Genomic DNA, 111,066 nt, shown 5'->3' on the forward strand with positions numbered 1-111,066 from the left:
AGGGTGGGTCAAATCTCGGTGAAAATACCGGGTCAGTTCTCAGTGACAATCAACAGCAAGGTGAATGGCTTGGCGCATTGCGTGGCGCTATTGATGAAATCACATCTCACGTCCGTCACCACATTGGCCGACTTGCTGCGCGAGGAGCAGAATTACGCGACGCTGCAGGCGGGGTTAGAGACCAGCTGGAAACTAGCGAAAGACGCCGAGAAGCGACTGAAAGAGAGTTAAACGCGAGAGATAGCCACCGCAGCGCCGGACATTCGCTTTGATCTAACTGCAAATGTTGGCGTGGTTCGAGGGTCAGCAGTGGGAATCTTAGATTCGTTCTACAGCAATTCACCACACGTCTGCGATTTCTTTGCTGGGTGCGTATGCGGATAAACCGGCACTTCATGTAGAATGCAGCGAAAAGCTCGAACGAGCCCAAACTGCTTAGTGCTGCGTTTGGTGTGAACGGGTGCGAACCGCTCTCTGCTGCCGTTAGGTTTTAGGCAGTATGTTCGAGAAGCCGAATCTTAACCCTGGTCAGGGACGACCCGTTTGAGCTGCCATTCCATCCAAATCCCCGGAGGTCGCAGTTTCATCGGGCTTGTCATTCGGTGCGTCCTCAAAATCGAGCACTGTTCGCCGGGGCAGCCTGCGGGGCAAAGCGATCACGAGCAGGAAGGGATCGAGTTCTTGCGAAGCGCTGAACAGGCGCTCCGCAACACGTGCTCAGTGAGACATTCTGGAATTTCTTAGGTTTCCGAGATCAAGGCCCTAATATTGGCGGGACCGGTGGGGCGAATGCCCGATGGGTTCAGCGCTTTGATCGAATGATAGCCACGGGTAATGTGATCCATATTCACCGTCTCGGCGATGCCTGGCAGGCGATAGATGCGCGCCATCAATGCCGACAGCCGGGGATAGCTTGCGATCTGTCTGCGGTTTGCCTTGAAGAGACCGTGATAAGCGACGTCAAATCGGATCAGCGTAACGAACAGGCGAACATCGGTTTCGGTCAGGTGGTCGCCGAAAAGATAGTCCCCGATCAGCCGGTCTTCCAGCATCTCAAGCGTTGAGAACACGCCTTCCACGGCCTCGTCATAGGCTTCCTGCGAGCTTGCAAAGCCGCATTTATAGACGCCATTGTTGAGCTTGTCGTAGATCACAGCATTCAGCGCGTTTATCTCGGCCCCCTGTGCCTCGGGGTAAAGCCGGTGGTCGGAGGGCGCGATATGCTCGAAGGCTGTGTCGAACATGCGCAGGATGTCGGCGCTTTCGTTACTCACCATCACGCCCTGCTTTTCGTCCCAAAGAACCGGTACCGTCGCGCGTCCGGTGAAATGCGGATCGGCGCGGGTATAGATCTCGTGCATGTAACGCGCGCCGAAAAGAGGGTCTTCGTCGCTGCCGGGATATTCGCCAAAGGACCAGCCCTGATCGCTGAGTGTCGGGTTGACCACCGTGACCGGGATCATGTCATCCAGCCCCTTGAGTTTGCGGGCGATCAGCGCGCGCGAGGCCCAGGGGCAGATCAAGGCGACATAAAGCCGGTAGCGGCCAGGTTCGGCCTTGAAGCCCCCCTCGCCGGTTGGGCCAGCGCTGCCATCGGGGGTGATCCAGTTGCGAAAGCTCGACACTTGCCGCACGAAACGGCCCTTTTCGTCCGCCTTTTGCACCGGCTGCCAGTTTTCCATCCATTTGCCGTCTACAAGCATTGATTCGCCCTCCTTAAGCGGCGTGAAATACAAAAGAGCGCATCGAGATCGACCCAAGGTCGATATCGTCGGTCATGAAGGTCAGCGCATCGCGCTTGTCAGACGCCCCTGCAATGGTGAGCGCGGGAAGATAGTGATCCACAGATGGATGCGCCATGCGCAGCAGTGACCCTAGACCTTTGCGGTTGCTCAACGCGGCGAAGTCCCGGTCCTTGAGCTTTTCGGCAAATAGCGTGTCGAATTCGACGGCGAAGTCCTGCGGTGCGCTGCCTGCGCCCCAACGGGCGGCGCGCAGGTTATGCACCACATTGCCTGACCCAAGGATCAGAACACCGCGGTCGCGCAGCTCTGACAGAGCCTGGCCGATCTCAAGCTGGTAGCCAAGGTCTTGTCGCATGTCGATCGAGACCTGAAACACCGGCACATCCGCACTGGGGTAGAGGTATTTCAGCACCATCCAGGCCCCGTGATCGAGGCCCCAGAGATCGTCCTCTTCGGCATGGTGGCTGGCCAGAAGTGACACCACCTCACGCGCCAGCTTCGGATCGCCTTGAGCCGGGTATTGCTGCGCAAAAAGCGCCTCGGGGAAGCCATAGAAATCGTGGATTGTGCGCGGCATGGCGGACACATCCACCAGGGTTGTGCCCTTGCTCATCCAATGTGCGGACACGACCAGAATGGCCTTGGGTCGGGGCAAGCTGCGGCCCAGCTTGGTCCAGGCGCGGCTGTAGTCTGTGGCTTCGATGGCATTCATCGGGCTGCCGTGACCAAGGAAAACCAGCGGCATCCGGTCGCTCGGAGAGAGCCGCTCTTTGAGATCATTAAGGGATTGTGCGGTGTTCATGACGATGCTCCGTTGATTTGGGGGACGCCCAAAAGCGGCCCCCATGGCTTCAGGCGAAACGGCCCAACGTAGTTTGTAGGACAGGGATTTTCAGCGCATAGGCGCCGTTTCCAAGCAAAGCGATGGCACCAAGCACAACCGCCCAGTAGAGCGGGAATTCCCATCCGCCACCTTCACCCGAAAACAGCCATCCGTTGGATGAATGCACCCAGGTCGCGCCCAGCAGCACCGGGATCAGCGCCAGGGCGGCCAACCGTGTGGCCACGCCTGCGATCAGGGCCACGCCCCCCGCCAATTCGGCGAAAATGGTGAGATAGGCGAAAAGGCCGGGCAGGCCGAGGCTTTCGAAATAGCCGACGGTTCCCGCGATGGTGAAGACATTCACCTTGAGAAGCCCGTGGGCCAGAAACAGCACGCCGCTGGACACGCGCAAGATGGTTGCTGCGTAGTCGGCGTTTGAATAATTGGTCATGGTTCTGTCTCCTGTTTTTGGGGTTACGCGGCTTGCCATTGAGGGGCGATTTCTGCGCCCTGGCCCAGCACATAGCCAAACTGAATGTTCATGAAGCCAAGCGGCTCAAGGTAGCGGGCGTTTTTCAGCGGTCCTGCATCCACCGGGACAAGGCCGATCTCACTTGCGAGGGCTTTCACCTTGTCGCGTGCGGCGTTGTCATCGGCGGCCACAAAGGTTTGCAAGGGCTGGTCGCCGATGGTCAGACCGGTGCCATAATGCTGGGCGAAGATGGTGTTGAACGCCTTCGCGACCGAGGCACCGGGCAACATTGCCGCGATCTCTTCTGCAGCCGAGCTGTTTCCTGCGACCTGCAGGCCCGAGAAATCGTCTGTCACCGGGTTCGATACATCGATCACCAGCTTGCCGGTGAAATCCGCCTGTCCGGCCACATCCTTGGCCGCGCCATAGGGCGTGGCGAGGATCACGGTGTCGGCCGCTGCGACGGCGCTTGCCAGGTCGTCTTCTTTGCCATAGGCGGCGACATCGTGACCCGCCTTGGCCAGTACAGCGGTCAGGCCTGACCCGACATTCCCATTTCCAATAACTGCGATTTTCATGTCTTTACTCCTTTATTCGCCGCGTTGTCGCGGCCTGTGTTCTGACCCCTATTTACGGCTTGCAAACATTCAACAAAATGGCGAAGCTATTGAATGACTATCCACAAAGTGTTCGCAATAATTTCCCATGGACCTCACCGATGAACTCAAGGCCTTCGTGGCCACCGCACAGACAGGGTCGTTCACCGCGGCGGCTGATCAGCTTGGCGTGTCGAACCGGCTGACTTCGAAATATGTGGCCGAGCTTGAGGCACGGCTTGGCGTGCGGCTGTTCCAGCGCACAACGCGCAAGGTTGGCCTGACACCGGCAGGTGAGGATCTTCTGGCCCGCGCGCCGGCTTTGCTGGACGATCTCGATGACCTGCTGGCCGAGGTCTCTGAAGGGTCACGCGGTTTTACCGGTGTGATCCGCGTCTCGGCGCCAGTTACCTTTGGCGAGCTTTATGTCGTTGGGATGCTGCGCCGCTTTGCCGATGCAAATCCCGGCCTGAGTTTCGACCTGCGTCTCAGCGACGCCTATGTGGATCTCGCGCGCGACGGGATCGACCTGGCTTTCCGCATCGGCCGATCCGAGATGCTCTCGCTTAAGGAACGCAAATTGGGCACCTTGCGCTCTCGCCTTGTGGCCAGCCCCACCTATCTTACCGCGCAGGGGCAGCCAGACCATCCAGCGGATCTGGCGCATCATGCCTGCATCGTTGACACCAACCGCCGCGCGCCGCGCCGCTGGGTCTTTCACAGGGGGGAAGAGGATCTGGAGGTACAGGTACAAGGCCGCTTTCATGTCAATTCCGCCCGCGCCGCAGCAGAACTGGCGACCAATGGGCTTGGCATCGCCTATGCCCCGCGCTTCGCAATCTGCGACGGGCTGTCCGCTGGCAAGCTTGTCGAGCTGATGCAGAACTATTCCGGTGACACGACCACCGTGAATGCGGTCTACTTGGAGGGTCGGGCGCTGCCCCGGAAGATCCGAGCGCTGATCGACTTTGCCGTGGAAGACATAAAAACCTCGGATGTTTTATAATCGCAAATTGCGAACATTTTGTTCCAAGTGATACTGCAACTTCAACATTTTCGGCTGAATTTGGCGGACCTATGTTCCGTTTATCGCATCACAGATGATGCAGAACACAGAGCAAAGGAAAGCTGAAATGAAAACCGCAACCCTTATCACCGCCGCCGTTATGGCCGCCACATTTGGTACGGTTTCTGCTGCGCAGGATAACGATGTCACCACTGCCGCCCTGGCCGAACTGGCCCAGCGTCAGGCCGAAGACGCGCGCATTGCCAAGAACCTGGAAACCTTCGACATGCTCGATTTCGAAGTGTTTTCGAACCAGCAATGGGACCGGCTGCATGAAAGCCACGCCGAAGACATCAAAGTGCATTGGCCCGATGGCCGCGTGACCGAAGGTCTCGACGTGCATATCGAAGACCTCAAAGCGTTTTTCGTCTTCGCACCGGACACCCGGATCGAAACCCACCCTGTCCGCATTGGCCAGGGTGAATGGACCGGCGTAGTTGGTGTGATCGAAGGCACGTTTTCGGAACCGATGCCGATCGGTGGCGATCAGTTCATCCAACCCACCGGCCAAAGCTATAAGCTGACCATGGCCACTGTGGGCCACTGGACCGACGAAGGTGTCATGGATGAAGAATACCTGTTCTGGGACAACCATGCCTTTTACAAACAAATCGGTCTGATTGACTAAACCACTATCAGATCGGTAATAATTCGACGCCGTTCCAGACCCTGGAGCGGCGCTTTACCAACCTTGGTCGCTGGTGTGGCATAAGCAGCGTTCAACCTGAGCGGTGCAGCGAAAGCTAACTAAGTCCCGCATTGCAGACCTTGATGTGGCCTGCGGCAAAGGTCCGCTGAGCGGACTTTGCCGACATTGATGTTTAGCCATGTTGCTGACGCAGCATTTGTTTTCTCTTGCAGCACAACCATCGCTGCGTTGCGGCCGCGAGCCGCGGGAGCGGACATTCAGAGTTCGTCGGGCCCCAAAAATCTGTTCCACTACCGAATGACGGAGGGGAGCCCGTAGTTCCAACCCTGTACCTTGCTCGAACAACCGCTAGACGTCGCCACTTCAAGGTTAACGATCGCCATCGGAGCTGAGATCTTTCCCCGTAAGCTCCTGACGCAATGACAGCGCAACTTCGGCGAGGGTATCAATCAACTGCTTTTGAATTGGTCGGATACGTCAGGTGTCCGCGACGTAGAACTTCAGAATGTCTGGCGCGACACCCACGCCGTTGACTGGCGTGACGTCTTGAGGGCAGGCGGACATGACGGCGATGACGTCCATATCGGCGCGGAAGGTCACTTGGTCATCCGGTTTTGACACGGGTGCGACGAAACTTGTGCTGCCGTCGGCTTGCACAGGGACGTTCATCCAAAGATTGAAAGGGGCGGGAACAGCTGGCGCTTTGAGGCCAATGGCCATCAGCGCCATCCGCAGATTATCAGCGCAATTGTCGTGGTATTCCGTGCAGCCCAATTGCTGGTACCGGGCATGATCGCAGCAGGCGATTATCGTGTCATGCACACCATCGGATGTGTCTTCCGTGATTGTCATCAAGGGGCGACGCAGGTTGGAGGTCACACTGTCACCTACTTTGGGGAATATCGAGCCTAGGGCTGTGTGCAAATGCTCCATCGAAGAATACTCACCCACATCATCTGCTGCAAAAATCCAGAAATCGCAGACTTGATGGCCGCTGGGGTTCATCACGGTTAGCTGTTGACCTGCGCCGACGCGCACCGCCACGCCGCATCGCGCGTCGATTGTGTAGGTGTGGTTCATTCTGGGTGTGCCGTCAGCGGAAACGGCAATCTCAAGACTGCGGTTGGTACCATCGGGTCGGGAGGGGTCGAACGAGGCCATGGGCACGGGCTTTCGTGGATTATGTCTGGGTAGTTGCATTGTTTGGCGAGGGGCCATTCGCAAAGGAGCATAGACAGTTCTCGGCATATTGGAATGAAGCTTACGTGCTTCTCGTCGGAGACGTGCCGAAGATTAGCTCCGCTTTGACATCGGCTGGTTTTGCAAAGAACCGCAGGCGTTCTCATCGAGATGCATTCATTTCCAAGCTAAATGAACTAATAAGCACAATAAATTTTCTAAATTCCATTGCCGATGATAGCGTCCTCGCAATAACCGGGATTGAGAATTGAGATGGATCGACACGACTTCAAAAAGACCTTTGGCGCAACTGGTCCTGTCATTCTTCCTGTCATTCATGTGCTTGACAGCGAACAGGCCGAGCGGAACATCAAAGCAGCCATTGCTGGCGGGTGTCCGGGGGTTTTTCTGATCAACCACGACTTCGAGAAAGAGAAACTAGTCCCGATCATCAAGGAGATGCGGCAGGCGTTCCCGGACATTTGGCTCGGGGTGAATTTTCTGGCGGTCACCGGCAAGTTTGCCTTCCCAATTCTGGGAGAGATGCAAGCTGAAGGGTGCAAGGTCGATGGTTACTGGGCCGATGACGCACGTATGGATGAACGCCGTGCGGAAGATGATCAGCCCGAAGCAGATGAGATCGCGGCCATCCGCGAAGGAAGCGGTTGGACCGGGCTTTATATCGGCGGCACCGCATTCAAAAAGCAGCGCGACGTTGATCCAGCACAGTATGGCAAAAGCGCGCGCATCGCGACGCACTACATGGACGTCGTTGTGACCTCCGGCGTGGCGACTGGCCACGCAGCCGATGTTGGCAAGATCGACACGTTTCGCGCGCATTGCGGCGACACGGCACTTGGCCTTGCATCCGGCATCACACCTGAAAACGCAGCGCAATATGCAGATGCGGTTGATCTTTTCATGGTCGCGACCGGCATCAATTTTGACGGCGATTTCTACAATATTGATCCTGAGCGCCTGAAGCGGCTCATGGACCTCACACAGACATAAGGGAGAGAAAAGATGGCTCAAGACAAAGGACCCAGAGACGACCGTTGGTACTTCTCGCTGATGGCCCCGAACACCAAAGGCGACAAGTTTGCATGGCTTGACCCGACCTCAATCTACATCAACGGCAAGGCGTATCATGATCTGCTGGATGATCTGGTGGCTGATCTAGATGCCGATGAGATTGACGTCGTCGCGGGCCTTGATGCGATGGGCTTTGTTCTGGCGGCGGGCATCGCGGCCCGTATCGGGAAGGGGTTTCTGCCCATTCGCAAACCCGGAAAGCTCTGTGTGGATACAGACAGCGCGTCTATGACCAACTACTCCGGTCAAACCCAGTCGATGGAAATGCGCACGCCCGCCTTTGCACCCGGAACGCGGGTTTTGCTGGTGGATCAGTGGGTTGAAACCGGCGGCACGATGCATGGTGCTGTCCAGCTGGTTGAACAGCAGAAGGGCAAAGTTGCGGGCATGGTGGCGATTGTCATGGAAGAGAATGACAATACGAAGTCCTATCGCGAAAAGTACAAGGTCGTCACCGCGATCCAGCCCGGCACCGAATGGCAGCGCCAGGCCAATGCGCAGTATCTGGAAAGCTTCAAGACCTACAAACCCGAGATGGCGTTCCCGGTCTAAGGCCTGAACCCGGCGCACATCCAATCAAACTCTGACCAGAGGGGCTCGACAGATGAAATTGATCTGTGGAAACAGTAACCGTCCGCTTGCTGAAGCGATTGCCGCGCATATGCGTGTCCCTCTGGCTGAGTGTAACGTGCGTCGGTTTGCCGACGAAGAAGTCTTTGTCGAGATACAGGAAAACGTGCGCGGCGATGACGTCTATGTCATCCAATCAACGTCCTATCCAGCCAACGACAACCTGATGGAGCTGCTGGTGTTGATCGACGCGCTGCGCCGATCCTCTGCCGGGCGGATCACCGCCGTGATCCCCTATTTCGGCTATGCCCGTCAGGACCGCAAATCAGCCCCGCGCACGCCGATCACGGCAAAGCTTGTGGCGAACATGATCACGCAGGCGGGCGCGCATCGGGTGCTAACTATGGATCTGCATGCAGGGCAAATTCAGGGGTTCTTCGACATTCCCACCGACAATCTTTACGCGGTGCCCGAAATCGTGCGGGATATCGAAAAGCAAAAGGACCGCGACAATGTGATGGTCGTATCCCCGGACGTAGGCGGTGTAGTGCGCGCACGCGCTTTGGCGAAACGTCTCTCGACTGGCCTCGCAATTGTAGACAAGCGCCGCGACAAGCCCGGCTCGTCTGAAGTCATGAACATAATCGGGGACGTCTCTGGCAAGTCCTGCATGTTGGTCGATGACATTATCGACTCTGGCGGTACGCTCTGTAATGCCGCGACGGCGCTGCTCGAAAATGGCGCGGCGGAAGTTTCTGCTTACATCACCCATGGGGTCCTGTCCGGCAAGGCTGTCGACAGGATCAATGCATCTGATCTGACGTCCCTGGTCATCACCGACACAATTTGCGCTACCGAAGCGGTCACCGCATCATCGAAAATTCGCGAGATTTCGATTGCGCCAATGTTCGCCAAGGCGATCACACGGATCGCGAATGGAGAGTCCGTCAGCGTCTTGTTCGAATAGAGGGTGATCATACGATTTGCATAAAGCAACTTTATCGTTGTTCGCTATACATTTTCAGCGCTAATGTTCTCGTATGGGCGCGGTCAACCTTTCAACAGAGCTCCTCAGAGCTTTCATCACTGTCATTGAGGTGGCAAGTTTCACGCGCGCGGCCGAGATACTTGGTCGGACGCAACCTGCCATCAGCCTGCAAGTGAAGCGCTTGGAAGAAGCGGTTGGCTATCCGCTCATTGCGCGGAAGGGCAAAGAGATATCGCTCACGGAGCGGGGGGAGGCTCTGGCCATACATGCGCGCCAGATTCTGCGCCTGAACGATCTGGCAATGGCGGAGTTTGAGCAGCGTGATCCCGCAGCAAGATTGCGGGTGGGGTTGCCTGTGGACTATGCGGTCAACACCCTGCAAGCCTGTTTGACGGACGTTGTCCGACAATTCCCCGATACACAGATCGAAATTCGATGTGATCTGTCCAAGCATCTGCTGGCGGCCATGCGGAGCAACGAAATCGATATCGCCGTGGCATTGTTCGACGGGGACGACCAGCAGTTCCTATTCCGCAACTGGAAAGAACAACCAACCTGGGTTGGCGCCAACGGGTTCGAGATCCCGGAACATGCTGACATCCCCCTTGTCGCGCACCCCTTTGGTTGTGTGTACCGCGACCGTATGGCTACCGCTTTGAAGTTGGTGGGAAAAAGCTGGCGCATCGCTTACTCCAGTCCCGGCATTGGTGGCGTTCAACGCGCGGTCCAGGATGGCCTTGGCCTTTCGTGCCTGACTGCTCCGACGGTCCAAAGCGGCATGCGCACTTTTTCTGAACAAGACGGCCTGCCGGTTCTTGCCCCTTTGCACATCGGGCTTTTCGCACGACAGGCTCAGTTGGGTGCGGGCGGATACGCGGCCATGGATGCCATGATCAACACCTTGGAGCAACGCTCATCGAGCGCTATTGACGCATAACTGCTCATTATGAAGGCATATCAACGATAAATTTCCTAAAAGTCTCATTTTACCATACCATTCTACAAAAATCAGACTGAACACTATGGTTCGGCGAAAAATCAAATGCTCTTTTGCTGGGAAAGAGTGACCAACCGGGAGACACAAATGTACAGACCAACCGTAACTTCATCACTATTGGGCTTGAACCGCCGCCAACTGCTGAAAGCTGGCGGCGCAGCCGTTCTGACAACACCATTTGTCAGCCGCGCCTGGGCGGCAACGACCGAAATCAACATGCTTGCGTGGTACGGCCATGGAGAGGCTGATGTGGTTGCGGAGTATGAGGCTGCAAACAACGTGAAGTTCGTGCCAAAGTATTATGCTGGTGGCGACAACATGCTGGCGCTGATCGCCCAATCCCCTCCGGGCACTTACGATCTGATCCTGTCTGACGCAGAATTCGTGCAGCAGCTGAACGCAGCTGGCTACATCGAAGAAATGAACCCGGCAGATTATCCGCTGGATGACATGCTGCACGAAGACTTCTCGCAGTTCCCCGGCCACTGGGCGGACGGCAAGATGTATTCCATGATCCTGCGCGGGGGGCACTTGGGTGTTTCCTACAACAAGAACTCCGTGACAGCGAAAGAAGCGGAAAGCTATTCCTGCTTCTGGAAGCCGGAGCTTCAGGGCAAAGTGGGCCATTTTGACTGGCACCTGCCGACCCTAGGTCAGATGAGCCTTTATGATGGGAATGGCGCTGACCTTTGGAACCTGAACGACGATCAGTGGTCCAAGGTTCAGGAGACCACCATGAGCCTGCGCTCGCAGGTTGGCGGCTTCTTTGACTATGGCGGCACGTTCAATGGCCTGAAAAACGGCGAGATGCAGGCGATGGTTGGCATCGGTGACTGGATCACCGGCGTTCTAGAAAAAGACGGCGCGCCTGTCGCGTCCGTGATCCCGAAGGAAGGCGGCATTCAGTTCACTGAAAGCTATTCCATCGGCAAGGGCAGCGAAAAGGCCGAAGAGGCCAAGAAGTTCATCCAGTACATGATGTCCCCTGCAGGTCAGGTGAAATCTGCACAGATGGCGGCCTATCCCGGCTTCTGCGTGACCAAGGCTGGCCGCGCCGCCCTGATCGAGGCTGACATGGCGGAAGCCAAGCGGTCGCACCAGGTCGATGGTGATCCGCAAGATCCGATCGCACTGATCAAGGAAGGCCGGGTCCATTACCGCGACATTCCTCAGCAGCAGACGCTGGAGGACTGGAACGACTTCTGGTCCGAGTACAAGAGCGCCTGATCTAGGGCCCAAAGAACCAAAAAAGGGCGGCCAACAGGTCGCCCCCTTTTTCCCTTAAGACGCGAAAGCCCTGCACAGCCCCATGTCTTCCAATCCTGAAAATCGCCCAAGCCTTTATGCGCTGACGTGGCGTTTGCCGATCATCTTCTGGCAGCTGATCTTCTTTGTCGGGCCGGTTCTGTTCATGGTCGCGATGTCGTTCTTCCTGGTGAAGAACTATCGCATGACCGAAGCCTTCGAGTTCGTGAACTGGTCGCGGATGCTGACGCGCGGGTTCTTTTGGGACAGCTATTGGTACACGATAGGCATCGCCACACTGTCCACCGTCTGCGCGATGTGTATCGCCTTTCCGGCAGCCTTTGCATTGGCCTTCCGCGCTTCTGAAAGCACGCGACGCTGGGCGATCTTTCTGCTGATCATTCCGTTTTTCACCAGCTATCTGGTGCGCACATTTTCATGGTTCGTGATTCTGTCCGAAAGTGGCGTGGTAAATGCCGTGCTGGGCTACATCGGCCTTGGCCCCTACACCATGCTGAACACCAACTTCGGCACGCTGGTGGGCTACATGACTCTGACCCTGCCGCTGGTGGTCATACTGCAAACCGTCACGATGGCCAATATCGACAAAAACCTGATTGAGGCGGCGCGCAACCTTGGCTGTTCGCCCCTGCGCACGATCTGGCAGGTGATCATTCCACTGTCCAAGACCGGGCTGATCATCGCGGCGATCTTCTGCTTTATTCTGTCCTTTGGTGACTTTGTGGCACCCTTCTATCTGGGCGGATCGCAGGAACCGACCCTGCCAATCCTGATCCTCGATACCACCAAGTCCGGCCAGCAATGGCCGCGCGCAGCCGTTGTCGCGATCATGATGATGGTTACGCTCTTTGCCATCGCCTTCACCGGCATTGCTTTGGCCTATCGCAAGGGGAAGGGCGCAAAATGAAACAGAGCCGATCCCTCAACTTTATCCTTGGCATCTATGTCGTCCTGATCTTCGCCTTCGTATTTGCGCCCATCATCTTCAGCATGATCTTTTCCTTCAACTCGCAGCGCTTCCCGACGATCCCGTTGGGTGAGTTTTCGACCGAATGGTACGCTAAGGTCCTGGCCGATCCGGACATCTGGAAAGCCGCGCGCAACAGCCTGATCGTCTCCTGCTCAACGGCTGTGATCGCGACATTCCTAGGCTTTTGCACGGCCTATTCCGACTTCCGGTACAACTTCCGATTCAAAGGCCCGTACCTTGCGCTGATCCTGCTGCCGCCCACGATTCCGCTGATCATCATGGCGCTGGCCATGCTTGCGTGGCTGTCCAAGATCGGGATGTCCGGGCAGCTTTATTCGATCATCATTGCGCACAGCGTGCTGACAGCACCTTTTGCCATGGCTGTGATCCGCCTGCGGCTGAACCAAATGGACCCGGACCTCGAATCCGCTGCATGGAACCTGGGCGGATCGGAATGGCAGACCATGCGGCATGTGATCGTGCCGTTCTGCAAGCCTGCCATTTTTTCAAGCCTGTTCCTGACGGCCGCTGTCTCCTTCGACGAATTTGCTGTGTCATGGTTTGTCTCTGGCCTGAATTCTACGTTGCCCGTGGTCGTTCTCGAAATCGTTCAGGGCAATATTGACCCGCAGGTCAACGCCATCGGGACATTCGTCTTCCTCACATCAATGACGCTGGTTGTGCTGGCACAGCTCTTCTTCGCCAGCCGCCAAATCAAGGGCCTGCACGCATGAGCAAACCGCTGGTTGTCTTTGACAAAGTACAAAAGCACTTCGGCAATTTCGTTGCAGTTAAAGAACTGGATTTCGAAATCCGCGAAGGTGAGTTCCTCGCAATCATGGGGCCATCCGGCTGCGGCAAGACCACAACTTTGCGCATGTTGGCTGGCCTCGAAGCGCCGACGCACGGCGAGATTCGCCTAAATGATCGAGTGATGAATGACGTTGCCCCGCACGAGCGCGACACGCCTTTGGTTTGGCAGTCACTCGCGCTCTTCCCATTCCTGACGGCGCGCGAAAACGTCGAATTTGGTCTCAAGATGCGTGGCGTGGACAAGGCGGAACGCAAAGAGCGTGCGATAAAGTGGCTCGACAAAATGGGGATCCTCGAATTTGAGAACCGCCATATTTCGACCTTGTCAGGTGGCCAGAAGCAACGTGTTGCACTGGCTCGTTCGCTGGTGATGGAGCCACAGATCCTGCTCTTGGACGAACCATTGTCAGCTCTGGATGCTCATTTGGTAATTCGCATGCAGGCCGTCCTCACGGACCTTCAGCGCGAGTTGGGGATTACCTTTGTCTACGTGACCCACTCCCAGTCCGAGGCCTTTGCGATGGCCGACCGCGTCATCATCATGGGCAAAGGCGAGATTGGTCAGATCGGCACGCCCAAGGAAATCTACCGCGCCCCTGCAAACCAGTTCGTCGCCGAGTTTGTGGGCCGCAACAATATTCTGGCAGGCAAAGTCAAATCTGTTGACGGCGGTACGGCGCGCATCACAACCACCTCTGGCGAATTCACAGTACCCACGAACGAGGTGCAGCTGGTCGAAGACCACAACGCCAGCTTCGTGATCTCCGCCGATCTGGTGCACATCGCATCAGAAGAACCCGTCGGCGGGAACAAGGCGTATTGCAAGCTGATTTCTGAAGAATTCGTCGGCTCCATGGTCACCCTGTTCCTCGAAGACGCGCAGGGCCATGAATTCAAGGTCCAGATGCAGGAACGCGAACTGTCCAAGTTCGATCTGCACTCTGGTGATGAAATCTGGCTGTCGTGGGACACGCAAAGCGCCCACGTCCTGAACGAAAGCTGACGATGTGATCCGCAACCCCATCCCCTGGCCCAATGGTGCCAAATGCGCCGTGGCAATTACGTTCGACATGGATGCGGACAGCCTGATCCACATCGCCAAGCCCGAAGACAGCCACGACCGGCTCTACCCCATTTCAATGGGCCGCTATGGCCCTCTGGTCGCGCTACCCCGCATCCTCGACACCTACCGGTGTCTGGGCCTGAAGCAATCGTTCTTCATCCCCGGCTGGTGTTTGGAGACCTACCCGGATGTGGCCGAGGCGATCCTGAAAGACGGGCACGAGATCGGCCACCACGGATACTTGCACGAAGACCCTATAAAGACACGCGGGGAGCAGCGCGAGTGGTTCGAGCGCACGCTCGATGCGCATATGCGCATCTGCGGGCAAAAGCCGCGTGGTTACCGTGCACCGGTCTACAACATAACGCAGGAAGTCGTCGATCTGATGATCGAACACGGCATTCGCTATGACAGCTCAATGATGGCCGACGACATTCCGTACCGTTTGGACACGGCCAATGGATCTCTCTACGAAATGCCTGTGCATTGGGGTACCGACGACTGGCCCCCCTTCGCGCATTACGACGAGATTGGGTACATGATGCCAGTTGCAAGCCCGTCGCACGGGCTCAGCGGTTTCTGGGAGGAATTCGAGGCGCAGTATGACGCCGGTGGTTTCTTTATGCTGATCATCCATCCTTTTCTCACAGGGAGATTGGCGCGGTGGAAGCAGGTTGAAGCATGGATTGCCAAAACGCAGGAAACCAAAGACGTCTGGTTTGCCACCCTTGACGAGATTGCCGATCATATGGACCAGTTGCAGGAGAATGGCACCTGGATGCCAAGCGTTGAACGGCTGCCCTACTACGACGGGCCAATCCTGGGGGACAAGACATGAACGCTGACGACACACGCTTGCTGCGCATCGCTTACGACGAGGCCAAAGCCGGGTTTGAAGAAGGCGGGTGCCCGATAGGTTCAGTGCTGGCGCGCGGCGGCGAAGTCGTAGCCCAAGGGCGCAATCAACGTGTCCAAAAAGGCGACCCGATTGCCCATGGCGAGATGGATGCGTTGCGCAAGGCCGGCCGCCAGAAGACCTATCGCGACACGACGCTTTATACGTCGCTCAGCCCGTGCATGATGTGCACCGGGACGATCATTCAATTCGGCATCCCGCGCGTGGTGATCGGCGAAAACACCAACTTCGGCGGGAACGAAGAGTTCCTACGCTCGAAAGGCGTTGAAGTGATAGTCGCAGATGACCCCGATTGCATTGCTCTGATGCAGCGCTTCATCGATGAAAAACCGGAGCTCTGGGCAGAGGACATCGCGGAGTAATCGCGTCCTGTGATCAAAAACGAGAGCATGACTGTAGATCGGCCGGATCTCGTGCCCGCGGGGGCGTTCAGCTATCCGGTCAAGGATCCCAAGGCAACCCGGTGGTTCGGGTTCCTGCTGTTGCCCCAATTCACTTTGCTCGCGTTCAGCGCTGCTCTGGATCCTCTGCGCATCGCCAACCAGCTGTCCCAAAAACCACTCTATGGATGGCTGGCCATCTCAGATGACGGCAGGGCTGTTTCGTCATCCTCCGGCATCGATATTGATGTGCATGGCAGCCTGGACGATCTGAACCCCGATACCTACCTCTTTGTCTGTTCGGGCAACAATAGTATTCAGGCGGCCTCCGACGATGTCTTGGGGGGCATACGCCGCCACGCCCGGTTTGGCGGCAAGCTTGGCGGCATCTGCACCGGTGCTGCGACCCTCGCGCGCGCGGGTTTTCTCAGGGACAAGACTTTCACCCTTCATTGGGAAAACCAGCCCGGATTTGTTGAGGCATTTTCCGATCTGGAGCCCACACCACAGAGGTTCGAAAGGGACGGAAGTCTGCTGACTTGCGGTGGTGGTGTTGCGGCAACTGAAATGATGATTTCGATCATCGCCGAAGACTATGGCGAAGACTTTGCAATCGCCGTTTCGGATATGTGTTTGAACGGCCCCGATGTCGCGACCCGCAGCGAACAGCGCTCCTCAATCGCCAAGGCCATCAGCTCTCGCAATCCTCGTATCCTTGCTGTTCTGCGGGCCATGTATGACAATATCGAGGACCCGCTGACGCTCGATGAACTTGCCACAAGCGCGGGTATTTCGCGCCGTCAGATTGAACGTCAGTTCAGACAATTGCTGAACGAGGCTCCGGCGCAAACCTATCGCAACATCAGATTGGAACGCGCGCGCACATTGCTTACAGAAACCAACCTGAGTGTCATGGAAGTTGCCATGGCGTCAGGGTTCAACTCGAACAACGTATTCTCACGGCATTACAAAGAGCGATACGGCGAAACACCCTATGGGCACCGAGGGCGGCTCAAAACGGTGGGCAACAACAAATAGTGTCGCGCTAGATGTGGAACCTCAACAGGTTGTTCCGATCAAAGTCTAGCCGGCTGATGGGTGGTTTTGATTTTAGCGCCGTGTGTGGGCGGTGCCAATTGTAGAGGTGGGTCCAGACCGGCAGATCGGCGGCGCGGTCGTCTGAGGTCTGATAGACTCGGGCGTAGGCCCATTCACGCAGAGCAGTCTGGATGAACCTCTCGGCTTTTCCGTTGGTTTTGGGCGTGTAGGGTTTGGTGCGGATGTGGCGGATGCCAAGCTCGGCACAGGCGGCCTTGAAAGCATGAGATTTGTAGCACGACCCATTGTCTGTCATCACCCGCGCAACCTTCACCCCGATGGACGCATACCAGGCCACCGCCGCATTCAGGTGCGCCACCGCGCTCACCGCCTTTTCGTCGGGATGGACCTGGGTGAAGGCCAGGCGCGAGGCGTCATCGACACAGACATGCACATGTTCCCAGCCGATCCCTCGGCTGTTCGACTGGCCTGTCCTGTCGCCCGTGATGCGGTGCCCGGCGCGCTCAAACTTGCCAAGACGCTTGATATCGAGGTGGATCATGTCGCCGGGATGATCGCGTTCATACCGGCGTACAGGCTCGGCAGGCTCCAGATCGCGTAGCCGCGAAAGGCCCGCCCTGCGCAGAACCCGGCTGACCGTCGCCGCCGAAACGCCGGTCCTTGCCGCAATATGTGCCCCGGTAAGACGCTGACGGCGCAAGGCGATGATCCGGTCTGCCACGTCATCAGGCGTAGGATTGCGCAGAGAATAAGGGCGTGAACTGCGATCCTGCAAACCTTCGCGCCCCTCCTGTTCATACCGCCGCCACCACTTCGTGGCCGTCTTGGCAGAGCAGCCGCAGATCGCCCCAGCCTGCGCAAAACTCATCCCGCATGCAATCATCCCCACTAGCCGCTCTCGACCCAATGGCGTCAGTCTGGCATTCTTGTGCACGTTCATTCGATCCCTCCGAACAAGGTTGGTGCTTGGTAACTCCAACCAACTCGGTCTGGATCGAATGGACAACCTGCTGAAAGCTCACAGCTAGAGCCGGTATGAGCAGCTGTAGCCGCTCATACCTTGGATCAGGACTGTTTACCCGACGACGTTGTGCTCCGGTCCGTAGGGGAAACCGGTGATGTTCTCGTTACCGTCTTCGGTGATGACCAGAATGTCATGCTCGCGGTAGCCGCCTGCGCCGGGCTGGCCATCAGGAATCGTCAGCATTGGCTCCATCGAGATCACCATCCCCGGTTCAAGCACAGTGTCGATATCTTCCCGCAGCTCAAGCCCTGCCTCACGGCCATAGTAATGCGACAGAACGCCAAAGGAATGGCCATATCCAAAGGTCCGGTACTGCAGCATGTCGCGCTCCGCAAAGAAGTCGTTGATCTTGTGCGTGACCTCGGCGCAGGACACACCCGGCTTGAGCAAGCTCATTCCGTATTCATGGGCAGCGACATTCGCTCCCCAGACCTTGAGGCTGGCCGGATCCACCTCCTCGACGAAAAGTGTGCGCTCGAGCGCCGTGTAGTAGCCCGAGATCATCGGGAAGGTATTGAGGCTGAGGATGTCACCGCGCTCTAGTTTGCGGCAGGTCACAGGGTTGTGCGCGCCATCGGTGTTAATGCCAGACTGGAACCAGACCCATGTGTCGCGGATTTCAGAATCTGGGAACCGTTTGGAAATCTCCAATTCCATCGCATCGCGTCCGGCCATGGCAACGTCGATCTCGCGCGCTCCGGTTTTGATCGCGTCCTTGATGGCATATCCACCAACGTCCGCTGTCGCGGCACCTGCTCGGATCAGTTCGATCTCTGCCTCAGATTTGTGCATGCGCAACCGCATGGTTGTCGGCGCGATGTCTTTCTTGACAGAGGGTGCCAGGAATTCATCCATCAAGCCCAGTTGTGTATAGGAAATGTGATCCCCTTCGAATCCGACTACCTTACCGGACCCCGTCACAGACTGGATCGCACGCCAATAGTTGTTCCGCTGCCAATCAGTGTAGGTGATGTTGTCACCATAGCCACGACGCCAGGGCTGTGCCGCGTCGATGCCTGCGCTGAACGTGACGGTTTCGGTCGCTGTGACCACCTGAGCGTAAGGCCGACCAAACGCACAATACAAAAAGCCCGAGTAGTAGGAGACGTTGTGCATTGAGGTTAACACGCAGGCATCAATGCCCTCATCGGCCATGACCGCACGCAGCTTGGTCAAGCGTGCTTCATATTCGGCGTCGGCAAAAGGCAGCACCTTTTCGCCTTGGTGAAAACGGTAAAAATCTGGGCGCTGTCCTGCAACGCCAAACTCGGATATTCCGGACATCGGTATACTCCTGTTCAGGCCGAGTGTGACGAGGAGGAGCGTGCTTCATACCGGTTGCACCTTCCCTCACCACAAGAGCGGCAAAGCAAGATCCCGGCGTTCAGGATGGTTGGATAGGGATGCTCTAATCGGAATTCGGTTAGTGACGACGCCATCGTCAATCCCATGGTGCACTAATAGACAAAAAGCATCGCCCAATCAAGAATGTTCACCGCCGAACTTCTGAAAAGACGCAAGCTGTTAGCTGACTTTGGACGCGTCCTCTTGCACGCTCACCCTGACGACGACGGGAACGTCCCACAACCCTGCGGATTCGACCAAACCCAGATTTTGCAGCCGCAGGGAACAGCCGCAATGCCCGCTTCGACCGCAGCATCCGTGACTATGGGTTCGCATTTCGTTTTCGACGTCGCGTGATCTCAGATCTCTTATGATCTGGCGAACGGTAAGCACCGTTCGCCAACATTGCTTAGATATCGATGCGCTCCGCAATACTCAGAGCATCTTCCAACTCAACGCCTAAATATCGCACCGTACTGTCAACTTTTGTGTGACCAAGCAGAAGCTGCACCGCGCGAAGGTTGCCAGTCTTGCGATATATCTCGGCAGCTTTGGTCCGACGGAGCGAATGAGTGCCGTAACCGCTGGGTTCCAGTCCAATTGCAGTCACCCAATCACGAACAAGTCGAGCATATTGCCGCGCGGAGATGTGAGGTCGGTCATGAAATCGGCTGGGAAACACGAAAAGGCGGCCGATCATTTCAGGCGATCTAACCCAAGCAGTAACCGTTTCTCTCGTGTTTTCAGTCAGTTCAAACCGAACCGGCTGATTGGTTTTGCTTTGGATCACCGACACTCGTTCGCGAACGCGATCATCTCTGACCAAATCGGTCACGGCGAGTTTGACTAAGTCGCACCCTCGCAACTTGCTATCAATCGCGACGTTGAACAGCGCGAGGTCGCGAAGGTAGCCTGCAATCTCGAGCCGAGCGCGGATTGCCCAAACTTGTTTGGGAAACAGCGGCCGTTTCTGGCCGATTATCCGCCCTTTGTTCCAAGCTTTGCGTTTTGGGGTGACTGCGGGAAGTTGGACTCGTGGCATAACATGCCCTCCAATCCTCCCTCCAAACCCAGACGTCAGCGCCGCGCTGACGTCTGGAGCATAGCATCGGGTCGACACGCTGTAGCCCATCGATGGTGTTTAGCTTTTTTGCCTTGGTTTTTTGACGTGGGAAGCTCCGCGACCTGATCCTTGAATGCCACACCAAAGCTCCAGATTGCGCGAATGGCTGCTTCTTACACCGTGTTGCAGCATCAAAACCTTCGCCAATGCAGCACAATCCGTGCTGCGAGCGCACGCAGCACAAAATAAGGACTTCCGGTGTGGGCTCTTTTCTGCCGTTAGCTGCGTTTTGCACCAAGGTCCGCACTGAGTATCGTTAATGCTTGAAACAGTTCTCTCTGTGCCAGGTTACAAACTCAGTCCTTGGCCGGTTGGCGAGGCGGTCCGGCACCAAGATCTTGCCGGATGAGTTGATCATCGATGTCACGGCTTCGATGTCATTGCTTTGGCGGGAAACCAGAATAGTCAGGTCGTCGGCTAATCCAACGAGGCCCCGATCAAACATCCAATGCGCGGTTCCGGACAGGGCGAGACCGTTGCTGACAATGTCGGGGCCGTCATGCTCTACAGGTCTGATATGAGCGGCTTCCACTTCGGCACGGCCGCCGCCATTGATCAGACGTAAACCAGTGATGGCGCAGCGCTCGCCGTAGGCGCGCAGGACGTTCTTTCTGAAATTTCGATCGCGAACCGCGCGGTTGGTCAGCTGGTTGACGCGTTCCCGTGCAGGCAGGTGTTGGAAAGGTGTTTGAGCATCTTGAAACCCAGGCATTTGCATCATGCCGCCTACGCGAGGCAGGATGCCCTCATCTCGTCCAAGTCCACGTTCGACTATTCGGGCAAAGTCTTCAGCTGAAAGGGCTCTTACCGCAGCTTGCGCGCGTCCAGATATCTTGCCTTGATCGTTCAGCAATCCTCTTTCGATGATCGAATTCTCGTCCCGGAATGAAACTGGGTCGCCGAAATCAAGATACGTTCCCGGCTCAATCACGGCCAAGAACATGTCCGGTTTCCTAGGATCCGGAATGATCTCCTGGACCATAGCGACAGCAAAATAGCCTTTGGTCTCTTTGACCTTGCTTGGCTCCAGGTAGACGATCCAATCCCCTTCGCACTGTTGGGCGCGAGAGAGGTATTGCTTGGGAAACTGATACCGCTCCGAGGGAATATCGTCGTAGATCGAGTCGCTGCGGTGGATGAAGACGCCGAAAGCCATCGGTTCACCCGCGTTGGAGACGTTCCAGTTTTCGATCGGCCGCGCGAAGGGTCAGCACCGCGCCTGTCAAAAATGGAAGTGCAAAGCCAGCCGCAGCGATGGCAAAAATCATGATGGCGGCCAAAACCGAGTATTCGGCGGTCTGTTGTGCCAGTGATAGTCGACCCAAGCCAATCAGGAAGAACACGCTGGTTCCCAGGAAGATCAGGTAAAGCGGCCCGAAGGGTTCGATCACCTCACGGCGAGTGCGCTCCAAGACCGAATGCCGCAACATGTTCCAGCGTTTGCTTGCCTTGTTCACCAGATTACTCCCTTACCAACTCGATCCATGTGTGCACGTCATCATCCGTCACTTCACGACCTTCGACATGCGATTGATACCAGCGCGCGACAATGGCCCCGCGCTTTTCGCTTTTGATTCTTATGCCCTCATCGGTGAGGTGCTTATCCAGCGAGCTTTCGATGTGTTTGAGCGCCTCGAAATCATGCCCAGCCCGAATGGATTTGGTGCCGAGTAGCAGCCAGGGCACGTCCACCTCGAACCGCTCACCCATCGCGACCAAGGCTTCTACAGGCATTCCGCGCTGGCCCTTTTCGTAGCTGTGATACGCGCGGGGTGAGACGCCGATAGCTTCCGCCATGGCCGCTTGTGAGAAGCCGATTTCATTGCGAGCAATGGTGAGACGAGCACCCATTGCAGCAAAAAGATCAGCATGTTTCTGCGGCATCGAAATTTTCCAATTGACTACTTCGTCGAAATTCGCGAACTTTGCAAAAAATGACGAACATTTACTGTTAATCACATCTGACCACGTCAGAAGGTGCAGAACAAGCGATTCCATGCGTGTCGCCGATTCAACTTAAGCGGACAAGGACAACTGAAATGGCAGAGACCAACTATTCAGACAGCTCTCAGATCCTGGGGCTCGGGAAAACGCCCGCGCAGTGGGTCGAAGTTATGGCCGGGATGGGGATCGATATTTCAGAACGCACGTTGCGTGAGCGGGCAAACGAGACGGGCGCATTTTACCGCCTTGGGCGGACCATGCTGATCACGCCCGCGCAGATCGACACGATTTTTGAAGGAGGCCAGTCATGCCGCTCCAAATTTATAAGAGGGGCCGCGTCTATTGGGCCAAGGGGTGGATCGAATACAACGGCAGGCCAATCGCCGGCCCATACCGGCGAAGCACTAAGGCATCTACAGAAGAGGGTGCACGGGACTGGATAAACCATGAGACCGAACGCCAAATTCGACGCTATGTCGTGGGCGACGAACCGAGCAAGACGTTCTCTGATGCAATCATGCTCTACAACGCGTCCCCCAAAGCAGCGAAGCAGTTGATCCCGATTGTCGAAGCAATCGGTGACTTGTCGCTCGGTGCGATATCTGGCGCACTATTGAAGAGCCTTGGGCCGAAACTGAAACCCAAAGCGTCGACCGATACTTGGTGGCGCGAAATCGTGACGCCCGCGAGTGCGGTGATCAACAATGCGCACGAATTGGAAGGCACACCTCTGATCCGCGTAAAGCCTTATGATAAATTCGAGCGGATCGCGCAGGACAAGCGGCGCGGGAAGCTTAGCCGTGTAGAGCGCACGCCAGCTGACAAGGAATGGATCGAAGCCTTTTGCGGTGCTGCTGATCCGTACAATGCCGCGCTGGTCCGTTTCATGTTTGAGACGGCTGCAAGGATTGATCAGGCCGTATCGCTGGAGCCGGATGACCTTCGGCCGCACGAGAACAAAGTCCGAGTGAAGGCGCAGAAGGGCCACCCAGAAAGCTGGATCACTGTCTCACCTCAGATGATGGACGAGCTTCTCGCGTTGCTGCCCAAACGCCCCAAGAACCGCAAGACCGGCAAGCTGATGAAAGCGCGCATCTTCGGCTATGGCAGCTCGACAGGTTACAACACGCGCTGGAAGACAATCTGCAAGCGGGCGGGCATCCCGTACCTTTCTGCGCACCCAGCCGGACGGCACGGGTTCTTCACTGAATTAGTCGTCCGGCAGGGCGTCGATCCCGTCACCGCGGCCAAGGCTGGCCGCTGGTCAGACCCTAATTTGCCCATGCGCATCTATGCCCACGCCGAGACCGATGAGGCTGACATTAGGGCCCGTTTTCGTACAAACCACGTACAGGATGACGCTGTACAAACACCCAACTCTAAGAAATCACAAAAGGAATAGCGCTATGAACGCATCCCTCCTAAGGGGCAGGTTGCAGGTTCGAATCCTGCCGGGGTCGCCAGAGGGTTGGCGTTTTTCCTACAGTCCTTTGTATCGCGTCCCACGGGGGGCGCTGGCGGTTCTGCGTCGGGTTTACAGATTTTCGGGTTGCCGGACTGAAAAAGGCCCGACTGACGGTGTGGGGTCAGACGGGCCTTTGGATGTTGCAGTCAGCGCCAGATCAGCTGTTGGAGGCGATCAGCTGTTGGGCCACGATGTCGTGGTCGAGCCACAGAACCGGTGCGCTGGGGTCGCTGGCTTCGCCGAACATCAGCTGGCCGGTGGCGTTGACCACATGGGTGCTGAGCAGATCGCTGACGAGCGCCTTGCGGTCCTTGTGCAGGGCAACGATATCCTGGGATGTGCCAACGGTCTTGTCGACCTGTTCGGCGCTGTTGGGCATGGGCCAGGCTTCGAAGTCGGAAAAGGTCACCATGACGGGGTCTTGCTGGTAGGTGCGGACAGTCTGCAGGACAGAGTCCAGCGAGACGTCATCTTTCAGCAGGGCCTGGCAGGCCGCCCATTGCGCATCAACCCAGTCACCGCCGCCTTCATTCTTGAGTGCGGAAAGCAGTGGAACCAGCGACAGTTCGATGCCGGCAAACACGTCGGAAGAGTTGGTGCGGATTTCCGGGCAGTTGAAGACAGTGGCCTTTACGCCGTTGTTCCAGGCTTCGGTTGCGATGCCTTCGAGACGTTTTTTGGCGTAGCCTTGGGTGTAGTTGGTGTAGGTCTGCCAGCGGTATTCATCGCCGATCAGGATGCGGGTGCCGTGGTAGCCATAGGCCGTGTAGCGGACCTGCCCGCCTTCGCCTTCGATGCGGGCACGCAGGTCGCTGCTTGCTTCGAGGAGGTGGCCAAATGTGTTGGCGGAGACCTCGTCAAAGTTTTGCAGGATCAATTTGCCCAGATCACTGTCGATCAGGGATTGGGACGACATGTAGCGCTTGCCCCGGCCCTTGTAGACACGGTTGGCGATGGCCATGAACACCTTTGCGCGGGGAATGCCGCCGGCCATGGTGTGGGCAAAGAACACGTTCTTGCCTGCCGGGATCATGGCGTCGAGCTGCGTCATGACTTCGGCGACGGAGGTTTTGAAGCGATTGACGCCAATTTCGCGGCAGCGTTCGATCAGATCCCAGTCGAGCTTGTGCTCCTGCCAGGTGTCGATGGTCATTTCATTGACCAGATCGGTCGGATTTTTCTCGCCTTCCGGGGCGTCCATGTCAAAGCCGGCCATCAACGGAACGTTGATGATCTTGCCGCCCAGATTTGCCTCGGCTTCGGCCAGTTCTTCATCGGTGAGAGGGCGCAGGGCGTTGGTGTCGTCGCGGCGACCAACGGTGACCCCGATGATGGTCATGCCGGCCTCTTTCGCGGCATTGATCAGACCGGTGGCATAGCCGCGGCCGAACAGTTCTCCGAACAGAACAAAGATGTCGCCTTCTTTGAAGACGCTGTTCTCGCGGATGGAGGTCAAGGGATTGGATTCTTTCATCACGGTCTTCTAACCTGTCATGCGTATCGGGAGCGCGCAGGCGCCGAATGGCGGATGCGCAGGAGTATCAACTCCCCTCACTACCCTGATATTGAACGATCAGGAACCGCTGGATCAACAAGAAGCGATTTTCTGGTGCGATAGTGATGCCGCTATGTTTCGCATGGGGGGGCGTGATTGGGTAAAAACCACGGTTAGATCAGTTGCCCAACCCTCCAAGATCGCAGATCAGGGCACGAATTGCGCTGACGCCGTCGCGGGCCCTGAGGTTGGCGAAGACAAAGGGGCGGGCGCCCCGCATTCTTTTGGCATCACGCTCCATCACCGAGAGATCAGCACCAACATGCGGCGCAAGATCCGTTTTGTTGATAATGAGCAGATCTGAACGGGTGATCGCCGGGCCGCCCTTGCGGGGGATTTCCTCGCCCGCGGCAACATCGATTACATAGATGGTCAGATCGGCCAGTTCAGGGCTGAAGGTGGCGGAAAGATTGTCACCGCCGCTTTCAATCAGGATGAGCTCAAGATCCGGGTGGCGTTCGCGCATTTCAGCCACCGCGCCGAGGTTGATTGAGGCATCTTCGCGGATGGCGGTGTGGGGGCAGCCGCCGGTCTCGACACCCAGGATACGGTCCTGCGGCAGAATTTGCAGGCGCATGAGGGCCTCGGCATCTTCTTGCGTGTAGATGTCATTGGTGATCACCGCGATGGAGTGCGTATCGCGGAACACTTCGCTGAGCGCCGCAGTGAGGGTGGTCTTGCCCGCACCTACCGGTCCGCCAATTCCAATGCGCAGGGGGCCGTTGAGAGTGCTCATGTGCGAAAGATCCTTGAATGCTGGGTTTCGTGTTTCATTGCGGCGATATCGGCAAGGAAGCTGGTTGAGGACAGCCGTGCGAGGTCGCCATCGTCGGTTTGTTCGGCGATGTCCCGGCATAGCGGCGCAAGGGCGTGAAGGCATGCCTGCGCCTCGCTTTGCCCGATGGGAGCAAGCCGCTGAGCCGCCGCAACGAGATTTGCGGCGAAGGCATGAAGATAAAGCGTGGTTGTCGCGCGCAGTGGCAGACCACAGCACTTTGCGGCAAAGCCGACAGCAACGGGATAGGTGAGTTTGGAGGGAATGCCGTGCGGGTGTGTTTGCGGCCAGACTGTTCGGGTGATCTGGCAAAAGGCTGCGCCTTGCAGATCGGTTTCGCGCAGGCGTTCCAGTGACGGTGCAAAGGCGCGGCACTGGGCATCGGTCTGCGCCACTGCGTCAATATGCGGGGCATGGTAGGCTGCGGCCAGAAACAGGGCATCAGACCAACCGCCACCATCGCGCAGCACTGTCGCGATCCAATCCTGCACCTCTGTTGCGGTGCTCACCGCGTCAGATGTCATCGCCCATTCCAACCCGTGCGAATAGCTGAACGCCCCCACTGGATAGCCAGGAGAGAACCACTGCGCCAGGATCAGAAATTGGCTGTCAGTGGGCATGGGAATGTCCGTGCCCGTCATCATGAGAGTGCGAGTGTGAATGGCTGTGGGTCCGGCCATGGCCGTAGGCCCCGCCTTCGGGGGTGAAGGGTTCCACCACATCGCGCAGCGTCGCGCCAAGCTTTTGCAGCATGTCCCGGATGACGTGATCGCGCTGGATCAGCAGACGATTGGCTTCGATCTGGCAGGGCATATGGCGGTTACCGATGTGCCAGGCGAGCCTCAGGATGTTGTCTCCCGTGACTTCCAGAAGGTCCTCCTTTGCGGGGCTGACGCTGATCTTGCGCCCGTCTTCAAGGACGAAGGCGTCGCCTGCATCCAGCGATTGGGTGGACGGAAAATCGGCCAGAAACCGCAGGCCGCTATCGCTGGTCAACACTTTGCGGCGCAGGAAACGGTCTTCGTAGGTGAGGGTGATCTGGTCCTCTGCATCATGGGTATGGATTTTGTGTTGGCTCAGCGGGAGAGACATCTGCAGGCTCCGTCAGAAAAGGAAATAGCGCTGGGCCATCGGCAGGTTATCGGCCGGGGCACAGGTCAGAAGCTCGCCATCGGCGCGCACCTCGTAGGTTTCGGGGTGGACCTCGATTTCGGGCAGGGCTGTGTTCAGCTTGAGATCCGATTTGCCAATGTCGCGCGTGTGTCTGACCGCGCAGGTCTGTTTGGCGAGGCCAAGGTGCTGGGCTATGCCTGCCGCCTGTGCGGCCTCTGACACAAAGGTGACGGCGGAGTGTTCCACCGAGCGGCCGAAGGCTGCAAACATCTGCCGGGAATAGACGGGCTGTGGCGTTGGGATCGAGGCGTTGGGATCACCCATCTGTGCCATCGCAATCGAGCCGCCGAGCAGAACCATTTCAGGTTTCACCCCAAAGAAGGCCGGATTCCATAGCACCAGATCGGCGCGTTTGCCGACCTCGATACTGCCGACTTCATGGGCGATACCGTGAGCGATGGCCGGGTTGATCGTGTATTTTGCAATATATCGGCGGACGCGGAAGTTATCGTTTTCTCCGGTCTCTTCCGGCAATCGTCCGCGCTGCTTTTTCATCTTGTCGGCTGTTTGCCAGGTGCGGATCAGTACCTCTCCTACCCGCCCCATTGCCTGACTGTCCGAGGCGATGATCGAAAAGGCGCCCATGTCATGCAGAATGTCCTCTGCTGCGATGGTTTCGCGCCGGATGCGGCTTTCGGCAAAGGCAACGTCTTCGGGGATGGATTTGTCGAGGTGATGGCAGACCATCAGCATATCGAGATGTTCCTCGATGGTGTTGACGGTGAAGGGGCGCGTCGGGTTGGTCGAAGAGGGCAGAACATGCGCCTCTCCGCAGATCTTGATGATGTCCGGGGCGTGCCCGCCTCCCGCGCCTTCGGTGTGAAAGGCATGGATGGTACGCCCCTTCATCGCTGCGACCGTGTGTTCAACAAAACCCGATTCATTGAGCGTGTCGGTGTGGATCATTACCTGCACGTCCATCGCGTCTGCCACTGAAAGACAGCAATCGATGGCAGCTGGGGTGGTACCCCAATCCTCGTGCAGCTTCATCGCACAGGCGCCAGCGGTGATCTGCTCTTCCAATGCGCGGGGCTGAGAGGCGTTGCCCTTGCCCGCAAAAGCCATGTTCATGGGGAAGGCATCCGCCGCCTGCAACATGCGTCCGATGTGCCAGGGCCCCGGTGTACAGGTGGTGGCCAGTGTCCCATGAGCGGGCCCCGTGCCGCCCCCCAGCATGGTGGTCAGACCGGAATGCAGCGCTTCTTCGATCTGCTGTGGGCAGATGAAATGGATGTGGCTGTCAAAACCGCCAGCTGTGAGGATGCGCCCCTCTCCTGCGATGATCTCGGTTCCCGGCCCGATGATGATTGTGACGCCGGGTTGCGTGTCCGGGTTGCCGGCCTTGCCGATGGCGGCGATGCGCCCGTCTCTCAGGCCGACATCTGCCTTGTAGATCCCGCTATGATCGACAATCAGCGCATTGGTGATAACCGTGTCGACTGCACCGTCAGCGCGGCTGGCCTGTGATTGCCCCATGCCATCGCGGATCACCTTGCCGCCGCCGAATTTCACCTCTTCGCCATAGCCGAGCGCAGTGCCGCCTCCGCTGGCTTCAGCGATCAGATCGCGCTCCACCTCGATAATCAGATCGGTGTCTGCCAGACGCAGGCGGTCGCCGACTGTCGGGCCAAACATTGCCGCATAATCGGCACGGGTGATCTGGGCGGGCATCACAGATCCCCCATGATGGCAGCATTAAAGCCAAAGATGCGGCGCGCGCCTGACATCGGGATCAGCTGGACCTCGCGGCGCTGGCCCGGTTCGAACCGCACGGCGGTGCCCGCCGCGATATCAAGCCGCTGGCCCCGCGCGGCGGTTCTGTCAAAGTCGAGCGCCGGGTTTGCCTCTGCAAAATGATAGTGTGATCCGACCTGGATCGGGCGGTCACCGGTGTTGGCCACCATCAAAAGCGTCACGGGGCGATCAGGGTTGAGGTCCAGACTGCCAGCGGCGGGGATCAGCTCGCCGGGGATCATTTGCGCCGCCACAGAAGGCTTGCGCAGCCGACGACGACGGTCGCAACAAGTGCCGCGATAAGCCAGGTGTCTGCACCGTGGGGATGCATATGTGCACCGCCGTGGGCAAAGGCGGGGCCGCTGCCTAGCAGCAGGGGCAAGAGAAAGGCAGGGCGCAGTGTCATAGGGCGGTGTCTCCTGAATGGGATCAACGAATGGGGTTGTGGACGGTGACGAGTTTGGTGCCATCGCGAAATGTCGCCTCGACCTGGATGTCGTGAATCATCTCTGCGACGCCTTCCATACAGTCGTCGCGGGTGATGACCTCGGCGCCCGCTTCCATCATGTCGGCAACGGAGCGCCCATCACGGGCCCCTTCGACGACGGCGTCAGTGATGAGGGCAATGGCTTCTGGATGGTTCAGTTTGACACCGCGGCTCAGGCGGCGCCTCGCGACCTCTGCGGCCATCGCGATGAGGAGTTTGTCTTTTTCGCGTGGGGTCAAGTTCATGTCATGTCATCCATGGCTTGGGGAGGGGCGCGGCAAGCAGATCTGTCAGGATCGGCATCAGGACTTTGCGCAGGGCATAGCTGTCTGGTGCGAGCGCCCGCAGGATCAGGAGGTCGGACCCAATGAGGCTGGCGCCGGCGGTGGAGCCGAGCATTCTGCGCAAAGGTGCGAGCCGACCTTCAGCGTCGGGGGCAACAAAAATGACTGTGGCCAATGCCCCGGCCCCGGCTGCCACTGTTGGCTTGGCCAGATGGGCCGCGACATCGCCGCAGAATGTCATCGCGTCCTGAAACAGTGGCTGATCGCAACGTCGGATGTCGATGCGGTCCTGCATGACCCCATCGGTGAGCCGCTCGCCCATCGCGGCGCGCCCAAATACGAGGGCCTCGCACATCAGGAGACGGGATGATGCCTCTAGATCGATCTGTAGATGCCGATCGAGACGACACCCCTGAAACAGGATCGTTTCCTGTGGCAGCCAGTTCGCACGGGCCCCGTCGCCAACGACGAGATGGGTGCGGATCCGGCCGGTTTCGCCCGGTTGGGCCCGGTAGGCACGCTCTGCCGCTTGTGTGGTCAGGGTGAGTTCGGTGCCTGCCGCTGCCGTTGCAGTCAGGTCAAAACGGTCGCCGCCGGTGACACCCCCGGCCGTGTTGATCATGACGGCCTCAAGCGCGGGCTGGTGGGGGCGGGGGAACAGCAGTTTCAGCGAGCCGGAATGGCGCAGGCTGTTGAGGACAGATGTGTTGCCTCGGGCCTTTACCGATAGACTTGCCGATCCACGTGCGCGCGGCTGTGTACACCCGATGCGGGGGGCATCAGGCGTATTGGCAGGTCGATCTGCCATCGCGCTGGGCGTCGCGCGAGGAGATGAAGAAACAGGCGTCATGCCGACAATTTCATCATGCCACCCCAGAAGCGCGATTGCGAACCGTAGCGGACGCCGCGTGAAGGGGCTGGCCTGCCCAAAATTACGGCAAGATTCGCGGTCTGTGCTGCCAAACTGAGCAGCGGTGCGTCCTGATTCCGTGCTTAAAGCCGCATCGGAGTGCTAGCGATAACAAAATCTCTGACCCGCACCTTCTGTCCAGTTGGCGGGTGCGGATTGTCGTTTTCGCGGCCTTTTCTCTGCCTGCGCTGTCGTTCTTGGCGGTTGAAATGTCCGATTTGAAACCGACACCTTTGTCCATTCCCCGGACAAAGCTCGGAATGCGAACAAAATGGCCCTTTCCAGATTGGCTGTCGCCGTCCTCATTTTGCCGGTTTCGAACCGGGCGGGCGGAGCTGTGGTCAGACAGGTTGGGCAAAAAGCGGACGCATTGGTCGACCTCTGCAGATGGTGTCGATCCTAAAACCTGCCCCCGAAGCGCCTGGGGGAGCGGGTCAAAAAACAGTGGCGCATCACAGCTAACAGGGAACACTCATGTCGATAAAACCACCATTCACGGACCTTGAGATCGAAAAGGCTCCGTCAGGATTTTATGAGGGCTACAGTCTGCCCATCGCATTGATCAGTAAAACAGTGATGACCGCGCTGGTCCTCTGGGCGCTGATCTGGCCGGGCAACGCAAATTCTGTCCTGTCCGCCGTCAACAGCACGCTGCTGAACGGGTTCAACTCCTTCTACATCATCTCGGTCGGCCTGTTTGCCGTCTTCCTTTTCATCCTCGCGATTCTCCCGTCGACAGGCAGCAAGAAGCTGGGCCCGGCTGATGCGACGCCGGAGTTCAACAACTTTTCCTGGTTCTCGATGATGTTCGGCGCCGGTCTGGGTGTTGGTCTCATGGTTTTTGCCACCGCCGAGCCGCTTGGCCTGTGGGGCTCTAACCCCGTGGTTCTGTCCGGTGCGGTTGAGGCCAATTCCGAGGCCGCAGTGCAATCAGCGTACCGCTACACGTTTCTTCACTACGGGTTCCATGCATGGGCCATCTACGTGATGACCGGTCTGTCGCTGGCCTATTACGCCTATACACGTGATATGCCGCTGACCATTCGCTCGGCGCTGACCCCGCTGCTGGGCAAGGCCGCGAACGGGTTCATTGGCCACCTGGTCGATGTGCTTGGCGTTGTGGCAACCATCCTTGGCGTGTCGGTAACCATCGGCTTTGGCGTCAGCCAGTTCGTCAACGGTGTCTATGCGGTGTCCGGAATGGAATGGCTGATGAATGGTGACGCAGAGGCGCCGCAGCCGGGTGTCGTCGGGCTGATTGCCGCGCTGGTCGTTATCATGGGGCTGTCGATCCTGTCGGCGGTGTCGGGTGTTGGTCGCGGCATCAAATATCTGTCGAACCTGAACCTGGTTCTGTCTCTGATCCTGTTGCTGACATTTGTCTTCTTCGGGTCCTTCTTCTTTGCCATGAGCAAATTCGGTAGCGGTCTGGTCGACTACATCCTGCATTTCCTGCAGCTGTCTTTCGGTGCCTATGGCCCGCAGACCGCAGATGCGTTTGCGGCAGCGATCCCATCTGCTGCGCAGTCCCTGCCGGCTGAGGATCTGAGCGCGGTCTACAGCTCGGCCACCTCGCCGTGGGGTTCGTTCAGCGGCTTTGCTGAAGGTCTGCCTGCCTCTGCCGCAGCATTGGATGCAGAGGCGATCTATGCCGCAGGTGAACAGGGCCGTCAGTTTGGTTGGCAGGCTGGCTGGACCACATTCTACTGGGCTTGGTGGATCGCGTTCTCGCCGTTTGTTGGTTTGTTCCTGGCACGCATTTCCCGTGGTCGCACCGTGCGCGAGTTCATCTTTGGCTGCGTGATCGCTCCGGCAATCGTCTGCTTCCTGTGGATGACCATCCTTGGCGGTACCGCAATTGATCTTGAGCTGAATGGCGATGCCGCTGGCGCACTGATTGGTGCCAGCAACACGGCAAAGCTGTTTGCAACGCTTGAGCAGATGATCTCTGGCGGGTTCCTGGCCGGCATCACCATCATGTGCGTGGTGCTGATCCTGACCTTCCTCGTGACCTCTGCCGACTCGGGCATTCTCGTGATGAACACCATCATGTCGGGTGGTGAGCAGGAAACCGGGATCAAGCACCGCATCATCTGGGGTCTGATCCTGACCGCTGTAATCGGCGCGCTGATCATTGCGGGCAACAGTGGCGCAGCTGCGAACCCATTCGGTGCGTTGCAGAATGCGATGATTATCGGTGCTCTGCCCTTTACCATCGTGATGGTGCTGATGCTGATTTCGCTGATCAAGGCGCTCTATCGCGACAATCTGCGCGAAAAGGCTGATTGATCCCCGCCATTTCGCCAGTTGAGAAGGGCCGCGCATTGCGCGGCCCTTCGTTGTTTCCGGGGTCTGGAACCAATCTATGAGCTTTACTCATATAGGGGTGCTGCAATCTCATTGGAAAATGACATCGGATTGGGCAATAAAAAAACCCAGTAAGATAAAGGGGTACGGCCATGGATCGCGCCGAAATCGTGCATCAGAACTTTCTTGACCATGCGGTGAAGGGCAACTTGCCCGAAGGTGCGGCCCCATCAGGCAGGCTTTCACCTGATCTGGCCGTCTCCATCTATCGTGCTCAGGTCCTCAGCCGGGCGCTTGATCGCACCAGCCGCGCTATGCAGAAGGCGGGTCAGGGGTTTTACACCATCGGATCGTCCGGGCATGAGGGCATGGCAGCGGTGGCTAGGGCGCTGCGGCCAACTGATATGGCGTTTCTGCACTACCGCGATGCCGCGTTCCAGATTGCGCGCGCCGATCAGGTGCCGGGACAGAATATCGCTTGGGACATGCTTTTGTCCTTTGCCTGTTCGCGAGAGGATCCGACATCGGGCGGGCGCCACAAGGTGCTGGGCTCCAAGGCGCTGATGATCCCGCCCCAGACCTCGACCATTGCCAGCCACCTCCCCAAGGCGGTTGGTGCGGCCTATTCGATTGGCGCTGCGCGGCGGCATGATCCAGAGCACCGCGTCCTGCCGCAGGATGGTCTCGTGATGTGCTCCTTTGGGGATGCTTCGGCCAATCATTCGACCGCTCAGGGGGCGATCAATACGGCCTGCTGGGCGTCGGTGCAGTCGACCCCGCTGCCGCTGCTCTTTGTTTGCGAAGACAATGGGATCGGCATCTCGACCAAAACACCCAAGGGGTGGATCGAGGCCTCCATGTCGCATCGTCCGGGGATGCGCTATTTTCAGGCAGATGGTCTGAACATTCATGACACCTACGAGGTGGCCTGCGAGGCCGCAAGATACGTGCGAGAGCAACGCAAACCGGCGTTCCTGCATGTTCGCACCGTGCGTCTTTATGGCCATGCGGGGGCCGATGTTCCCACCACATATCTGTCAAAGGCAGAAGTGGAGGCGGATGAAGCCAATGATCCCCTGCTGCACAGTGTGCGATTGCTGTCACAGGCCGGCACCCTGTCGCGGCAGGAGGCCGCCCAGATCTATACCGACACCTGCGCGCGGGTAGAGCGGATCCGCTCGGAGGCGGTTACCAGGCCGCATCTTGAAACCGCAACCGATGTCAGCGCCAGCCTCATTCCACCGGCGCGCACCTGCAGGTCCGGTAATGGCCCGAGCCCAGAGGCCCGAGCCGAGGTTTTCGGCAGCGATCTGCGCGCTCAGTCAGAGCCGCAACCGATGAGCCGTCTGATCAACTGGGCGCTGACCGATCTGATGCTGGAGCATGGCGAGCTGGTCGCCATGGGCGAAGACGTCGGCCGCAAGGGCGGTGTTTATGGCGTGACGCAGAAACTGCAGCAGCGGTTTGGTCCGGATCGGGTGATTGATACGCTGCTGGATGAGCAGTCCATTCTGGGGCTGGCGATCGGGATGGGGCATAACGGGTTTGTTCCAATCCCGGAAATCCAGTTCCTTGCCTATCTGCACAATGCCGAAGATCAAATCCGGGGAGAGGCGGCGACACTTCCGTTTTTCTCTAACGGGCAATTTGCCAACCCTATGGTGCTGCGGATTGCAGGTCTGGGGTATCAAAAGGGGTTTGGTGGGCACTTTCACAATGACAACTCGCTCGCGGTGCTGCGCGACATTCCGGGCATCGTCATTGCCTGCCCATCAGATGGGGCCGAGGCCGCAATGATGCTGCGGGAGGCGGTGCGTTTGGCTCGCGAAGAGCAACGTGTCGTCGTCTTTATCGAGCCGATCGCGCTCTACCCCATGCGTGACCTGCATGAGGCCAAGGATGGCGCGTGGATGCGCAGCTATCCCTCGCCGGATCAGCGGATCGCTCTGGGTGATGTTGGCGTACACGGAGAAGGGACAGACCTTGCCATCGTCACCTATGGCAATGGGCGTTACCTGTCGACGCAGGCTCAGGCAGAGCTGCACAATCAGGGCATCAATGCGCGCGTCATCGACCTGCGTTGGCTGGCGCCGCTTCCCAAAGATGCGCTGTTGGCAGCTACCAAAGAGTGCAGCCGCATTCTTATCGTCGACGAATGCCGGACAACGGGAAGCCAGTCTGAGGGGCTTATGGCCATGTTCCATGAGGCAGGCACCAGCCAATTGGCCCGCGTCGTGGCCGAAGACTGTTTTATTCCCACCGGCCCGGCCTATGCCGCGACCCTGCCGTCAAAAGACAGCATTGTTGTAGCAGCCTTGCGTCTGATTGGAGAAGATCAATGACCCGTACCGCCGTTCTCATCTGCCCCGGTCGCGGCACCTACAACAAGGCCGAGCTTGGCTACCTGTCACGGTTTCACGGTGACAAGGCGGATTTGTTGGCAGGGTTTGACGCGCAGCGCGTGGACAGGGGGCAGGAAACGGTGACCGCGTTGGATGGGGCTGATCGGTTTTCGATGGCCAAGTTCTCGCGGGGTGATGTCGCCTCCCCTCTGATCTATGCCAGTGCGCTCGCGGATGCGCAGTCACTGGCAGAGGATATCGAGGTGGTCGCCGTGACCGGCAACTCTATGGGGTGGTACATTGCACTCGCAGCGGCCGGAGCGCTGAGCGATCAAGCCGGTTTTGAGGTCGTGAACACAATGGGCGGGCTGATGCAGTCGCAGTTGATTGGCGGGCAGCTGGTCTATCCCTGTCAGAGCGAAGACTGGCAGCTGGACCTTGTTGCCAAGGCTGAGCTGTTGTCGAAGGTCGATGAGATCAATCAACGTGCGGAACATGACCTCTCTCTGTCGATTGATCTGGGAGGAATGCTGGTTCTTGCCGGAAACGAAGCCGGGCTTTCGGCTTTTGAAAAAACAGTGCCTGTGCTGCAGGAGCGGTTCCCGATGCGCCTGCCCAATCATGCGGCGTTCCACACCAAGCTGCAGGAGCCTGTGGCCGCTGAAGGCCGCGCCCGGCTGTCTGCTGATCTGTTCCGCCAGCCTGTCAAACCGATGATTGATGGACGCGGCCAGATCTGGTGGCCCGGCGCAAACACGGTTGAGGCGCTGTGGTCCTATACCCTTGGTACCCAGGTGGTCGAACCATACGACTTTACTCGTGCGGTTCAGGTTGCGGCACGCGAATTCGCGCCGGATCTTTTTATCATTACCGGGCCCGGCACCACGCTGGGCGGTGCCATTGCGCAGTCGCTGGTTCAAATCAATTGGTGTGGCCTGTCGGGTAAAGCGGACTTCAAGGCGCGTCAGGCTGACAATCCGGTGGTCATCTCGATGGGCGATGCTGAGCAACGCAAAGTGGTCACACCCTGATCAGTCAAGTCGAGAGGAAAGATCCGCGAGGGGGATCGCGTATGCCTCCACCGGGCGAGACACATTGTGCAGGCTGACAGCCCCAAGAGAGATGCCATCCTCCGCATCGCCCAAGAGATCGCGACTGACAACGATTGGATGGCCACAGGTCTTGCCATAGTCCCCCAACCGGGCCGCGATGTTTGCGGCCTGGCCAATGACAGTGAAGTCCAGCCGTTCGCGCGAACCAACATTGCCATATGTGACACCGCCATACGCAAGCCCGATCGCGCACTCGCTGCGTTGACCGGTGTCTTCGTGAACGGCCTTGTCTAGATGAGCAACAATGCAGCGAGCGGATTTCAGGGCTTGCGCGCGGGCTGCGTCTGGCGTGTCGCCTGCAGGGAACACCGCCAGAACCGCGTCGCCGATGAACTTCAGCACCTCGCCGCCGTGATCATGGACGATGGTCGATGCGGTTTCAAAAAAGGTGTTGAGCAGGTCGATGTAGGCTGTCCGTCCCAGCTCCTCTTCGAGGCGGGTTGAGTTGCGCAGATCGCAGAACATGATGGCGGCATCGATGTCATCCCCGTCACCCCGGCGAATTTCACCCCCGAGCACCCGCGCGCCACTGCGTTTGCCGACATAGGTTTCAAGCAGTGATTGCGCATTCTCGCGCTGCATGAACACCTCGTAGAAGCGGGCGATCACCGCAGAGCATTCAAAGATCAAACCTAGGTTCTCGGTCGAGAACCCGTCAGGGTGATTTGAGGCGACTGTCAGCACATTGATCCGCCCGTCGGAAAAAGGCAGTGGCATCGCGACATAATCGGTTGCGCCGTCTTCCTGCAGATCCTTGAGGATGGGAAAGGCATCGCTTGGCTGGTCTGTACCCAGCCTGTGACGGATGCCACCCAACCCGTTTGACACATGGCGGAGCGGGCTGTTTTGAAACGCTGGGTGGTCGTGGATTTCGTAACTCGGTGCGTAGGTGGTGACGGAACTGTCCTTGCGGCTCCAGATGAAATTCTTGCCCGCAATCATGGGATGGAGCGACCAGGCCATCACTGACAAGCGCGACAGATGAACCCCGTGTTCCACCAGTTTCTCCGCCAGATTCTGGGTGAAATCCTCGGGTGTTGCGTGTTGTGCGGCCTCTCGCATCAGCCAATCGACGAGTGGGCCGGAGATGCTCCCGTAGTCCGGGGCGTCAAGGGTGTTGGTTCCAAGGTCGATTTCAACCTCGGAATTCGGCATGAAACTCACATGGCCCGCGATGCCAGCGGCTTCGGGCAGGGCATCATCATAGGACCAGACCGAGTTTTCCAGATGCTTTTGGCCGATGTCCAGATCCCGGTAGCCCGCTGTCCCCTTGAAGGGGCAAAATGTCTGGTGGCCGTTTGCTGCGCCGATACAGCTGTGCACGTCTTCTTGCGGGAAGTAGACCGCAGGTGGAAGGCGGGTTTCGTACATCACCTTGGCTTGCGTGCTCTGAGCGATGATGCGCCCTCCGAGGCGAGCGGTGACGGGTCCGCGCAGGGGTTCTACGAGGATGCCATAGGCCGGGCGGGCGGAAGCGGCGCGCATGTTCATTCGGATGTCCCGGATCTGGTCGGCAGGGACATGTCCCTGTCAAATGTCAAAACCGATGTGGTGCGCCGGGTCAGGATTTTCCAGACCTGATCCGGCAATTGGCATCATACCATACGGATGACATCCTTGTTGATCGACAGGACATAGCCCCGTTTGGCAATGTTCTTGACCAGCAACTCGCTGACCATTTGGTTGCCCAACGTATCACGCAGACGCTTGATCCGGGTTGCGCCAGCGGCCTCTTCGCAGTCGATGGCGGGACGGCCAGAGATCATCGCCTCGATTTCCGCACCTGACAGGACGTCGTCGTCCAGGCGGGCTTCTGCGAGAACCGATAGCGTCTCCATCGCCGCAGCGCTCAGCTTGAAACCCATGTTGTTGAGGTAGACGGTATTTTCCTCGCGGCTGATCAGCAGCTCTGTCACCTGGATACCCGCCCGTTCGATCTGTGCCATGCGTCTGTTCAGCATCACGAGCATCGCCAGCACGACCAAGGCCGCAACCATCATCATGGTCGCAAAAACCAGCAGCACGAAAATCACCATCCGGTAGCTGGTCAGTGTTTCAGCAAAAGCCGTCCCGGACTGTGCGAGGATTTCCAGCAGCTTGATTTCTGCCTGGGTGGTCAGGTCATTTTCAATAAACACCCGCTCGACCCGGGCGTTGAATGCGTTGGCGTCGGGTAGGGTCAGAAGCAAAACGGTGCCGGCAATAGCCAAAAGCGCCACGATGGCCGCAATCCCCAGCGCGATCACCCGGCTCCCCGCTGCGCGGACCTCAGAAACGGAGATAGTAGGGTCCGGCATCGGCTTTCCTTTGGGCCAGTCCTTCGGGTCCGAAAACCGACATGACATTGAGAAGGGTCCAGCCTTCCGCCGACAGGCGACTGGCGATTTCAGCCTTGGCGGCAGGCTTGCTGCAGGCTCCGCCGATCTGCGCCACACCATAGTGGAGCCGCAGAGGTGAATCCTGTTTGGCTTTGTAATCGGCATAGCATTCCGCTGCCGACGCTGGTCGCGCATCTGCGATCAGTCCACCCACAAGGGCTGCGATCAGTGCACAGGGAAGAAGCATGTGTTTCATGCCATCACCCTGCGCGTTCGGGACGCGATATTCAATAACCACAGGCCGTTGCGGGCGTTGATATCGGATATCAAGCGGGCGTTATTGCCTGTCCGGCGGGGGTGGAGACAGGCTGACTGCATCGGTCCCAGGACCAATTGATTTGCAGCTTCTCAGGAAGGATACACCATGTTCCGCATTCGCAGCGCCGCCAAGGACATCGCTGGTCAGACAACCGGCAAGACCAAACACCACCATAGGTTCATCACGCTTGTCGTGGCCGCAGCGGTGGCCATCACGGGTTTTACTGCTGCACCGGCCCGCGCTGATGAAGATGTTGCAAAGGTTCTCGCGGGTCTTGCCGTGCTGGGCATCATCGGGGCGATTGTCAACAAGGCAGACGATAACGACAATCACCATGTCAGCCGCCCGCATCACCCGCATCGGCCCAAGCCGCTGCCCCCGCGTATCGCCCGATATGACCTGCCTGCGCAGTGCGTGAAGTATTTCCCCCGCTACAGCCAGAGCCGCACGCTGATCGGGCGGGGCTGCCTGCGCAAGAATTATCGCTACGAGCACGACCTGCCGAGCGCCTGCCGCGTGACCTTTTGGAACGGTCAGCGCAACCGAACAGGATACCGCCCCGAGTGCCTGACAAACCGTGGCTATCGCATCACACGTCGCTGAAATAAGGCGACGGGTGTCGAGCAGACCTGGGGGGCCTTTGCCCCCCTTTTTTGCTGTTTGAGAGCGTGTGGCTTGCGCCGCGCCGCAAAACCGGATCAGACAGTCATATGGAACATCCTGATTACAGTTTGGAAGCGGCCGCCATCGCGCGTGGCCATAGACGCATCGCTGGCGTGGACGAGGTGGGCCGTGGCCCTTTGGCAGGGCCGGTCACGGCTGCGGCTGTCATTCTTGACCCGGACGCCATTCCCGACGGGCTGAATGATTCAAAAAAGCTGAGCGCCAAAAAACGAGAGGCGGTAGAGGCTGACATATTTCAGTCGGCAGAGGTGTCTATTGCACACGCTAGCGTGGAAGAGATTGATTCATTGAACATTTTGCGCGCGTCGCATCTTGCGATGGAACGTGCTGTCGCTGCGCTCGACCCTCCCCCTGACTATCTGTTGATTGATGGCAACCTGATCCCGAAGGGTGTGCAGCAGCCTGCGGAATTCGTGATCAAGGGCGATGGCAAATCAGTTTCGATCGCCGCGGCCTCGATCGTCGCAAAGCTGGCACGCGATCGGATCATGGTGGATTTGGCGCAACAGTTTCCGGGATATGGTTGGGATAAAAATGCGGGCTACCCGTCCAAACAACATCGCGAAGCGCTGATCGAGATCGGTGTGACCCCACATCATCGTCGTTCCTTTAAGCCGGTACACAAGATATTGTATCAAGAGTGAAGCGCACGGCGTTGTTCTAAAAAACAAATTGACCTCGATTCCCCGATAACTCATCCTGTGGACAACCAAAATGAGCGCAAAAATGCGCCGTGGTTATCGAGGCAGAGCAAATGAACAAAACACTTACACGGGGCGCGTCAGCGCTCCCTCTAAACGCGATCCTTGATGGTGACTGCATCGAGGTGATGGCTGGTCTTCCGTCAAATTCGGTTGACATGATCTTTGCGGATCCCCCGTACAACCTGCAACTGAAGGGCCAATTGCACCGCCCGGATAACAGCAAGGTCGATGCGGTTGATGATCACTGGGATCAGTTTTCCAGCTTTGGCGTCTACGACAAATTTACCCGTGACTGGCTGAAGGAAGCCCGCCGGATCCTGAAGCCGAACGGCTCGATCTGGGTGATCGGCTCCTACCACAACATCTTCCGCGTCGGCACCGCGATGCAGGATGAGGGCTTCTGGATCCTCAACGATGTGATCTGGCGCAAGTCGAACCCGATGCCGAACTTCCGCGGCAAGCGTTTCACCAACGCCCATGAAACGATGATCTGGGCGTCGAAATCCGAAGGTGCAAAATACACCTTCAACTACGAAGCCCTGAAGGCGCTGAACGAAGGCTTGCAGATGCGCTCTGACTGGGTGCTGCCGATCTGCACAGGCCATGAGCGTCTGAAAGACGACGCCGGCAACAAGGCCCACCCGACCCAGAAACCGGAATCGCTGCTGCACCGCATCCTGCTGGGCTCCACCAACCCCGGTGACGTGGTTCTTGACCCATTCTTTGGCACAGGTACGACTGGCGCAGTCGCCAAGATGCTGGGGCGCGAGTTCATTGGCATCGAGCGCGAAGCGACCTACCGCGAAGTTGCGGAAAAGCGGATCAAATCGGTTCGCAAGTTCGACCGCGAGGCGCTTCAGGTGTCGGCCAGCAAACGCGCCGAACCGCGGGTGCCCTTTGGCCAGTTGGTCGAACGCGGCATGCTGCGCCCGGGCGAAGAGCTTTACTCGATGAACCGTCGCCACAAGGCAAAGGTCCGTGCAGACGGAACCTTGATTGGCGACAACATCAAAGGATCGATCCATCAGGTCGGTGCGCATCTGGAAAACGCGCCTTCCTGCAACGGCTGGACCTACTGGTGCTTTAAGCGCGATGGCAAGACCGTGCCAATCGATGTGCTGCGTCAGCAGATCCGGGCAGAGTTGCAGAACTGATCCCACCCTTTTCACAACCTGTGTGAAACCGCAGGCGCCGTCCATTGGGGCGGCGCCAGACTTGCCCCGCCCGTCCGGCGGGGCCTTTTTGCTATCTGGGGTGTCCTCGTGCGGGTGCGGCCCGGACGCACATTCCGACCTTTTCGCGCGCGTGATACGCACGTGCAAACGATCCCGTCAGCAGTTAGTTTGATGGCAGGACAGGCGCTGATGCATGGAACCCAGCACGATGGAAAAAACGGCCCCGCCGCCACCATTGGATAGTGATGCAGCTCTGGCGAGCCAGGAAACGCCCTATGCGCTGGACGCGCTGACAGAGCACAAACGTAACGGTCTTGAACTGGCTGTGCGGGCACGTTGGATTGCGATGGCGATCACGGCGGTGTTCCTTGTCTACATCAACCCGCACTGGGATGTTCTCTACTACCATTTCATTCTGGCCCTGATCTGCATCAACGGCTGGTTCATCCGTCGGGTCGGGCGTGTCGGCCAGTCCCGGATGGAGCTTTTGCTGATCTACATTGATCTGGCGATCATGACCTTTGGCATGGTGGTGCCCAATCCGTTCAGCGACAATTCCACCCCACTGCGGATGCAATATCGGTTCGACAATTTCCTGTATTTCTTCATCATTCTTGCAGCCGGAACGCTGGCCTATTCGTGGCGGACCGTCATGGCCATAGGCGTCTGGACGGTCACGATGTGGCTGGTGGCCGCGCTGATTGCCTGGTGGCTCACGGACCCTGTGCCGGGGCTGACAGAAGGTGTCATGGCGGTGGTAGGGTACGACCCGATCATGGCGGAGTTCATGGACCCCAACAGCTTTGGATTGCAGCTGCGGCTGCAAGAGGCCGTGGTTTTCCTGATCGTCGCAGCGACATTGGCGGCGTCCTCGCGTCGTTTCTATATCCTGATCCAGAACAATGCCGGGCTGGAACGGGAAAGAGCCAACCTGTCGCGCTATTTCTCGCCCAATGTGGTCAGCCAGCTGTCCCAGAATGACGAGCCGCTGAAACAGGTCCGCAGGCAGGATGTGGCCGTGATGTTCATCGACATCATTGGCTTTACCAAACTCGCTGCAGAGCAGGACGCCTATCACGTCATTCAGCTCTTGCAGGAGTTCCATGGCCGGATGGAGACGGAGGTTTTCCGCCATGATGGAACCTTGGACAAGTACCTGGGAGACGGGCTTATGGCGACATTCGGGACGCCGGTCGCAGGCGCAAGGGACGCCACAAATGCGCTTGCCTGTGCCCGATCAATGCAGCTCACCCTGGAGCGCTGGAACACTGACCGTCGCCGCGCGGGTGAACAAGAGATAGAGGTCGGCATTGGCGTGCATTTTGGTGAAACGGTTCTGGGTGATATCGGCGCGAACCGGCTGGAATATGCGGTGATCGGAAATACGGTGAACGTTGCGGCCCGGCTGGAAGAGCGCACCAGACGACTGGGGGCGCAGATCATCATCAGCGATGCCCTGTTGCAGCGCGCGCGGGAGGAGGGCGGAGACCCCGACCTGTGGGAGGGATTTGTTGCCCACCCGGATCAGGAGCTGCGCGGATTGAACCAACCCCTGTCGCTCTGGGCTCTGCCGCGGGTTTGATCGGGCGGGGCGTGGTCCTTTGGGCTAATCCTAGGTAGGCTCTGGCCGGTCAGAGGCTGGGAGGGCCTTGTTGTAGGGGGTCCAGTCGGTGATCTCCGGATAATAGGTTTGCCGCCAGTTCCGGACCCTTGGGTTCATCACCCTGCGCCAGAGCGGCGGAACCATCGCAGCAACGGTCATCACTGGATAGCCATAGGGCAGTTGAGGCGCATCTGTTTCGGTGTGGTTCTGCAACAAGGGAAACCGCCGGTCCGGTTTGTAGTGGTGATCGGAATGGCGTTGCAGATTGATCAATAGCCAGTTCGACGCCTTATGAGCGGCATTCCATGAATGTCGCGGCAGTACATGTTCGAATTTTCCGTTTCCCAGATATTTCCGGGTCAGACCGTAATGTTCGACATAGTTGACCAGTTCCAGCTGCCAAATCGCGACGCCGGCTTGAACGCAGAACAGCATCAGACCGCTCAGCCCTCCGGAAAGAAACGCTATCAGCAGCATCGCCCCCTGCAGAGCCCAGTAGCGATAGAACGGGTTACGGGGATGGGTCCAGTGCTGGTTTCGGCGCGAAAGCTGTTCCTTTTCGGCCCGAAAGGCCGACAGCCAGCATTGCCGCAGCACACGGGGGTAAAACCGGTGAAACCCTTCGTTGTAGCGCGCGGTAACGGGGTCACGGGGGGTGGCGACATGCCGGTGGTGCACCAAAAGATGTTCTGAGCGGAAGTGCGAATACAGCACCATCGCCAGAAGGAGATCAGCCAGCCAGCGCTCCAACCTGCTTTTCTGGTGCATCAGTTCGTGGCTGTAGTTGATCCCAACCGTGCCACTGAGAACGCCCATCCCGAAAAAGACACCGATCCGTTCAACTGTCGACAGATGGTCAGCCTGTGGCACATAGATCAGAAGACCGATCAGCAGAACAAACTGCACAGGCACCCATGCCATCGTGAGAGCGGTATACCAGCGCAGATCACTGTCCGGTGTCATCGGGTCTGCGTTTTCGGTGTTCAATCCGAAAACGCCATCAAGCGCCGCAAACAGATACCAGGTCGCCAAAGGGGGCAGCAGGATGAACCAGCCGCCAAACAGCGCAGAGACGACCAGCAGGGGAACAAGCAGAAATGACAGCCAGAACGGCAGGGCTGTCTGCCAACTGCGCAGTTTGTCAGGGGCGATCATGGGCCGGGGCCTCCTATCTCAGGCTGCGAGATTGGGCCAACTATGGCGTTCTTGCACCCAAATGAGAAGGGATCAGCGGCCTTTCCAAAGGTCAAATGCCTTGCGCATGACCGTCGGCAGGTCAGATGGTCTGAAGTCATGCCGGGCGATGATCTGTTCTGACCCTTGGGGATGATAACCGGTTGGCAACTGTGCAAGTTTTACACGCAGGATCAGGTGGAAGTGCGTGAATGTATGGCGCACCTCTGCGCCGAGTTCTTGCCAGTCGGCGTCAAACGGCGGCCTGTCCACCGGATCTTCGTTCCAGTCGCTTCCGGGCCAGCCCAACATCCCGCCAAGCAGCCCCTTGTCCGGCCGCTGTTCCAACAGCCAGTCACCAGCCTCGCTGCGCGCCAGATAAATGAAGCCAAGCCGGGTTGGTTTGGGTTTCTTTGGTGTCTTCTTGGGGAGTTCGGTGGCTGTTCCCGCGAGCCGCGCAGCACAGGGGGTGCGCCAGGGACAGATGCCGCAGGCCGGGTTGCGCGGAGTGCAGATTGTCGCCCCCAGATCCATGACAGCCTGTGCGTGATCGCCCGGACGGCCTGTGGGGGTCAGATCCGCGGCTTTTTCCTTCAGCTCTGGTTTTGCCGCCGGAAGAGGCGTGTGGATGTCATACAATCGGGCCATCACCCGTTCGACATTGCCATCCAGCACCGTTTCTTTGCGGTCAAACGCGATCGCAGAGATGGCCGCCGCAGTATAAGGTCCGATCCCCGGAAGTTTGATCAGACCGTCATAGGTGTCGGGAAAGACGCCCCCATGATCCTGCGCAACCACGCGCGCACATTTGAGCAGGTTGCGGGCGCGGGCATAATAGCCAAGTCCTGCCCATTCTCCCATAACATCGGCATCTTCGGCTGCGGCGAGGTCTGCAACTGTTGGCCAGCGGGTGGTGAACCGATGGAAGTAGTCCTTTACCGCGGCAACCGTCGTCTGCTGAAGCATCACTTCGCTCAGCCAGATTCGATAAGGATCAGGCCAGACCCCCTGTGCGCGATCCGCAGGGCTGATCCGCCAGGGCAGATCGCGGGCGTGCTGATCGTACCATTCCAGCAGGGTGTCGCTGTGTGGCTTGGGCTGGCTGTCTAGGTCACGCATTCTTTATCTCTTTTGGCCGGGTTTCGCTGGCGCTTGCATTGCAGCCCTTTACATTAGGGCGGGCAGTCAAGCAAAATCATGATCATGGCAACGCAACGGACAAAATCTCGCGGTTTCAAACGCACGTCGCAGCTTCTCAACGACCAGATCCGCAAGGCTGGCGAAAGCCGGGGCTTTGCGGTGTCACGGCTGTTGACCCATTGGGAAGAGGTCGCGGGCCCGGATATCGCGCCAATCGCCAGACCGGTGAATGTGAATTACGGTCGTGGTGGTTTTGGGGCGACACTGACTTTGCTGACAACCGGTGCCAATGCGCCAATGCTTGAAATGCAAAAGGAAACGCTGCGGGCCAAGGTGAATGCGGTTTATGGCTACAATGCCATTTCCAAGGTGCGCATCACCCAGACCGCGCCCACCGGTTTTGCCGACGGGCAGGTTTCGTTCAAATACGCCCCCAAGGTGCAAAAGCCCCAACAGCCGGATCCGCAAGATGTAGCTGCGGCAGCCAAGGCGGCGACCGGGGTTGAAAATGATGACTTGCGCGCGGCCCTTGAACGGCTTGGGCGCAATGTTCTGACCAAACAAAAATCACTCAGAAAGGGGTACGAATGACCCGTTTGATGTCCGGTATCTTTGCGTCGCTCGCGGTAGCGGCTGGCGTTTATGGTTATGCCTCATTCCAGGGGAGCTCTGCCCTGCCGAGTAACCCGCTGATTGGCGCCGCCCATGCGCAGGAGGCCGAAGTCGATACCTCCACCATCATCGAAATGGTGCAGGGAGCCGAAGATGCGCCCGTTACGCTGATCGAATATGCGTCCTACACCTGCCCGCATTGCGCGAACTTTCACCAGGGCGCGTACAAACAGCTGAAAGAAGACTACATCGACACCGGCAAGGTGAAATTCATCTACCGTGAAGTCTATTTCGACCGCTACGGTCTTTGGGCTTCGATGATTGCGCGTTGTGGTGGCCCAGAGAAGTTCTTTGGCATCAGCGACCTGATCTACAAGGGCCAGTCTGACTGGGCTCGCGCGGGCGGCGCGACCGAAATCGTCGATGCGTTGCGCAAGATCGGCCTTCTCGCGGGGCTGGAAGAAGAGCAGCTCGAAGCATGTCTGCAGGATGGCGCCAAGGCGCAGACCCTCGTGAACTGGTATCAGGAAAACGCGACCGAGCACGGCATCGAATCCACGCCGTCCTTCATTCTGAACGGCAAGAAGATCTCCAATCAGTCCTACGCAGACTTCAAGGCGCTTATTGATGCGGAACTTGATGGCTGAGTTGCAAATGATGTGATCCGGGACAAACAAAACCCGCCCAAGAGGGCGGGTTTTTTGTATCTGTCGCGTGTTTTGGTTCGACCACTTCCATCGCTAGGGTGGCGGTGGTGCAATCTCACGCAGTTGCGCCAACAGTGCATCTTCGCCCGCAATCTGAAGCCGGACAGGCAGGGTGATGACCTTGCTGCGAAAGCTATCGGGGAGGCGAACGGCGTCCTTTTCCGTCGTGACCAGCTGCGCGCCCAAAAGCTTGGCTTCGTTTTCCAGCCGGGTCATCAGGGCAGCGGACAAAGGCTGGTGGTCATCCAGCGCCTCGGCCCGGCGCAGATCAGCCCCCAGGTCCCGCAGGGTTGCAAAGAATTTTTCGGGATGTCCGATGCCGGCGAAGGCCAGAACCGGGGTGCCAGCCCAGGGCATACCCGTCTGCAGCGGCTGTAGTGCCCCGGTGAAATGGGGCAGCGGAGCGATGCTGTTTGACCAATTCTGCGCAAACGTCTGCTGGGCAGCCGCTGACCCAAGGGACAAAACAAGGTCTGCGCGTTTCAGCCCGGCCTGAACTGGTTCGCGCAAAGGACCGGCAGGCAGACAGCGGCCATTGCCGAATCCCCGTGCTGCATCGACCACGACCACAGACATGTCTTTGGCCACGCTCGGATTCTGAAAGCCGTCGTCCAGCAGGATGACCGTGGCACCGGCCGCCACAGCCGCTTTGGCCCCGGCGGCGCGGTCCTCTGCTTTCCAGACCTCGCCAAAGGCGGCCAGCAGCAATGGCTCATCTCCGACCTGGCTCGCGCGGTGGCGGCTGGGGTCGACCTGGACCGGACCCTTGAGCGCGCCACCATAGCCGCGGGTCACGACATGGGGATCGTGCCCCATATCCCGCAGGCGTTCCTGAAACCAGATGACGGTGGGGGTCTTTCCGGTGCCACCGGCGTTGATATTACCGATGCAAATGACAGGGATAGGGACGCGCAGCCCCTCGGTCTTTGCAATCCGTCGAGCTGTGGCATGACCGTAGATTTGGCCAAGCGGCGCCAACAGGGTGGCGCGCAGGTCAAAGTCACGTGGGGGTTTGTCCCAGAAATCAGGAGCTTTCATATCTGTCCTCTCTCCTGTCCAGCAGGTCCTGGATCAGTTCCAGAAGATGATCTGTCATGCCTGCCCCTTCGGTTACGATGTCCCATCCGGCAAGAGCCATTTCGGCAGCTCGATCCGGGGCAGACAGGCTCAGCACCCCTTGTGCCAGTCCTTCCACGCCGTCAACCTCTAGGGCGGCACCGGCATCATGCAGGCGTTTGTAGGCGGCGTGATGGGTGCCAAGACCGGGACCGTGCAAGATCGCTGATCCAAGCGCGGCTGCATCTAGCGGGTTCTGACCGCCATTGCCCCGCGCCAGACTGCCCGCCAGCAGCGAGAGAGGCGCGAGCCTGTACCAAAGCCCGCTGTCTTCGGAGGAACACAAAAGAACCTGTGTGTAATCGTCGGGCTCTTCTCCACTGTCCCAATCTGCGAGCTGGAGGCCACTGTGCTGAATTGCGTCGCGGGCCTCAGCAAGATCATCTTCGTCGCGCATCGCCACCACCAGCAGAAGGCGGTGTAGCAATTTCAGAACGCTGCGATGAGCGTTCAGTATCGTATAGAGGTCCTGCAGATCGGTGTCTGAGGAAAACCAGATTGGCCGACTGCCGAGGATGGACTGCATATGGACAAGTTCGTCGTTGTTGCAGCCTGGCGGCGTTGCAGACAACCGCAGCGGATCACTGAGCGTCAGCTTGTCCCGCGCCACACCGATGCGCAGAAGCCGTGCCTCAGCTTCATGAGAAGGGGTTAGGATTTCCGTAAACCGATCCAGCATGCGGCGGCGTTGATCCGGCAGCCAGCGGCTGGTGCGTTCGGGCAATTCCTTTGGGGTGATGTCGACAAGAAGCGTGTCGATCTGCCGTTCGGCCAGTTGGCGCATCAGAACCCGGCGCAGATCGCCCCCGGACCAGATACAGAGATCAGGTCGCCAATGATCGAGAAACAGGCGAACATCGGATGGGGTATCCTCTGGCGGGGCCCCAATAGCGAGATCGCAGCCTTCAATCTTGGGGCGCGTGGTGATTTCTGGTCCCCAGGACACGAGGATCGACAGATCAGGGCGCAGCGATTTCAGGCGATGGCCGACGTCGCAGAGCGCCATGTATCGTTCCGTGGTGCTTGCGTGGACCCAAAGCAGCTCTCCCGCGGGGCGCGGGGGCCATTGCAGGCTGCGGTCTTGTAGGGCTGTCGGCCTCACCATTGCGTTGATCTTCCTGCAAACGCGCCGCTGTCAAAGCGGGCGCAGGCCCGGGCTCTTGGGGTCGAGCGCGGCAATCAGTTGACGGTGCAGAGACGGCGCGGCCGCCACTACCCCGTTAAGCGTAGGATGAGGATTGTTGAACCGCAAGTCGCGGCCAAATCGGTCGCTGCAGCGCCCCCCCGCTTCGCGCAGGATCAGATCTCCGGCTGCGATGTCCCATTCCCAGCTGGGGCGCAGCGTCAACATCCCGTCAAAGCGCGCATCGGCAACCCGCGCCATGCGATACGCCAGCGAAGGTCGGTGGCTGCGGCGGAAAGGGGGGACATTGCCGTCCAGCCAGTGAACAGGATCCTGCATCGGGCGGGCTGCCAGGATCTCTGCGTTTTCGAGATCCACCCGGGGTGAGATGGTAATTGCGGTGCCGTTACATTTGGCGCCTTCGCCGACAGCGGCGGTATACATCAGCTCGCGCTGGGGCAGATAAATGACCGCTGCCGTAATGCGACCGCGATCGGCAACAGCCAAGGCGTGGGCCCAGGTGCGCGAACCTTCGGCAAAGCTGCGGGTGCCATCAATCGGGTCGATGATAAACAGCCGCTCATGCGAGAGCCGGTCTGTGTTGTCTTCCGTTTCCTCGGACAGCCAACCGTAGTCGGGCCGTGCCGCAGGTAGCAGATCCGCCAGTGCTGCGTTGACTGCCAGATCTGCCTCTGTCACGGGGCCCGCACCATCGGGTTTGTCCCATTTGCGTGCATCAGGCCCGGAATACCGGCTTGCGGTATCTCCGGCGATTTCCGCCGCCCTGATCAGAAGCGCAAGATCTGTCTCCGGGTCAGTTGCCGGCAAGTGTCATCCCCTCGACCAGCAGTGATGGAACAACCCGCGACAGGTGGCTGCGGGCGTCATTGGCGGGCACGATGCTGCGCAACATGTCGCGCAGGTTGCCTGCGATGGTGCATTCATTGACCGGGTAGGCAATCTCTCCGTTCTCCACCCAGAAGCCAGCCGCCCCGCGGGAATAGTCGCCGGTGTTGGGATTGATGGTGGATCCGATCATGGATGTCACCAAAAGACCAGTGCCCATATCGGCCAACAGTTGTTCGCGCGACTGGTGTCCCTGGGTCAGGGCGATATTCCACTGCGACGGCGAGGGGACAGACCCAATGCCGCGTGCCGCGTTGCCCGTGCTGCTGAGCCCCAGTTTGCGCGCTGAGGCAAGATCGAGTGTCCAGCCAGTGAGAATACCGTCCTTGATGATGGCACGCCTTTGGGTTGGCAGACCTTCACCGTCAAACGGACGCGAGCCAGCCATCCGAGGGCGGTAGGGATCTTCGAGCACGCTGAGTGTATCGGGCAGGATCTGCTCTCCCATTGCGTCCTTCAGCCAGGAAGATCCCCGCGCGATAGAGCCACCGTTCACTGCAGCCAACAGATGGCCAATGAGTGACGAGGAGACCCGTTCGTCAAACAGGACAGGGTAGCTGCCTGTCTTGGGACGGCGTGCGTTCAGGCGGGCAATAGCGCGTTCGCCTGCCTGCTGGCCGATGTCTGCGGCGCTGCGCAGATCGGACTGAAATGTCCGCGAATCCCCGTCATAGTCCCGCTCCATCCCTGTTCCTGTGCCAGCGATCGCAGTACAGGAAATCGAACGGCTGGAACGTTTGTAGCCCCCGGAAAAGCCGTTGGTCGCAGCGAGGTGAACGGCGTGACTGCCGTATCCAGCCGCAGCGGATTGGACCTGTGTGACGCCTTCAATGGCCAGACCTGCTGCCTCAGCCGCGAGTGCATCGGCCTGCAGCATCGCGGGGGCCGGTTCCTCTGCCGGATCGAAAAGTTCCAGCGCGTCCAGATCCCAGTCCGTCGCGAGCTGTTCTGCAGCTGCCAGCCCGGCATATGGATCTTCGGGGGCTTCCTTTGCCATAGCGACCGCGCGTTCGGCCATTGCCTCGATGGTTTCGGCGCGGGTGTCCGAAGCCGATACTGTGGCTTGGCGCTGCCCGATGAAGACCCGCAGCCCGAGATCGATACCTTCAGAGCGTTCGGCGTGTTCCAGTGCACCCTGACGGACCTCGATAGACAGAGAGCTGCCTTCAGCGGCCATTGCATCGGCAGCGTCAGCGCCCGCTTTGCGAGCGGCGTCAATCAGGGCTTGGCAGAGGCTTTCTGGGGTCTGTGTCATGTGCACCTACATCGGTTTGGTTGCACCTAGAGCTAGACAGACCCGCCAGCCGTCGCAAGGGCGCAGACGAAAAAAGGGGCCGCAAAATGCAGCCCCTTTGAGAGATTGACGCAGGAAATGCGATTACTTGATGCGCTGGCCGTTTGCTTTGATCTGGCCATCCTCGGTCAGTTCGATCTTGGAGGTCAGAGTATCTTCGCCGTCGCCCGGTACAGCCAGCAGACCCATCATCATGCGGGCGCCCATTGCGTCGCTGTCAGACACCAGCCCCATGCTGATCAGGGTGTCGAGCAGGGTGTTGGCGCCGACAAGTTTGAGATTGGCCTCACCAGAAGGTGCGGGCATGCCATCGTAGGTTTCCAGATCATCGTTGTTGAAGGTAAAGTCGCCGGTTCCAGTCAGTTCGGCGCCTGCCACAGAGACTTCGAGCGCATTGACCGAAAGGGCATTCAGCTCACCCGGAGCCAGCTCACCGTTGTCGATTGCTTCCATCGAGGCCGGGTCAAACATGTCAAACGCCAGCTTGGCCTTGCCTGCCAGATCAATCGCGATGGTTGCCGGATCGTGAGGCAGTGCGCCGGTCGGGTCAACCATACCCCAGAGCACCTCGGGGACGTCGAAGTCGCGAAGGAACACTGCCAGGCCAAAGTCCTGCTCTTCGTCCGATTTGGTCACAGGCACCATGAGCTTAAACCCGGTCTCGGCCATGGAAAGGGCCAGGGGGAACGGAATGTCCGACCCGCTGATGTTCAGCTCGGTCTGGTTCTGACGCACATCATAGGTGAGGCCTGCGTCGCTCATGTCAAAGGAGATCGAACCCCCTTGCGACGCGCTTTCCATTGCAAAACTGTCGCGACGCTCGCGGCCGGAGATTGCGCTGTTGCCGCCGGCAAAGTCGAAACGACCCGAGGCGCTCAGACCATTGCGCAAAAGTGCGGCCATGTCGGCGCTTTCCGTTCCGTCAGGAATGGATGTCGTGCCGTTGAACGTCAGTCCCTGCAAAGCCCCTTTGAAGCTGCCCTCACCCTTGCCTTCGGGGTCTGTGACGCCAAAGTCATAGTCCAGTGACGCGCTGGTCAGGGTCTGCTCGTAGCTACGCAGATCGGTTTTTGTCATTACCGTCTTTGTGACCACATCGGTCAGCGTCGCTTTGAATTTTACAGCCTCTGCCGGAATGTCCTCTCCCGGGACGCTCAGACCAGAAAGGGAGAACCCCATAAGGGCAGTGGCATAGTCATAGGTCATTTCATCCGTATCACCGGAGACCAGCATCGGGCTGCCGTCATGGGAGTAGATGAAGGTGCCTTCGACCGCGCCGTCGGGGCCATCCATCTTGAACTGCAGCGGCATTTCCTTTGGCAGGAGAATGTTTACGGTTCCGTCGCCGTTTTCGACGAACTGAATGTTCGGCATTGCGATGGAACCGCTTGCCTCAGCGTCCATCACCGGCATTTCCAGAAGCAGATCGGAGACTGTCAGCGTATTGCCTGACTTGGCTTCTGTCCCCGTGACCTTATAGCCCGTGGTCGTCATGTAGGACTTCCAGTCCGACCAGACGTCCTGTGCAGACACATCGGCCAGTGCGGCCTGCGCGGACAGGCTCAGGACAATCGCTGCGCCGCAGCTGCGTGCGAATGAAACGGACATGAGAATACCTTTCATGGTCAAAAAATTTGCGCCAACATTGGCAGGTCGGACAGCCGAAACAAGGGGGCATCGCTCTGGACCGTTCCCCGTAAGCAGTCTACCACATTTCAAAACAGGGATTTGGAGATTTATCAGATGGACATCAAGGGCAAGACAGTTGTGATCACCGGCGCCAGCCGAGGTATCGGGGCCGATGCTGCCCGTGTTTTTGCAGCCGAGGGCGCCAATCTGGCCTTGCTGGCAAGGAGCAAAGACAGCCTGACAGCGCTGGCAGAAGAGATCGGCGAAAATGTGCTGACCTTTGCCTGTGATGTGTCCGACTATGCTGCTGTGGCCGACGCAATTGAAAAGACCCATGCGCATTTCGGTTCCCTGGATGTCCTGATCAACAACGCTGGCGTCGTGGATCCGATTGCCCGGCTGGAGGCCGCAGAGCCCGATGATTGGGGCAAGCTGATTGATATCAACGTCAAAGGCGTTTTCTACGGCATGCGTGCAGCGCTTCCCGTCATGAAGGCAGCGGGTAAGGGAACCATCCTCACCGTTAGTTCTGGGGCCGCACATAACCCTGTCGAGGGATGGAGCGGCTATTGCACATCCAAGGCTGGGGCGGCGATGCTGACCCGCAGCCTGCATCTGGAAGAGGCGGAAAACGGCATTCGCGCCATGGGGCTGTCGCCGGGAACAGTTGCTACCGAAATGCAGCGCGTGATCAAGGCAAGCGGCGTCAACCCTGTCAGCCAGCTTGATTGGTCTGTCCATATTCCGGCCGAATGGCCCGCCCGTGCGTTGCTATGGATGTGCGGCACGGATGCGGATGAGTTTCTGGGCGAAGAGATTTCACTGCGCGAAGAGGCCATCCGCAAACGGGTCGGTCTGATATGATCCAGCTGGATATCGCGGAGAATGGACTTTGGACGGTTACGTTGAACCGTCCCGAAAAGGCAAATGCTCTTACGGCACAGATGCTGGAAGAGCTCTGTGATATCGCTGGGCAGGCTCATGTCGCGCGCGGCCTGATCCTGACAGGGGCGGGCAAGGTGTTCAGCGCCGGCGCCGACCTTGATGCTGCGCGGGCAGGGCTTGCCACCTCTCCCCTGTGGGAGCGCCTGTCAGGCGCGATCGCGGATTTGCCCTGCCTCACGATTGCGGCGCTCAATGGCACGCTGGCCGGTGGGGCAAACGGCATGGCCCTTGCCTGTGATCTGCGAATTGCAGTGCCGACGGCCAAGGTGTTTTATCCAGTGATGAAGCTTGGCTATCGCCCGCAACCGTCAGATGCACGGCGAATGACAGCTTTGATTGGTCCGGCCCGTACCAAGCTGATCCTTGCCGCTGGGCAGAAAATACCCGCAGAGGACGCCTTTGCGTTCGGTCTAGTGGACCGCATCGTCCCGCCGGAGGAACTGCTGGACACCGCTCGGGAGCTGATGGCCGATGCGCTTGCCGCGGATGCGGCAACAGCGGCAGCCATTCTTGCGGACTGCACCCGCGAGCTTTGACCCGGCTTACCTTTTGCGCCGCCCGCCCGTCACACGTGACCGGAATGCGGGCGGTCGCTTTTGGATCCACGCAATGAATTTGGCGAGACGCGGATGGGTCCGCAAGGCAGCAACCGTGTTGTAACTACGTGCCAGCTCAGCTTCGCTCAGCGTTGCATGGATTTCCTTGTGGCAGATGTGATGCAGCAGCACCGTGGGGCCACCCTTGCCGCCTTTCAGCTTTGGGATCAGGTGGTGCAGGCTCTGGTCAACATCCGCAGGGATCGGGCGCCCGCACAAGGGGCAGATCGGCGGCGTTTCGGCAGGCGGTGACATTTGCAGGCTCTCTGGGTATGGCTGGGCGATGATGCAAAGATGCAGCGCGCACGGCTGATGACAAGCGGTGAGGCGGCAATCCGTAATTAGAGGCATGAGAGAGTGGCGAAACAGCAGGCAGAGATCTGGGACGCTGTGGTCGTGGGGGCCGGACCCGCAGGTTTGCGTGCGGCCGAAACGCTGGGCGCGGCCGGCTATCGTGTTCTGATTGCCGACGCCAAACCGTCGGTCGCCCGAAAGTTCCTGATGGCAGGCAAGTCGGGGCTGAACCTGACCAAGGACGAACCCCGCGAGCAGTTGCAGGCAAACTATGGCGACAAGGCTGCCTGGCTTGCACCCATGCTGGCGCATTGCAGCGCGCAGGAGGTGCAGGACTGGGCCCGTGGATTGGGCGTGACGCTGTTTTCCGGCTCAACCGGGCGGGTGTTTCCTGTCGAAATGAAGGCGTCACCCCTATTGCGGGCCTGGCTGTCCCGGCTCGACAGCTATGGGGTAGAGCGCCGAACCCGATGGCGTTGGCAGGGCTGGGACGGCGACGCGCTTTTGTTTGACACCGTGGAGGGCCCGCAACGCGTTGATGCCCGCTGCACGGTTCTGGCAATGGGCGGCGCGAGCTGGTCGCGCTTGGGGCCAGATGGGGCCTGGGCCGATGTCCTGATGCGCAAGGCCGTGCCGCTGGCACCTTTCAAACCGGCAAATGTTGGTCTCTTGGTGGACTGGTCTGCCTATATGGCGTCCCATTTTGGTGCCCCGCTCAAGGGGATCGCCCTCATGGCGGGTGATCTGGTGAGCCGGGGAGAGGCCGTGATTTCGGATCGCGGTCTTGAAGGGGGTGGTGTTTACACTGTCTGCGCGGCAGTGCGCGAGGGGGCGCCGCTGACGATAGATTTGCTGCCGGATCTGAGCGCGAAAGAAATCGCCCAAAGGCTGGCGCGCCCGCGCGGCAAGGCCAGCTGGTCCAGCCATATGCGAAAAGTGCTGAAGCTTAGTCCACCGCGGCTTGCTCTGCTGCAGGAGTTTTGCCGCCCGCTGCCCACTGATCCTGAGGCGCTTGCCGGTGTATTGAAATCGATCCCTGTTCAACACGCCGGACTGCGGCCGATGGATGAGGCGATTTCAACTGCGGGTGGGGTGACTGTTGAGGCCTTGGATGACCAGCTGATGCTGCGTGCGCTTCCCGGCGTGTTCTGCGCTGGTGAAATGCTGGACTGGGAGGCCCCGACGGGTGGGTATCTGCTTACCGCCTGCCTGGCCACAGGTCGCTGGGCCGGGCAGGGCGCAATTGCATATCTGCGCGATCTTACTTGACCGAGGCCGCGACCTTCTGAAACGCGGGCCGACTGCGCATCCGCTTGCTGTATTCAAGCAGCGCCTTGTTTTCGAGCGGAAATTTCGCAGAGTATGCCCAGTTTAGGCAGTGCGTGCAGATGATGTCTGCGATGGTGAAGTCTTCCCCCATCAGGTAGGGGCCCTGCATGCGCGCTTCGAGCCGGTTCAGGCTGCGGGCAAATTCCCATTTCAGACTGTCTTTCAGCTCAGGAACGCGTTTGTCCTCTGGCAAGATGAAGCTGTGGCGTGCAGCCGTCCAAAGCACGGCGTCCAGTTCATCAAGCAACATATGCGTCACGGCGTCCTGTTTCGCCCGTGCAAGCGTACCAGCTCGGGCGGTTAACTGTCCGTGCTTGTCAGCGAGATAGGTGATGATCGCAGTCGAATCCGTGATCGCCTCGCCGTCTTCGACCAGGATCGGCACCTTACCCGACGGATTGAGCGCAAGGACATCCGGGCTCTGCGGTAGGGCGGGGTTCAGATCATACTCCTGCCCCAACTCTTCCAGCGCCCAAAGAACACGATAGCAACGGGTAAGCTGCTTGCCGATGACGGTGTACATAACGTCCAATCTCCCTAACTCTCTTACGCGAAAGGAAGCGGTTTGCAGGGCGCAGGTCAAGCCAGCCTCACCCGGCTGTGAAGGCGACGCAGCGTCGAAGTCGTCGGCTCAGTTCACTCGGCTGAGGCGGGCCAGCTGAATAAGCGCGCGCTCCATCAAGGCCAGGGCCGGCGCCGTCTGCCCGGCAGACCGCAGCTGCAGATCCGTGTCGGTAAGCAGCGTCAACGCAGTTTCCAGTTTGAAGGCGCCCCAGCTTTGCGCCTGGCGCAACAGGCGGTCGCGCCGTTTCCCGTAGGCGGGAGGCCGAAGCCGTCCGATGCCCTGTGCGGGGCCACCGGGGTCTGATGCGATGGTGTAAAGGGTGCGGAAATGCCGGGTTGCCCCGATACAGAGCGTAACCGCGTTGGTGCCCTGGGCTTGCAGTCGGCCCATCAATGGTCCGATTTCCGCTCCGCGCCCCTCGGCCACGATATTGAGCATGTCATCCAGCGCAGCTTCGGTGGATTGCGGCGCGACGGCCTGAATGTCGTCGAGCGTCAGGGGAGAGCTGTCTTCGTATTTGTACAACGCGAGTTTTTCCACCATGCGGGAAAAATCGCCGGGGCCAATATCGTTGGCGATGTCGACCAGTGCGGACATGCTGTCCCCGGGCACATCGCGAATCTGCGCTTCGCTCAGAATACGTTCGATTTCGCTGCGCGAGGGTGGGTCGTCATAGATGCCGGTGGCATAGGCATTGCCGTGCCCTTCGAAGGCTTTTCGCAGTTTGGATGTCGCCTTGAGCTGGCCGGCCGTCACGACAATCTGCGCGTCTCCCGGCTGCCAGGCCTCAAGAGCCGAGATGATCGCTGGCGTCGCGGTGTCGTTGGCGTCCTCGACAAAGACCGCCCGGATACCTGGGAAAAATCCAACGGCCTTGACCGCATCCATCAACTGGGCCGGATCCTTGCGCAGATCAGAGGCGGGCATCCGGGTCAGGCGCATTTCCTCTTCGGCTGTTGGGCCAAGCAGGGCCGCAAGCATCTGCTGACGCTTGAGAGATACGCGCATCGCATCGGACCCATAAATCAGGATACCGGTCTTGCCCGAATCCGGGCGGGCAAAATAGCCCTCGGCCTCGCGCGGGCTCAGTTTCATTCCCCGGCCTGTTCCGTTGATTGGCGGCCCTCGGCCAGATTGACCGTGGTCAGCAGTTCGATCGTGATCTGATCAGCAAGAATCGTCATCAGTCTGCGCTGCGCGTCGCGTTCGCCAGCAAGTGTTTCCACCGTGCTGCCCGTTGCCGAATAGCCCGTGAAGTTCTGCACATTGCCGCTGGCAACGATCATGCCGTCGGCCTGACGGGTCAGAATGTAATCCACGTAACCGACGACGGAATAGCGGGTGATTTCGTTGTCGGCGGTGATCGCCTGACCTTCGCTGCGGGTGCGCAGGTTCAGATCAAGCGTATAGGCCCCTGTTGCGGTTCGCCCCAGTCGTTCCTCAAGGTTTTGAACGAGAAAATAGGCGTCCGAATCGTCCTTGGCCCCAAGCGTTTCGGGGGCCTGAACCGTCACGGCACCATAAAGAGCCGTGCCCGTGCCGCCCGGCGCGTAGACCGGCGTAAACCCGCAGGCCGCAACCAGAAAGGTTGCGGCCAAAGCGGCGAGATATCCGTGTTTAAGCCACGACATTCACAATACGACCCGGCACAACGATCACCTTTTTCGGGGCGCCGCCATTCAGCGCCTTTTGCACAGCTTCATGCGCGAGGGCGAGTTTTTCAACCTCCGCCTTGTCGAGATCCTTGGCAACGGTGATTTCACCACGACGTTTGCCGTTGATCTGGATGGGCAGGGTTACGCTGTCTTCGACCAGCATCGTGTCGTCGGCCACCGGCCAAGACGCCGTTGCGCAGAGACCTGCGCCACCTTGATGATGCCAGATGTCCTCTGCCAGGTGCGGGGTCATGGGTGACATCAGCTGTGCCAGCGTCATGATGGCCTGCTTTTGTGCCGCAGTACCCGCCTTGGATTTCGCCAGCGTGTTGGTAAAGCCATAAAGCTTTGCGATCGCGGCATTGAACCCGAAGGTTTCGATGCTGAGGGTTACATCCCGGATCGCCTTGTGCATTTCGCGCAGCAGCTCGTCATCACCGCTGCCTGTCGCGTCGGGCTCCATGCTGGCGATCTTGTCGCAGAGGTTCCAGACACGGTTCAGGTGTTTGTGCGCGGCTTCTGCACCTGCGGCGGTCCATTCCACGTCCCGCTCGGGCGGGCTATCGGACAGCACGAACCAGCGCGCGGTGTCCGCACCATAGGACGAGATGATCTGTAGCGGATCGACAACGTTGTTCTTCGACTTCGACATCTTGGCGGATGGAATCACCTTGATCGCTTCGCCGGTGTCTTTGACGTAGACGCCGCCATCCCGTTCTTCCACCTCTTCGGGGTAGTGGTAGATCGGGCGCCCATTCTCGGTCTTGCGTTCTGCGTTCTCGTAGATCGCATGGGTCACCATGCCCTGTGTAAAGAGCGCGTTGAACGGTTCTTTTGCCTTTTCAGGCAGGTGGCCACAGATCTGCATCGCACGAGCAAAGAAGCGCGAATAGAGCAGGTGAAGAATCGCGTGTTCGATACCGCCGATGTACTGATCGACATTCATCCAATATTCCGCGTCCTCCATCCGGGTCGGAGTATCTGCATCCGGCGCGGTGAAGCGGGCAAAGTACCAAGACGAATCGACGAATGTATCCATCGTGTCGGTTTCACGTTTGGCCGGTTTGCCGCAGGTCGGGCAGTCGCAGTCACGCCAAGTCGGGTGACGATCCAGCGGGTTGCCGGGCTTGTCAAAGCTGACATCGTCGGGCAGGCGGACAGGCAGGTTCTCTTTCTTTTCGGGAACGACGCCACAGCTGTCACAATGGACGACGGGAATCGGGCATCCCCAATAGCGCTGACGGGACAGACCCCAATCGCGCAGACGGAACTTGGTTACGCCTTCGCCCCAGCCGTCAGCCTCCGCCTTGTCGACGGCCGCATTCACGGCCTCTTCGCCGGTTTGTTCGCCGTTTCCGGAGAAACCTTTTACGTAGCGAACTTTCTCGGCCTTTGTCGGGACGTAGGCTTCGCTCAGATCGCCGCCTTCACTGCTGGGATCTTCAAACACCGGGATGATCGGCAGGTCGTATTTGGTGGCGAATTCGAAATCGCGCTGATCGTGAGCCGGGCACGCAAAGATCGCGCCAGTGCCATAGTCCATCAGAATGAAGTTCGCGATCCAGACAGGCAGTTCCCAGTTCGGATCGAGGGGGTGTTTCACTTTGATGCCGGTGTCATAGCCCAGCTTTTCAGCGGTCTCGATGGCTTCCTCTGTGGTGCCGCCCTTGCGGCACTCGGCAACAAATGCCGCGACTTCGTCCGATTCGGCCTCCAGCGCTTTGGCAATCGGGTGGTCGGGCGAAATGCCGACAAAGGACGCCCCCATCAGCGTGTCGGGCCGTGTGGTGTAGACTTCAATCGCTTCGCCGCCATCGGTGCGTTCAAAGGAGAACTGCAATCCGCGCGACTTGCCGATCCAGTTTTCCTGCATCAGGCGGACCTTGGCAGGCCAGTTCTCGAGGCTGTCGAGCGCGTCCAGAAGCTCTTCTGAATAGTCGGAGATCTTGAAGAACCACTGGGTCAGCTCACGCCGTTCCACCAGCGCGCCCGAGCGCCAGCCGCGCCCGTTTTCAACCTGTTCGTTGGCCAGAACGGTCATATCGACCGGGTCCCAGTTCACCACCGCGTTCTTGCGGTAAACCAGGCCTTTTTCAAGGAAATCAAGGAAGAGGGCCTGCTGCTGACCATAGTATTCCGGATCACAGGTCGCAAATTCGCGGCTCCAGTCGATCGACAGTCCCAGAGGCTTCATCTGACCGCGCATGTCCGCGATGTTTTTGTAGGTCCAGTCTTTAGGATGGCCCCCGGATGCCATCGCGGCGTTTTCTGCGGGCATCCCGAAGGCGTCCCATCCCATCGGATGCAGCACGTTGTGGCCGGTCGACAGCTTGTAGCGGGCGACAACGTCACCCATGGTGTAGTTGCGCACATGTCCCATATGAATACGTCCGGACGGATAGGGGAACATTTCCAGCACGTAATATTTGGGTTTGTCGTCTGTGCGGTTTGCCTGAAAAATCCCGGCTTTTTCCCAGGCGTCCTGCCAACGCGCTTCGATTTCCGGGGCAACATAACGGGGCATCACAGCAGTCCTTCGTAGATAAAAACGCCAGGTTTTTGGCCTGGCGCTTGTGATAGTGATGTTTGCCCAGCTGTTCCAGTGGGCAGAAAAGGGGGGGGCGCCTCGCGTCAGAGCTTGCGATCGGCAATCCGCAACTGGCGGGCCCGCGAGAGAATCGCATCCTCAATCGCGCGGGCGGTACTGGCGCTGACGGGACCATTCCGGGTCTGCAGCGAGACATTCAGTGAGCGGGCATCCAGCGCCGGGTCTTTGATGTGAACAGTCGCGCGATAGGCCCGACCACCACCCGGAGGTGTGCCATAGCCTGTCACGATAACGCCGGTGTAGGGTTCAACCGTTTGAAGCGGCAGGAAATCCAGCACATCCAGCGTCGCAGTCCAAAGATAGCGATTCACCTGAACGATCTGCTCGGCCTTTGTCGGTTTGAAGGCGTCCCAGATAGTGGTCCCCTTGTATGTGTCCGGATCCCGAGGGTTTCCGCCAATCACGTTTTCACTGTAGGTAGACGGGCCTTTGCGGCTCTTGCCGCCAAATGCACCACAGCTGGCTGTTACAGCCACAAGCGAAAGAAGTCCGAGAGTCGTAAGCCAGCGCATGATGGGCAAGATCCGTTACTATTACCGGTTGCGGACTAGTCCTAGACAAGCGATCAGGCGGCAACAAGCCTATTCTTTAATAGACTCCCCCTGTGCGAAGCCGTTGATGCGGCAAGGGTTAAGATACTGTGGCATCGATGCATCAACTTACCCTCGAAAGGTTTGCGCCTCTCCTCCCACGCTTGCGCAACCACCCCAAAAAGAGCGAAACGGATTGCGTACTCAGACTTGTGCCACTCAGCGCCTGTTTGAGCTTGGAAATTTAAACCCGAGGGAAAAACATGAAAAAGATTCTCTTCGCTTCGACTGCGCTGGTCGCAACCGCTGGTGTTGCAGCTGCAGACGTTTCGTTCGGTGGCTACGGCCGCTTTGGTATCGGTTACGTTGAAGATCGCACCGTTGGCGGCACCTCCGACACCGTGATCGTAAGCCGTTTCCGTCTGAACATCGACGGTTCTGCAGAAACCGACGCAGGCGTGAAATTCTCCGCTCGCGTTCGTCTGCAGGCTGACGAAGATGCTGCTTCCGGCGAAGCAAACGCAGCTGGCCTGAACGGCGCGCGTTTCTCCGTTGAGTACGGCGGTCTGCGTGTTGACGTAGGCAACGTTGCTGGCGCAATCGACAACCTGCCCAACTACTACGGCAACGAGCCGGGTCTGGAAAACTTCGTCGGTCAGTACTCCGGTGTTGACTACGGCTTCCTGGGTTACTCCTCCGGTGGCGCAGGTTCCAACGGCGTGTACGCACGTTACGCAGTTGGTGACTTCGCAGTCGCAGCGTCTTACGACCAAGCACCGAACGGTGGCGACGGCGACCGTTTCGACATCCACGCTGCTTACACCTTCGGCAACATCACCGCTGCTCTGGCATATGGTGAGACCGACAACGGTGCAGCTGAAGACGACGACATCGTTGTTCTGTCGCTGGGCGGCTCCTGGGGCGCATTCTCCGGCACCCTGCTGGTTGGTGACGAAACCATTGGCGGCAACGTTGCAGCTTCTGACACCTTCTACGGTGTTTCCGCAGCGTACGACGTAAGCTCTGCAACCACCCTGACCTTCGCTTACGGCGACGGCTCCGGCGACGCAGACACCCGCAACGTTGGTCTGGGCGTGATCCACGACCTGGGCGGCGGTGTCTCCCTGCGTGGTGGTATCGGCGAGTCCAAAGCGGGCAACGCCGACGGTCAGATGCGTGCCGACTTCGGTGCTCAGTTCAGCTTCTAAGTTGATCTGAACCACACGGTTCGAGGGCGGGCTCATAGGAGCTCGCCCTTTTCTTTTGTGCAAAAACCGTGTTTCTCTGCGCGCGATCAAGACTTCAGAGAGGCCGTCATGTCACTTCAAGACATTCAATCCCGCATCCACACCGCAGAGGAAAAGGCCGGTCGCGCCGTTGGCTCGACGCAGCTGATCGCTGTGTCCAAGGTCCAGCCCAACGAGCGGGTTGAGTCGGTATTGAACGAGGGCCATCGCTGCTTTGGCGAAAACCGGGTTCAGGAAGCTGCGGGCAAATGGCCTGATTTTGCGACGCGGTTTGATGGGTTGGATCTGCATCTGATTGGTCCGCTGCAAACCAACAAGGCGCGCCAGGCGATGGAGCTGTTTCAGAACATTCACACTGTGGATCGCCCGAAACTGGCAAAAACCATTGCCCGATTGGCGCAGGAGCTGGGGCATTGCCCTAAACTGTTCATTCAGGTGAACACTGGCGAAGAACCCCAAAAGGCCGGAATCGCCCCCCGTGATGCGGATGCATTCGTTAAGGAATGCCGCGACATGGATCTGGTGATCGAAGGTCTGATGTGCATTCCCCCCGCAGAAGAAGAGCCCAGCCTGCATTTCTCGCTTTTGCGCAAGATTGCAGAGCGCAATGGCCTGACCGGGCTTTCGATGGGGATGAGTGGCGATTTCGAATCGGCCGTCGCACTTGGGGCGACCCATGTACGCGTAGGGTCCGCCATTTTCGGCGCGCGTGCCTACGAAATCTGACAGCCCTGCTCGCAGGCAATAGGTCGCCCTATGGGGCGCTATTGCCCTGACGATCCAGCAACTGTTTTGCTTGCGAGCGGTGGCACGATCAGCCTTGTGCCAATGGTGATCCGGCGGGCGAGCCACAACAGGTCGCTACGGGAAAATGCGATGCAGCCCTCGGTGCCAAATCGAGGGCGGCGCCATTGGTGGATGAAGATTGCAGATCCACGACCAGGTGTTGCCTTCGGCCAGTTCCAGTCGGTGATGAACACAAGGTCGTAAAGCGGATCAGCGCGTCGCAGCGCTTCGTGGCTCTTCGTATAGGGGGCCCGGACATGATGATTGTATGCGGCATCGTCTGTGTCATCCGACCATAGATCACGCGGTCCGATCATCTCAGCCCATGGCGCCGGTCGCGAGAGACGGTCTGGACGATACAGCATCCCGACGATCCGGTGACATCCAACAGGGGTGGCTCCATCCCCTTCGACTTTGTGATTGCTGAGCCCGCCCTTGCCGATGGAACAGGGCAGGGTACGCCCCTGAAACCGTACCCCGCGTGGGGTCAGCACCATGTCTTCTGGGCGTGTGCCCCGTAGAAGATCAGCCATTACAGCATGTGTCCTGACTTGGCGGCCTTTGTCGCCAGATAGTGCTGATTAAAGGCAGTTTCGCCGACTTTCAGCGGCACCCGTTCGGCTACCTTGATGCCCGTATTCTCCATCATCCTGATCTTGTTGGGATTGTTGGTAAGCAATCGAACAGAGGAAAATCCCAGTTTCTTAAGAATGGCAGAGCCCAGCCGGAAGTCGCGCTCATCGTCTTCAAAACCAAGACGATGATTGGCCTCTACCGTATCAAACCCCTGATCCTGCAGGGAATAGGCGCGCATCTTGTTGGCAAGACCAATACCGCGCCCTTCCTGGTTGAGGTACAGGAGAACACCGTTGCCCTCAGCCCCCATCTGAGCGAGCGCACCACGCAGCTGAGGCCCGCAGTCGCATTTCAATGACCCGAGTACATCGCCGGTAAAGCACGCAGAATGCAGACGGGCCAGTACGGGGGCGTTGCGATCGGGGCGACCAATTTCGATGGCATAATGCTCTTCTCCACCGTCTTCGGGGCGGTAGATGTGCAGGCGTCCGGCCTCTGCCGCATCCATTGGAAGACGGGCCGCAGCCACCGGATGCAGGGGCGAACTTTCAACCATCAGGGGTTCGACCGCCGCCAGCGGCAATACGGTCAACCCGTGGCTTTGTGCAAATTGGGCAGGGTGATCCAGCGGGCAGACCAGGGCTGCGGGCAGAAGATGCGCAGACTTCGCAAGGGAAATCGCCAGGCGGTGCAGGTCTGCGTCTCCTTCACGGTTGCTTTGCAACGGGCCTTTCATTGGTGTGTTTAGATCATCTGCAGGGTCAGCCACCGCCTGTACCCACGCTAGATCTGCGTCAGCGGGAATCATGATCCGCGCAATATCGCCGTCATAGACACGTGCCTTCAGGGTTTCGGCCCGCCGCGCCGTCAGGGTGAGGTCGACAGGGCCGAGTGCCCGCAGATCCGCCAGCCGCGCAGAATCAAGCTGTTCGGCGGCGAGCGCCAGAACGGCCCGGCCCGGTTGTGTCAAAACCACCGGCAGCCCCATCCGCAGGTCCACCCGCGCGCGAGCAAGGAGGTCAATCATGGAGGGTATCAGACTCATGCGGCGAATCCTATCGTGTCATTTGGGGCAGGCCATGTCATCTGGCTGGCCCATCGACCCATTTACTAGTCAGAAAGCGGAGGAAAGTGAAACAAATCCGGTCTGAGAGACACGTCGGCGTGAAACCCTTGCAGCAAATCTTGTGCTTGGGCTCAGGACTGCGCATCTGTTGTGAACAGCACAGGAGGACAAGGCGATGGCCCAACTGAAGAAAATTCTGCTTGTCGATGATGACGAAGATCTGCGCGAGGCGCTGAGCGAACAGTTGGTCATGACCGAAGACTTTGACGTGTTCGAAGCCGAGAATGGGTCTGGCGCGATGGAGCGTGCGAAAGAGGCGCTCTATGATCTGATCATTCTTGATGTCGGCCTGCCAGACACCGATGGCCGCGAGCTGTGCCGCTTGATGCGCAAGCAGGGGGTCAAGGCACCGATCCTGATGCTGACCGGCCATGACAGCGATGCCGATACCATTTTGGGGTTGGATGCAGGTGCGAATGACTATGTGACCAAACCGTTCAAATTCCCGGTCCTCCTTGCCCGTATCCGCGCCCAGCTGCGTCAGCACGAGCAATCCGAGGATGCGGTTTTTGCGCTGGGGCCCTACACCTTCAAACCGTCGATGAAGCTGTTGGTAACCGAAGATGAGCGCAAGATTCGTCTTACCGAGAAAGAGACGAACATTCTGAAATTCCTCTATCGCTCCAATGAAAGTGTGGTGCAGCGGGATGTGCTCTTGCACGAAGTCTGGGGCTACAATGCTGGGGTTACGACCCACACGCTCGAGACCCACATTTACCGCCTGCGCCAAAAGATTGAACCAGATCCGTCGAACGCACGTATCCTGGTTACCGAGTCAGGTGGATACAAGCTCGCGATTTGAGTGGACGCGCCTTCCGCTATCTGGCAGACGGCGCTTCCGAAAGTTCCCGCGCATGTCCGGGTTATGACATGCACCTCCCTGTTGGACTGCCGGGCCTTTGTGCCCGGCTTTTTTTCTGCGGGCGTCAAGTGGCCTTTGCGTCTCGCCGGGGTTTCGCAGCAGTCGGGTCGGCCACCAGGACCGGCGAGACCTGCCCGAGAAAACTCGTGCCTGCGGAACATTATTTTGCAGATCGCCTTTGGGTGTCTGGCGCTTTCCGGGGTGGCTGGGCAATATTGGGCCAACTGATCATAGGAAACCGCGATGCCCTTTACTCTTGCAACATGGAACATCAATTCAGTTCGCCTGCGCGAACCGATCGTCGTCAAACTTCTGGAGGAAGAAGGGCCAGATGTGCTCTGCCTGCAGGAATGCAAGAGCCCGGTCGACAAGATCCCGATGGAGCAGTTCGCCGCTCTTGGCTACCGCCACATGATCGCCCGCGGGCAAAAGGGCTATAACGGGGTCGCGATCCTGTCCCGCCTGCCGATTGAGGATGTGGGCGACAAGGATTTCGCAGGTCTCGGCCACGCCCGCCATGTTGCGGGGCGGCTGGAAAATGGCGTGACCATCCACAATTTCTACGTTCCCGCTGGCGGTGATGTCCCGGACCGAGAGGTGAATGAGAAGTTCGGTCAGAAGCTCGACTATTTGACCGACATGCGGGATTGGTTTCATGCGGACCGCCCGGAGAAATCCGTGTTGGTTGGGGATCTGAACATTGCACCGCGTGAAGACGATGTCTGGGATCACAAGAAGCTGCTGAAAGTTGTGAGCCATACGCCGGTCGAAGTTGAGCATTTCACCGATGTGATGGAGGCCGGTGGTTGGTCTGACGTCACTCGCAACGATATCCCTGACGGGCGGCTGTACAGCTGGTGGAGCTACCGGGCCAAGGATTGGGATGCAGCTGACAAGGGGCGTCGTCTCGATCATGTCTGGGCGACGTCCGACATCAAGTCGTCGGCACATTCCAGCCGGGTTCTGCGGGACGCGCGCGGGTGGGAAAAACCCAGCGATCATGCCCCTGTTTTTGCGACATTTGATCTTTAGAAGACTGAAACAGGTGGCCCTGTGCCGCCTGTTTCGCCTTCGTTTGGCCCGGTTGCACCGATGCGGCCGGGTCTGCGGAAATGTGATTTTCACGAAGCGGGCAATTGGCTAAACTGCCGCCAACGAAGCCCGAGACGTTTATAAAGAGGCAGAGTAATGAGCAGAGTCATTGGGGCCATGATCCTTCTGTTGATCGTGGCATCTTGCGGTGGTGGCAGCGGGTCTCCGCCGCGAAATCTTGATAATGCGTGCAGCATCATCAAACAGCGCCCTGAATACCTGAAAGCCTTCCGCGCGACCGAGAGAAAGTGGGGCGTGCCGATGCATGTGCAGATGGCCACGATCTATCAGGAAAGCCGGTTCCGGTCTGATGCGCGCACGCCACATCGCTTTGCCTTGGGGGTGATTCCTCTGGGTCGCCAGTCCAGCGCCTATGGTTACAGTCAGGCGCTAGATGGGACGTGGGACGACTATCGGAAATCGGCGGGCCGTCGCGGGGCCAAGCGGAACCGCATCAAGGATGCCACCGATTTCATGGGCTGGTATATGAACCAGACCCGCGAACGAAATGGCGTGTCGCTTTATGATGCCCGCAACCAATACCTGGCCTATCACGATGGGCATACGGGATTTGCACGTGGCACCTATCGCTCCAAACCATGGCTGATCCGGATTGCCGGGCAGGTACAGGCGCGGGCGAACATGTATCAGACCCAGCTGGCAACCTGCAGGCAGGCCCGCCGCTAAACACCACAGACAAACAAACACACCCCCGCCTGTTCGGTAACAGTGCGGGGGCGTTTCGATCTAGGCAAACCAATCAGCGGGATGGCGGGGCGCTGGTGTTGAACAGTCGGGAAGACAGGGTCACGCCGGTTTCCAGCCCGCCCAGGATGACCGTGGTCTTGCCGCCCGAGCCGTCATGGATCACCCATTTCCGCAGCTCTACGGGGCTATCGGTGAACATCATTTCGATACTGCCGTATTCCGGGTTCTTTGGATCCTGGGCCCGCACGATGGTGGAAGTGCCGTCAAAGTCATGTCCTACCACCATGTTCGCCTGACCCAATTTGACGGTTCGGGCAAGTATCAGCGACAGCGGGGTGCGCTTTAGCGGGTAGGTTTCGGGCGGCTGGTTCGATTTGGGGTCCTGGATCACAACTGCGCCTGCACCAGCAATCACAACGCCGCTGTTTGGAGCGTCATATTCAAACCGCATCTTGCCGGGGCGGTGCATATACAACTTTCCCGTCGACAGGCTGCCGTCGTCATTGATCTGGCTGAACGGGGCCTGAGCTGTGGTGATCCCGTTCAAGTATTGCGAGACTTCATTAAGGCTGAGCTTTTCGGCCGCCCATGCAGCAGAAGAGCAAAGCGTCAGCGCGAGCGCGCAGGCAATCTGTTTCATACGTCCAAAATAAGTGCGCTTTGCCAAATGTGAAGAGGGCGAAGCCAGCCTGGCTCCGCCCTTGTGATTTATTGCTCAGGGACCAAAATTTCCCTTTTCCCGACATGGTTTGCCGGAGAAACGAGCCCTTCTTCCTCCATCTGCTCAACCAAACGTGCGGCTTTGTTGTAACCGATGGCGAGTTTTCGCTGGATGTAGGAGGTCGAGCATTTGCGGTCCTTGATGACGATCTGAACCGCCGTGTCATAGAGCGCATCCTCGGTATCTGTGTTTCCACCTGTGGACAGGCCAAGAACGGCATCGATGTTGTCTGCCTTGTCTTCATCGGGGCCTTCAAGAACATTGCCGATGTAATCCGGCGGGCCGAACTGTTTGAGGTGGTTCACCACTTCTTCGACTTCTTCATCAGAGACAAACGGACCGTGGCAGCGGGTGATCTTTGCGCCGCCAGCCATATAAAGCATGTCGCCCATGCCCAGCAGCTGTTCTGCGCCCATTTCACCAAGAATGGTCCGGCTGTCGACCTTGGAGGTCACCTGGAAAGAAATCCGGGTTGGGAAGTTTGCCTTGATGGTGCCGGTGATGACGTCCACGGACGGACGCTGGGTGGCCATGATAAGGTGAATACCAGAGGCCCGCGCCATCTGCGCCAGACGCTGGATGCAGGCTTCGATCTCTTTACCTGCAACCATCATCAGGTCTGCCATTTCATCGACGATCACGACGATATAGGGCAGCGCCTCGGGCGCGAACTCTTCGGTCTCGAACACGGGCTCACCGGTGTCATCGTCAAAACCGGTTTGTACAGTGCGCGAGAACATCTCGCCTTTGGCCAGTGCTTCTTTTACCCGGCTGTTGAAGCCTGCGATGTTGCGCACGCCCATCTTGGACATCTTGCGATAGCGGTCTTCCATTTCACCCACCACCCACTTGAGGGCCACAACAGCCTTCTTGGGGTCGGTGACAACAGGTGACAGCAGGTGTGGAATGCCGTCGTAAACCGACAGCTCCAGCATCTTCGGGTCGATCATGATCAGGCGGCACTCTGCCGGGGTCAGCTTGTAGAGCAGCGACAAGATCATCGTGTTGATCGCAACAGACTTACCAGAGCCGGTGGTCCCTGCGATCAGCAGGTGGGGCATTTTGGCAAGGTTTGCGACAACGGAATCGCCGCCAATATCCTTGCCAAGCGCCAGAGGAAGGGCATGTGTGCCGTCGCCGAAATCGCGGCTCCCCAGGATCTCGCGGAGAACAACTTTCTCCCGATTGTCGTTGGGCAGTTCGATGCCAATCACAGAGCGGCCGGGAACGGTCGATACCCGTGCGGACAGCGCCGACATGGAGCGCGCGATATCGTCAGCGAGACCAATGACGCGGCTCGCCTTGAGGCCCGGAGCGGGCTCCAGTTCATACATGGTGACAACTGGGCCTGGCCGGACAGATACGATGTCACCTTTGACGCCATAGTCATCCAGAACCGATTCAAGCATCCGTGCGTTTTCTTCCAATGCCTCATCACTGAGGTGATGGCGCTCGATGCTGGCTGGGTTCATGAGCAATGACAGAGGCGGCAGTTCGAAATCGGCCTGGCTGTCTTCAAACGCCAGTTTCGGTTCTGCCTCTGCCTTGGCCCGGCTCGATGGCTGTTGGGGTTTGCGGACTGGCTGTTCGACAACGGCCTTGCGTGGGGTTGCGACCGGAATGTCTACGGGCGTGCTTGGTGCCTCTGCTGTCGGAGCCAGAGGTCCTTCGACCGGAGTGGAGACCTGTGGTTCACGCCGCAGTACCTGCGCGGGCTGGGGCAGGTCCTCGGATGGAACGTGATCGACAAAGGTCGCAGGTGCGGGCGCTTGCGGCGCATCTGGCGCAATCTGCTCATCCCAGCCAAGGGGCACGTCGTCTGCATCAACCGGAGCGGAGGGAATGTCCATATGGACCGACGGCGCGGGGGGGAAACCAGCAGTGGCAGTGGCGGTTCCGATCTCATCCGCAGCTGAGACAAAGGCGGCATTCCCCGCAGCTGTCAGAGGCGGCTCAGCTGGCAGGCCGGCATCAGGGTGGTTGGGGTTGAAGATCAACGGCTCGGGCCGCTGGCCACGGCCTTTCGTCAACGGGAAGCTGTCCTCAACAGGAACATCTGCAGCACGGCGGATGCGCACGGCAGAGGCGATTTTTTCTGCGATCCGTTCGTCGCCCGGCAGGTCGTCGATATTGTCCGGAAGGCCTGTATCTGCAAGCACAGGCTCCACCAGTTCCGGTTCCGGCATGACGGGATCCGCACGGCGGATCAGGCTGGGAACGCGCGCAAACAGCCCGGTTTTCTCTTTTGCCGCTGTGGGTTCTGCCGTGTTATGGGCGGTAAAACCCGGCTCTGCCCGGCCAGAGAGATCATGTACGCCCCCCAATGCGGGCGCGCCGCTCGCGGCAGCTGCGGCATAGGCGGTATCATCATAATCAACGGGCTCGAACATCTGCGGGTCCGTGTCGGTGTTGTCCATGACATCCGTCATGGCAACAGCCGCTGCGGTACGTTCGGCGCGGCGACTGCGATAGTCCAGCGCGGCTTTCATACCGCTTGCGGCACCCCGCCCCAGAAGGCCGGCGATCGCGCCGTAAATGACCACCAGTCCGACAAAGACGAACCGCAGTCCACGCATGACTTCGGGACGGGTGAAGCCCAGAACGGTTGCCCCAAGGGTGAGCATGCCAATCGCTGTCAGCAGAGACAGGAACTTGACCAGAAAAATCAGCCCGACAGGCAGCAGGGCCAACAACATGCCAAGGAAGGTGTAGCCGATCATGCCACCCAGCCCAAAGGTATGAGCAGATCGCCAGCCCTCTGCCGGGACAAGGGTTTCAAAATGCAGCGAGACCAAAAGGAGCCAAGGCAGTGACAGCAAAAGCGGCCAGAGGAACCGGTCTTCGCCTTTGTGCAGGATACAGCGCGCGCCCCAAACGGTCAGGAACAGCGAGATGGCCCAGCTGGCCTTGCCAAAGAGTGTGATCAGAATAAAGGCAACAGAGGCGCCGGTGCGTCCCAGAATGTTCTGCACCGGTGCGTCGGTCGAGACCATCCAGTTAGGATCATCTGCTGAATAGCTTCCGATCATCAGGGCAACCAAAAGGCCGAGACCGACCAGCAATGCGCCGATCAGTTCCTTGCCGCGTTTCTCTATGGCTGCCTGCATCGTGCTGTCCAACAGGGGATCACGACTGCGCGTCTGAAATGCCATGCCAACCTCGTTTCATTATGTCCGTCTGGGGTCCTGCTGTTTGCCGCAGGTACGTTCCCATGGGTCTTATCGTTTTTGGCGCCGGTCCCTCGGGAGAGGGCGCGACGCGGAATTTTAGTAGAGGCAGCTGCGCAGTTTCTGCAGGGCTGTCTCTGTCTGCGCCGCCGGTGCGACCAGCGCGACACGGATGTAGCCGTGGCCGGGATTGTCCGCGCCTTGCCCCTGCGCGAGATAAGCACCGGGAAGAACGCGCACGCCCGTTTCCGTCCACAGTTTCAATGCGGCCTCTTCGCCGTTTGGAACGGGAAGCCAGAGGAAAAAACCGGCTTCTGGCGCCATGTAACCATCAAGTCCGTCAAACACCTTGTCTGCAATCAGGTATTTTTCGCGGTAGAGCGCGCGGTTTTCCTCAACATGGGTTTCGTCCGCCCAGACACGGGCAGCTGCAGCTTGCAGCGGGGCAGGGAGCGGCGCGCCCGAATACGACCGCAATTGGTGAACCCGCTTCATGGTTTCGGGGCCTGACACAATCAGACCAGAGCGCAGGCCGGCCAGATTGGACCGCTTGGACAATGAGTTGAACAGGACGACCCGCTCAGGATCAGCGCCAAGCTCTTGGGCGACAGTCAACGCGCCCACGGGGGCGCTGTCGCGATAGATCTCAGAGTAGCATTCGTCAGCAAAGATGCGGAAATCGTATTTCTCAGCCAGACGGATCAGCTCGGCCCAATACGCCCGGCTTGCAACTGCGCCCTGCGGGTTCGCAGGCGAGCAGATGTAGGCCACGGCGGTTCGGTTCAGAACATCCTCTGGCAGGCTTGCATAATCGGGCAGATGGCCTGTTTCTGCAGTCGCGGGAACAAAGACGGGTTCTGCCGCAACTGAAATCGAGGCGACCATGTAGACCTGATAGAACGGGTTCGGGATCAGAACGACGGGTTTTTGACCATTCTTCTGCTCAGGGCAGAGCGCCATGGCCGCGTTGTACAGGCCTTCGCGGGTGCCGTTCAGCGCCATGACCTGCGCCATCGGATCAACTGCAACGCCATAGCGGCGCTGGACCCAATCCGCGATTGCATTCCGCAGGTCTACGCTCCCCTCATTTGGAGGGTAACTTTGGAAACCTGCTGCGTTTTCAACGATGACGTCCGTGACCCAAGACGGAAAGTCATGTTTGGGTTCGCCAATAGTCATATGCACCACATCGCCGCCGGGCGTGTGGTGGTCCAGCAGTGCCCGCAGGCGCGGAAATGCATAAGGCGGCAGGTTGGAAAACCGCTCAGGAAAATTCATGTTTCTGGCCTCAGGTCCGGGATCGTTAGTGTCCCGTTTACGAACAAAGTACAGAGCCGATACCCCTGCGTCCAGCCGCGCAATTTCAGCCTGAGCAAAATGTGGCTTTCACGCCAGTGCCTGTTCCACTGCGGCGCCAACCCGCAGCAAAGCCTCTTCGCAATCGGGTTGGCCGAGGATCTGCAGGCCGCATGACGGCACCCCTGTCGGGAGAGAAAGACCGCAAAGCCCCATCAGGTTTCCGATCCGCGTGTTGCGAAGGGCCATAAGGTTTGATCGCACGTAGTAGTCGTGATCGTCCTGAAGGCGCTGCATGTTCGGGGGCAGGATCGGCGAGGCGGGGCACAGGATGCCGTCAAAACCGGCTGTGGCCTGATCCCATTCCATGCGAATCTGTTCCAGCTTGGCCCAGGCAGCGACATAGTCCGGCCCGCTGAACGTCTTGCCCGAACGGAAACGTTCCAGGATTTCCGGGAACATCAGATGTGGCGCCGCCTCGATCACGTCGCGCCACAGGCCATATGCCTCAGCGGTGAACAGAACTGGGCTGAGCCCCATCGCCTCTCGCAGGGCGGGAACTTCAAGCGGGATGATGTCGGCGCCAGCGTTGCGCAGCTTGGTCAGCGCATCGGCATAGGCGTCGGCAATCGTCGGCTCCAGATCGTCCTGAGCGATGGTCCGCAGGTCTGCAAAGCGCATTCCCTTGATTGAACTGCCCCGCAAATCTGGCCCGGATGTCCCTTCCATCACCCCCAGATAAATCGCGGCGTCCTCGACCGAGCGTGCCAGCGGGCCGATGGTGTCGAACTTCAGACAAAGCGGAACGACCCCCTCCAGGCTGAGCCGACCGGAGGTGGTTTTCAGGCCAACGAGATCGTTCCAGGCAGAAGGAATGCGCACAGATCCCCCTGTGTCAGAGCCGATCCCGCAAGCCGCCAATCCAAAGGCGACGGATGCCGCCGCACCAGAGGAGGAGCCGCCAGGCGCGGCATCAGCGTCATGCACGCACGGTGGGGTTGCCTTGACCGGGTTGAGACCCAGTCCCGAAAAAGCCAGCTCACTCATATGGGTTTTGCCGAGACAGACCGTGCCAAGGGATGTCGCGGCACGCAGAACCAAGGCATCGGTATCCGGGATACGCCCAGCGAGGAGATCGGAGCCAGACTCTGTTGCGGTCCCTGCGGTATCAAACAGATCTTTCCAGCTGATCGGGACACCATCCACCAAAGACAGGCGCTGGCCTTGCTCTGCCCTCGCTTTGGCGGCGGTGGCTTCGGCAATGGCGCGGTCGTGCGTGACCGCCGAGAATATGCGGTCCCTCAGAGGGTGCGCATCAATTGCGTCCAGATAGGTTTGGGTCAAAGCCAGAGGGCAGATTTCCCCTGCCTCGATGCCGCGTCCCAGCTCTGCTGCGGTCTGTGTCAGCCATTCCTGCATCGCGGCGTCTCTCCCTGCTTATCGAAATGAGGCGACGGTAGCGGCACCGCGCCCCATGGACAATCCCAAAGACAGGGGCATATTGCGAGGCATGAAAAACACATCGGATATCCTGATCGTCGGCGGTGGTCTTAACGGTCCGGCGCTGGCCCTGGCGCTGGCCCAGACCGGACATACTGTTACGCTGATTGATGCCTTGCCCCGCGATGCGCGGGCGCGCGAAGATTTTGACGGGCGCAGCTACGCGCTGGCCTTGGCCTCCCAGAAACTGATCGACCAGATCGGCGTCTGGGGCGCGGTGGCAGGGCAAGCCCAGCCGATGCTGGAAATCAAAGTGACCGATGGGCGTGCCGGACAGGGGCCTTCGCCCTTTTTCATGCATTTCGACCACGCAGAAATCGAAGAAGGCCCGATGGGGTACATGATCGAGGATCGTTACCTCCGCCGGGCCTTGCGCGACGCGATGGAGGCCGAGCCAGCGATCACCCTGGTTGATGAGCAGACGGTCATAGCGCAAGACGCCGATGCCACAGGCGTGACGGTCACGCTTGCCCGCGGAGATAGTCTGCGGGGACGTTTGCTTGTGGGGGCAGATGGGCGGCGCAGTGGCACCGCGGAACGCGCCGGCATTAAGCGGACCGGGTGGGATTATGGGCAGACCGCGCTGGTCTGCGCAATCGAACACGACCGTCCGCACAACGGGATTGCCCATCAGTTCTTCATGCCCCCCGGGCCACTTGCCATTTTGCCGCTACCTGGAAATCGCTCTTCGATCGTCTGGAGTGAGCGCAGCGATCGCGCGGCGGCCATCCAGTCGCTCGACGAAGAAAGCTATCTGTCCATTCTGCGCCCGCGGTTCGGTGATTTCATGGGGGACATCCGGCTGGCCGGGGACCGCTTTACCTATCCGCTGAATTTGACGCTTGCGAATGCCTTTGTCGCAGAGCGGCTGGCGCTGGTTGGTGATGCAGCCCATGGGGTGCATCCGATCGCAGGGCAGGGGCTCAATGCTGGGCTTCGTGATGTTGGTGCATTGGCAGAGGTGCTGACAGAGGCAAGGCGCCGGGGCGAAGACATCGCTTCTTCGCTTGTCCTAGACCGCTACCAGCAATGGCGCCGCTTTGACACCGCCAGCCTTGCGGCTGCAACCGATGCATTCAATCGATTGTTTTCCAACGACAACCCGTTGCTGCGTTTGGGTCGAGATATCGGGATGGGAGTTGTCGGTGCTATCCCTGGCCTGCGCCAGACTTTTATCCGAGAGGCGGCTGGCCTCACAGGGGATTTGCCCCGCCTTTTGCAAGGTCGTCCGATCTGACCAAAAAAGCCGGGCATCAGGCCCGGCTTTTCATTTGTCGTCTGACGGATCAGTCCAGAACCCGCGCCTCATCCACCAACATTACGGGAATGCCATTGCGGATGGGAAATGCGAGATTGGCGGCACGTGAAATAAGCTCCTGACTATCAGCATCATATTCAAGCGTCGTCTGGGTGCGGGGGCAAACCAGAGCCTCAAGCATGCGGCGGTCAAAGGCTGGGGCTTCGGGCTGACCAGAATGGGTGGTGTCAGGGCTCATTGCAGGGTTTCCTCATGCGAGCCGCCACGCAGAAGAAATTCGATCAGCGTGACGAGGGTTTCGCGTCTTGTCGCAAGGCAGGGCGCCTCTAGCAAGGCTTGTTTGTCCTCCGGATCAAAGTCCAGAAGCATGGACAGCGAGTTGATCAGCAATTCGTCGTCCGCATCCTTGAGCGTTTCCCAATCGGTCGACAGGTTGCGCGATTCAAAATACCGCTCAAGCAGATCAAGAAACCCAGGGCGGTTAAAGTGGGTGTCATGCTCGCCCTTGCCCAGATCCCGTTCAAAGCCGTCCCATGTGATCTTGCAGCGTCGGTACGGGGTGAAACCGTCGATTTCGTTTGAAATTCGGAATCTGGAAACCCCAGAGAGCGTGATCAGATAGCGCCCGTCTTCTGTTTCTGAGAACTGGGTAACGCGTCCGGCGCAGCCGATGCTATGCAGTTCGTTGGTGCCGTCCTTGCCGGGGAAAGGTTGCACCATCCCAATCAGCCGCTGTGGTGTCTTTAATGCGTCCTCCAGCATCTGAAGATACCGAGGTTCAAAGATGTGCAACGGCAGTCGGGACCGGGGCAGCAAAAGCGCCCCGGGTAACGGAAACACCGGCAAGGTGTCTGGCAAGTCATTAGCCTGTATCATGACTAGGGACTGTAGTGCTGGGGTCCGCTTAGGCAAATATCATCGAGCTAAGTTTGCGCCGCCCATTCAGCACGATCGGATCGTTGGGCTTGAGTGCGTCGAAAATGGTGAACAGCTGGGCTTTTGCAGCACCGTCGTTCCATTCTCGGTCCTTGCGGAACAGGGCCAGCAGCTCTTCTACCGCTGCTTCTGCATCACCGGCGGCATGCAGCGCTTGTGCAAGATCGAAACGGGCCTGCAGATCATCCGGGTTTGCGTCCACTTTTGCGCGCAGCTCTGCAACCGGGCCCGCGTTTTCGGCCTGACGGGCCAGGGCGATCTGGGCATGGGCGGCTTCGATTTCGGCGGCAGTCGAAATTTCGGCGGGGGCACCGTTCAGCACTGCTTCTGCCTGATCCAGGTCACCCATCGCGACATGCGCACGGGCCAGACCACTGTAGGCGGCGGCGTTTTTGTCGTCTTCACCGATCACCGCAGCAAATGTCTGAGCGGCATCCGCGATGTTGCCTTCCGCCAGCATTTGTTCGGCCATCTCGACGGCTTCGCCCAAGCCGCCGTCTGCAGAGCCGCCACCGGCTTCGATTGCGCGCTTGATGAAGGCGTCAATCTCTGAAGGTGCGACCGCGCCCTGAAACATGTCGATCGGGCGACCCTGTACAAAAGCCACAACCGTCGGGATCGACTGCAGCGGCAGGCCCTGCTGCGCCAGAGCCTGAACCAGCCTTTGGTTCTGGTCCACGTCGATCTTCGCCATTGTCACGGCGCCTTTTGCCTTGGTCACTGCGGCTTCCAGAGCCGGACCAAGGGTTTTGCAGGGGCCGCACCATGGCGCCCAGAAATCAACAATCACCGGTACCTGCATCGACGCGTCGACCACGTCCTGCATGAAGGTGGCCTCGGTAACGTCCTTGATCAGATCACCTGCGGGGGCGTTGTCTCCCGCGCCGCCAAGAATATCGATCATGCGCTTTGTCTCCATTTCGTCGTTGCCCCTTATATGAAAGCTGACGGCCAAGAAACCAAGAGCGGAACCGCCGAAACCGCAGCTGATCGGCGCAGATATGGGGGCGTTTCAGGGATTGAGACGGCAGATCGCGGACTGTCGTATCTCTGCCTACAGTCTGTTTCCACGTTAACTCTGCCGTTTTATGGACATTTTCCCTTGTCCCGCCCTATGTTCAGAGAGTAGGTACAGCATCCATGCTCAGAACACGCGCAAAATTCAGCCTTGGTCAGGTCGTCCGGCATCGCAAGCATCCCTTTCGCGGTGTTGTTTTTGATGTGGATCCTGAATTCGCCAACACCGAAGAGTGGTACCAGGCCATTCCCGAGGACAGCCGTCCAATCAAGGAACAGCCTTATTACCATCTGCTGGCTGAAAACGATCAGACCTATTACGTCGCCTACGTATCCGAGCAAAATCTCTTGCCCGACTATTCCGGGGAGCCGATTGGTCATCCTGATGTGTCAGAGATGTTTGGAAGCTTTGACGATGGTGTCTACGCGCTGCAGTATCAGCTGAACTGATCTCCCGATCGCTGCCCCCACTGCTGTGCTGCAGAAATGGGGGCAACATGCGTCAATAGCCGAGAGCGCAGCCGTCCTTGCGCGGATCGCTTGCCCCTTCAAGAATGCCGGCTGAATGGATCTGGATGGCCTGCGCGCCACCGATTGCGGTGTCCGGGATGGTGATGTCATGCCCCATGTTCGCCAGCTCCTGACGCACGTCATCGCTATAGCCGCGCTCGACTTTCAGGACATCGCCATCTGCAAAGGCGCGGGGCAAATCAATCGCTGCCTGCGGGTCCATGGCAAAATCGGTCAAGTTGGAGACGAACCGTGCATGACCGCAGGGTTGATAGGCCCCGCCCATAACGCCAAATGGCATCGTAACCTCCCCATCTTTGCGCAGCATGCCTGGGATGATCGTGTGCATCGGGCGTTTTCCGCCCGCCAGCATGTTGGGGTGCCCGTCCTCCAGAGTGAAGCCGGCTCCACGGTTTTGCAAAAGGATGCCGAACTTCTCCGACGCGATGCCAGAGCCAAAGCCGTGGAAAATCGAATAGATCAGCGATACCGCCATCCGATCCTTGTCGACGACGGTGATGTAGATCGTGTCCTTATGCACCGCTTCGCTGATTGCCTTGGGGCCTGCCATGGCTTTTCGGGGGTTGATCAACTCGGCCAGCTGAACGGCTGTTTCGGGTGACAGCATGTGGTCAAGGCGACTGGTGTGGTCTGGGTCAGCAATGAACCGGTTGCGGGCGTCATAGGCGAGCTTGGCAGCCTCTGCTTCTATATGCACGCGCTCGGCGCCGAGGGGGTTCATGCCCGCGATGTCAAAATGCTTGAGCATGTTGAGCATGAGAATGGCGGTCGCACCCTGACCGTTTGGCGGATGCTCGACTAGATCTATGCCTTTGTAGTCCCCCGTGACTGGGGTGGTGGTATCCGCGCTCACACCAGCGAAGTCTTCGGCGGTATGCACCCCGCCCAGGGCGTTCAGTGCCGAAAGCATGTCTTCGGCGATCTCGCCCGAGTAAAAGGCATCGCGACCGTCTTTTGCTATACGGCGCAGGACTTCTGCCTGCCCCGGCGCGCGGAACATCTGCCCGATGGTTGGCGCTTTGCCGTCAATCAGGTACGACTGTCGGGCCGCTCCTTGCAGGGTGTCTTGATCGTTTTGCCAGTCAAATGCCACGCGCGGCGCGACCGGGACGCCTGCCTCGGCGTAGTGGATCGCCGGAGCAAGAAGGGCATCAAGCCCCAGCTTGCCCTCTTCTTCGGACAATTTGCAGAAGGCATCAATGGCACCTGGCACAGTGACGGCATGGGCGCTGCGGAGTGGAATGCTGTCGTGTCCTTGGGCGCGCAAGGCAGAGGCGTCTGCAGCTGCGGGCGCGCGGCCAGAGCCGTTCATCGCCTTCACGGGCTCCCCCGGTCGCGAATAAAGCGCAAAGCAATCGCCGCCAATCCCGGTCATCTGCGGTTCGCAGATTCCCAGAAGGACAGCGCCTGCAATAGCGGCATCCATGGCGTTTCCACCGCGTTTGAGGATGTCGATGGCAACTCCGGCCGCCAAAGGGTGGGATGTCGCACAGATGCCATTTTCAGCGTAAACAGCTGAGCGGCCTGGGAAATGAAAATCGCGCATGATACCTCCTCCAACTTGGGGCAAGGTTAGAGCGCGAAGGGGGGATGGCAATGGCAATCTGATGCCGTGCCGTCAGGTTTTGTTCACAAGTTCATGAAAGCTGACCCAATCGGGTCTGGAGCACAAAAAAACCGACCTTTGTCGAACTTAGGCCGGCTTTGCATTGCGCATCTGGATTTCAAAGCGGAGGGATAGGTTGTTGCCTGCGTCATTGCGTTCATATTGAACATCTGTGGCAAGTTCCCGGATCAAGAGCCAGCCAAACCCGCCTTCTGGCAGCTCTTCCAGACTGACGTTCAGGTCTTGTCGGGTGCCAGCGGGGAGTTGGCCATCCTTGAATGGAACACCCGCATCACCAATTGATATCCAGAGCTGTTCGGGGTCGAGATTGCAGCGGATGCGCACATCGCCCACGTCCATGCCCGCATAGGCATGTTCGACCACGTTGTTCACTGCCTCGGTCAGGGCAATCTGAACCTCGTCTGCGCGGGCTTCGGGGACGCCCATTTCACGCAGACGGTTCACAACATCCTGAACGCCCGTGCGGGCAGCCAGTTCAGTCGCTGTGAACGAGCAGGAAAAACTATCTACCATGATCGTGTCGCTCCGCCTTTTCAGCGCGCCCTGAATCAAGATTCTACGCGGTTCACCGCCTGCGCATCCGGCAGGGAGGGGTACAGGTCAAAGACAGTATCCATGCGGGTCAGACGAAACACCTTGTCCACCATCGGTGTGAGGCCGGCGAGATCCAGTTTGCGACCTTGGCCCAGCTGTTTCATCGCTGCAACGATGGCGCCCAAGCCACTCGAATCAATGAATTTGACTTCTGACAGATCGAGAATGACGCGATCCGGACCATTCTCGGTCGTGGAGCGCATGTCCTCCTTGAACTGGATTGCCATAGCTGCATCAATACGTTCGGCATTGACGGTTACGATCTGTGTTCCATCGGCTGTTGTACTGGTCAGGCTCATGAGTGAGTGTCCCCGCGTCAATATGTGTTGACGATCAATCTAGACGTTAATCCTTACGATTTTGTATGCACTATTTCGACATTGGGAGGAATAATTGATGAAAACTGTTGTTATTGCGGGTGCGGCCCGCACGCCGATGGGTGGGTTTCAGGGCATGTACGATGGTGTCTCTGCGGCTGATCTGGGCGGGACAGCGATCCGTGCGGCGCTGGAAGGCGCGCGTGCCAAGACCGTCGATGAGGTGCTGATGGGCTGCGTTTTGCCCGCAGGGCAGGGCCAGGCGCCTGCGCGCCAAGCTGGCTTTGCTGCGGGGTTGGGCGAAGAGGTTCCTGCCACAACGCTCAACAAGATGTGCGGCTCTGGCATGAAGGCTGCGATGATTGCCTATGACCAGATCGCGCTGGGGCAGACAGACACGATGATCGCAGGCGGCATGGAAAGCATGACCAACGCCCCCTACCTGCTGCCCAAAATGCGCGGTGGTGCGCGGATCGGTCACGGCCAGGTCGTTGACCACATGTTCCTGGATGGTCTGGAAGACGCCTACGACAAGGGCCGTCTGATGGGAACCTTTGCCGAGGATTGCGCAGAAACCTATCAGTTCACCCGCGAAGAGCAGGATGACTATGCGCTGAAGTCCCTGTCCAACGCGTTGGAAGCGCAGGAGAGCGGCGCTTTTGATGGTGAGATCGCCGCTGTCACTGTGAAAACCCGCAAGGGTGAGGTTGTGACCGATGCTGATGAGCAGCCCAAGTCCGCGCGACCGGACAAGATCCCCACTCTGAAGCCTGCATTCCGCAAGGATGGAACCGTTACGGCGGCCAATGCGTCGTCGATTTCTGATGGGGCAGCGGCCCTCGTCATGGCGTCGGCCGAGGCCGCCGAGGCGCAGGGGCTGACCGTGCGGGCGCGGGTCATGGGTCATGCGAGTCATGCGCAGGCGCCGGGCCTTTTTACCACGGCACCGGTGCCGGCGGCGCGCAAGCTGATGGATCGCCTGGGCTGGAGCGTCGATGATGTGGATCTCTGGGAGGTAAACGAAGCCTTTGCCGTCGTGCCGATGGCTTTCATGCGCGAGATGGGTATCCCGCGTGACAAGGTGAACGTGAACGGCGGGGCCTGTGCGTTGGGGCATCCGATCGGTGCATCTGGCGCGCGGATCATGGTCACATTGCTGAACGCGCTGGAAAAGCGCGGGCTCAAGCGTGGGATCGCAGCGATCTGCATCGGAGGTGGCGAAGGCACGGCCATCGCGATCGAGCGCGACTGATTTCGACAGCTGTGACTGCTGACAATTGACCAATCGCAGGGAAGGGGGCAGAAATGCCCCCTTCCTGTCCTTTGACCTGCAGAGACTGAAATGACACGAGTAGATTACGCCGATCTGGCCCGAACAATTGCTGCCCTCACCGAGGGGGAAACCGATGATGTGGCGCTGATGGCGACGGTCGCCTGCGAGGTGCATCACAGTGATGAACGGTTCAACTGGACCGGGTTTTACAGGGTTGTGGCACCGGAACTGTTGAAGATCGGCCCCTATCAGGGGGGACATGGTTGTCTGCAGATCCCTTTTAGTCGTGGGGTTTGCGGTGCGGCCGCGCGCACCGGCGAGGTGCAATTGGTGCCGGATGTCGACGCCTTCCCTGGTCACATCGCCTGCGCCTCATCGACCCGATCCGAACTGGTTCTGCCGGTCTTGAACGGTGCCGGGGAGGTTATCGCGGTGTTTGATCTGGACAGTGATCTGCCTGACGCCTTTACCTCGGAAGATGCGAAGGCGCTGACGGAAATTCTGAAGGCGGTTTTTGGCCGCCTGTGAATGCGCAGGGGCTTTGCCCCTCGGCCCTGACGGGCCTCACCCCAGAGTATTTGGGGAAAGATGACAGCCTGGCGCCTGTGCCGGGCTGTTTGCGTTTTGGGGTGGGAGCGGGGCAGAGAATGAAAAAATGCTTGGAATTTTCACCGACTCGCGCCACTGTGAAAAAGTAGATCATTTTTTCACGAGACATATCTGTGACCGATCAAAGCCCCCAGCCTGCCACCCTTGGTGCTGATTTGCGTGCGCTGCGTAAGTCGCGCAGCCTCACCCTTACAGACCTGGCCGCGAGACTTGGGCGTTCGGTTGGTTGGTTGAGCCAGGTGGAACGGGACAAATCCGAGCCCTCGATCTCTGATCTGCGGGCCATCGCCAAATGTCTCGATGTTCCGATGTCCATGTTGTTTGCCCATTCTGCCTCCCCCGCTGATGAGCAGGGATATGTGGTGCGGGCAGGCGCGCGCCGACCGATGGGCTCGGGCGAGGAGGGGTTGATTGAAGAGCTGTTGTCTCCTGATCTGACCGATGATTTCGAAATGGTGCACTCCACATTTCAGCCCCGGTCACAGATGCAGACGCCCGCAGATCGGCCGACTCAGGAGGTGGGTTATGTGATCTCAGGCCGGTTGGATCTGGTCATTGGTGGGCGGGAATTCTCAGTCGGGCCGGGAGATAGTTTCCGGATCCGCCACGAACCCTATCAGTGGTCGAACCCCTATGATGAGCCCTGCGTTGCCGTTTGGGTCATTGCTCCGCCGGTGTACTGATGAGTTTCGAAGCCTGGAGTGTTTTTGCCTTGTTCTGGGCGGTGTTTGTCACCACGCCGGGCCCGAACGCCGTCAACTGCATTTCAAACGGAATGAACCTTGGTTTTCTGCGGGCGATGGTGGGAGTTCTTGCCATTCTGACCCAGGCGAGCCTGTTTCTCGTTCTGTCTGCGCTTGGGGTGACCGCGCTGATTGCGGCGTCTCCGACCGGGGTCTGGCTGGCGAAAATGATAGGAGCGGGCTTCCTGATCTATCTGGGACTGCGCGGTTGGCAAAATGCCACGCGACCGGTGCCCCAGACGGAGCGGCCTGTCCGCCATGTCTATCTGCACGCATTGGCGATAGCGACGATCAATCCCAAGAGCGTGGCCGGATATCTTGCTGCTTTTTCCCAATTTGTTCAGCCGAATGTGCCGATCTGGGAGCAGATGGTCGTGATCATGCCGACGGCGCTGGTTCTGACGACGCTCAGCTATACCGGGTTCACACTGATCGGGGTTGTCATGGGCAAGGCTGCGATGGCGGCGGTGTTCAATGTCTGGATTCGCCGTCTGCTGGCCATCTGTTTTGTCATCTACGGCGTTCTTTTGGGACTCAGCTCTGCGCCGCAGGCGGGCATGCGATGAGGTCGCGCATCTTTCAAACATATCTCATCCGTTCCAGGGCGGAACATGCAACCAGGACCCAAAGAGGTCTTTGCCACACAGGGAGGCACCATGTCTGATTTTCCAACCAAGGCCAAGGTGGTCATCATCGGCGGCGGTGTCGTCGGCTGCTCGGCGCTCTATCATCTTGCCAAAAAGGGGTGGAGCGATTGTGTGCTCCTTGAGAAGAACGAGCTGACGGCGGGGTCGACCTGGCATGCAGCGGGTAATGTGCCGACGTTCTCGACCTCTTGGGCGATCATGAACATGCAGCGCTATTCGACCGAGCTGTATTCGCGCCTCGCTGACGAGGTGGACTATCCAATGAATTATCATGTCTCGGGTTCGATCCGGCTCGCGCATAGCAAGGAACGGATGCAGGAGTTTGAGCGCGCCATGTCGATGGGCCGCTATCAGGGCATTCCGATGGAGATGTGGACCCCCGAACAGGCAAAGGCGCGTTATCCGTTTCTGGAGACGCATGATCTCGAAGGGGTGCTGTATGATCCGACCGATGGGGATATCGATCCGGCCCAGCTGACCCAGGCCTTGGCCAAAGGCGCGCGGGACCTGGGACAGAAGATCGTCCGTTTCTGCCCGGCCACGGATGTTACCCAGAAAGATGATGGCAGCTGGATCGTCCATACGGAAAAGGGCGACATCACCTGCGATTACGTGGTCAATGCTGCGGGTTACTATGCACAGCGCGTCGGGGAATGGTTCAAACCCTATGGTGGCCGTACGGTGCCGGCCATGGTGATGAGCCACCAGTATCTTCTGACCGATGAAGTCCCGGAGGTCGAGGCTTGGTCCAAGGAAAATGGAGGCAAGCTGCCGCTGCTGCGCGACGTGGATGTCTCATATTACCTGAGGCAGGAGAAGAACGGCTTTAACCTTGGCCCCTATGAGCCGAATTGCAGGGGGCATTGGATGACCGAAGATGATCCGATGCCCGAGGATTTCAGCTTTCAGCTTTGGAATGACGATCTGGACCGCATCGAGGATATCGTCACAGATGCTATGGAACGGGTTCCTTTGATGGCGACATCCGGTGTCGGTCGCGTCATCAACGGGCCGATTCCCTATGCGCCGGATGGTCTGCCATTGATCGGCCCCATGCCTGGTGTCAGCAACGCGTTTGAGGCGCACACCTTCACCTTTGGCATCGCGCAGGGCGGTGGTGCTGGCAAGGTGCTGGCAGAGTGGATCGTGGATGGTCATACCGAATGGGACATGTGGGCTGTCGATCCACGTCGTTACACCGACTACACCGATCAGGATTATTGCAACCAAAAGGGCATGGAAGTTTATGGCAACGAATATGCCATGCACTTCCCGCACCACGAATGGCCCGCTGCGCGTGAGAAGAAGCTGTCGCCCGTACACGCCAAGGTCAAAGAACTGGGCGGACAGATGGGGGCCTACAACGGGTGGGAGCGGGCAAATTGGTTTGCCAAGCCCGGCGATGACACATCCCTTGAAGCCACGCATACATGGGGCCGGTCAGGCCCGTGGGAACAGCGCATCAAGGAAGAATGTGAGGCCGTGCGTGACCATTGCGGGGTTCTGGATCTGCCGGGCTTTTCGCGGTTCATGGTCACAGGCGAAGGCGCCGCCGAGGCGCTGCGAGGTCTCATAACAGGTGGTCTGCCAAAGGTGGGCCGGATCAATCTGGTCTATATCGCTGATGACCGCGGTCGCATTCTGACAGAGATGTCCTGTGTCCGATTGGCGGATGAGGCGTTCATGATGATCACCGCAGCGACGGCGCAGTGGCATGACAGGGATATTCTGCTTTCTGCGATGCCCGCCTCTGTTTCCGTGGAGGATGTTACCACCACACGCGACACGCTGATCGTGACAGGCCCGAAGTCTCGCGACATTCTTGCAGGTCTCAGTGATGGCGATTTCGAGAGCGGATGGCTCACCCATCAATCGGCGACCGTCGCGGGCCGTGAGGCATTCCTTATCCGGGTGTCATTCGCCGGGGAGCTGGGTTGGGAGGTTCACGCACTGAACGAAGATATGCCGGTAATCTATGAGGCTGTCCTGGAGGCAGGCGCAGTTCCCTTTGGCATGTATGCGCTGAATTCTCTGCGGATCGAGAAAGGCTATCGCGCCTGGAAAGGTGACCTCTCAACAGACTATTCGCTGTTGGAAGGTGGGCTGGAGCGGTTCGTGAAGCTCGACAAGCCGCAGGCGTTTCCCGGGAAGGCTGCCATTTTGGCGGAAAAGCAGCGCGGTGTGGCCAAGCGGTTTGTGACCTTGAAGGTCGATGCCGGTGAAGCAGATGCCCCTTACATGTCCTGCATTCGCCACGGGGATGCGATTGTGGGTGAAACCACTTCGGGAGCATGGGGCTACCGTGTTGGTGCATCAATAGCGCTGGGAATGGTGCGCGCAGATCTGGCAGAGCCGGGAACCGAACTGCAGGTCGACATCTACGGAGAGCTGTGCCGTGCTGTCGTTCAGGCCGATGCGCCGATGTGGGATCCGGACAATGAACGGCTCCGCGCCTGATCCGCGCGACATCCCGCCCCATGAGACCGGGGCGGGGCATGGCCCCTGGCAGGTAGACATCCTGCTTGCCGAGGGGTTCGTCCTGACCGAATTCTCGGCAGTGATAGAGCCGCTGCGGCTGGCGAACCGGGTGCTGGCACAGCCACCGTTTCAGTGGACATTACGCTCTGCCGCAGGCGGAAAGGTCGGTTGCCGGGCGGGCGCTGTTGTCGAAACCGACCCCTTTGTGCCGCGCCCTGATGCGGACTGCGTTTTCGTCCTTGGCAACAGTGATCCGGATTGCCCTGCCTTGTCCCTTGGGCCGGAAATTGCAACCTACCGAACCCGGGGCGCTAAGGTATATCTTTTGGCGGAAGCAGCCAGCAGATATATCCGCGATCATGCGAGTGACGGCCGACTGCATACCACGCATTGGGAGAATGCCACACTCCTGCGGGAGCGCTCGGGGTTGTTTGACGCCAACTTCGCGCTCGCCAGCGAAGACGGCCAGGTGGTCACTTGCGCCGGGATGGGGGCCACTGTGGATGTGGTTCTCACCTTGATTGGTCAGCTGACAACAGCCGCCGCGCAGATGACGGTCGCCAACATTCTGCTGCATGAGAAAGTGCGCGACTATGGTTCTTTGCAGCCTTTTTCAGGGGTGAAGCCGACGATCACAGGTGATGCAGATCTGGACCAGGCAATCCGCGTCATGCAGGATCACATCGAGGATCCGCTGCCCATCAACGAAATCGTCGATCACCTCGGTATCTCGACCCGATCGCTTGAGCGAAAATTCAAAACCTATCTGGGGACGACACCCAATGGTTTTTATCGAGAAATGCGGCTGAACAAGGCGAATAACCTGCTTCTCAACACAACGATGAGCGTTCGGGAGATTGGGCTGGCTTGTGGATTTTCGAATGGGTTTTCGACCCTATACAAGGCCTTTTTCGGGATAACCCCCCTTAGCCTTCGCAAATCGCGGCTGGAAAATGGGCGGGCTTCGGGAGGGGGAAGAAGGGGCGGGTGAAATCTCGGGTCTTCTTGGCGTTTTTCATACATTTTGTGTCGCCTGATCGTGTCATTCTCAGACCAAAGAGAGATCTGGAGACATGAGATGAGCGATCTTCCCAACAAGGCCCGCGTGGTCATTATCGGCGGTGGTGTGATCGGATGTTCGGTGGCCTATCATCTGACCAAGCTGGGCTGGAAGGATGTGGTTCTGCTGGAGCGCAAGCAGCTGACTTCCGGCACCACTTGGCACGCCGCGGGCCTGATCGCCCAGCTGCGCGCGACCGCCAACATGACCAAGTTGGCGAAATACAGTCAGGAACTCTACGGCTCGCTGGAGACAGAAACCGGCGTCGCCACGGGCTTCAAACGTTGCGGTTCTATCACCGTGGCCCTGACGGAAGAGCGCAAGGAAGAGATATTCCGCCAGGCCGCCATGGCGCGTGCGTTTGGCGTCGATGTCGAGGAAATCTCTCCTGCTGAGGTCAAGGACCGCTACGAGCATCTGAACGTGGGTGATGTTACCGGCGGGGTATGGCTGCCCAAGGACGGTCAGGGTGATCCCGCAAACATCGCGCTGGCTCTCGCCAAAGGCGCCCGCCAGCGCGGCGCGCTGGTCAAGGAGCGGATCAAGGTCACGGGTATCTCCAAAAATGGCCGTCGCGTCACTGGTGTCGACTGGATCAGCGATGATGGCCAGTCCCAGGGTCACATCCAGGCCGACATGGTGGTGAACTGCGCCGGGATGTGGGGCCATGAGGTCGGCCGGATGGCTGGCGTCAACGTACCGCTGCACGCCTGCGAGCATTTTTACATCGTCACCGAAGGCATCAATGGTCTCACCCAGATGCCGGTCCTGCGGGTGCCTGACGAATGCGCGTATTACAAGGAAGATGCGGGTAAGATCCTGCTGGGGGCGTTTGAGCCAAACGCCAAACCCTGGGCGATGAACGGCATCCCTGACACCTTTGAATTCGACCAGCTGCCGGAAGACTTCGACCACTTCGAGCCGATCCTGGAAGCCGCCTGCAACCGTATGCCGATGCTGGCCGAGGCCGGTATCCACACCTTCTTCAACGGTCCGGAGTCCTTTACCCCGGATGATGCCTACCACCTGGGCCTGGCGCCGGAGATGGACAACTTCTGGGTTGCTGCGGGCTTCAACTCTATCGGCATCCAGTCCGCGGGCGGCGCAGGTATGGCGCTGGCGCAGTGGATGGAAGACGGCCAGAAACCGTTTGACCTGGGCGACGTCGATATCTCGCGCATGCACCCGTTCCAAGGCAACAAGCACTATCTGTTTGAACGCTCAAAAGAGACCCTGGGCCTTTTGTACGCTGACCACTTCCCCTACCGGCAAAAGGCAACTGCCCGCGGCGTGCGCCGCACCCCGTTCCATTATCACCTTAAGGAACAGGGCGCCGTATTCGGCGAAATCGGCGGCTGGGAGCGTGCCAACTGGTTTGCCAACGACGGCCAAGAGCGCGAGTATCAGTACAGCTGGAAGCGCCAGAACTGGTTTGAAAACTCCGCCGCTGAACATCACGCTGTGCGCGAAAACGTCGGCATGTACGACATGTCTTCCTTCGGCAAGATCCGCGTCGAAGGCCCGGATGCCGAAAAGTTCCTGAACTACATTTGCGGTGCCAATGTCTCGGTTCCGGCGGGCAAGATCGTCTACACCCAGTTCCTGAACAGCCGCGGCGGGATTGAGGCGGATGTGACCGTCACCCGCCTGAGCGAGACCGTCTATCTGGTGGTGACCCCTGCGGTGACCCGCCTTGCCGACCAGACCTGGATGATGCGCCACAAGGGCGATCATCGCGTGGTGATCACCGACGTGACCGCAGGCGAGGGCGTGCTGGCGGTGATGGGCCCGAATGCGCGCAAGCTGCTGCAGAAAGTGTCGCCCAATGATTTCTCCAATGAGGTGAACCCCTTTGGTACCGCGCAAGAGATCGAACTGGGCATGGGCCTCGCTCGTGTGCACCGGGTGACCTACGTGGGTGAACTGGGCTGGGAAATCTATGTCGGTGCAGACATGGCGGGCCACGCGTTTGAGACCCTGTGGGAAGCGGGTCAGGACATGGGGCTCAAGCTCTGCGGGATGCACATGATGGACAGCTGCCGGATCGAGAAGGGCTTTCGCCACTTCGGCCATGACATCACCTGCGAGGACAATGTGGTCGACGCAGGGCTCGGCTTTGCCGTCGCCACCGGCAAGGACGATTTCATTGGCAAGGCTGCGGTGCTGGAGCGCAAGGAAACCGGCCCCAAGGCCCGGATGGTTCAGTTCAAGCTGACGGACCCTGAGCCGCTCTTGTTCCACAACGAACCGATCATCCGCGACGGCAAATACGTGGGCTACCTCAGCTCTGGCAACTATGGCCATACGCTGGGTGCCGCCATCGGCATGGGCTATGTGCCGTGCGAAGGAGAAAGCGCAGCAGATGTGCTGGGATCGACCTACGAGATCGACGTCTGCGGTGTGAAGGTGCAGGCCGAGGCGTCGCTGAAGCCGATGTACGACCCCAAATCGGAGCGTGTGAAGGCCTGACTGCCGCTCCGCTCTCTCACGTGAAACATTGGCCCGCAGTCGATCATTTGACTGCGGGCCATCATTTTTGTTGATGCCGGTGATAACACAAAGGTCTCTTTTTCTTTTTCGCAGAGCTGCGATAAAGGCGTGTCCGCTTCACTCTTGAGAGAGCTGCAATCCTGCGGATCAACTTTGTCGCAAGGAAAAGGGGCACAGGATGTCGCAGCAAAAACGCGAGAATGTCGATACGCCCCAAGGGCTCGCCTTTGCGATTTCAGCATATCTGATGTGGGGTTTCCTGCCGCTTTATATGAAGGCGCTTTCTCATATGCCCGCGGCAGAGGTCGTTGCGCACCGCGTTCTGTGGTCGGTCCCGGTGGCTGGCATTCTGCTGGTGGTTCTGCGCCGCACCCGCGATTTGCAGGCTGCTTTGCGGTCCCCCAAGGTTTTGGCGATGGGCTGTGTCACTGCGGCGCTGATTTCCGTGAATTGGGGGATCTATGTCTGGTCCATTGCCACAGGGCATGCCCTGGACGCTGCATTGGGCTATTACATCAACCCATTGTTCAGCGTCATGCTGGGCGCCCTACTGCTGGGAGAGCGCCTGACTGTTGCCCAACTGGTCGCGATCGGTTTGGCCGCCCTTGCCGTCGTTGTGCTGGCGGTGGACGCAAGAAGTTTGCCTTGGGCTGCGATTGGCCTCACGCTCAGCTGGGGGTTTTACGCCTTCTTCAAGAAATCCCTCCCGGTTGGCCCCAATCAGGGCTTCATGCTGGAGGTTTTGATCCTGACACCGCCGGCCATCGGGTATCTGGTCTATCTTGCGTCAACCGGCGGCGCGCATTTTGGTGGTGATCTCGGGGATACGGTGCTGTTGGTTGGATGCGGTGTGGTGACGGCGGTGCCGCTCATCACCTATGCCAACGGTGCCAAGCTGTTGCGGCTGTCCACGATCGGCATCCTGCAGTATATCGCGCCGACGATGATTTTTCTCGCTGCTGTATTCCTGTTTGGAGAGGAGTTCGGGCGTGCGCGGATGATTGCCTTTCCGATGATCTGGCTGGCTCTGATTATCTATTCCACGTCCCTTGTTCGACAGATGCGTCGCGCCTAGCGGGGTGTCCCCAGCCCCTTATGGTTTTGCAGAGAACCTCGGCCCATAGGCGATAGGCCCTAGCTGATGGGTGGTAGCCATCCCGGGCCGCCATGTCCGGTGACAGGTCAATCTGGAATGGCAGGTGCAGCACGTCGGCCTGTGTTTCAGCGAGGCGGGCAAGCACCTGGTCAAGACGGGCGGCATGTTGTCCCAGAAACCAGGCGAGAGGGTTAGGCAGGGCTGGGAAACGAGCCATTGGCGGGACGCCACATAGAATGATCAATTTGGCCCGGTATTTCCGTTTCAGCAAATTGATCAGGGCGGACTGTTCCATGTGAAACCGGGTCTTGCTGGTCAGGCGGGTCACATCGTTTACCCCCAAGGCCAGCACCACGACATCCACATCCCGACCTGTCGGTTCCTGTTGCAGGCGCAACAGCGTGTCAGCCGTGCGGTGCCCGTTGGTTGCAAGCAGACGCCAGTGCACGGCGTGGGTGCAGGAAAGCTGTGCTGCCAACTGACCCGAGAGCGCCTCTGCCTGGGTGGAAACGCCCACCCCCGCAGCGGAACTGTCCCCTGCAATCAGGATACGCAGAGGCGGATGATCGACCTTGCGAATGACATCGCCACTGCGGGGTCCGATGGGTTCTGGCAGGCGCAGCGCGCTTCGACGGACGGAAATGGCTTGTGCGACCAGAACCGGGAAAAGAATAACCCTCAGGACACGGTCCATTTCAATCAGCTGAGCGCGGACTGAAAGCCGATGAACCGCGGATCTTGCATAACCCGTTCCATGATTGCATCCCGCAACGCGCCGACGGTCTTGTAGGGGCGCATGACGACCTCGAACTGGGTGATAAGCCCGGTGTCGTCCAAGGTGATCAAATCGACACCAACTGCGTCCAGCTCCCCGACCTTGCATTGAAACTCCAGCGCCCAATCAGCGCCATCACCCATGATCCGGCAGTAGCGGAATTCGGTGAAGATCTGCCCGACGTGCCCTAGAATGGCAGCAACAGGCGCCCGACCCGTCCAAGTTTTCCAATAAGTCGGCGGCCGAAACTGCACGTCCTCAGCCAGCAGGGCGGCAATCGCTTTATCATCGCCCTTGGCAACGACGTTCAGCAGGGTCTCGATCGTCGGGTGGGTCATGGTATCGATCTGGTCCTTCAATCGGATGGTGCTTTCAACCCTGACGGGGGCGGTCTGCCGCGGCAAGCACGACGTTGCGAAAGCTTGCCCTGTGGTGTGCAGGGCGCTAGGGACGCGACCATGACACTCTCAAGCGAATACAACCCGCCGCAGGATCCGTTGGATATTCTCTACCACGACGCAGAAATCGTGGTGGTGAACAAACCGCACGGATTGTTGAGTGTGCCGGGACGAGGGGAACATCTTGCCGATTGTTTGATCTCGCGGGTTCAGGCCGTCTTTCCCGAGGCACTTCTGGTGCATCGGCTGGACCGTGACACCTCTGGCGTGATGATCTTTGGCATGACCGCCCATGCGCAGCGGCATTTGTCGATGCAGTTTGAAAAGCGCACGACGAAAAAGGCCTATGTCGCGCGCGTGCACGGGCGCCTTGAGCCGAGAAGCGGGACAGTTGATCTGCCGTTGATCGTTGACTGGCCCAATCGTCCCCGCCAGATGGTTTGCCATGAGACCGGGAAACCAGCCGTGACGGATTGGCGCGTGACCAAATACGAGGAGGCCGCGACACGCGTGCGTCTCACGCCGAAAACGGGTCGGTCTCATCAATTGCGGGTGCATATGCTGGCGCTAGGCCATGTCATTCTTGGGGACCCGATCTATGCCGAAGGCCCCGCAAGAAACCATGAGCGGCTGATGCTCCATTCGGAAGAGCTGCGGGTCAAACACCCCGACAGCGGAGAATCCATGAAGTTCCGCGCAAAAGCCCCGTTCTGAGGTCAGACGGAGATCCGCAGCCAGTCATGTGGAAAGATGTCGGGATTGCTCAGCTTGGGGTCTCCAAACCACTTGGCAGGCCCCGCGACCCGTCGACCTGGCGTTTGATTGAGCCATGCCGCCCACCAGGAGAAAGAGCTGTTGCCGATGATGTTGTGCTGACACAGGCTCATCAGGCGCATGTCTTCAAAATCGGTCTCTGGCCCATTGAAGTCGACAACAACCTTTTCGCAAGGCAGTGACAGGTTGTCCTTGGCCCACTGGGGGTCATCGGAAAAGACATAGACGATTGGGTCGCCCTGCAGACCATCCAGCACCTTTGCCAATGCCGCATCGTAGTAGGCCTGATCACACAGAACATGTGCCGCAAAGGTCAGGTAATCGCCTCGTCGCACATGCAGAGAAATCGCAGTGCTTTCCGCGATTCTGGCGGCCATTTCGGCGTTTTGCTGATTGGAAAACGCGGGGAAAGTGAAATCGCTCCGGATACGTTCAGCGCTGTTTTGAAAATACTTCTGGCTCTGCCAATAGCCATGAAGATAGCTGTTGTCGCCCCAGTCCTCGAAAGCCGGATTATACCCAAGACCCCGCTCGCGGCGAAAATATGGTTTGGCGCCGACTTTCTGCCCGATGCCGCGCCAGATTGCGTACCGCAGTGGATTCGTCTGTTTCAAAGGCGGCAGGTGAACGGGATCGGCAAGCTCTAGATCAAACACGCGGGTCAGTACGCCCTCACCACGCAAAATGGCCCCACGGCTGTCCAATGCAAGCGGAACGCCTGCCCGGTCGGCCAGGGCGCGGCCGGCGGCATATTGGAACATCTGGTTTCCCAGTCGGCCATGCAGGCGGGTGATGATCATCGCAGGCTCCTCTCGGCTCTTGCGATGTCATATGCTTCTGCGGCGGCTCTGGCCAGCCTTGCTATTGGGCGGTACGTCTTTGCGTTTCCCATTGCGCGAATCCGGCAACCCCGAAGGCAGGGTCTGGCTCCTCGTTCAGGTAGCTCAGGATTTCGATCGAGTGGCCGTCAGGATCCTTGAAATAGACCGAAAGCGCAGGCATCCAGCCAAGAACCACTGGCTCTTCTGTGGGGGCGCCGTTGAAATCGAGGGGCTGCACGCCGACATCGCTCAGCCGGTCGCAAATGCCATCCATTGCGGCGGGCGTGCTGCGAAACGCCATGTGCAGGCGCATGCCCATCGGAGCCGTCCCCGTCCCCCACAGGCCCAGCATCCCCTGTTCTGGGCCACCCACCCAGAGAAACGCAACCTGACGTTCCGGCAGGACGCGGGCCAGTTCAAGCCCGATGATGTCGCGATAAAATGCGATGGAACGATCCAGATCGCGGACTGTTAGGTGGGTTTCATATACCCCGGTGAGTTCTGTGCCGATGGTGGCTGTGGTGGTCACGTGGTGGTTCATCTGTCCTTTTCCTTGTCACTCAGTTGATCAGGAATGGCGAGCCTGCATGCTCAAGTCAGGTTGAGGTCAAGCGATTTGTCCTCCTTGTCCGGCGATCATGCAGGCTTGACGTGACCACGGCTATGTCACTATGCCGGTTTGCAGGGGACGAGGCCCCGCCGCCCGCGGTTTTGAACCAAGGTGAACCCTCGAATTGATTTCTCTGTCTTTTGCTCATCCACGCGATGCGCCAATGGCAATGCGGGCCCCGTTTTCAGGCGCATCTTGTTGATTGAACAAGAGGCAAGACAAATGACACATCAAGACGAGCTCCCAACTGTCGGGAACCTCAAACAGCAGGCGCGCCGGCTCCGCCAGCAGCTGCAAACCCGTAATCTGGACCTGTCTCATAGTGCGGCGCTTGAGATGGTTGCGCAGCAGTATGGCTTTCGCGACTGGAACACGCTCAGCGCCAAGGCCGAAAGACCTTTGTCAAACGGACGACCGCAGACCCTTAGGGTTGGGCAGACGCTGCGCGGCACATATCTTGGGCAGCCCTTCACCGCAGAACTTCTGGGCCTCAAAGTCTTTGCAGAAGGCGCGCGTCGGCGCGTGACGCTGCATCTGCATGAAGCGGTCGACGTGGTTCAGTTTGACAGCTTCTCGGCCTGGCGCCAAAGGATCACGGGGACCATTGGATGGGACGGGCGTTCAGCTGAATGCACGTCGGACGGACAACCGCAGCTAGTGTTGGATCTCCCTGATTAGAGCCTGTTTTGACCCCCGCAAAAACAAAGAGCCGCCCGTTTAGGCGGCTCTTCTCATCTACGATTTCGGCGGGTGCTTATTCAGCAGCCCAACCACCGACGGCTTTGATCTCGAGGAAATCCTCGATCCCCCAGCTGCCACCTTCGCGACCATTGCCAGATTGCTTCATGCCGCCGAACGGAGAGCCTGCCGAGCGGGATTTACCGTTCATCTCAATCATACCGGCACGCAGTTTGCGGGCCATGCGATTTGCGCGGTTTGCGTCCTGGGTCTGAACATAGTTGGTTAGGCCATAGGGCGTGTCATTGGCGATCTCGATAGCCTCTTCTTCGGTCTCGAAGGGAATGATTGACAGAACCGGGCCAAAAATCTCCTCGCGGGCGATGGTCATCTGATTGTTCACATCAGCAAATACGGTGGGTTTGACATAGAACCCTTTGTTCAGCCCATCCGGGCGCCCGGTGCCGCCAGCGACAAGGCGCGCGCCTTCGTCGATGCCTTTCTGGATCAGGTCCTGGATTTTGTTCCACTGCAGTTCGTTCACAACGGGGCCAATGTGCCGGCCTTCCTTGGAGGCGGGGCCAACTTCGACCTTGGCAGCGACAGCAGCGGCTTCTTCGACGGCTTGATCGTAAATGCCTTTCTGAACCAGCATCCGGCTCGGAGCGTTACAGCTCTGGCCTGTGTTGTTCATCATGTGCAGCACGCCACGTTTGACCGCCTTTTCGTCGGCATCTTCAAAAATGACATTTGCCCCTTTGCCGCCCAGTTCGAGATGAACCTTCTTGAGGGTGTCTGCGGCGGCCTTGGAAATGGCAGTGCCTGCGCGGGTAGAGCCGGTGAAAGAGACCATGTCGATATCCGGGTGGCTGGACAGCTGGGTGCCTACACCTGCGCCATCCCCGTTGACCAGATTGAACACACCAGCAGGGAAGCCTGCTTCGTCCATCATTTCCGCAAAGATCATCGCATTGAGCGGGCTCTGCTCGGAGGGTTTCAGCACCATTGTACAGCCCGCAATGGCTGCGGCTCCGACTTTCAGTGTGATCTGGTTCATCGGCCAGTTCCACGGCGTGATCAGTGCAGCGACCCCTACCGCTTCGTGGATGATGCGGTCGTTGGGCGCGTGATCGCCTAGCGGGTGTTCAAACGCAAAGCTCTTTGCTGCGCGGATGAAGTTTTGCAGGTGGTAGCTGCCGGCCCCGGCCTGTTGGGTCCGCGCCATGTCAATCGGTGCGCCCATCTCCGCGCTCATGGCCTGTGCCAGATCTTCGGTGCGGGTCTCGTAGATGGCGATCAGCTTTTCAACCAGCGCGATGCGGTCTTCAACTGGGGTTGCCATCCAACCCGGCAGCGCGGCTTTGGCTGCGGCAACTGCAGCATTTGTGTCAGCTTCACCACCGAGAGAGATCACAGCACAGGGGGATTCGGTGGATGGGTCGATGACCTCGAAGTCATTGGAAGACGCGGGGGCGACCCATTGGCCGTTGATGTAGAAATCACGTTTTTCGATCATGACTGACCTCCCAGATGTCAGAATTTGACGGGCTTGCCCGCAATTGGCGTCACTCTGTCATTGCGATATCGGATCGGCAAGAGGGCGTGAGAAATTTGATCAAATTATTCACCTGTTGGCAAGACAAGGGAAATGTTCTCCCTTTTTCGCCGGGTCCGGAACAATCACTGCACTGTGGGTCGCGCCTCAATCGTGATCGTCTTTTCCGGTGAAGTTTGCGCATCAAGGGTTTAACCTGCCTCCGCAGTGGTTAGGTTAGCGCCATACCATGTATCCATTTGACAGCAGAGGAGAGACCCATGGGTTTGCGTATCAATGATGTGGTTCCGGATTTCACCGCAGAAACCGACCAGGGCACCATCTCGTTCCACGATTGGATCGGAGACAGCTGGGCGATTCTGTTTTCTCACCCCAAGGACTTTACCCCTGTCTGCACCACCGAATTCGGCGCGGTCGCGCAGCTGGCGGATGAATGGGCCAAGCGCAACACCAAGGTGATTGGTGTTTCCGTCGACGGTGCCGAGGACCACAAGAAGTGGAAAGGCGATATCGAAACATTTGCGGGCACCCCCGCGGGCTTCCCGATTATCGCGGATGAAGGTCTTGCGGTGTCCAAAGCGTTCGACATGCTTCCTGCCGAGGCCTATCTGCCCGACGGCCGGACGCCCGCCGATAGCGCAACGGTGCGCTCTGTCTTCATCATCGGGCCCGACAAGCAGCTGAAACTGTCCATGACCTATCCAATGACAGTTGGCCGCAACTTTGCGGAAATCCTGCGGGCGCTTGACGGTCTGCAGATGTCGATCGGCAACGGTGTTGCGACACCTGCCAACTGGGTTCCGGGCGAGGATGTCATTATCCCGCCAACCGTTTCGAACGAGGACGCAAAAGCCAAGTTTGGCGAGTTCGAGACGATCTTCCCTTACCTGCGCAAAACCAAAGCGCCGCAGTGATCGCGTAAACCTGCGCAATGAACAACAAAGGGGCCGCATGGCCCCTTTTTTCGTTTTGCAGTCTGGTGGCCGCTTCCTAACTGCCTTTCGACAAACTTGTAATAGCTGCGCGATAGCGCGCCCGGTGCCAAGTTCGTTTGAGCTGGTCCATGCGGCTGCGTTTTTTCTGGATGGTGGAGCCGCCGTGGCTTGCGGCAGCGCTCTTGATGCAGCTGGGCCAGAGCGTCAGACTATCGACGCCGGTTTCCCACCGCATCTGCAGCCAGGTATCTACCGGACGGTCAAACCGCTCTGATTGAGACCACAATGAATGTGCTGCGTCCTTGCCAAGCAGGTAAAGCGCGGCGGTCAGGCCGATCTCTTGAGGGCGAAACAGCGTCACATCACCCTTCGTTGCGACTACCGATTTGGGCTTTTCGCGCGGGGCCATGGGAAATCGGATCAGGCTCTGCCTGTCTGCGTGGTCCAGTGCGATTTGCAAGGCATCAGCGAAACCATCAGTCGTGACAACGTCATCTTCTGCGACAAAACCAAAATCCGCCTCGCCCTCCGCGATGGCCTTCCAGGCTTTGCGATGTGAGAGAAAGCAGCCGATCTCTGAGGGCATGAGCGGGAAGGGATAGCGCGGATCCAGCAAATGCGGCACTGAAACCTGGGCACGTTCCTGAGCCGACATCTTTCGCCCGTCCACAGCGTCCAGAACCTGCCCGCCTGGCAGTGTCTGAACCAGTGCGGAGACGAGATCTGTGCGCGCTGTGCTTGCCGCGAGATGTATCACGTATGATTTGGTCATGGAGTCTTGCTAGGTGTTTTGCAGCAAGCCGTCCAGTCAGGCCATCCAGCAAAAAGCCCCGGTGAAACACCGGGGCTTTCTCATTTTCAGAAGCAAGAGGAGGGATTAATCCGCTTTCTCTTCTTTCTTTTCGGCTTTGATTTCTTCGCCGGTTTCCTGATCCACAACCTTCATGGACAGGCGAACCTTGCCGCGATCGTCAAAGCCCAGCAGCTTGACCTTAACTTCCTGGCCTTCTTTCAGAACATCCGAAGGATGGTTCAGGCGGCGGTTTTCGATCTGGGAAACGTGTACCAGACCATCGCGCTTGCCAAAGAAGTTCACGAACGCACCAAAATCGACGATTTTCACGACCTTGCCGGTGTAAACTGCGCCTTCTTCCGGCTCAGCCACGATCGAGTGGATCATGTCGTAGGCCTTCTGGATCGCAGTGCCGTCAGCGGATGCAATCTTGATCACGCCGTCGTCGTTGATGTCGACTTTCGCGCCAGAGGTTTCCACGATTTCGCGGATGACCTTGCCGCCGGAGCCGATTACTTCACGGATCTTGTCGGTCGGGATCTGCATGGTTTCGATGCGCGGCGCGTGTACGGAGAACGCATTGGTTTCCGACAGGGCCTTGGACATCTCGCCCAGGATGTGCATCCGGCCGTCCTTGGCCTGGGCCAGGGCTTTTTCCATGATCTCAGGGGTAATGCCTGCGACCTTGATGTCCATCTGCAGCGAGGTGATACCGTTTTCGGTGCCTGCCACTTTAAAGTCCATGTCGCCCAGGTGGTCTTCGTCACCAAGAATGTCGGACAGGATCGCGTAGGAACCGTCGTCTTCCAGGATCAGACCCATGGCGACACCGGCAACAGGTGCCTTCAGCGGAACGCCTGCGTCCATCATGGACAGCGAGCCACCGCAAACCGACGCCATCGAGGAGGAGCCGTTCGATTCGGTGATCTCGGACACCACGCGGATGGTGTAGGGGAAATCGGTCGGTGCGGGCAGAACAGCCTGCAGTGCACGCCATGCCAGTTTACCATGGCCGATTTCACGGCGGCCGGGCGAACCAACGCGACCAACTTCACCAACCGAATAGGGAGGGAAGTTATAGTGCAGCAGGAAGTTGGATTTGAAGTTGCCGTGCAGCGCGTCGATGAACTGTTCGTCATCGCCGGTGCCAAGGGTCGTCACGGCCAGCGCCTGTGTTTCACCGCGGGTGAACAGGGCGGAACCGTGGGTACGGGGCAGCATGCCGGTTTCAGAAACGATCTGGCGCACCGTGGTGGTGTCACGGCCATCAATGCGCTTACCGCCTTTGACGACGTCACCGCGCAGGATGCCGGCTTCCAGCTTCTTCATCGCGGAACCGAGGTTCGCGTCTTCCAGCTGCTCTTCGCTCAGAGCTGCCTTGATGGTTTCACGAGCAGCTGCAACAGCGGCGGTGCGCTCTTGCTTGTCGGTGATCGCAAATGCTGCACGCATTTCGGTTTCACCAGCGGCTTTCACCGCTTCGTACAGCTCGGAGTAGTCCGGTGCCTGGAAATCAAAAGGCTCTTTTGCGGCTTCTTCGGCCAGCGAGATGATCAGGTCGATCACCGGCTGGATCTGCTCGTGTGCAAAGTTCACCGCACCCAGCATCTCTGCTTCGGTCAGCTCGTAAGCTTCCGATTCCACCATCATCACGGCGTTCTTGGTGCCGGCAACAACCAGATCCAGACGCTGTTCAGGGTTCAGACGCAGATCCTGCATGTCGTCGACGGTCGGGTTCAGGACGTATTCGCCATCGGTGAAACCAACACGTGCGCCAGCGATCGGGCCCATGAACGGCGCGCCAGAAATGGTCAGCGCAGCGGAGGCAGCGATCATTGCAACGATGTCCGGGTCATTGACCAGGTCGTGGCTCAGCACGGTGCACATCACCAGAACTTCGTTTTTGAAGCCGGGAACGAACAGCGGGCGGATCGGACGGTCGATCAGGCGCGCGGTCAGGGTTTCTTTTTCGGTCGGGCGGGCTTCACGTTTGAAGAAGCCGCCGGGAACCTTGCCCGCAGCGTAGTATTTCTCTTGGTAGTGCACGGTCAGCGGGAAGAAGTCCTGACCAGGCTTTTGTTCCTTGGCAAACGTCACGTTTGCCATAACCGAGGTCTCGCCCAGGGTGGCAATCACTGTGCCATCAGCCTGACGGGCGACCTTGCCGGTCTCCAGTGTGAGCGTCTCTTCGCCCCACTGCATCGATTTCTTAGTTACGTTGAACATCTGTCGTATCCTAAAAGGGAGCGCTCCCGGCCCTCCGGGTCTCCCGTTTGCGTGGCGGCCCCATTGCCGCCGGCCCAATCTATCTTTCTTCGCGTGCCAGGGCCTCGGCACATCGTCTCAGATGGGGGGCGCATACAGGATTTTTCCACAGATTGAAAGGAAAAGCGCCGGCGCGGGTTCAGCGCGTGTGCCGTTGATGGGGCGATTTCCTGACAACTTTGTGAACTGCGAAGCCGTTAACGGGATCATCAATAAATTTAGCCAAATTGCTGATCAAAAGGGCGCATGCCCTCATCAGCAGCAGAAGGTGCTAAATGAACGACTGGACTTCCGGCTATGTAGCCGAAATTGGCTATACCTACGATTTCTTCCATGCGATGACGCCAACCCGCATGGGGCTTGCGGCCCTGTCAAAGGGGGTCCAGCATCCGTTTGGTCGCGAAACATTCAGCTATTGCGAGCTGGGCTGTGGTCAGGGGTTCACGGCCAATGTGATTGCAGCAGCAAATCCGCACATTGACGTACATGCGATGGACTTCAATCCAGCACATATTGCGGAGGCGCGGGCGCTGGCCGAACAGGGCGGCGTTCAAAATGTCCACTTCTATGAGCGCTCGTTTGCGGATTTTGCAGGCTCTCCCGGTCTGCCGAGCGAGTTTGACGTGATCGCGCTGCATGGTATCTTGAGCTGGGTCTCACGGGACAATCAAAAGTTGGTCTATGATTTCATCGCCAAACATCTGAAACCGGGCGGTGTGGTCTACGCGAGTTTCAATACTCAACCAGGGTGGGCGGCGGCGATGCCAATCCGTCGGATCCTCACCGACCATGCCGAGCGCGGGACCGGCCCGCTTGAAAAACGGATTGATGATGCCATTGCCTTTGCCGAAACCCTACGCAAATCCGGCGCTGATTTTTTCGCTTATAACCCAGATCAGGTAACCCGATTGACCAAGATGCGGGCAATGCCTCGCAACTACCTTGCACATGAGTTCTTCAACAAAGACTGGACGCCGTTTCATTTCGCCGATGTCGCAGCAGACATGGGACAGGCCAAGCTTGACTACTTGGGTGCGGCCAACCTGCTTGATCAGATGGATGAGCTGTGCATGAGCAAGGCGCAACTTGAGATCCTTGATAACGAATGTGATCAGGTCCGACGTGAATCCCTGCGTGATGTCATGCTCAACGAACAATTTCGGGCAGATTTGTTTGTGAAAGGCGGGGTTCCGTTTACCGAACGGGGGGCTGTTGGTGCGTGGTTTGCTACGCCATTTGCGCTGGCGCGTCGCTATTCTACGGGCCCGGTCAAGATGTCTTGGCGCGGGCTGGAGGTCGACATGGCAGGGCTCGACTATGATCCGGTCCTGCAGAAACTCTCTGAGGGTCCGGCGACCGTACGCGATTTGCTGGCGCAAGGGCTCTTTGGCGCGATGCAGTGGGCTGATATCACCCGGATGATGAAATATCTTGTCGGGGCGGGCTTTATCGTTCCTTGCCTGCCGTTGGATGGCATTGCAGAGCGGTCTGAAGGGTGCCGTCAGTTCAATCTGGCGGTTTGCAAACAGTCCGAGGAAACCCAGAAGCTGTCGTTCCTTGCATCACCGGTCACCGGTGGCGGCGTGGCGGTTGACCGGATGGAGCAGCTGTTCCTCCTTGCGCGCAGTGAGGGGCATGAGACCCCGGAAAGCTGGGCGCTGTTTGCCTGGCAGATCCTTGCACCCCAAGGGCAGCGGTTGGAACAGGACGGAAAAGTTCTTGAAACGGCGGAGGAGAACATCGCCGTCTTGCAGGTCCGGGCACAATCATTTGCAGCCCGCCGGGTGCGTATTCTGGAGCAATTGGGGATTTCGCTGCTTCCGATCGCGACGGCGCAGGAGGCCTCTGTTGCATCGAGTGCAGCAGCCTAGGCAGGGCAACCAGACCCCCAAAAAAGAAACGCCCGCTTCCATGGAAGCGGGCGTTGTCTTTGACCGGTAAACCGACGCGATTAGCGGCGGATACCCAGGCGCTTGATCAGGTCCTGGTAGCGGGCCACGTCTTTGGCTTTGGTGTAGTCCAGCAGCTTACGACGCTGAGCAACCATCTTCAGCAGACCGCGACGACCGTGGTTGTCTTTTTTGTGGGTCTTGAAGTGCTCGGTCAGGGTGTTGATGCGCGAGGTCAGGATTGCAACCTGGACTTCCGGGGAACCGGTGTCGCCTTCTTTGGTTGCGAATTCTTTCATCAGGCGTGCTTTTTCTTCAGCAGTGATCGACATCGGGGTCTCCTTTAAAGGTTTGTGTGAATGGCACAGGCCGGGATGTCGTCCAGCACAGGCCCATGGAGGTGTCCTCAGCTGCGCCGCGCTTGTATGAAAGGGCGGACCAGCTTTGGAACAAGACGCGCATATATGCAGATTCTGAAAGAAACGCAAAGAGAATCGCGTAGGCGATCCGTGCCGCAGGTGCCGCCTACGTCTGGCTGCGGTTTCAGCTGGGGTTTGCAGGCGCATCCCCAGCCAGGCCCAGGTTTGCCGCCTGATCCTGATCCAGAAGGATTATGTCAGATGCCTGGAGGGTGTCGGGGCCGATAACAACCACCGCTTCCTGCCCATCAATCGAGATGACGTGGCTGTTTGTGCTGCCCTCTTGCAGCTTCACTTCCACCCTTGGTGTTGTGTTGCCGTCATGATCCCAATGGAGAGCCAGTTGGTCCTCGCCGGGTTCAAAATCAACCAGCTCCAGCTGAGTGGTGGTCTCATCAGGGTGATCCGGATCCGTCACCTGCGGTTCGATGGTTGTTTGGGCAAATACGATATGATCGGCGCCTTGGCCTCCTGTGACCACATCGTTTGCTCCAGCGATGATCGTGTCATTGCCCTCGCCGCCGTTTAGATAGTCCTTTTGGGCACGGTCGTCGCTGCCGTTCAGTAGATCGTCGCCGCCTCCACCAAACAGGCTATCCTGATCGGCGCCCCCACTGATATTGTCGCCCCCGTCATTGCCGTGTAGCGCATCTGCACCGCTGCCACCTGTCAACGTGTCCTGCCCAACACCACCGTGGGCCACGTCGTCGCCTTCGCCACCTGAAAGGTGGTCATTGCCGAAATGGCCGTAAAGCGTGTCAACGCCATTGCCCCCATTGATCAGGTCATTGCCATCCCCACCGTGCAGCAGGTCGGAATTGTTGCCCCCGGAAAGGGTGTCATCCCCTGTGCCGCCAAACAGTCTGTCATCGCCGTCGTCGCCCGCCAGATCATCATTGCCGCCATATCCGTTTAGCTGGTCGTTGCCTCCTAGGCCCAGTAGGCGGTCGGGCAGTTCTGTTCCGGATAGGTGATCGCTACCGTCGCCTCCAGTGATCAGGAATTCTTCCATCGGAATGGTTGGCTGCCCGGCTGGGGAATTGTCTGGCACGTCGCGGTCCTGGGTATCGTCATCAGTGTCGGACGGGGTTGCGTCCGCCTCTTCAAACAGGAGAAAGCCCCCAATGGCTGCCATTCCCAGCAGTGCGGCCAGCATCAACATCAGACGCCCCTTTGAGCAGATGGATCACAGGCTGTCAGCCTTGCACACGTCTGGGTTGCAATCAAAACAAACAGAGAACATTGGTTAGCAGAGCGTTGCGACGTTGTGCTTTGCCTAGGGTCAGGATGCATTGATTTGGCATCACTGGCGCAGGAAGGGCAATTTAGCAGGGGTTTTGAGCGCGCAGGAACTGGCGGGGTCAATTTCAAGCGGTCAAAGCCGCTGCTTTGCAGCGCTCCCTGCGTCTGTAAGATTTACCTGATCTTGCTCATGAGCTGCGTTACATCACCTTGAAATACAACCAGTATTTCTGCGTCGATGTGCCTTGTCAGGAACAAGATCAGGTAAACCAGTGGTGCCAAATCAATGCATCCTGACCCTAGCTGTGTGGATGATCCCAAAGCTCAGGCTGCTGCGCATAGCGGATGTAGAGCGGATGTTTGGGATGACCTGCCTTGCTCAGCCCCAGATGAAACAGGGGCTTTCCCACCCCCGCGAGGCGATTGGCGACCGCAGCGCCCTGATCGCGAAAGGCGCCGTGGGTCCCCCAAGCACAGATAACCTGATCTGCCCAAGCCGCACCATTGAGGATCGCATCGAGATTATCGGGTCCGATAGGATCATCAGCTTGTTTCATGTCGCGGGGATCCGTCGCGCGAAAGGCAAAGATATTGGTGGCGCAGAACCCGCCAAACCCAAGCGCCCGAGCGCGCCGTTCACAGCGCTCGATCGTCGGGTCGTTCTGCACTTCGGTTGCGGTGGAGGGATTGAGCATCACAAACATCACCCAATCGCCCGCAGCATCCCAGATGCGGGTCAGGCTGTATCTGTAACGCTCACAGTCCGAATAGACTGCGGTCGATGGGGCATCGCCCTTGGTGTGGGTGCGTGTGATCATGGCATCCGTGGTGCCGGTCTGGTACCCGGCTGTCAACTCGGGGCCGGGCCAAACACGGGCATGTCAGCCGACAAATACCCGACTTGGGCGCAGTTGACCGGATTTGTACTGACCCACAGCGACTGCTTTCCCCTCGTAAGAGGCCCAAGCCTCTTCGCCGTATTCCACATCCGAAGCCAATACCATGCCGGGGTTGCCGTTGCGCAGTTTGCTGGCCCCTTCCGGGGTACAGGTCAGTTCCGGCAGGTCGGCTAGCCCCTCTTCGAGCGGGCGCAGATAGGTGTCGAGCTCGGGGGATTTCGCAAGGTCGTCCAGCGTTTCAAGGCTGATCCCATCCTCCGCATCAAATGGACCAGACCAGATGCGGCGCAGGCATTTCACGTGAGCGTGGCACCCCAGCGCCTCGCCCAGATCGCGCGCGATAGAGCGGACATAACCACCCTTGCCGCATGTCATTTCCAGCACGACGTGATCGGGGTCGGGGCGATCGACCAGAATCAGCTCTTCGACCCACAAGGGGCGTGCAGCGAGTTCGATCTCTTCCCCGTCGCGTGCAAGCTTGTAGGCGCGCTGGCCATCAACCTTGACCGCCGAAAATTTCGGTGGGACTTGCTGGATCTCTCCCAGAAACGGCAAAAGCGCGTCCTTGATGGCTTCATCACTGGGCCGGTCACTGCTTTCGGCGATGACTTCGCCTTCGGCGTCGTCGGTATTGGTCGCCTGACCAAGGCGCACGGTAAAGGTATAGGCCTTTAGGGCGTCAGTGATGTAGGGCACGGTTTTTGTCGCCTCTCCAAGGGCAACAGCCAATACGCCAGTTGCCTCGGGATCAAGTGTGCCCGCATGGCCTGCTTTCTTAGCGTCAAAGGCCCAGCGTACCTTGTTTACGACAGCTGTGGACGTCAGCCCCGCAGGTTTGTCGACTACCAGCCAGCCGGAAATATCGCGCCCTTTGCGTTTGCGTCCCATGTCGTACCCCGATCGTGCGTCTATGAGTGAGAGGCGGGCGAGTTAGCCCAGCCTCGCTGGCCTGTCAATCAGCCAGCTACATCAGTTGGTCGCGTCGTCGGCATCCGGGTTGTCCGTTGCAGGCTCCACTACTCCCACAATTGGCCCCATCATGAAGCCGGCATCGCTTCGGTTGATCTGGGGCGCGTGCAGACGTGAGATGTTGCCGTCAAAATAGAGCGCATTGGGCAGGTTCAGTTCATCCCGGAACAGACGCCCGAATTGATGAAAGGTCACGGCATTGCGCGAAATGGCAAAAACCACCCGCTGGCCATCGGCGCTGGTGCCGACACCATTGCGAATGAAATACGACGTCGAATCGGGCAAGAACCGGGGATGCAGTTCCCCATCAATGACCAGCATCGGGCCCGATTGCGTTGCATAACGGCAATCAGGCTGTGTGGCCTCGAATGTCAGGGTTTCAATCACATCGGTCCGGGTGTCGCCGATGCAAAACACTCCGTTAGGCAGTAGGCCGAAATTTCCAGGACCTGGGTTTGTGACCAGCCGCATCTCTTCTGTGTCACCATCACGGTAAAGCCCAACCGGTGAGCGGTCGCGGTGATACATGCCCGCGTTGGTCGCAAAGCTCAGCACTTTGCCCCGGTTGTTGAGATCGTCTTCGAGGGTAGAGAAATGCCCGTAGATCTGGCCATCCCCGTCTCGCAGAAACAGCTGCAGCTTGTCCTGGGCAGCGTCGACTTCGCAGATTGTGTAGCGGTTTCCGTCATAGGCGATGTCGCGGCAATCCACCGCTGCCACTGGTGCGGCCCATAGGGCCAGCACCACGGCCACCGCCCGTGCGATCACTGACCGGTGTCGCGGCGCACCGCGTCCTGGGACAGGATGCGGCGGGTGTCATCCATCCGGTCAAAGGTCTCGTCCAACTGGAAGCGCAGTTCGGGCGTGAACTTCAGCCCCAGCTTTTTTCCGATCATCCGGCGCAGCTCGCCCTTGTTGCGGGCCATCAGCTTCAGGATCTCGTCCTGTCCCTTGCCGCCAAGCGGCAGCACGTAGGCAGTCGCGATGCGCAGGTCAGAGGTCACGCGCACCTCGCCGACGGTGATCGACATGCGGTTCAGATCCGGGTCATGAATGTCGCCGCGGGTGAAAATCTCTGACAGCGCACGACGAATCAATTCGCCGACGCGAAGCTGCCGTTGGGAGGGGCCTGCGCCCTCATTGAGTTTGTTCTTAGCCATACCTTCGATGTATGCCGAAAGCGGGGCTTTGCCAAGCGCAGCGCAAGCGGGTAGGAGAAATCCAGCACAGAGATCCGGGCAATGGTCCGGCAGAACCAAGCGCAGAACCAAGCAAGGAGCGATCCGATGGCAGAGACCAGCACCGACATTCCCGGCATCGTGGTGACAGGGGCCTCCGGGCGTATGGGCCAGATGTTGATCCGCACAATCCTCGATAACCTGTCTGCCCGGCTGGTAGGTGCGGTCGAACGCAGCGGTCATCAGTGGGTTGGACAGGACATCGGAGCCGCCATGGGCGGGGCCGAGGTCGGCGTCACCGTCACAGATGATGCGCTAGAGGCATTCTCCAAGGCTCAGGCTGTGATCGATTTCACCGGCCCGGAAGCTACGCTTGCCTTTGCCGACCTTGCTGCGCAGGCCCGTGCCGTGCATGTGATCGGAACCACCGGCATGAGCGACGAACAGATCGCAAAATTGGAACCGGCATCGCGTCACTGCGCACAGGTGCGTGCCGGCAACATGAGCCTTGGTGTGAACCTCCTCGTGCAGCTGACCAAGAAAGTTGCCGCTGCACTGGATGAGGATTTCGATATCGAGGTCATCGAAGCGCATCATCACCACAAGGTTGATGCCCCGTCTGGTACCGCTCTTATGTTGGGTGAAGCTGCGGCCGAAGGGCGCGGTGTCAGCCTGTCAGAGGTCAGTGACAGCGGGCGCGACGGTATCACTGGCGCGCGCAAGCGTGGCGATATCGGCTTTAGCGCAATCCGCGGTGGTGACATCGTGGGAGAGCACGACGTGCTGTTTGCTGGTCAAGGTGAACGGATCGTTTTGCGCCACCTCGCCACTGATCGCGCGATTTTTGCGCGTGGCGCGGTCAAGGCCGCGCTGTGGGGCCTGGGCAAGGAGCCCGGTCAATACGACATGGTTGATGTGCTGGGGCTCTGATCAAGTCCCGCAATACAGGTTGGGCGGCCCCTGCTGAGGCCGTTCAGAAATCGATGGCGATGCCTTTTTTCTCCCAATCGCCATAGCGCGCGGGGTCCGGGCCGTCTCGCCCACCCAGTTCCTTTGGTTGGGACTGTCGCTCGGCTTCTGCGGCTTTGCGTCGTTCTGCAGCCTCTGCCAGGGCGCGCTGGGCGGCGGGAGGCAGGTTTTCGATGTTGGATGTATCAGCGTCGCTCATGCCGGGTTCCTTTGTTCACGTTCTATGATATACGCCCGCGTCCGCTGGCGACAACCCATGCCGCCGCTGCCCGCATCAGGAGACGCCAATGTCCAATGGAACCCACGCCCGCCGCCGTGCCATCTACCTGCTGGATCAGGTTTTGGGAGAGGGCAGGCTGCTGTCGGAATGTTATGCAGCAGGGGCCTTGGACAAACTCGCCCCCGAAGATCGCGCCCGTGCGCAACGGCTCGCAGCCGATACCCTGCGCAATCTTGAGAGGGCTGACCGCGTCCTGCAAAAACACCTCAAGAAATCGACGCCGCTGATGGTGCACAACGCATTGCGTATCGGAACGGTTGAACTGTGTCAGGGCGGTGCTGCACACGGTGTGGTCAACGAGATGGTCAACATCGTTGCAGCGCACAAACGTCATGGCAAGCTGAAGGGGCTGGTCAACGCGGTTCTGCGCAAGGTGGCAGACCAGGGGCCGACCGAATGGGCCAAATTGCGGGTGCCGCGCCTGCCCAAATGGCTGCGCAGTCCGCTATCGCAGGCTTGGGGGGCTCCGGCAATGCTGGAGATCGAAGCCGCACATGCGGCTGGTGCGCCTCTTGATCTCACCGCGAAACCGGGGGTGGATCTGTCTGCTCTTGATGCGGTAAAGCTTCCCACGGGGTCCTATCGCCTGCATGGGTCCGTGCAGGTCTCTAACCTGCCCGGTTTTGCGGAAGGAAATTGGTGGGTCCAGGACGCCGCCGCTGCCCTGCCGGCGCAGTTGCTCGCGGCCAAACCGGGAGAGAAGGTGCTTGATCTCTGCGCCGCTCCAGGGGGCAAAACAATGCAGATGGCTGCCTCGGGGGCTGATGTGACGGCGGTGGACCAGTCCGAGGGCCGGATGGCGCGGCTCCGGGAAAACCTGGAACGGACAGGCCTGAGCGCGACAGTTGTGGTCGGCGATGCGCTGGAAGAGACCGGCCAATATGACGCCGTGCTTCTTGACGCGCCGTGCTCTGCGACGGGCACCATTCGCCGCCATCCGGATTTGCCTCATGCCAAGGACGGCAGTGGCTTTGGCGAATTGATCGAGTTGCAGGCCCAGATGCTTGCCCACGCCTGGAGCCTCGTGAAACCGGGAGGGCGCCTGGTTTATTGCACCTGCTCACTTCTACCGGACGAGGGGGAGTGCCAGATCGAGGATGCACTCGACATGTTCCCTGACATGCAGGTTGGTGAAGGGCTGCGCAATCTGGCCGGTATTGATCCTGCCTGGATCACCGATGAGGGGGGGCTGCGTTTGCGACCGGACTACTGGCCGGATCTTGGCGGCATGGATGGTTTTTACTTGGCGGAGCTGCGCAAAGCCTCCTGAACAATTGGGCTGCCGCCAGCGGGTGGCGGCTTGTTGCCTCTGGAAACAAGAGAGTGCCGCATTATCGGTGACTTGGCGCATTTGCGTCGCTATGCTCAGGCCAAAACGCCCCGGACCATTCCAACGGCGTGAGGCAAGAGAGCATGTCCAGATACGACAGAATGGCGCGGCGTGGCACACGATTGCTGAACCGCTACTATGCAAGACGCTCCCGGCGCCAGCCGGGCGCGACAGAATTTGTGTCTCAGCCAGAGCCGCGCACGATCGGCAGTTTTGCAAGGGGTCGCCAGTTGGTGGCCGGCAACCTTTTGTTTGCGGGCTATCTGGTGGAATCGCCAACCACCGCACTCTGGGATGTGGCGGCTCCGGATGTCGCCTTTGATGCCGAGCGGCACGGGTTCGCCTGGTTGGATGATCTTGCTGCTGTCGGTGACTTCAAGGCGCGGGAAAAGGCGCAGCTGTGGGTCTGGGGCTGGATTGATGCCTATGGCACCGGCAAGGGGCCGGGTTGGTCTCCGGATCTCACCGGGCGCAGGGTGATCCGCTGGATCAATCATGCGCTGTTCCTCTTGTCTGGCCGCACGTCTGTTCAGTCGCAGGCTTTCTTTCAGGCATTGTCGCGGCAGACCTGGTTCTTGTCCAAGCGTTGGCAGGGGGCCTCTCCCGGCTTGCCAAGATTCGAGGCGTTGACTGGGCTGATCTATGCAGGGCTTGCTCTGAAGGGGCACGAGGATCAGGTGGATCCCGCGCTTAAGGCTCTGGCCGAAGAATGCGAAAGCCAGATTGACGAGCAGGGGGGCTTGCCTACGCGCAACCCCGAAGAGCTGCTGGAGGTTTTCACACTTCTGACCTGGGCGTCAGCGGCCCAGGTGGATGCAGGGCGCGGCGTGCCAGCCGCACAGACACAGGCGATCGAACGTATTGCCCCAACCTTGCGGACACTGCGCCACAGCGACGGCGGGCTTGCGCGTTTCCACGGAGGCGGGCGCGGATTGGAAGGTCGCTTGGATCATGCGCTTGCAGCCAGCCATGTCACGTCGCGCCACGCCGATGGGCTGGCGATGGGCTACGCACGGCTGTCGGCGCGTCGCACCTCGGTGATCATAGACGCTTCTGTACCGCCAAAGGGGCGCGCATCCTGGAACGGGCATGCCTCGACACTCGCGTTCGAGCTGACATCCGGACGGCGACCGTTGATTGTCAACTGCGGGTCGGGGGAAACGTTTGGCGTTGAATGGCGCCGCGCCGGTCGGGCGTCGCCGTCTCATTCGACCTTGTGTATCGAAGGGCATTCCAGCGCTCGCCTGTCTTCGCCGGAACGTGGCAGCGGTCATGAGATCAT

General features: G+C 58.8%; 111 protein-coding genes (1 of these 111 only partly in view). 49 read left to right on the forward strand and 62 right to left on the reverse strand.

The genetic code is table 11. The features are described 5' to 3' along the window. The coding region (locus tag NIT7645_RS19610) for a hypothetical protein (RefSeq protein WP_216818305.1) at positions 1 to 231 on the forward strand (231 nt) is incomplete at its 5' end. Between the two features lie 509 nt (positions 232 to 740). Here the strand turns inward: NIT7645_RS19610 and NIT7645_RS16235 are convergent. The 4 genes from NIT7645_RS16235 to NIT7645_RS16250 are packed head-to-tail and all read right to left on the reverse strand — an operon-like array spanning position 741 to position 3,618. After that, on the reverse strand, positions 741 to 1,703 hold the full coding sequence (locus tag NIT7645_RS16235; protein WP_050687535.1) for a glutathione S-transferase family protein: 963 nt from the start codon (positions 1,701 to 1,703) through the stop codon (positions 741 to 743). A 13-nt stretch (positions 1,704 to 1,716) separates the two neighbouring features. Beyond that, on the reverse strand, positions 1,717 to 2,547 hold the full coding sequence (gene ygiD, locus NIT7645_RS16240; protein ID WP_050687536.1) for a 4,5-DOPA-extradiol-dioxygenase: 831 nt from the start codon (positions 2,545 to 2,547) through the stop codon (positions 1,717 to 1,719). A 49-nt stretch (positions 2,548 to 2,596) separates the two neighbouring features. Beyond that, positions 2,597 to 3,019: a DoxX family protein gene (locus NIT7645_RS16245; RefSeq protein WP_050687539.1), complete on the reverse strand. Its 423-nt coding sequence runs from the start codon at positions 3,017 to 3,019 to the stop codon at positions 2,597 to 2,599. Between the two features lie 23 nt (positions 3,020 to 3,042). Next, positions 3,043 to 3,618 carry an NADPH-dependent F420 reductase gene (locus NIT7645_RS16250; RefSeq protein ID WP_050687541.1) on the reverse strand — a complete coding sequence of 192 codons (576 nt, stop codon included), beginning with the start codon at positions 3,616 to 3,618 and terminating at the stop codon, positions 3,043 to 3,045. Between the two features lie 127 nt (positions 3,619 to 3,745). Here NIT7645_RS16250 and NIT7645_RS16255 point away from each other — a divergent pair, with 127 nt between their 5' ends. Together NIT7645_RS16255 and NIT7645_RS16260 are read left to right on the forward strand one after the other, a co-directional pair. After that, positions 3,746 to 4,642, forward strand: coding sequence for a LysR family transcriptional regulator (locus NIT7645_RS16255; RefSeq protein WP_050687543.1), 897 nt, complete (start codon positions 3,746 to 3,748; stop codon positions 4,640 to 4,642). Between the two features lie 127 nt (positions 4,643 to 4,769). After that, on the forward strand, positions 4,770 to 5,330 hold the full coding sequence (locus NIT7645_RS16260; RefSeq protein ID WP_050687619.1) for an ester cyclase: 561 nt from the start codon (positions 4,770 to 4,772) through the stop codon (positions 5,328 to 5,330). A 498-nt stretch (positions 5,331 to 5,828) separates the two neighbouring features. Here the strand turns inward: NIT7645_RS16260 and NIT7645_RS16265 are convergent, their stop codons facing one another. After that, positions 5,829 to 6,512, reverse strand: a complete 684-nt coding sequence (locus NIT7645_RS16265; protein WP_050687544.1) for a DUF1989 domain-containing protein — start codon at positions 6,510 to 6,512, stop codon at positions 5,829 to 5,831. A gap of 291 nt (positions 6,513 to 6,803) precedes the next feature. Between NIT7645_RS16265 and NIT7645_RS16270 the strand changes: the two genes are divergently transcribed. From NIT7645_RS16270 to NIT7645_RS16320, 11 genes are all read left to right on the forward strand, one after another. Next, positions 6,804 to 7,541, forward strand: coding sequence for a BtpA/SgcQ family protein (locus NIT7645_RS16270; protein WP_050687546.1), 738 nt, complete (start codon positions 6,804 to 6,806; stop codon positions 7,539 to 7,541). Between the two features lie 12 nt (positions 7,542 to 7,553). Beyond that, entirely contained in the window at positions 7,554 to 8,174 is a 621-nt protein-coding gene (locus NIT7645_RS16275) for a phosphoribosyltransferase family protein (protein ID WP_050687554.1), read from the forward strand. Positions 8,175 to 8,226: 52 nt separating this feature from the next. Beyond that, positions 8,227 to 9,159 (forward strand): ribose-phosphate pyrophosphokinase, encoded by a 933-nt coding sequence (locus NIT7645_RS16280; protein ID WP_050687556.1) that lies wholly within the window; start codon positions 8,227 to 8,229, stop codon positions 9,157 to 9,159. A gap of 73 nt (positions 9,160 to 9,232) precedes the next feature. Continuing rightward, positions 9,233 to 10,117, forward strand: a complete 885-nt coding sequence (locus NIT7645_RS16285) for a LysR family transcriptional regulator (RefSeq protein ID WP_050687558.1) — start codon at positions 9,233 to 9,235, stop codon at positions 10,115 to 10,117. Positions 10,118 to 10,264: 147 nt separating this feature from the next. Further along, on the forward strand, positions 10,265 to 11,404 hold the full coding sequence (locus NIT7645_RS16290) for an ABC transporter substrate-binding protein (RefSeq protein WP_050687560.1): 1,140 nt from the start codon (positions 10,265 to 10,267) through the stop codon (positions 11,402 to 11,404). An 82-nt stretch (positions 11,405 to 11,486) separates the two neighbouring features. Continuing rightward, positions 11,487 to 12,350: an ABC transporter permease gene (locus NIT7645_RS16295; RefSeq protein WP_050687562.1), complete on the forward strand. Its 864-nt coding sequence runs from the start codon at positions 11,487 to 11,489 to the stop codon at positions 12,348 to 12,350. After that, positions 12,347 to 13,147 carry an ABC transporter permease gene (locus tag NIT7645_RS16300; RefSeq protein ID WP_050687564.1) on the forward strand — a complete coding sequence of 267 codons (801 nt, stop codon included), beginning with the start codon at positions 12,347 to 12,349 and terminating at the stop codon, positions 13,145 to 13,147. Before NIT7645_RS16295 ends, NIT7645_RS16300 begins: the two co-directional genes overlap by 4 nt. Beyond that, positions 13,144 to 14,229: an ABC transporter ATP-binding protein gene (locus NIT7645_RS16305; protein WP_050687565.1), complete on the forward strand. Its 1,086-nt coding sequence runs from the start codon at positions 13,144 to 13,146 to the stop codon at positions 14,227 to 14,229. Before NIT7645_RS16300 ends, NIT7645_RS16305 begins: the two co-directional genes overlap by 4 nt. 4 nt (positions 14,230 to 14,233) lie before the next feature. Beyond that, positions 14,234 to 15,127 carry a polysaccharide deacetylase family protein gene (locus tag NIT7645_RS16310; protein WP_050687567.1) on the forward strand — a complete coding sequence of 298 codons (894 nt, stop codon included), beginning with the start codon at positions 14,234 to 14,236 and terminating at the stop codon, positions 15,125 to 15,127. Further along, positions 15,124 to 15,567, forward strand: coding sequence for a nucleoside deaminase (locus tag NIT7645_RS16315; protein ID WP_050687569.1), 444 nt, complete (start codon positions 15,124 to 15,126; stop codon positions 15,565 to 15,567). The genes NIT7645_RS16310 and NIT7645_RS16315 overlap by 4 nt, the downstream gene beginning before the upstream one ends. Positions 15,568 to 15,594: 27 nt before the next feature. Then, positions 15,595 to 16,623, forward strand: coding sequence for a GlxA family transcriptional regulator (locus tag NIT7645_RS16320; protein ID WP_050687621.1), 1,029 nt, complete (start codon positions 15,595 to 15,597; stop codon positions 16,621 to 16,623). 7 nt (positions 16,624 to 16,630) lie between these two features. On the opposite strand, the gene NIT7645_RS16325 is transcribed toward NIT7645_RS16320, so the two are convergent. From NIT7645_RS16325 to NIT7645_RS16355, 6 genes are all read right to left on the reverse strand, one after another. Continuing rightward, positions 16,631 to 17,584, reverse strand: a complete 954-nt coding sequence (locus NIT7645_RS16325) for an IS481 family transposase (RefSeq protein ID WP_050687571.1) — start codon at positions 17,582 to 17,584, stop codon at positions 16,631 to 16,633. A 135-nt stretch (positions 17,585 to 17,719) separates the two neighbouring features. Beyond that, positions 17,720 to 18,952, reverse strand: a complete 1,233-nt coding sequence (locus NIT7645_RS16330; RefSeq protein WP_050687573.1) for an aminopeptidase P family protein — start codon at positions 18,950 to 18,952, stop codon at positions 17,720 to 17,722. Between the two features lie 469 nt (positions 18,953 to 19,421). Continuing rightward, positions 19,422 to 20,054 carry a tyrosine-type recombinase/integrase gene (locus NIT7645_RS16340; RefSeq protein WP_050687576.1) on the reverse strand — a complete coding sequence of 211 codons (633 nt, stop codon included), beginning with the start codon at positions 20,052 to 20,054 and terminating at the stop codon, positions 19,422 to 19,424. 337 nt (positions 20,055 to 20,391) lie between these two features. Further along, the gene (locus tag NIT7645_RS16345; RefSeq protein ID WP_050687578.1) at positions 20,392 to 21,291 is read right to left on the reverse strand and encodes an HNH endonuclease; all 900 of its coding nucleotides are present in this window, start codon (positions 21,289 to 21,291) and stop codon (positions 20,392 to 20,394) included. A gap of 4 nt (positions 21,292 to 21,295) precedes the next feature. Further along, positions 21,296 to 21,592, reverse strand: a complete 297-nt coding sequence (locus NIT7645_RS16350) for a hypothetical protein (protein WP_050687580.1) — start codon at positions 21,590 to 21,592, stop codon at positions 21,296 to 21,298. A gap of 4 nt (positions 21,593 to 21,596) precedes the next feature. Continuing rightward, positions 21,597 to 22,133 carry a helix-turn-helix domain-containing protein gene (locus NIT7645_RS16355; protein WP_242656127.1) on the reverse strand — a complete coding sequence of 179 codons (537 nt, stop codon included), beginning with the start codon at positions 22,131 to 22,133 and terminating at the stop codon, positions 21,597 to 21,599. Positions 22,134 to 22,386: 253 nt separating this feature from the next. On the opposite strand from NIT7645_RS16355, the gene NIT7645_RS16360 reads away from it, so the two are divergent. Beyond that, positions 22,387 to 23,481, forward strand: coding sequence for a tyrosine-type recombinase/integrase (locus NIT7645_RS16360; protein ID WP_050687582.1), 1,095 nt, complete (start codon positions 22,387 to 22,389; stop codon positions 23,479 to 23,481). Positions 23,482 to 23,701: 220 nt separating this feature from the next. Here the strand turns inward: NIT7645_RS16360 and NIT7645_RS16365 are convergent, their stop codons facing one another. The 9 genes from NIT7645_RS16365 to NIT7645_RS16400 form a co-directional block, all read right to left on the reverse strand. Next, complete coding sequence (locus NIT7645_RS16365; RefSeq protein ID WP_008561783.1) at positions 23,702 to 25,018, reverse strand: enoyl ACP reductase FabMG family protein; 1,317 nt, start codon at positions 25,016 to 25,018, stop codon at positions 23,702 to 23,704. 199 nt (positions 25,019 to 25,217) lie between these two features. Further along, positions 25,218 to 25,835 carry an urease accessory protein UreG gene (gene ureG / locus NIT7645_RS16370; RefSeq protein WP_008562166.1) on the reverse strand — a complete coding sequence of 206 codons (618 nt, stop codon included), beginning with the start codon at positions 25,833 to 25,835 and terminating at the stop codon, positions 25,218 to 25,220. After that, positions 25,832 to 26,494 (reverse strand): urease accessory protein UreF, encoded by a 663-nt coding sequence (locus NIT7645_RS16375; RefSeq protein ID WP_008559213.1) that lies wholly within the window; start codon positions 26,492 to 26,494, stop codon positions 25,832 to 25,834. Before NIT7645_RS16375 ends, ureG begins: the two co-directional genes overlap by 4 nt. Beyond that, positions 26,484 to 26,966: an urease accessory protein UreE gene (gene ureE, locus NIT7645_RS16380; protein ID WP_008559131.1), complete on the reverse strand. Its 483-nt coding sequence runs from the start codon at positions 26,964 to 26,966 to the stop codon at positions 26,484 to 26,486. The genes NIT7645_RS16375 and ureE overlap by 11 nt, the downstream gene beginning before the upstream one ends. Before the next feature lie 12 nt (positions 26,967 to 26,978). Then, positions 26,979 to 28,718, reverse strand: coding sequence for an urease subunit alpha (gene ureC / locus NIT7645_RS16385; protein ID WP_008561358.1), 1,740 nt, complete (start codon positions 28,716 to 28,718; stop codon positions 26,979 to 26,981). Beyond that, positions 28,718 to 29,023, reverse strand: a complete 306-nt coding sequence (locus tag NIT7645_RS16390; protein WP_008559893.1) for an urease subunit beta — start codon at positions 29,021 to 29,023, stop codon at positions 28,718 to 28,720. The genes ureC and NIT7645_RS16390 overlap by 1 nt, the downstream gene beginning before the upstream one ends. Beyond that, on the reverse strand, positions 29,020 to 29,187 hold the full coding sequence (locus NIT7645_RS19560; RefSeq protein WP_008562111.1) for a hypothetical protein: 168 nt from the start codon (positions 29,185 to 29,187) through the stop codon (positions 29,020 to 29,022). Before NIT7645_RS19560 ends, NIT7645_RS16390 begins: the two co-directional genes overlap by 4 nt. 23 nt (positions 29,188 to 29,210) lie before the next feature. After that, positions 29,211 to 29,513, reverse strand: coding sequence for an urease subunit gamma (locus NIT7645_RS16395; protein WP_008559386.1), 303 nt, complete (start codon positions 29,511 to 29,513; stop codon positions 29,211 to 29,213). 1 nt (position 29,514) lies between these two features. Then, the gene (locus tag NIT7645_RS16400) at positions 29,515 to 30,360 is read right to left on the reverse strand and encodes an urease accessory protein UreD (RefSeq protein WP_050687584.1); all 846 of its coding nucleotides are present in this window, start codon (positions 30,358 to 30,360) and stop codon (positions 29,515 to 29,517) included. A gap of 576 nt (positions 30,361 to 30,936) precedes the next feature. Here NIT7645_RS16400 and NIT7645_RS16405 point away from each other — a divergent pair. The 3 genes from NIT7645_RS16405 to NIT7645_RS16415 all read left to right on the forward strand — a co-directional run bounded on the left by NIT7645_RS16405 (position 30,937) and on the right by NIT7645_RS16415 (position 36,142). Continuing rightward, positions 30,937 to 32,751, forward strand: a complete 1,815-nt coding sequence (locus tag NIT7645_RS16405) for a BCCT family transporter (RefSeq protein ID WP_008559841.1) — start codon at positions 30,937 to 30,939, stop codon at positions 32,749 to 32,751. A 170-nt stretch (positions 32,752 to 32,921) separates the two neighbouring features. Continuing rightward, positions 32,922 to 35,111: a dehydrogenase E1 component subunit alpha/beta gene (locus NIT7645_RS16410; RefSeq protein WP_050687586.1), complete on the forward strand. Its 2,190-nt coding sequence runs from the start codon at positions 32,922 to 32,924 to the stop codon at positions 35,109 to 35,111. Further along, positions 35,108 to 36,142, forward strand: a complete 1,035-nt coding sequence (locus tag NIT7645_RS16415; RefSeq protein ID WP_037302605.1) for an ACP S-malonyltransferase — start codon at positions 35,108 to 35,110, stop codon at positions 36,140 to 36,142. The genes NIT7645_RS16410 and NIT7645_RS16415 overlap by 4 nt, the downstream gene beginning before the upstream one ends. Here NIT7645_RS16415 and NIT7645_RS16420 read toward each other — a convergent pair whose 3' ends face one another. From NIT7645_RS16420 to NIT7645_RS16430, 3 genes are all read right to left on the reverse strand, one after another. Beyond that, entirely contained in the window at positions 36,143 to 37,714 is a 1,572-nt protein-coding gene (locus NIT7645_RS16420) for a DUF427 domain-containing protein (RefSeq protein WP_050687588.1), read from the reverse strand. 104 nt (positions 37,715 to 37,818) lie between these two features. Then, positions 37,819 to 38,520: a winged helix-turn-helix domain-containing protein gene (locus tag NIT7645_RS16425; RefSeq protein ID WP_008562584.1), complete on the reverse strand. Its 702-nt coding sequence runs from the start codon at positions 38,518 to 38,520 to the stop codon at positions 37,819 to 37,821. Continuing rightward, positions 38,492 to 38,797, reverse strand: coding sequence for a hypothetical protein (locus NIT7645_RS16430; protein ID WP_037303009.1), 306 nt, complete (start codon positions 38,795 to 38,797; stop codon positions 38,492 to 38,494). The genes NIT7645_RS16425 and NIT7645_RS16430 overlap by 29 nt, the downstream gene beginning before the upstream one ends. Before the next feature lie 168 nt (positions 38,798 to 38,965). Here NIT7645_RS16430 and NIT7645_RS16435 point away from each other — a divergent pair, with 168 nt between their 5' ends. The 4 genes from NIT7645_RS16435 (at position 38,966) to NIT7645_RS16450 (ending at position 43,005) form a co-directional block, all read left to right on the forward strand. Next, the gene (locus tag NIT7645_RS16435) at positions 38,966 to 39,463 is read left to right on the forward strand and encodes a hypothetical protein (RefSeq protein WP_008558865.1); all 498 of its coding nucleotides are present in this window, start codon (positions 38,966 to 38,968) and stop codon (positions 39,461 to 39,463) included. Positions 39,464 to 39,570: 107 nt separating this feature from the next. Beyond that, complete coding sequence (rnhB, locus tag NIT7645_RS16440) at positions 39,571 to 40,188, forward strand: ribonuclease HII (RefSeq protein ID WP_008561796.1); 618 nt, start codon at positions 39,571 to 39,573, stop codon at positions 40,186 to 40,188. A 110-nt stretch (positions 40,189 to 40,298) separates the two neighbouring features. Beyond that, on the forward strand, positions 40,299 to 41,402 hold the full coding sequence (locus tag NIT7645_RS16445) for a site-specific DNA-methyltransferase (protein ID WP_037302603.1): 1,104 nt from the start codon (positions 40,299 to 40,301) through the stop codon (positions 41,400 to 41,402). Positions 41,403 to 41,616: 214 nt separating this feature from the next. Then, positions 41,617 to 43,005 carry an adenylate/guanylate cyclase domain-containing protein gene (locus NIT7645_RS16450; RefSeq protein ID WP_082204895.1) on the forward strand — a complete coding sequence of 463 codons (1,389 nt, stop codon included), beginning with the start codon at positions 41,617 to 41,619 and terminating at the stop codon, positions 43,003 to 43,005. A 30-nt stretch (positions 43,006 to 43,035) separates the two neighbouring features. Here NIT7645_RS16450 and NIT7645_RS16455 read toward each other — a convergent pair whose 3' ends face one another. Then, the gene (locus NIT7645_RS16455; protein WP_008562766.1) at positions 43,036 to 44,181 is read right to left on the reverse strand and encodes an alkane 1-monooxygenase; all 1,146 of its coding nucleotides are present in this window, start codon (positions 44,179 to 44,181) and stop codon (positions 43,036 to 43,038) included. 72 nt (positions 44,182 to 44,253) lie between these two features. Beyond that, positions 44,254 to 45,318: an A/G-specific adenine glycosylase gene (gene mutY, locus NIT7645_RS16460; RefSeq protein ID WP_008562893.1), complete on the reverse strand. Its 1,065-nt coding sequence runs from the start codon at positions 45,316 to 45,318 to the stop codon at positions 44,254 to 44,256. A gap of 84 nt (positions 45,319 to 45,402) precedes the next feature. Between mutY and NIT7645_RS16465 the strand changes: the two genes are divergently transcribed. Both NIT7645_RS16465 and NIT7645_RS16470 read left to right on the forward strand, forming a co-directional pair. Then, positions 45,403 to 45,930: a DUF721 domain-containing protein gene (locus NIT7645_RS16465; RefSeq protein WP_008562156.1), complete on the forward strand. Its 528-nt coding sequence runs from the start codon at positions 45,403 to 45,405 to the stop codon at positions 45,928 to 45,930. Next, positions 45,927 to 46,598, forward strand: a complete 672-nt coding sequence (locus tag NIT7645_RS16470; RefSeq protein WP_008562503.1) for a DsbA family protein — start codon at positions 45,927 to 45,929, stop codon at positions 46,596 to 46,598. The genes NIT7645_RS16465 and NIT7645_RS16470 overlap by 4 nt, the downstream gene beginning before the upstream one ends. Before the next feature lie 93 nt (positions 46,599 to 46,691). Here NIT7645_RS16470 and lpxK read toward each other — a convergent pair whose 3' ends face one another. The 5 genes from lpxK to NIT7645_RS16495 all read right to left on the reverse strand — a co-directional run bounded on the left by lpxK (position 46,692) and on the right by NIT7645_RS16495 (position 52,705). Further along, on the reverse strand, positions 46,692 to 47,696 hold the full coding sequence (lpxK, locus tag NIT7645_RS16475; protein WP_008560657.1) for a tetraacyldisaccharide 4'-kinase: 1,005 nt from the start codon (positions 47,694 to 47,696) through the stop codon (positions 46,692 to 46,694). Further along, a complete protein-coding gene (locus NIT7645_RS16480; RefSeq protein WP_008563095.1) occupies positions 47,683 to 48,879 on the reverse strand; it encodes a 3-deoxy-D-manno-octulosonic acid transferase in 1,197 nt (398 codons plus the stop codon). The genes lpxK and NIT7645_RS16480 overlap by 14 nt, the downstream gene beginning before the upstream one ends. 30 nt (positions 48,880 to 48,909) lie before the next feature. Next, on the reverse strand, positions 48,910 to 49,725 hold the full coding sequence (locus tag NIT7645_RS16485) for a 3'(2'),5'-bisphosphate nucleotidase CysQ (RefSeq protein ID WP_008561756.1): 816 nt from the start codon (positions 49,723 to 49,725) through the stop codon (positions 48,910 to 48,912). Next, positions 49,712 to 51,058, reverse strand: a complete 1,347-nt coding sequence (locus NIT7645_RS16490; protein WP_008562623.1) for a TldD/PmbA family protein — start codon at positions 51,056 to 51,058, stop codon at positions 49,712 to 49,714. The genes NIT7645_RS16485 and NIT7645_RS16490 overlap by 14 nt, the downstream gene beginning before the upstream one ends. Positions 51,059 to 51,181: 123 nt before the next feature. Further along, positions 51,182 to 52,705 (reverse strand): DUF2125 domain-containing protein, encoded by a 1,524-nt coding sequence (locus tag NIT7645_RS16495; RefSeq protein WP_050687627.1) that lies wholly within the window; start codon positions 52,703 to 52,705, stop codon positions 51,182 to 51,184. Between the two features lie 135 nt (positions 52,706 to 52,840). Here NIT7645_RS16495 and NIT7645_RS16500 point away from each other — a divergent pair, with 135 nt between their 5' ends. Both NIT7645_RS16500 and NIT7645_RS16505 read left to right on the forward strand, forming a co-directional pair. Then, positions 52,841 to 53,590: an SDR family oxidoreductase gene (locus NIT7645_RS16500; RefSeq protein WP_008559302.1), complete on the forward strand. Its 750-nt coding sequence runs from the start codon at positions 52,841 to 52,843 to the stop codon at positions 53,588 to 53,590. Beyond that, the gene (locus tag NIT7645_RS16505) at positions 53,587 to 54,207 is read left to right on the forward strand and encodes an enoyl-CoA hydratase/isomerase family protein (RefSeq protein WP_008559060.1); all 621 of its coding nucleotides are present in this window, start codon (positions 53,587 to 53,589) and stop codon (positions 54,205 to 54,207) included. The genes NIT7645_RS16500 and NIT7645_RS16505 overlap by 4 nt, the downstream gene beginning before the upstream one ends. Positions 54,208 to 54,213: 6 nt before the next feature. Here the strand turns inward: NIT7645_RS16505 and NIT7645_RS16510 are convergent, their stop codons facing one another. Continuing rightward, entirely contained in the window at positions 54,214 to 54,522 is a 309-nt protein-coding gene (locus NIT7645_RS16510; protein ID WP_046211751.1) for an HNH endonuclease family protein, read from the reverse strand. A 102-nt stretch (positions 54,523 to 54,624) separates the two neighbouring features. Between NIT7645_RS16510 and NIT7645_RS16515 the strand changes: the two genes are divergently transcribed. Then, the gene (locus NIT7645_RS16515; protein WP_008560416.1) at positions 54,625 to 55,830 is read left to right on the forward strand and encodes a TIGR03862 family flavoprotein; all 1,206 of its coding nucleotides are present in this window, start codon (positions 54,625 to 54,627) and stop codon (positions 55,828 to 55,830) included. Here NIT7645_RS16515 and NIT7645_RS16520 read toward each other — a convergent pair. The 5 genes from NIT7645_RS16520 to NIT7645_RS16540 all read right to left on the reverse strand — a co-directional run bounded on the left by NIT7645_RS16520 (position 55,823) and on the right by NIT7645_RS16540 (position 61,230). Continuing rightward, positions 55,823 to 56,413: a glutathione S-transferase family protein gene (locus NIT7645_RS16520; protein WP_008562739.1), complete on the reverse strand. Its 591-nt coding sequence runs from the start codon at positions 56,411 to 56,413 to the stop codon at positions 55,823 to 55,825. The genes NIT7645_RS16515 and NIT7645_RS16520 overlap by 8 nt on opposite strands. Positions 56,414 to 56,521: 108 nt before the next feature. Next, positions 56,522 to 57,550 carry a DNA polymerase III subunit delta gene (gene holA / locus NIT7645_RS16525; protein WP_008562548.1) on the reverse strand — a complete coding sequence of 343 codons (1,029 nt, stop codon included), beginning with the start codon at positions 57,548 to 57,550 and terminating at the stop codon, positions 56,522 to 56,524. Beyond that, the gene (locus NIT7645_RS16530) at positions 57,547 to 58,086 is read right to left on the reverse strand and encodes a lipoprotein (protein ID WP_037302602.1); all 540 of its coding nucleotides are present in this window, start codon (positions 58,084 to 58,086) and stop codon (positions 57,547 to 57,549) included. The genes holA and NIT7645_RS16530 overlap by 4 nt, the downstream gene beginning before the upstream one ends. Continuing rightward, entirely contained in the window at positions 58,073 to 60,634 is a 2,562-nt protein-coding gene (gene leuS / locus NIT7645_RS16535; protein ID WP_008563196.1) for a leucine--tRNA ligase, read from the reverse strand. The genes NIT7645_RS16530 and leuS overlap by 14 nt, the downstream gene beginning before the upstream one ends. Positions 60,635 to 60,741: 107 nt before the next feature. Continuing rightward, positions 60,742 to 61,230, reverse strand: coding sequence for a DUF3576 domain-containing protein (locus NIT7645_RS16540; protein ID WP_037302601.1), 489 nt, complete (start codon positions 61,228 to 61,230; stop codon positions 60,742 to 60,744). 281 nt (positions 61,231 to 61,511) lie between these two features. Here NIT7645_RS16540 and NIT7645_RS16545 point away from each other — a divergent pair, with 281 nt between their 5' ends. Next, the gene (locus tag NIT7645_RS16545) at positions 61,512 to 62,456 is read left to right on the forward strand and encodes a porin (protein WP_008562577.1); all 945 of its coding nucleotides are present in this window, start codon (positions 61,512 to 61,514) and stop codon (positions 62,454 to 62,456) included. A 108-nt stretch (positions 62,457 to 62,564) separates the two neighbouring features. Beyond that, complete coding sequence (locus NIT7645_RS16550) at positions 62,565 to 63,221, forward strand: YggS family pyridoxal phosphate-dependent enzyme (protein ID WP_008561243.1); 657 nt, start codon at positions 62,565 to 62,567, stop codon at positions 63,219 to 63,221. A 38-nt stretch (positions 63,222 to 63,259) separates the two neighbouring features. Here NIT7645_RS16550 and NIT7645_RS16555 read toward each other — a convergent pair whose 3' ends face one another. Both NIT7645_RS16555 and ribA read right to left on the reverse strand, forming a co-directional pair. Further along, on the reverse strand, positions 63,260 to 63,814 hold the full coding sequence (locus tag NIT7645_RS16555) for a L,D-transpeptidase family protein (protein WP_242656128.1): 555 nt from the start codon (positions 63,812 to 63,814) through the stop codon (positions 63,260 to 63,262). Further along, positions 63,814 to 64,902 (reverse strand): GTP cyclohydrolase II, encoded by a 1,089-nt coding sequence (gene ribA, locus NIT7645_RS16560; protein ID WP_037302600.1) that lies wholly within the window; start codon positions 64,900 to 64,902, stop codon positions 63,814 to 63,816. The genes NIT7645_RS16555 and ribA overlap by 1 nt, the downstream gene beginning before the upstream one ends. 196 nt (positions 64,903 to 65,098) lie before the next feature. Between ribA and NIT7645_RS16565 the strand changes: the two genes are divergently transcribed. The 3 genes from NIT7645_RS16565 (at position 65,099) to NIT7645_RS16575 (ending at position 67,624) form a co-directional block, all read left to right on the forward strand. After that, the gene (locus NIT7645_RS16565) at positions 65,099 to 65,785 is read left to right on the forward strand and encodes a response regulator transcription factor (protein ID WP_008559188.1); all 687 of its coding nucleotides are present in this window, start codon (positions 65,099 to 65,101) and stop codon (positions 65,783 to 65,785) included. 303 nt (positions 65,786 to 66,088) lie between these two features. Next, the gene (locus NIT7645_RS16570) at positions 66,089 to 66,877 is read left to right on the forward strand and encodes an exodeoxyribonuclease III (protein WP_008560997.1); all 789 of its coding nucleotides are present in this window, start codon (positions 66,089 to 66,091) and stop codon (positions 66,875 to 66,877) included. A gap of 156 nt (positions 66,878 to 67,033) precedes the next feature. Beyond that, positions 67,034 to 67,624 carry a transglycosylase SLT domain-containing protein gene (locus NIT7645_RS16575; protein ID WP_037302599.1) on the forward strand — a complete coding sequence of 197 codons (591 nt, stop codon included), beginning with the start codon at positions 67,034 to 67,036 and terminating at the stop codon, positions 67,622 to 67,624. A 73-nt stretch (positions 67,625 to 67,697) separates the two neighbouring features. On the opposite strand, the gene NIT7645_RS16580 is transcribed toward NIT7645_RS16575, so the two are convergent. From NIT7645_RS16580 to NIT7645_RS16595, 4 genes are all read right to left on the reverse strand, one after another. Beyond that, positions 67,698 to 68,285: a LolA family protein gene (locus NIT7645_RS16580; protein WP_008558699.1), complete on the reverse strand. Its 588-nt coding sequence runs from the start codon at positions 68,283 to 68,285 to the stop codon at positions 67,698 to 67,700. A gap of 68 nt (positions 68,286 to 68,353) precedes the next feature. Further along, positions 68,354 to 71,518, reverse strand: coding sequence for a DNA translocase FtsK 4TM domain-containing protein (locus NIT7645_RS16585; RefSeq protein ID WP_008561574.1), 3,165 nt, complete (start codon positions 71,516 to 71,518; stop codon positions 68,354 to 68,356). A 114-nt stretch (positions 71,519 to 71,632) separates the two neighbouring features. Continuing rightward, positions 71,633 to 72,811 carry an aminotransferase class I/II-fold pyridoxal phosphate-dependent enzyme gene (locus NIT7645_RS16590; RefSeq protein ID WP_008561659.1) on the reverse strand — a complete coding sequence of 393 codons (1,179 nt, stop codon included), beginning with the start codon at positions 72,809 to 72,811 and terminating at the stop codon, positions 71,633 to 71,635. A gap of 108 nt (positions 72,812 to 72,919) precedes the next feature. Then, a complete protein-coding gene (locus tag NIT7645_RS16595; RefSeq protein ID WP_050687590.1) occupies positions 72,920 to 74,248 on the reverse strand; it encodes an amidase in 1,329 nt (442 codons plus the stop codon). A gap of 91 nt (positions 74,249 to 74,339) precedes the next feature. On the opposite strand from NIT7645_RS16595, the gene NIT7645_RS16600 reads away from it, so the two are divergent. Then, a complete protein-coding gene (locus NIT7645_RS16600; protein WP_008561159.1) occupies positions 74,340 to 75,566 on the forward strand; it encodes an FAD-dependent monooxygenase in 1,227 nt (408 codons plus the stop codon). A gap of 49 nt (positions 75,567 to 75,615) precedes the next feature. Here the strand turns inward: NIT7645_RS16600 and NIT7645_RS16605 are convergent, their stop codons facing one another. Genes NIT7645_RS16605 through NIT7645_RS16615 form a run of 3 tightly spaced genes read right to left on the reverse strand, consistent with a single transcriptional unit; the run spans position 75,616 to position 77,427 of the window. Further along, positions 75,616 to 75,825, reverse strand: a complete 210-nt coding sequence (locus NIT7645_RS16605; protein ID WP_008561237.1) for a Trm112 family protein — start codon at positions 75,823 to 75,825, stop codon at positions 75,616 to 75,618. After that, positions 75,822 to 76,463, reverse strand: coding sequence for an LON peptidase substrate-binding domain-containing protein (locus NIT7645_RS16610; RefSeq protein ID WP_037302598.1), 642 nt, complete (start codon positions 76,461 to 76,463; stop codon positions 75,822 to 75,824). The genes NIT7645_RS16605 and NIT7645_RS16610 overlap by 4 nt, the downstream gene beginning before the upstream one ends. Positions 76,464 to 76,491: 28 nt before the next feature. Next, positions 76,492 to 77,427 (reverse strand): tetratricopeptide repeat protein, encoded by a 936-nt coding sequence (locus tag NIT7645_RS16615; protein ID WP_037303005.1) that lies wholly within the window; start codon positions 77,425 to 77,427, stop codon positions 76,492 to 76,494. A gap of 236 nt (positions 77,428 to 77,663) precedes the next feature. On the opposite strand from NIT7645_RS16615, the gene hspQ reads away from it, so the two are divergent. Further along, positions 77,664 to 77,990, forward strand: a complete 327-nt coding sequence (gene hspQ, locus NIT7645_RS16620; RefSeq protein ID WP_008560778.1) for a heat shock protein HspQ — start codon at positions 77,664 to 77,666, stop codon at positions 77,988 to 77,990. Between the two features lie 52 nt (positions 77,991 to 78,042). Here hspQ and NIT7645_RS16625 read toward each other — a convergent pair whose 3' ends face one another. The 3 genes from NIT7645_RS16625 to NIT7645_RS16635 form a co-directional block, all read right to left on the reverse strand. Beyond that, complete coding sequence (locus tag NIT7645_RS16625) at positions 78,043 to 79,617, reverse strand: gamma-glutamyltransferase family protein (protein WP_008559676.1); 1,575 nt, start codon at positions 79,615 to 79,617, stop codon at positions 78,043 to 78,045. Positions 79,618 to 79,764: 147 nt separating this feature from the next. Beyond that, on the reverse strand, positions 79,765 to 80,211 hold the full coding sequence (locus tag NIT7645_RS16630; protein WP_050687592.1) for an ATP-binding protein: 447 nt from the start codon (positions 80,209 to 80,211) through the stop codon (positions 79,765 to 79,767). 35 nt (positions 80,212 to 80,246) lie between these two features. Next, the gene (locus NIT7645_RS16635) at positions 80,247 to 80,591 is read right to left on the reverse strand and encodes an STAS domain-containing protein (RefSeq protein WP_008559381.1); all 345 of its coding nucleotides are present in this window, start codon (positions 80,589 to 80,591) and stop codon (positions 80,247 to 80,249) included. A gap of 97 nt (positions 80,592 to 80,688) precedes the next feature. Here NIT7645_RS16635 and NIT7645_RS16640 point away from each other — a divergent pair, with 97 nt between their 5' ends. From NIT7645_RS16640 to rarD, 8 genes are all read left to right on the forward strand, one after another. Further along, a complete protein-coding gene (locus NIT7645_RS16640) occupies positions 80,689 to 81,861 on the forward strand; it encodes a thiolase family protein (RefSeq protein ID WP_008560436.1) in 1,173 nt (390 codons plus the stop codon). A gap of 90 nt (positions 81,862 to 81,951) precedes the next feature. After that, positions 81,952 to 82,410 carry a free L-methionine (R)-S-oxide reductase MsrC gene (msrC, locus tag NIT7645_RS16645; protein WP_008561272.1) on the forward strand — a complete coding sequence of 153 codons (459 nt, stop codon included), beginning with the start codon at positions 81,952 to 81,954 and terminating at the stop codon, positions 82,408 to 82,410. Between the two features lie 194 nt (positions 82,411 to 82,604). Further along, a complete protein-coding gene (locus NIT7645_RS16650) occupies positions 82,605 to 83,174 on the forward strand; it encodes a helix-turn-helix domain-containing protein (RefSeq protein ID WP_008559056.1) in 570 nt (189 codons plus the stop codon). Further along, positions 83,174 to 83,800, forward strand: coding sequence for a LysE family translocator (locus NIT7645_RS16655; protein ID WP_050687594.1), 627 nt, complete (start codon positions 83,174 to 83,176; stop codon positions 83,798 to 83,800). The genes NIT7645_RS16650 and NIT7645_RS16655 overlap by 1 nt, the downstream gene beginning before the upstream one ends. Positions 83,801 to 83,890: 90 nt before the next feature. Beyond that, positions 83,891 to 86,338 (forward strand): GcvT family protein, encoded by a 2,448-nt coding sequence (locus NIT7645_RS16660; protein ID WP_008559925.1) that lies wholly within the window; start codon positions 83,891 to 83,893, stop codon positions 86,336 to 86,338. Continuing rightward, positions 86,319 to 87,350: a GlxA family transcriptional regulator gene (locus tag NIT7645_RS16665; RefSeq protein WP_050687596.1), complete on the forward strand. Its 1,032-nt coding sequence runs from the start codon at positions 86,319 to 86,321 to the stop codon at positions 87,348 to 87,350. Before NIT7645_RS16660 ends, NIT7645_RS16665 begins: the two co-directional genes overlap by 20 nt. Before the next feature lie 48 nt (positions 87,351 to 87,398). Then, on the forward strand, positions 87,399 to 89,888 hold the full coding sequence (locus tag NIT7645_RS16670; protein ID WP_278245788.1) for a GcvT family protein: 2,490 nt from the start codon (positions 87,399 to 87,401) through the stop codon (positions 89,886 to 89,888). A gap of 199 nt (positions 89,889 to 90,087) precedes the next feature. Continuing rightward, positions 90,088 to 90,984, forward strand: a complete 897-nt coding sequence (gene rarD, locus NIT7645_RS16675; protein WP_008558731.1) for an EamA family transporter RarD — start codon at positions 90,088 to 90,090, stop codon at positions 90,982 to 90,984. Here the strand turns inward: rarD and NIT7645_RS16680 are convergent. After that, the gene (locus NIT7645_RS16680; RefSeq protein WP_008561444.1) at positions 90,941 to 91,699 is read right to left on the reverse strand and encodes an SGNH/GDSL hydrolase family protein; all 759 of its coding nucleotides are present in this window, start codon (positions 91,697 to 91,699) and stop codon (positions 90,941 to 90,943) included. The two genes, rarD and NIT7645_RS16680, sit on opposite strands and share 44 nt — an antisense overlap. 5 nt (positions 91,700 to 91,704) lie before the next feature. Continuing rightward, positions 91,705 to 92,118 carry a nuclear transport factor 2 family protein gene (locus NIT7645_RS16685; protein WP_050687629.1) on the reverse strand — a complete coding sequence of 138 codons (414 nt, stop codon included), beginning with the start codon at positions 92,116 to 92,118 and terminating at the stop codon, positions 91,705 to 91,707. Positions 92,119 to 92,238: 120 nt separating this feature from the next. On the opposite strand from NIT7645_RS16685, the gene NIT7645_RS16690 reads away from it, so the two are divergent. Then, positions 92,239 to 92,892: an RluA family pseudouridine synthase gene (locus NIT7645_RS16690; RefSeq protein WP_008560586.1), complete on the forward strand. Its 654-nt coding sequence runs from the start codon at positions 92,239 to 92,241 to the stop codon at positions 92,890 to 92,892. A 2-nt stretch (positions 92,893 to 92,894) separates the two neighbouring features. On the opposite strand, the gene NIT7645_RS16695 is transcribed toward NIT7645_RS16690, so the two are convergent. Then, positions 92,895 to 93,752, reverse strand: a complete 858-nt coding sequence (locus tag NIT7645_RS16695) for an alpha-1,2-fucosyltransferase (protein WP_008562971.1) — start codon at positions 93,750 to 93,752, stop codon at positions 92,895 to 92,897. Positions 93,753 to 93,813: 61 nt separating this feature from the next. After that, a complete protein-coding gene (locus tag NIT7645_RS16700) occupies positions 93,814 to 94,314 on the reverse strand; it encodes a VOC family protein (RefSeq protein WP_008560689.1) in 501 nt (166 codons plus the stop codon). A gap of 291 nt (positions 94,315 to 94,605) precedes the next feature. On the opposite strand from NIT7645_RS16700, the gene NIT7645_RS16705 reads away from it, so the two are divergent. Then, positions 94,606 to 95,061 (forward strand): glyoxalase superfamily protein, encoded by a 456-nt coding sequence (locus NIT7645_RS16705; RefSeq protein ID WP_008559415.1) that lies wholly within the window; start codon positions 94,606 to 94,608, stop codon positions 95,059 to 95,061. Positions 95,062 to 95,137: 76 nt separating this feature from the next. Here NIT7645_RS16705 and NIT7645_RS16710 read toward each other — a convergent pair whose 3' ends face one another. Beyond that, entirely contained in the window at positions 95,138 to 96,577 is a 1,440-nt protein-coding gene (locus NIT7645_RS16710) for an aldehyde dehydrogenase family protein (RefSeq protein WP_008561137.1), read from the reverse strand. 299 nt (positions 96,578 to 96,876) lie between these two features. Here NIT7645_RS16710 and NIT7645_RS16715 point away from each other — a divergent pair, with 299 nt between their 5' ends. Then, a complete protein-coding gene (locus NIT7645_RS16715; protein ID WP_008560131.1) occupies positions 96,877 to 97,530 on the forward strand; it encodes a peroxiredoxin in 654 nt (217 codons plus the stop codon). A 76-nt stretch (positions 97,531 to 97,606) separates the two neighbouring features. Here the strand turns inward: NIT7645_RS16715 and NIT7645_RS16720 are convergent, their stop codons facing one another. Then, positions 97,607 to 98,323 (reverse strand): glycosyltransferase family 25 protein, encoded by a 717-nt coding sequence (locus NIT7645_RS16720; protein ID WP_008561187.1) that lies wholly within the window; start codon positions 98,321 to 98,323, stop codon positions 97,607 to 97,609. 105 nt (positions 98,324 to 98,428) lie between these two features. Continuing rightward, positions 98,429 to 100,570 carry a polyribonucleotide nucleotidyltransferase gene (gene pnp, locus NIT7645_RS16725; protein ID WP_037302597.1) on the reverse strand — a complete coding sequence of 714 codons (2,142 nt, stop codon included), beginning with the start codon at positions 100,568 to 100,570 and terminating at the stop codon, positions 98,429 to 98,431. 314 nt (positions 100,571 to 100,884) lie between these two features. On the opposite strand from pnp, the gene NIT7645_RS16730 reads away from it, so the two are divergent. Further along, on the forward strand, positions 100,885 to 102,480 hold the full coding sequence (locus tag NIT7645_RS16730; RefSeq protein WP_050687600.1) for a class I SAM-dependent methyltransferase: 1,596 nt from the start codon (positions 100,885 to 100,887) through the stop codon (positions 102,478 to 102,480). Between the two features lie 80 nt (positions 102,481 to 102,560). Here the strand turns inward: NIT7645_RS16730 and rpsO are convergent, their stop codons facing one another. The 6 genes from rpsO to rbfA all read right to left on the reverse strand — a co-directional run bounded on the left by rpsO (position 102,561) and on the right by rbfA (position 107,187). Beyond that, positions 102,561 to 102,830, reverse strand: a complete 270-nt coding sequence (gene rpsO, locus NIT7645_RS16735; protein WP_008561536.1) for a 30S ribosomal protein S15 — start codon at positions 102,828 to 102,830, stop codon at positions 102,561 to 102,563. A gap of 211 nt (positions 102,831 to 103,041) precedes the next feature. Next, entirely contained in the window at positions 103,042 to 104,079 is a 1,038-nt protein-coding gene (locus NIT7645_RS16740) for a calcium-binding protein (RefSeq protein ID WP_008562670.1), read from the reverse strand. A 379-nt stretch (positions 104,080 to 104,458) separates the two neighbouring features. Next, the gene (locus NIT7645_RS16745) at positions 104,459 to 104,977 is read right to left on the reverse strand and encodes a DUF1643 domain-containing protein (protein WP_008560831.1); all 519 of its coding nucleotides are present in this window, start codon (positions 104,975 to 104,977) and stop codon (positions 104,459 to 104,461) included. 63 nt (positions 104,978 to 105,040) lie between these two features. Further along, a complete protein-coding gene (truB, locus tag NIT7645_RS16750) occupies positions 105,041 to 105,946 on the reverse strand; it encodes a tRNA pseudouridine(55) synthase TruB (protein WP_050687602.1) in 906 nt (301 codons plus the stop codon). Positions 105,947 to 106,027: 81 nt separating this feature from the next. Further along, positions 106,028 to 106,795: a phosphodiester glycosidase family protein gene (locus NIT7645_RS16755; protein WP_224834109.1), complete on the reverse strand. Its 768-nt coding sequence runs from the start codon at positions 106,793 to 106,795 to the stop codon at positions 106,028 to 106,030. After that, positions 106,792 to 107,187, reverse strand: coding sequence for a 30S ribosome-binding factor RbfA (rbfA, locus tag NIT7645_RS16760; RefSeq protein ID WP_008563212.1), 396 nt, complete (start codon positions 107,185 to 107,187; stop codon positions 106,792 to 106,794). The genes NIT7645_RS16755 and rbfA overlap by 4 nt, the downstream gene beginning before the upstream one ends. Before the next feature lie 126 nt (positions 107,188 to 107,313). Here rbfA and dapB point away from each other — a divergent pair, with 126 nt between their 5' ends. Next, complete coding sequence (gene dapB / locus NIT7645_RS16765; protein WP_050687631.1) at positions 107,314 to 108,135, forward strand: 4-hydroxy-tetrahydrodipicolinate reductase; 822 nt, start codon at positions 107,314 to 107,316, stop codon at positions 108,133 to 108,135. A gap of 43 nt (positions 108,136 to 108,178) precedes the next feature. Here the strand turns inward: dapB and NIT7645_RS16770 are convergent, their stop codons facing one another. After that, on the reverse strand, positions 108,179 to 108,373 hold the full coding sequence (locus tag NIT7645_RS16770) for a DUF1674 domain-containing protein (RefSeq protein WP_008561649.1): 195 nt from the start codon (positions 108,371 to 108,373) through the stop codon (positions 108,179 to 108,181). Positions 108,374 to 108,461: 88 nt separating this feature from the next. On the opposite strand from NIT7645_RS16770, the gene NIT7645_RS16775 reads away from it, so the two are divergent. Both NIT7645_RS16775 and NIT7645_RS16780 read left to right on the forward strand, forming a co-directional pair. Continuing rightward, the gene (locus tag NIT7645_RS16775) at positions 108,462 to 109,724 is read left to right on the forward strand and encodes an RsmB/NOP family class I SAM-dependent RNA methyltransferase (RefSeq protein ID WP_008561965.1); all 1,263 of its coding nucleotides are present in this window, start codon (positions 108,462 to 108,464) and stop codon (positions 109,722 to 109,724) included. A gap of 143 nt (positions 109,725 to 109,867) precedes the next feature. Then, positions 109,868 to 111,066 carry the 5' portion of a heparinase II/III family protein gene (locus NIT7645_RS16780; RefSeq protein WP_050687604.1) on the forward strand. Its footprint extends 544 nt past the window's final position, so 1,199 of the gene's 1,743 nt are visible here — the first part of the coding sequence; it begins with the start codon at positions 109,868 to 109,870; its stop codon lies beyond the right edge, outside the window.

This window comes from Phaeobacter italicus, assembly GCF_001258055.1.
GTDB classification, from domain to species: domain Bacteria; phylum Pseudomonadota; class Alphaproteobacteria; order Rhodobacterales; family Rhodobacteraceae; genus Phaeobacter; species Phaeobacter italicus.

Excerpts from the sequence above, each read along its gene's own strand:
- NIT7645_RS16235 (WP_050687535.1), bottom strand. The coding sequence starts at position 1,703 with ATGCTTGTAGACGGCAAATGGATGGAAAACTGGCAGCCGGTGCAAAAG.
- ygiD (WP_050687536.1), bottom strand. The coding sequence starts at position 2,547 with ATGAACACCGCACAATCCCTTAATGATCTCAAAGAGCGGCTCTCTCCG.
- NIT7645_RS16245 (WP_050687539.1), bottom strand. The coding sequence starts at position 3,019 with ATGACCAATTATTCAAACGCCGACTACGCAGCAACCATCTTGCGCGTG.
- NIT7645_RS16250 (WP_050687541.1), bottom strand. The coding sequence starts at position 3,618 with ATGAAAATCGCAGTTATTGGAAATGGGAATGTCGGGTCAGGCCTGACC.
- NIT7645_RS16255 (WP_050687543.1), top strand. The coding sequence starts at position 3,746 with ATGGACCTCACCGATGAACTCAAGGCCTTCGTGGCCACCGCACAGACA.
- NIT7645_RS16260 (WP_050687619.1), top strand. The coding sequence starts at position 4,770 with ATGAAAACCGCAACCCTTATCACCGCCGCCGTTATGGCCGCCACATTT.
- NIT7645_RS16265 (WP_050687544.1), bottom strand. The coding sequence starts at position 6,512 with ATGGCCTCGTTCGACCCCTCCCGACCCGATGGTACCAACCGCAGTCTT.
- NIT7645_RS16270 (WP_050687546.1), top strand. The coding sequence starts at position 6,804 with ATGGATCGACACGACTTCAAAAAGACCTTTGGCGCAACTGGTCCTGTC.
- NIT7645_RS16275 (WP_050687554.1), top strand. The coding sequence starts at position 7,554 with ATGGCTCAAGACAAAGGACCCAGAGACGACCGTTGGTACTTCTCGCTG.
- NIT7645_RS16280 (WP_050687556.1), top strand. The coding sequence starts at position 8,227 with ATGAAATTGATCTGTGGAAACAGTAACCGTCCGCTTGCTGAAGCGATT.
- NIT7645_RS16285 (WP_050687558.1), top strand. The coding sequence starts at position 9,233 with ATGGGCGCGGTCAACCTTTCAACAGAGCTCCTCAGAGCTTTCATCACT.
- NIT7645_RS16290 (WP_050687560.1), top strand. The coding sequence starts at position 10,265 with ATGTACAGACCAACCGTAACTTCATCACTATTGGGCTTGAACCGCCGC.
- NIT7645_RS16295 (WP_050687562.1), top strand. The coding sequence starts at position 11,487 with ATGTCTTCCAATCCTGAAAATCGCCCAAGCCTTTATGCGCTGACGTGG.
- NIT7645_RS16300 (WP_050687564.1), top strand. The coding sequence starts at position 12,347 with ATGAAACAGAGCCGATCCCTCAACTTTATCCTTGGCATCTATGTCGTC.
- NIT7645_RS16305 (WP_050687565.1), top strand. The coding sequence starts at position 13,144 with ATGAGCAAACCGCTGGTTGTCTTTGACAAAGTACAAAAGCACTTCGGC.
- NIT7645_RS16315 (WP_050687569.1), top strand. The coding sequence starts at position 15,124 with ATGAACGCTGACGACACACGCTTGCTGCGCATCGCTTACGACGAGGCC.
- NIT7645_RS16320 (WP_050687621.1), top strand. The coding sequence starts at position 15,595 with ATGACTGTAGATCGGCCGGATCTCGTGCCCGCGGGGGCGTTCAGCTAT.
- NIT7645_RS16325 (WP_050687571.1), bottom strand. The coding sequence starts at position 17,584 with ATGAACGTGCACAAGAATGCCAGACTGACGCCATTGGGTCGAGAGCGG.
- NIT7645_RS16330 (WP_050687573.1), bottom strand. The coding sequence starts at position 18,952 with ATGTCCGGAATATCCGAGTTTGGCGTTGCAGGACAGCGCCCAGATTTT.
- NIT7645_RS16340 (WP_050687576.1), bottom strand. The coding sequence starts at position 20,054 with ATGCCACGAGTCCAACTTCCCGCAGTCACCCCAAAACGCAAAGCTTGG.
- NIT7645_RS16345 (WP_050687578.1), bottom strand. The coding sequence starts at position 21,291 with ATGGCTTTCGGCGTCTTCATCCACCGCAGCGACTCGATCTACGACGAT.
- NIT7645_RS16355 (WP_242656127.1), bottom strand. The coding sequence starts at position 22,133 with ATGGAATCGCTTGTTCTGCACCTTCTGACGTGGTCAGATGTGATTAAC.
- NIT7645_RS16360 (WP_050687582.1), top strand. The coding sequence starts at position 22,387 with ATGCCGCTCCAAATTTATAAGAGGGGCCGCGTCTATTGGGCCAAGGGG.
- NIT7645_RS16365 (WP_008561783.1), bottom strand. The coding sequence starts at position 25,018 with ATGAAAGAATCCAATCCCTTGACCTCCATCCGCGAGAACAGCGTCTTC.
- ureG (WP_008562166.1), bottom strand. The coding sequence starts at position 25,835 with ATGAGCACTCTCAACGGCCCCCTGCGCATTGGAATTGGCGGACCGGTA.
- NIT7645_RS16375 (WP_008559213.1), bottom strand. The coding sequence starts at position 26,494 with ATGCCCACTGACAGCCAATTTCTGATCCTGGCGCAGTGGTTCTCTCCT.
- ureE (WP_008559131.1), bottom strand. The coding sequence starts at position 26,966 with ATGTCTCTCCCGCTGAGCCAACACAAAATCCATACCCATGATGCAGAG.
- ureC (WP_008561358.1), bottom strand. The coding sequence starts at position 28,718 with ATGCCCGCCCAGATCACCCGTGCCGATTATGCGGCAATGTTTGGCCCG.
- NIT7645_RS16390 (WP_008559893.1), bottom strand. The coding sequence starts at position 29,023 with ATGATCCCCGGCGAGCTGATCCCCGCCGCTGGCAGTCTGGACCTCAAC.
- NIT7645_RS19560 (WP_008562111.1), bottom strand. The coding sequence starts at position 29,187 with ATGACACTGCGCCCTGCCTTTCTCTTGCCCCTGCTGCTAGGCAGCGGC.
- NIT7645_RS16395 (WP_008559386.1), bottom strand. The coding sequence starts at position 29,513 with ATGAACTTGACCCCACGCGAAAAAGACAAACTCCTCATCGCGATGGCC.
- NIT7645_RS16400 (WP_050687584.1), bottom strand. The coding sequence starts at position 30,360 with ATGGCAGATCGACCTGCCAATACGCCTGATGCCCCCCGCATCGGGTGT.
- NIT7645_RS16405 (WP_008559841.1), top strand. The coding sequence starts at position 30,937 with ATGTCGATAAAACCACCATTCACGGACCTTGAGATCGAAAAGGCTCCG.
- NIT7645_RS16410 (WP_050687586.1), top strand. The coding sequence starts at position 32,922 with ATGGATCGCGCCGAAATCGTGCATCAGAACTTTCTTGACCATGCGGTG.
- NIT7645_RS16415 (WP_037302605.1), top strand. The coding sequence starts at position 35,108 with ATGACCCGTACCGCCGTTCTCATCTGCCCCGGTCGCGGCACCTACAAC.
- NIT7645_RS16420 (WP_050687588.1), bottom strand. The coding sequence starts at position 37,714 with ATGAACATGCGCGCCGCTTCCGCCCGCCCGGCCTATGGCATCCTCGTA.
- NIT7645_RS16425 (WP_008562584.1), bottom strand. The coding sequence starts at position 38,520 with ATGCCGGACCCTACTATCTCCGTTTCTGAGGTCCGCGCAGCGGGGAGC.
- NIT7645_RS16430 (WP_037303009.1), bottom strand. The coding sequence starts at position 38,797 with ATGAAACACATGCTTCTTCCCTGTGCACTGATCGCAGCCCTTGTGGGT.
- NIT7645_RS16435 (WP_008558865.1), top strand. The coding sequence starts at position 38,966 with ATGTTCCGCATTCGCAGCGCCGCCAAGGACATCGCTGGTCAGACAACC.
- rnhB (WP_008561796.1), top strand. The coding sequence starts at position 39,571 with ATGGAACATCCTGATTACAGTTTGGAAGCGGCCGCCATCGCGCGTGGC.
- NIT7645_RS16445 (WP_037302603.1), top strand. The coding sequence starts at position 40,299 with ATGAACAAAACACTTACACGGGGCGCGTCAGCGCTCCCTCTAAACGCG.
- NIT7645_RS16450 (WP_082204895.1), top strand. The coding sequence starts at position 41,617 with ATGGAACCCAGCACGATGGAAAAAACGGCCCCGCCGCCACCATTGGAT.
- NIT7645_RS16455 (WP_008562766.1), bottom strand. The coding sequence starts at position 44,181 with ATGATCGCCCCTGACAAACTGCGCAGTTGGCAGACAGCCCTGCCGTTC.
- mutY (WP_008562893.1), bottom strand. The coding sequence starts at position 45,318 with ATGCGTGACCTAGACAGCCAGCCCAAGCCACACAGCGACACCCTGCTG.
- NIT7645_RS16465 (WP_008562156.1), top strand. The coding sequence starts at position 45,403 with ATGGCAACGCAACGGACAAAATCTCGCGGTTTCAAACGCACGTCGCAG.
- NIT7645_RS16470 (WP_008562503.1), top strand. The coding sequence starts at position 45,927 with ATGACCCGTTTGATGTCCGGTATCTTTGCGTCGCTCGCGGTAGCGGCT.
- lpxK (WP_008560657.1), bottom strand. The coding sequence starts at position 47,696 with ATGAAAGCTCCTGATTTCTGGGACAAACCCCCACGTGACTTTGACCTG.
- NIT7645_RS16480 (WP_008563095.1), bottom strand. The coding sequence starts at position 48,879 with ATGGTGAGGCCGACAGCCCTACAAGACCGCAGCCTGCAATGGCCCCCG.
- NIT7645_RS16490 (WP_008562623.1), bottom strand. The coding sequence starts at position 51,058 with ATGACACAGACCCCAGAAAGCCTCTGCCAAGCCCTGATTGACGCCGCT.
- NIT7645_RS16495 (WP_050687627.1), bottom strand. The coding sequence starts at position 52,705 with ATGTCCGTTTCATTCGCACGCAGCTGCGGCGCAGCGATTGTCCTGAGC.
- NIT7645_RS16500 (WP_008559302.1), top strand. The coding sequence starts at position 52,841 with ATGGACATCAAGGGCAAGACAGTTGTGATCACCGGCGCCAGCCGAGGT.
- NIT7645_RS16505 (WP_008559060.1), top strand. The coding sequence starts at position 53,587 with ATGATCCAGCTGGATATCGCGGAGAATGGACTTTGGACGGTTACGTTG.
- NIT7645_RS16510 (WP_046211751.1), bottom strand. The coding sequence starts at position 54,522 with ATGTCACCGCCTGCCGAAACGCCGCCGATCTGCCCCTTGTGCGGGCGC.
- NIT7645_RS16520 (WP_008562739.1), bottom strand. The coding sequence starts at position 56,413 with ATGTACACCGTCATCGGCAAGCAGCTTACCCGTTGCTATCGTGTTCTT.
- holA (WP_008562548.1), bottom strand. The coding sequence starts at position 57,550 with ATGAAACTGAGCCCGCGCGAGGCCGAGGGCTATTTTGCCCGCCCGGAT.
- NIT7645_RS16530 (WP_037302602.1), bottom strand. The coding sequence starts at position 58,086 with ATGTCGTGGCTTAAACACGGATATCTCGCCGCTTTGGCCGCAACCTTT.
- leuS (WP_008563196.1), bottom strand. The coding sequence starts at position 60,634 with ATGCCCCGTTATGTTGCCCCGGAAATCGAAGCGCGTTGGCAGGACGCC.
- NIT7645_RS16540 (WP_037302601.1), bottom strand. The coding sequence starts at position 61,230 with ATGCGCTGGCTTACGACTCTCGGACTTCTTTCGCTTGTGGCTGTAACA.
- NIT7645_RS16545 (WP_008562577.1), top strand. The coding sequence starts at position 61,512 with ATGAAAAAGATTCTCTTCGCTTCGACTGCGCTGGTCGCAACCGCTGGT.
- NIT7645_RS16550 (WP_008561243.1), top strand. The coding sequence starts at position 62,565 with ATGTCACTTCAAGACATTCAATCCCGCATCCACACCGCAGAGGAAAAG.
- NIT7645_RS16555 (WP_242656128.1), bottom strand. The coding sequence starts at position 63,814 with ATGGCTGATCTTCTACGGGGCACACGCCCAGAAGACATGGTGCTGACC.
- ribA (WP_037302600.1), bottom strand. The coding sequence starts at position 64,902 with ATGAGTCTGATACCCTCCATGATTGACCTCCTTGCTCGCGCGCGGGTG.
- NIT7645_RS16565 (WP_008559188.1), top strand. The coding sequence starts at position 65,099 with ATGGCCCAACTGAAGAAAATTCTGCTTGTCGATGATGACGAAGATCTG.
- NIT7645_RS16570 (WP_008560997.1), top strand. The coding sequence starts at position 66,089 with ATGCCCTTTACTCTTGCAACATGGAACATCAATTCAGTTCGCCTGCGC.
- NIT7645_RS16575 (WP_037302599.1), top strand. The coding sequence starts at position 67,034 with ATGAGCAGAGTCATTGGGGCCATGATCCTTCTGTTGATCGTGGCATCT.
- NIT7645_RS16580 (WP_008558699.1), bottom strand. The coding sequence starts at position 68,285 with ATGAAACAGATTGCCTGCGCGCTCGCGCTGACGCTTTGCTCTTCTGCT.
- NIT7645_RS16585 (WP_008561574.1), bottom strand. The coding sequence starts at position 71,518 with ATGGCATTTCAGACGCGCAGTCGTGATCCCCTGTTGGACAGCACGATG.
- NIT7645_RS16590 (WP_008561659.1), bottom strand. The coding sequence starts at position 72,811 with ATGAATTTTCCTGAGCGGTTTTCCAACCTGCCGCCTTATGCATTTCCG.
- NIT7645_RS16595 (WP_050687590.1), bottom strand. The coding sequence starts at position 74,248 with ATGCAGGAATGGCTGACACAGACCGCAGCAGAGCTGGGACGCGGCATC.
- NIT7645_RS16600 (WP_008561159.1), top strand. The coding sequence starts at position 74,340 with ATGAAAAACACATCGGATATCCTGATCGTCGGCGGTGGTCTTAACGGT.
- NIT7645_RS16605 (WP_008561237.1), bottom strand. The coding sequence starts at position 75,825 with ATGAGCCCTGACACCACCCATTCTGGTCAGCCCGAAGCCCCAGCCTTT.
- NIT7645_RS16610 (WP_037302598.1), bottom strand. The coding sequence starts at position 76,463 with ATGATACAGGCTAATGACTTGCCAGACACCTTGCCGGTGTTTCCGTTA.
- NIT7645_RS16615 (WP_037303005.1), bottom strand. The coding sequence starts at position 77,427 with ATGATCGATATTCTTGGCGGCGCGGGAGACAACGCCCCCGCAGGTGAT.
- hspQ (WP_008560778.1), top strand. The coding sequence starts at position 77,664 with ATGCTCAGAACACGCGCAAAATTCAGCCTTGGTCAGGTCGTCCGGCAT.
- NIT7645_RS16625 (WP_008559676.1), bottom strand. The coding sequence starts at position 79,617 with ATGCGCGATTTTCATTTCCCAGGCCGCTCAGCTGTTTACGCTGAAAAT.
- NIT7645_RS16630 (WP_050687592.1), bottom strand. The coding sequence starts at position 80,211 with ATGGTAGATAGTTTTTCCTGCTCGTTCACAGCGACTGAACTGGCTGCC.
- NIT7645_RS16635 (WP_008559381.1), bottom strand. The coding sequence starts at position 80,591 with ATGAGCCTGACCAGTACAACAGCCGATGGAACACAGATCGTAACCGTC.
- NIT7645_RS16640 (WP_008560436.1), top strand. The coding sequence starts at position 80,689 with ATGAAAACTGTTGTTATTGCGGGTGCGGCCCGCACGCCGATGGGTGGG.
- msrC (WP_008561272.1), top strand. The coding sequence starts at position 81,952 with ATGACACGAGTAGATTACGCCGATCTGGCCCGAACAATTGCTGCCCTC.
- NIT7645_RS16655 (WP_050687594.1), top strand. The coding sequence starts at position 83,174 with ATGAGTTTCGAAGCCTGGAGTGTTTTTGCCTTGTTCTGGGCGGTGTTT.
- NIT7645_RS16660 (WP_008559925.1), top strand. The coding sequence starts at position 83,891 with ATGTCTGATTTTCCAACCAAGGCCAAGGTGGTCATCATCGGCGGCGGT.
- NIT7645_RS16665 (WP_050687596.1), top strand. The coding sequence starts at position 86,319 with ATGAACGGCTCCGCGCCTGATCCGCGCGACATCCCGCCCCATGAGACC.
- rarD (WP_008558731.1), top strand. The coding sequence starts at position 90,088 with ATGTCGCAGCAAAAACGCGAGAATGTCGATACGCCCCAAGGGCTCGCC.
- NIT7645_RS16680 (WP_008561444.1), bottom strand. The coding sequence starts at position 91,699 with ATGGACCGTGTCCTGAGGGTTATTCTTTTCCCGGTTCTGGTCGCACAA.
- NIT7645_RS16685 (WP_050687629.1), bottom strand. The coding sequence starts at position 92,118 with ATGACCCACCCGACGATCGAGACCCTGCTGAACGTCGTTGCCAAGGGC.
- NIT7645_RS16690 (WP_008560586.1), top strand. The coding sequence starts at position 92,239 with ATGACACTCTCAAGCGAATACAACCCGCCGCAGGATCCGTTGGATATT.
- NIT7645_RS16695 (WP_008562971.1), bottom strand. The coding sequence starts at position 93,752 with ATGATCATCACCCGCCTGCATGGCCGACTGGGAAACCAGATGTTCCAA.
- NIT7645_RS16700 (WP_008560689.1), bottom strand. The coding sequence starts at position 94,314 with ATGAACCACCACGTGACCACCACAGCCACCATCGGCACAGAACTCACC.
- NIT7645_RS16705 (WP_008559415.1), top strand. The coding sequence starts at position 94,606 with ATGACACATCAAGACGAGCTCCCAACTGTCGGGAACCTCAAACAGCAG.
- NIT7645_RS16710 (WP_008561137.1), bottom strand. The coding sequence starts at position 96,577 with ATGATCGAAAAACGTGATTTCTACATCAACGGCCAATGGGTCGCCCCC.
- NIT7645_RS16715 (WP_008560131.1), top strand. The coding sequence starts at position 96,877 with ATGGGTTTGCGTATCAATGATGTGGTTCCGGATTTCACCGCAGAAACC.
- NIT7645_RS16720 (WP_008561187.1), bottom strand. The coding sequence starts at position 98,323 with ATGACCAAATCATACGTGATACATCTCGCGGCAAGCACAGCGCGCACA.
- pnp (WP_037302597.1), bottom strand. The coding sequence starts at position 100,570 with ATGTTCAACGTAACTAAGAAATCGATGCAGTGGGGCGAAGAGACGCTC.
- NIT7645_RS16730 (WP_050687600.1), top strand. The coding sequence starts at position 100,885 with ATGAACGACTGGACTTCCGGCTATGTAGCCGAAATTGGCTATACCTAC.
- rpsO (WP_008561536.1), bottom strand. The coding sequence starts at position 102,830 with ATGTCGATCACTGCTGAAGAAAAAGCACGCCTGATGAAAGAATTCGCA.
- NIT7645_RS16740 (WP_008562670.1), bottom strand. The coding sequence starts at position 104,079 with ATGTTGATGCTGGCCGCACTGCTGGGAATGGCAGCCATTGGGGGCTTT.
- NIT7645_RS16745 (WP_008560831.1), bottom strand. The coding sequence starts at position 104,977 with ATGATCACACGCACCCACACCAAGGGCGATGCCCCATCGACCGCAGTC.
- truB (WP_050687602.1), bottom strand. The coding sequence starts at position 105,946 with ATGGGACGCAAACGCAAAGGGCGCGATATTTCCGGCTGGCTGGTAGTC.
- rbfA (WP_008563212.1), bottom strand. The coding sequence starts at position 107,187 with ATGGCTAAGAACAAACTCAATGAGGGCGCAGGCCCCTCCCAACGGCAG.
- dapB (WP_050687631.1), top strand. The coding sequence starts at position 107,314 with ATGGCAGAGACCAGCACCGACATTCCCGGCATCGTGGTGACAGGGGCC.
- NIT7645_RS16770 (WP_008561649.1), bottom strand. The coding sequence starts at position 108,373 with ATGAGCGACGCTGATACATCCAACATCGAAAACCTGCCTCCCGCCGCC.
- NIT7645_RS16775 (WP_008561965.1), top strand. The coding sequence starts at position 108,462 with ATGTCCAATGGAACCCACGCCCGCCGCCGTGCCATCTACCTGCTGGAT.